Source organism: Heterorhizobium halophytocola (assembly GCF_017873095.1).
In the GTDB taxonomy this organism is placed as follows: domain Bacteria; phylum Pseudomonadota; class Alphaproteobacteria; order Rhizobiales; family Rhizobiaceae; genus Allorhizobium; species Allorhizobium halophytocola.
Genome location: NZ_JAGGJU010000008.1, coordinates 57,672 through 170,523, shown reverse-complemented (window position 1 = coordinate 170,523; position 112,852 = coordinate 57,672). Strand labels below are relative to the sequence as shown.

General features: G+C 63.3%; 105 protein-coding genes, 1 tRNA gene and 1 other RNA gene (1 of these 107 running past the window's edge). 51 read left to right on the top strand and 56 right to left on the bottom strand.

Features of this window, described 5'->3' with window-relative positions:
• The first annotated feature begins 168 nt into the window (after window positions 1-168).
• The 4 genes from J2Z17_RS15465 to dnaJ all read left to right on the top strand — a co-directional run bounded on the left by J2Z17_RS15465 (window position 169) and on the right by dnaJ (window position 6,361).
• Complete coding sequence (locus J2Z17_RS15465) at window positions 169-2,547, top strand: transglycosylase domain-containing protein (protein ID WP_209946526.1); 2,379 nt, start codon at window positions 169-171, stop codon at window positions 2,545-2,547.
• Between the two features lie 274 nt (window positions 2,548-2,821).
• Complete coding sequence (dnaK, locus tag J2Z17_RS15460; protein WP_209946525.1) at window positions 2,822-4,738, top strand: molecular chaperone DnaK; 1,917 nt, start codon at window positions 2,822-2,824, stop codon at window positions 4,736-4,738.
• Window positions 4,738-5,202 carry a hypothetical protein gene (locus J2Z17_RS15455; RefSeq protein WP_209946524.1) on the top strand — a complete coding sequence of 155 codons (465 nt, stop codon included), beginning with the start codon at window positions 4,738-4,740 and terminating at the stop codon, window positions 5,200-5,202. Before dnaK ends, J2Z17_RS15455 begins: the two co-directional genes overlap by 1 nt.
• 4 nt (window positions 5,203-5,206) lie before the next feature.
• Window positions 5,207-6,361, top strand: a complete 1,155-nt coding sequence (gene dnaJ / locus J2Z17_RS15450) for a molecular chaperone DnaJ (RefSeq protein WP_209946523.1) — start codon at window positions 5,207-5,209, stop codon at window positions 6,359-6,361.
• A gap of 87 nt (window positions 6,362-6,448) precedes the next feature.
• Here dnaJ and J2Z17_RS15445 read toward each other — a convergent pair whose 3' ends face one another.
• Window positions 6,449-6,658: a SlyX family protein gene (locus tag J2Z17_RS15445; protein WP_245224136.1), complete on the bottom strand. Its 210-nt coding sequence runs from the start codon at window positions 6,656-6,658 to the stop codon at window positions 6,449-6,451.
• Window positions 6,642-6,995 (bottom strand): hypothetical protein, encoded by a 354-nt coding sequence (locus J2Z17_RS15440; protein WP_209946522.1) that lies wholly within the window; start codon window positions 6,993-6,995, stop codon window positions 6,642-6,644. Before J2Z17_RS15440 ends, J2Z17_RS15445 begins: the two co-directional genes overlap by 17 nt.
• 193 nt (window positions 6,996-7,188) lie before the next feature.
• Here J2Z17_RS15440 and recF point away from each other — a divergent pair, with 193 nt between their 5' ends.
• Genes recF through J2Z17_RS15425 form a run of 3 tightly spaced genes read left to right on the top strand, consistent with a single transcriptional unit; the run spans window position 7,189 to window position 9,601 of the window.
• Window positions 7,189-8,316 carry a DNA replication/repair protein RecF gene (gene recF / locus J2Z17_RS15435; RefSeq protein ID WP_209946521.1) on the top strand — a complete coding sequence of 376 codons (1,128 nt, stop codon included), beginning with the start codon at window positions 7,189-7,191 and terminating at the stop codon, window positions 8,314-8,316.
• 41 nt (window positions 8,317-8,357) lie between these two features.
• On the top strand, window positions 8,358-9,119 hold the full coding sequence (gene moeB / locus J2Z17_RS15430) for a molybdopterin-synthase adenylyltransferase MoeB (RefSeq protein WP_209946643.1): 762 nt from the start codon (window positions 8,358-8,360) through the stop codon (window positions 9,117-9,119).
• A complete protein-coding gene (locus J2Z17_RS15425) occupies window positions 9,116-9,601 on the top strand; it encodes a GNAT family N-acetyltransferase (protein WP_342454414.1) in 486 nt (161 codons plus the stop codon). Before moeB ends, J2Z17_RS15425 begins: the two co-directional genes overlap by 4 nt.
• A 40-nt stretch (window positions 9,602-9,641) precedes the next feature.
• On the opposite strand, the gene J2Z17_RS15420 is transcribed toward J2Z17_RS15425, so the two are convergent.
• Complete coding sequence (locus J2Z17_RS15420; protein ID WP_209946520.1) at window positions 9,642-10,646, bottom strand: 2-hydroxyacid dehydrogenase; 1,005 nt, start codon at window positions 10,644-10,646, stop codon at window positions 9,642-9,644.
• Window positions 10,647-10,828: 182 nt separating this feature from the next.
• On the opposite strand from J2Z17_RS15420, the gene J2Z17_RS15415 reads away from it, so the two are divergent.
• Window positions 10,829-11,371, top strand: a complete 543-nt coding sequence (locus J2Z17_RS15415; RefSeq protein ID WP_209946519.1) for an SH3 domain-containing protein — start codon at window positions 10,829-10,831, stop codon at window positions 11,369-11,371.
• Here J2Z17_RS15415 and J2Z17_RS15410 read toward each other — a convergent pair.
• A complete protein-coding gene (locus J2Z17_RS15410; protein WP_209946518.1) occupies window positions 11,364-12,356 on the bottom strand; it encodes an adenosine kinase in 993 nt (330 codons plus the stop codon). The two genes, J2Z17_RS15415 and J2Z17_RS15410, sit on opposite strands and share 8 nt — an antisense overlap.
• A 387-nt stretch (window positions 12,357-12,743) precedes the next feature.
• Here J2Z17_RS15410 and J2Z17_RS15405 point away from each other — a divergent pair, with 387 nt between their 5' ends.
• The gene (locus tag J2Z17_RS15405) at window positions 12,744-13,688 is read left to right on the top strand and encodes an AEC family transporter (RefSeq protein ID WP_209946517.1); all 945 of its coding nucleotides are present in this window, start codon (window positions 12,744-12,746) and stop codon (window positions 13,686-13,688) included.
• Between the two features lie 66 nt (window positions 13,689-13,754).
• Here J2Z17_RS15405 and J2Z17_RS15400 read toward each other — a convergent pair whose 3' ends face one another.
• The gene (locus J2Z17_RS15400; RefSeq protein WP_209946516.1) at window positions 13,755-14,345 is read right to left on the bottom strand and encodes a c-type cytochrome; all 591 of its coding nucleotides are present in this window, start codon (window positions 14,343-14,345) and stop codon (window positions 13,755-13,757) included.
• Between the two features lie 160 nt (window positions 14,346-14,505).
• On the opposite strand from J2Z17_RS15400, the gene J2Z17_RS15395 reads away from it, so the two are divergent.
• Window positions 14,506-15,255 (top strand): 3-deoxy-manno-octulosonate cytidylyltransferase, encoded by a 750-nt coding sequence (locus J2Z17_RS15395; RefSeq protein ID WP_209946515.1) that lies wholly within the window; start codon window positions 14,506-14,508, stop codon window positions 15,253-15,255.
• Between the two features lie 13 nt (window positions 15,256-15,268).
• Window positions 15,269-16,132: a prephenate dehydratase gene (locus tag J2Z17_RS15390; RefSeq protein ID WP_209946514.1), complete on the top strand. Its 864-nt coding sequence runs from the start codon at window positions 15,269-15,271 to the stop codon at window positions 16,130-16,132.
• 90 nt (window positions 16,133-16,222) lie between these two features.
• On the opposite strand, the gene nudC is transcribed toward J2Z17_RS15390, so the two are convergent.
• Both nudC and J2Z17_RS15380 read right to left on the bottom strand, forming a co-directional pair.
• On the bottom strand, window positions 16,223-17,179 hold the full coding sequence (gene nudC / locus J2Z17_RS15385; RefSeq protein WP_209946513.1) for an NAD(+) diphosphatase: 957 nt from the start codon (window positions 17,177-17,179) through the stop codon (window positions 16,223-16,225).
• Window positions 17,176-17,616, bottom strand: a complete 441-nt coding sequence (locus J2Z17_RS15380) for an HIT domain-containing protein (protein WP_209946512.1) — start codon at window positions 17,614-17,616, stop codon at window positions 17,176-17,178. Before J2Z17_RS15380 ends, nudC begins: the two co-directional genes overlap by 4 nt.
• Window positions 17,617-17,675: 59 nt before the next feature.
• On the opposite strand from J2Z17_RS15380, the gene ffs reads away from it, so the two are divergent.
• The 4 genes from ffs (at window position 17,676) to J2Z17_RS15360 (ending at window position 20,780) form a co-directional block, all read left to right on the top strand.
• Window positions 17,676-17,772, top strand: an RNA gene (ffs, locus tag J2Z17_RS15375) — signal recognition particle sRNA small type.
• Window positions 17,773-17,847: 75 nt separating this feature from the next.
• Window positions 17,848-19,728 (top strand): DNA polymerase III subunit gamma/tau, encoded by a 1,881-nt coding sequence (locus tag J2Z17_RS15370; RefSeq protein WP_209946511.1) that lies wholly within the window; start codon window positions 17,848-17,850, stop codon window positions 19,726-19,728.
• Window positions 19,729-19,764: 36 nt separating this feature from the next.
• A complete protein-coding gene (locus J2Z17_RS15365; protein ID WP_209946510.1) occupies window positions 19,765-20,088 on the top strand; it encodes a YbaB/EbfC family nucleoid-associated protein in 324 nt (107 codons plus the stop codon).
• Between the two features lie 77 nt (window positions 20,089-20,165).
• A complete protein-coding gene (locus J2Z17_RS15360; RefSeq protein WP_209946509.1) occupies window positions 20,166-20,780 on the top strand; it encodes a LysE family translocator in 615 nt (204 codons plus the stop codon).
• 23 nt (window positions 20,781-20,803) lie between these two features.
• Here the strand turns inward: J2Z17_RS15360 and J2Z17_RS15355 are convergent, their stop codons facing one another.
• Window positions 20,804-22,231, bottom strand: coding sequence for a phosphomannomutase (locus J2Z17_RS15355; RefSeq protein WP_209946508.1), 1,428 nt, complete (start codon window positions 22,229-22,231; stop codon window positions 20,804-20,806).
• Between the two features lie 710 nt (window positions 22,232-22,941).
• Between J2Z17_RS15355 and J2Z17_RS15350 the strand changes: the two genes are divergently transcribed.
• The gene (locus J2Z17_RS15350; RefSeq protein WP_209946507.1) at window positions 22,942-23,568 is read left to right on the top strand and encodes a ribonuclease D; all 627 of its coding nucleotides are present in this window, start codon (window positions 22,942-22,944) and stop codon (window positions 23,566-23,568) included.
• Window positions 23,569-23,684: 116 nt separating this feature from the next.
• Window positions 23,685-23,990, top strand: a complete 306-nt coding sequence (locus J2Z17_RS15345; RefSeq protein WP_209946506.1) for a hypothetical protein — start codon at window positions 23,685-23,687, stop codon at window positions 23,988-23,990.
• A gap of 15 nt (window positions 23,991-24,005) precedes the next feature.
• Here J2Z17_RS15345 and J2Z17_RS15340 read toward each other — a convergent pair whose 3' ends face one another.
• Entirely contained in the window at window positions 24,006-25,397 is a 1,392-nt protein-coding gene (locus J2Z17_RS15340; protein WP_209946505.1) for a nicotinate phosphoribosyltransferase, read from the bottom strand.
• Between the two features lie 251 nt (window positions 25,398-25,648).
• Here J2Z17_RS15340 and J2Z17_RS15335 point away from each other — a divergent pair, with 251 nt between their 5' ends.
• Window positions 25,649-27,562: a hypothetical protein gene (locus tag J2Z17_RS15335; RefSeq protein ID WP_209946504.1), complete on the top strand. Its 1,914-nt coding sequence runs from the start codon at window positions 25,649-25,651 to the stop codon at window positions 27,560-27,562.
• 114 nt (window positions 27,563-27,676) lie between these two features.
• On the opposite strand, the gene rpsA is transcribed toward J2Z17_RS15335, so the two are convergent.
• Together rpsA and cmk are read right to left on the bottom strand one after the other, a co-directional pair.
• Window positions 27,677-29,377 carry a 30S ribosomal protein S1 gene (rpsA, locus tag J2Z17_RS15330; protein WP_209946503.1) on the bottom strand — a complete coding sequence of 567 codons (1,701 nt, stop codon included), beginning with the start codon at window positions 29,375-29,377 and terminating at the stop codon, window positions 27,677-27,679.
• 157 nt (window positions 29,378-29,534) lie between these two features.
• Window positions 29,535-30,176 carry a (d)CMP kinase gene (gene cmk, locus J2Z17_RS15325; RefSeq protein ID WP_209946502.1) on the bottom strand — a complete coding sequence of 214 codons (642 nt, stop codon included), beginning with the start codon at window positions 30,174-30,176 and terminating at the stop codon, window positions 29,535-29,537.
• Between the two features lie 223 nt (window positions 30,177-30,399).
• Between cmk and J2Z17_RS15320 the strand changes: the two genes are divergently transcribed.
• From J2Z17_RS15320 to J2Z17_RS15300, 5 genes are all read left to right on the top strand, one after another.
• Window positions 30,400-30,795, top strand: coding sequence for a TIGR02300 family protein (locus J2Z17_RS15320; protein WP_209946501.1), 396 nt, complete (start codon window positions 30,400-30,402; stop codon window positions 30,793-30,795).
• Window positions 30,796-30,949: 154 nt separating this feature from the next.
• Window positions 30,950-31,025, top strand: a tRNA-Ala gene (locus J2Z17_RS15315).
• A 210-nt stretch (window positions 31,026-31,235) separates the two neighbouring features.
• Window positions 31,236-32,162: a metal-dependent hydrolase gene (locus J2Z17_RS15310; RefSeq protein WP_209946500.1), complete on the top strand. Its 927-nt coding sequence runs from the start codon at window positions 31,236-31,238 to the stop codon at window positions 32,160-32,162.
• Window positions 32,159-32,977 (top strand): class I SAM-dependent methyltransferase, encoded by an 819-nt coding sequence (locus tag J2Z17_RS15305; RefSeq protein WP_209946499.1) that lies wholly within the window; start codon window positions 32,159-32,161, stop codon window positions 32,975-32,977. Before J2Z17_RS15310 ends, J2Z17_RS15305 begins: the two co-directional genes overlap by 4 nt.
• Window positions 32,978-33,008: 31 nt before the next feature.
• A complete protein-coding gene (locus J2Z17_RS15300) occupies window positions 33,009-33,800 on the top strand; it encodes a YdcF family protein (RefSeq protein WP_209946498.1) in 792 nt (263 codons plus the stop codon).
• A gap of 3 nt (window positions 33,801-33,803) precedes the next feature.
• Here J2Z17_RS15300 and J2Z17_RS15295 read toward each other — a convergent pair whose 3' ends face one another.
• Window positions 33,804-34,256 carry a hypothetical protein gene (locus J2Z17_RS15295; RefSeq protein ID WP_209946497.1) on the bottom strand — a complete coding sequence of 151 codons (453 nt, stop codon included), beginning with the start codon at window positions 34,254-34,256 and terminating at the stop codon, window positions 33,804-33,806.
• Between the two features lie 233 nt (window positions 34,257-34,489).
• On the bottom strand, window positions 34,490-34,897 hold the full coding sequence (gene irrA, locus J2Z17_RS15290; protein WP_377300160.1) for an iron response transcriptional regulator IrrA: 408 nt from the start codon (window positions 34,895-34,897) through the stop codon (window positions 34,490-34,492).
• A 318-nt stretch (window positions 34,898-35,215) separates the two neighbouring features.
• On the opposite strand from irrA, the gene fabA reads away from it, so the two are divergent.
• Genes fabA through fabI form a run of 3 tightly spaced genes read left to right on the top strand, consistent with a single transcriptional unit; the run spans window position 35,216 to window position 37,817 of the window.
• Entirely contained in the window at window positions 35,216-35,731 is a 516-nt protein-coding gene (fabA, locus tag J2Z17_RS15285) for a 3-hydroxyacyl-[acyl-carrier-protein] dehydratase FabA (protein ID WP_209946495.1), read from the top strand.
• A gap of 52 nt (window positions 35,732-35,783) precedes the next feature.
• Complete coding sequence (fabB, locus tag J2Z17_RS15280) at window positions 35,784-37,007, top strand: beta-ketoacyl-ACP synthase I (RefSeq protein ID WP_209946494.1); 1,224 nt, start codon at window positions 35,784-35,786, stop codon at window positions 37,005-37,007.
• Between the two features lie 3 nt (window positions 37,008-37,010).
• Window positions 37,011-37,817, top strand: a complete 807-nt coding sequence (gene fabI / locus J2Z17_RS15275; protein ID WP_209946493.1) for an enoyl-ACP reductase FabI — start codon at window positions 37,011-37,013, stop codon at window positions 37,815-37,817.
• An 89-nt stretch (window positions 37,818-37,906) separates the two neighbouring features.
• On the opposite strand, the gene J2Z17_RS15270 is transcribed toward fabI, so the two are convergent.
• The 12 genes from J2Z17_RS15270 to rimP all read right to left on the bottom strand — a co-directional run bounded on the left by J2Z17_RS15270 (window position 37,907) and on the right by rimP (window position 51,486).
• The gene (locus tag J2Z17_RS15270; RefSeq protein WP_209946492.1) at window positions 37,907-38,158 is read right to left on the bottom strand and encodes a helix-turn-helix transcriptional regulator; all 252 of its coding nucleotides are present in this window, start codon (window positions 38,156-38,158) and stop codon (window positions 37,907-37,909) included.
• Window positions 38,159-38,358: 200 nt separating this feature from the next.
• Complete coding sequence (locus tag J2Z17_RS15265) at window positions 38,359-39,393, bottom strand: AraC family transcriptional regulator (RefSeq protein ID WP_209946491.1); 1,035 nt, start codon at window positions 39,391-39,393, stop codon at window positions 38,359-38,361.
• Window positions 39,394-39,486: 93 nt separating this feature from the next.
• Window positions 39,487-40,503, bottom strand: coding sequence for a class I SAM-dependent methyltransferase (locus tag J2Z17_RS15260; RefSeq protein ID WP_209946490.1), 1,017 nt, complete (start codon window positions 40,501-40,503; stop codon window positions 39,487-39,489).
• A gap of 124 nt (window positions 40,504-40,627) precedes the next feature.
• Window positions 40,628-42,778, bottom strand: a complete 2,151-nt coding sequence (gene pnp / locus J2Z17_RS15255) for a polyribonucleotide nucleotidyltransferase (RefSeq protein WP_209946489.1) — start codon at window positions 42,776-42,778, stop codon at window positions 40,628-40,630.
• A gap of 307 nt (window positions 42,779-43,085) precedes the next feature.
• Window positions 43,086-43,355 carry a 30S ribosomal protein S15 gene (rpsO, locus tag J2Z17_RS15250; RefSeq protein ID WP_209946488.1) on the bottom strand — a complete coding sequence of 90 codons (270 nt, stop codon included), beginning with the start codon at window positions 43,353-43,355 and terminating at the stop codon, window positions 43,086-43,088.
• Window positions 43,356-43,528: 173 nt separating this feature from the next.
• A complete protein-coding gene (locus J2Z17_RS15245; RefSeq protein WP_209946487.1) occupies window positions 43,529-44,188 on the bottom strand; it encodes a DUF6891 domain-containing protein in 660 nt (219 codons plus the stop codon).
• 41 nt (window positions 44,189-44,229) lie between these two features.
• A complete protein-coding gene (truB, locus tag J2Z17_RS15240; protein WP_209946486.1) occupies window positions 44,230-45,159 on the bottom strand; it encodes a tRNA pseudouridine(55) synthase TruB in 930 nt (309 codons plus the stop codon).
• A gap of 6 nt (window positions 45,160-45,165) precedes the next feature.
• Window positions 45,166-45,576 (bottom strand): 30S ribosome-binding factor RbfA, encoded by a 411-nt coding sequence (gene rbfA / locus J2Z17_RS15235; protein ID WP_209946485.1) that lies wholly within the window; start codon window positions 45,574-45,576, stop codon window positions 45,166-45,168.
• A gap of 76 nt (window positions 45,577-45,652) precedes the next feature.
• On the bottom strand, window positions 45,653-48,391 hold the full coding sequence (infB, locus tag J2Z17_RS15230; RefSeq protein ID WP_209946484.1) for a translation initiation factor IF-2: 2,739 nt from the start codon (window positions 48,389-48,391) through the stop codon (window positions 45,653-45,655).
• 99 nt (window positions 48,392-48,490) lie between these two features.
• Window positions 48,491-49,177, bottom strand: a complete 687-nt coding sequence (locus tag J2Z17_RS15225; RefSeq protein WP_209946483.1) for an RNA-binding protein — start codon at window positions 49,175-49,177, stop codon at window positions 48,491-48,493.
• Between the two features lie 4 nt (window positions 49,178-49,181).
• Entirely contained in the window at window positions 49,182-50,813 is a 1,632-nt protein-coding gene (gene nusA, locus J2Z17_RS15220; RefSeq protein ID WP_209946482.1) for a transcription termination factor NusA, read from the bottom strand.
• A gap of 61 nt (window positions 50,814-50,874) precedes the next feature.
• Window positions 50,875-51,486, bottom strand: a complete 612-nt coding sequence (gene rimP / locus J2Z17_RS15215; protein WP_209946481.1) for a ribosome maturation factor RimP — start codon at window positions 51,484-51,486, stop codon at window positions 50,875-50,877.
• A 286-nt stretch (window positions 51,487-51,772) separates the two neighbouring features.
• Here rimP and J2Z17_RS15210 point away from each other — a divergent pair, with 286 nt between their 5' ends.
• Window positions 51,773-53,404, top strand: a complete 1,632-nt coding sequence (locus tag J2Z17_RS15210) for an MFS transporter (protein WP_209946480.1) — start codon at window positions 51,773-51,775, stop codon at window positions 53,402-53,404.
• Window positions 53,405-53,426: 22 nt separating this feature from the next.
• On the opposite strand, the gene J2Z17_RS15205 is transcribed toward J2Z17_RS15210, so the two are convergent.
• Window positions 53,427-54,623, bottom strand: a complete 1,197-nt coding sequence (locus tag J2Z17_RS15205) for a lytic murein transglycosylase (RefSeq protein ID WP_245224153.1) — start codon at window positions 54,621-54,623, stop codon at window positions 53,427-53,429.
• Between the two features lie 97 nt (window positions 54,624-54,720).
• Window positions 54,721-55,326, bottom strand: coding sequence for a recombination mediator RecR (gene recR, locus J2Z17_RS15200; RefSeq protein ID WP_209946478.1), 606 nt, complete (start codon window positions 55,324-55,326; stop codon window positions 54,721-54,723).
• A gap of 73 nt (window positions 55,327-55,399) precedes the next feature.
• On the opposite strand from recR, the gene J2Z17_RS15195 reads away from it, so the two are divergent.
• Window positions 55,400-56,020 (top strand): MOSC domain-containing protein, encoded by a 621-nt coding sequence (locus J2Z17_RS15195; RefSeq protein WP_209946477.1) that lies wholly within the window; start codon window positions 55,400-55,402, stop codon window positions 56,018-56,020.
• A 99-nt stretch (window positions 56,021-56,119) separates the two neighbouring features.
• On the opposite strand, the gene J2Z17_RS15190 is transcribed toward J2Z17_RS15195, so the two are convergent.
• From J2Z17_RS15190 to J2Z17_RS15160, 7 genes are all read right to left on the bottom strand, one after another.
• Window positions 56,120-57,520, bottom strand: coding sequence for an amidase (locus tag J2Z17_RS15190; protein WP_209946476.1), 1,401 nt, complete (start codon window positions 57,518-57,520; stop codon window positions 56,120-56,122).
• A 42-nt stretch (window positions 57,521-57,562) separates the two neighbouring features.
• On the bottom strand, window positions 57,563-58,555 hold the full coding sequence (locus tag J2Z17_RS15185) for an ABC transporter ATP-binding protein (protein WP_209946475.1): 993 nt from the start codon (window positions 58,553-58,555) through the stop codon (window positions 57,563-57,565).
• Window positions 58,552-59,541: an ABC transporter ATP-binding protein gene (locus J2Z17_RS15180; protein WP_209946474.1), complete on the bottom strand. Its 990-nt coding sequence runs from the start codon at window positions 59,539-59,541 to the stop codon at window positions 58,552-58,554. Before J2Z17_RS15180 ends, J2Z17_RS15185 begins: the two co-directional genes overlap by 4 nt.
• The gene (locus J2Z17_RS15175; protein WP_209946473.1) at window positions 59,541-60,386 is read right to left on the bottom strand and encodes an ABC transporter permease; all 846 of its coding nucleotides are present in this window, start codon (window positions 60,384-60,386) and stop codon (window positions 59,541-59,543) included. The genes J2Z17_RS15180 and J2Z17_RS15175 overlap by 1 nt, the downstream gene beginning before the upstream one ends.
• Window positions 60,383-61,333 (bottom strand): ABC transporter permease, encoded by a 951-nt coding sequence (locus tag J2Z17_RS15170; RefSeq protein ID WP_209946472.1) that lies wholly within the window; start codon window positions 61,331-61,333, stop codon window positions 60,383-60,385. The genes J2Z17_RS15175 and J2Z17_RS15170 overlap by 4 nt, the downstream gene beginning before the upstream one ends.
• Before the next feature lie 88 nt (window positions 61,334-61,421).
• A complete protein-coding gene (locus tag J2Z17_RS15165) occupies window positions 61,422-62,945 on the bottom strand; it encodes an ABC transporter substrate-binding protein (RefSeq protein ID WP_209946471.1) in 1,524 nt (507 codons plus the stop codon).
• A gap of 197 nt (window positions 62,946-63,142) precedes the next feature.
• Window positions 63,143-63,301: a YqaE/Pmp3 family membrane protein gene (locus J2Z17_RS15160; protein ID WP_209946470.1), complete on the bottom strand. Its 159-nt coding sequence runs from the start codon at window positions 63,299-63,301 to the stop codon at window positions 63,143-63,145.
• 160 nt (window positions 63,302-63,461) lie between these two features.
• Here J2Z17_RS15160 and J2Z17_RS15155 point away from each other — a divergent pair, with 160 nt between their 5' ends.
• Window positions 63,462-64,151, top strand: coding sequence for a phosphoribosyltransferase (locus J2Z17_RS15155; RefSeq protein WP_209946469.1), 690 nt, complete (start codon window positions 63,462-63,464; stop codon window positions 64,149-64,151).
• A gap of 6 nt (window positions 64,152-64,157) precedes the next feature.
• On the opposite strand, the gene J2Z17_RS15150 is transcribed toward J2Z17_RS15155, so the two are convergent.
• The 9 genes from J2Z17_RS15150 to J2Z17_RS15110 all read right to left on the bottom strand — a co-directional run bounded on the left by J2Z17_RS15150 (window position 64,158) and on the right by J2Z17_RS15110 (window position 74,651).
• On the bottom strand, window positions 64,158-64,406 hold the full coding sequence (locus J2Z17_RS15150) for a hypothetical protein (RefSeq protein WP_209946468.1): 249 nt from the start codon (window positions 64,404-64,406) through the stop codon (window positions 64,158-64,160).
• Between the two features lie 55 nt (window positions 64,407-64,461).
• A complete protein-coding gene (locus J2Z17_RS15145; RefSeq protein WP_209946467.1) occupies window positions 64,462-65,667 on the bottom strand; it encodes a CynX/NimT family MFS transporter in 1,206 nt (401 codons plus the stop codon).
• Window positions 65,668-65,838: 171 nt separating this feature from the next.
• Window positions 65,839-66,924, bottom strand: a complete 1,086-nt coding sequence (locus tag J2Z17_RS15140; RefSeq protein ID WP_209946466.1) for an ABC transporter ATP-binding protein — start codon at window positions 66,922-66,924, stop codon at window positions 65,839-65,841.
• 10 nt (window positions 66,925-66,934) lie between these two features.
• Window positions 66,935-69,181: a glycoside hydrolase family 2 protein gene (locus tag J2Z17_RS15135; RefSeq protein WP_209946465.1), complete on the bottom strand. Its 2,247-nt coding sequence runs from the start codon at window positions 69,179-69,181 to the stop codon at window positions 66,935-66,937.
• Between the two features lie 8 nt (window positions 69,182-69,189).
• On the bottom strand, window positions 69,190-70,014 hold the full coding sequence (locus J2Z17_RS15130) for a carbohydrate ABC transporter permease (RefSeq protein ID WP_209946464.1): 825 nt from the start codon (window positions 70,012-70,014) through the stop codon (window positions 69,190-69,192).
• A complete protein-coding gene (locus J2Z17_RS15125; RefSeq protein WP_209946463.1) occupies window positions 70,011-70,907 on the bottom strand; it encodes a carbohydrate ABC transporter permease in 897 nt (298 codons plus the stop codon). The genes J2Z17_RS15130 and J2Z17_RS15125 overlap by 4 nt, the downstream gene beginning before the upstream one ends.
• 139 nt (window positions 70,908-71,046) lie before the next feature.
• Window positions 71,047-72,315, bottom strand: a complete 1,269-nt coding sequence (locus J2Z17_RS15120) for an ABC transporter substrate-binding protein (RefSeq protein WP_209946462.1) — start codon at window positions 72,313-72,315, stop codon at window positions 71,047-71,049.
• Window positions 72,316-72,468: 153 nt separating this feature from the next.
• Window positions 72,469-73,524 carry a LacI family DNA-binding transcriptional regulator gene (locus J2Z17_RS15115; RefSeq protein WP_209946461.1) on the bottom strand — a complete coding sequence of 352 codons (1,056 nt, stop codon included), beginning with the start codon at window positions 73,522-73,524 and terminating at the stop codon, window positions 72,469-72,471.
• A 122-nt stretch (window positions 73,525-73,646) separates the two neighbouring features.
• Window positions 73,647-74,651 carry a bile acid:sodium symporter family protein gene (locus tag J2Z17_RS15110; protein ID WP_209946460.1) on the bottom strand — a complete coding sequence of 335 codons (1,005 nt, stop codon included), beginning with the start codon at window positions 74,649-74,651 and terminating at the stop codon, window positions 73,647-73,649.
• Between the two features lie 87 nt (window positions 74,652-74,738).
• On the opposite strand from J2Z17_RS15110, the gene J2Z17_RS15105 reads away from it, so the two are divergent.
• The 8 genes from J2Z17_RS15105 to J2Z17_RS15070 all read left to right on the top strand — a co-directional run bounded on the left by J2Z17_RS15105 (window position 74,739) and on the right by J2Z17_RS15070 (window position 84,416).
• A complete protein-coding gene (locus tag J2Z17_RS15105) occupies window positions 74,739-75,605 on the top strand; it encodes a LysR family transcriptional regulator (protein WP_209946459.1) in 867 nt (288 codons plus the stop codon).
• 130 nt (window positions 75,606-75,735) lie between these two features.
• On the top strand, window positions 75,736-76,464 hold the full coding sequence (locus tag J2Z17_RS15100) for a FadR/GntR family transcriptional regulator (RefSeq protein ID WP_209946458.1): 729 nt from the start codon (window positions 75,736-75,738) through the stop codon (window positions 76,462-76,464).
• Window positions 76,465-76,553: 89 nt separating this feature from the next.
• Window positions 76,554-78,065 (top strand): ABC transporter substrate-binding protein, encoded by a 1,512-nt coding sequence (locus tag J2Z17_RS15095; protein WP_209946457.1) that lies wholly within the window; start codon window positions 76,554-76,556, stop codon window positions 78,063-78,065.
• Between the two features lie 71 nt (window positions 78,066-78,136).
• Window positions 78,137-79,084 (top strand): ABC transporter permease, encoded by a 948-nt coding sequence (locus J2Z17_RS15090; protein WP_209946456.1) that lies wholly within the window; start codon window positions 78,137-78,139, stop codon window positions 79,082-79,084.
• A complete protein-coding gene (locus J2Z17_RS15085) occupies window positions 79,081-79,956 on the top strand; it encodes an ABC transporter permease (RefSeq protein ID WP_209946455.1) in 876 nt (291 codons plus the stop codon). Before J2Z17_RS15090 ends, J2Z17_RS15085 begins: the two co-directional genes overlap by 4 nt.
• A gap of 27 nt (window positions 79,957-79,983) precedes the next feature.
• Complete coding sequence (locus J2Z17_RS15080) at window positions 79,984-81,765, top strand: gamma-glutamyltransferase family protein (protein WP_209946454.1); 1,782 nt, start codon at window positions 79,984-79,986, stop codon at window positions 81,763-81,765.
• 3 nt (window positions 81,766-81,768) lie between these two features.
• Window positions 81,769-82,527, top strand: coding sequence for a DUF1028 domain-containing protein (locus tag J2Z17_RS15075; protein ID WP_209946453.1), 759 nt, complete (start codon window positions 81,769-81,771; stop codon window positions 82,525-82,527).
• Window positions 82,528-82,574: 47 nt separating this feature from the next.
• A complete protein-coding gene (locus J2Z17_RS15070) occupies window positions 82,575-84,416 on the top strand; it encodes an ABC transporter ATP-binding protein (protein WP_209946452.1) in 1,842 nt (613 codons plus the stop codon).
• A gap of 59 nt (window positions 84,417-84,475) precedes the next feature.
• Here J2Z17_RS15070 and J2Z17_RS15065 read toward each other — a convergent pair whose 3' ends face one another.
• The 5 genes from J2Z17_RS15065 to J2Z17_RS15045 form a co-directional block, all read right to left on the bottom strand.
• Complete coding sequence (locus J2Z17_RS15065) at window positions 84,476-86,005, bottom strand: malonate--CoA ligase (protein ID WP_209946451.1); 1,530 nt, start codon at window positions 86,003-86,005, stop codon at window positions 84,476-84,478.
• Window positions 86,002-87,423, bottom strand: coding sequence for a malonyl-CoA decarboxylase (locus J2Z17_RS15060; protein WP_209946450.1), 1,422 nt, complete (start codon window positions 87,421-87,423; stop codon window positions 86,002-86,004). The genes J2Z17_RS15065 and J2Z17_RS15060 overlap by 4 nt, the downstream gene beginning before the upstream one ends.
• Window positions 87,420-88,736, bottom strand: coding sequence for a TRAP transporter large permease (locus J2Z17_RS15055; protein ID WP_209946449.1), 1,317 nt, complete (start codon window positions 88,734-88,736; stop codon window positions 87,420-87,422). Before J2Z17_RS15055 ends, J2Z17_RS15060 begins: the two co-directional genes overlap by 4 nt.
• The gene (locus tag J2Z17_RS15050; protein ID WP_209946448.1) at window positions 88,733-89,302 is read right to left on the bottom strand and encodes a TRAP transporter small permease subunit; all 570 of its coding nucleotides are present in this window, start codon (window positions 89,300-89,302) and stop codon (window positions 88,733-88,735) included. Before J2Z17_RS15050 ends, J2Z17_RS15055 begins: the two co-directional genes overlap by 4 nt.
• 79 nt (window positions 89,303-89,381) lie before the next feature.
• A complete protein-coding gene (locus tag J2Z17_RS15045) occupies window positions 89,382-90,386 on the bottom strand; it encodes a TRAP transporter substrate-binding protein (protein WP_209946447.1) in 1,005 nt (334 codons plus the stop codon).
• Between the two features lie 116 nt (window positions 90,387-90,502).
• Between J2Z17_RS15045 and J2Z17_RS15040 the strand changes: the two genes are divergently transcribed.
• Together J2Z17_RS15040 and J2Z17_RS15035 are read left to right on the top strand one after the other, a co-directional pair.
• The gene (locus J2Z17_RS15040) at window positions 90,503-91,180 is read left to right on the top strand and encodes a GntR family transcriptional regulator (protein ID WP_209946446.1); all 678 of its coding nucleotides are present in this window, start codon (window positions 90,503-90,505) and stop codon (window positions 91,178-91,180) included.
• Window positions 91,181-91,284: 104 nt separating this feature from the next.
• Complete coding sequence (locus J2Z17_RS15035; RefSeq protein ID WP_245224132.1) at window positions 91,285-92,211, top strand: DMT family transporter; 927 nt, start codon at window positions 91,285-91,287, stop codon at window positions 92,209-92,211.
• Between the two features lie 3 nt (window positions 92,212-92,214).
• Here the strand turns inward: J2Z17_RS15035 and J2Z17_RS15030 are convergent, their stop codons facing one another.
• The 7 genes from J2Z17_RS15030 to J2Z17_RS15000 all read right to left on the bottom strand — a co-directional run bounded on the left by J2Z17_RS15030 (window position 92,215) and on the right by J2Z17_RS15000 (window position 99,787).
• Window positions 92,215-93,177, bottom strand: coding sequence for a threonine ammonia-lyase (locus tag J2Z17_RS15030; protein WP_209946445.1), 963 nt, complete (start codon window positions 93,175-93,177; stop codon window positions 92,215-92,217).
• A 174-nt stretch (window positions 93,178-93,351) separates the two neighbouring features.
• Entirely contained in the window at window positions 93,352-94,356 is a 1,005-nt protein-coding gene (locus J2Z17_RS15025) for a TRAP transporter substrate-binding protein (RefSeq protein ID WP_209946444.1), read from the bottom strand.
• A 49-nt stretch (window positions 94,357-94,405) separates the two neighbouring features.
• Window positions 94,406-95,683, bottom strand: a complete 1,278-nt coding sequence (locus J2Z17_RS15020) for a TRAP transporter large permease (RefSeq protein ID WP_209946443.1) — start codon at window positions 95,681-95,683, stop codon at window positions 94,406-94,408.
• 1 nt (window position 95,684) lies between these two features.
• Window positions 95,685-96,218, bottom strand: coding sequence for a TRAP transporter small permease (locus J2Z17_RS15015; RefSeq protein WP_209946442.1), 534 nt, complete (start codon window positions 96,216-96,218; stop codon window positions 95,685-95,687).
• A gap of 12 nt (window positions 96,219-96,230) precedes the next feature.
• Window positions 96,231-97,361: a fumarylacetoacetate hydrolase family protein gene (locus J2Z17_RS15010; protein ID WP_209946640.1), complete on the bottom strand. Its 1,131-nt coding sequence runs from the start codon at window positions 97,359-97,361 to the stop codon at window positions 96,231-96,233.
• Between the two features lie 237 nt (window positions 97,362-97,598).
• On the bottom strand, window positions 97,599-98,306 hold the full coding sequence (locus J2Z17_RS15005; protein ID WP_209946441.1) for a FadR/GntR family transcriptional regulator: 708 nt from the start codon (window positions 98,304-98,306) through the stop codon (window positions 97,599-97,601).
• Between the two features lie 41 nt (window positions 98,307-98,347).
• Window positions 98,348-99,787 carry an FAD-binding oxidoreductase gene (locus J2Z17_RS15000; RefSeq protein ID WP_209946440.1) on the bottom strand — a complete coding sequence of 480 codons (1,440 nt, stop codon included), beginning with the start codon at window positions 99,785-99,787 and terminating at the stop codon, window positions 98,348-98,350.
• Between the two features lie 150 nt (window positions 99,788-99,937).
• Here J2Z17_RS15000 and denD point away from each other — a divergent pair, with 150 nt between their 5' ends.
• The 12 genes from denD (at window position 99,938) to J2Z17_RS14940 (ending at window position 112,587) form a co-directional block, all read left to right on the top strand.
• Window positions 99,938-100,921, top strand: a complete 984-nt coding sequence (gene denD / locus J2Z17_RS14995; RefSeq protein ID WP_209946439.1) for a D-erythronate dehydrogenase — start codon at window positions 99,938-99,940, stop codon at window positions 100,919-100,921.
• Entirely contained in the window at window positions 100,918-101,841 is a 924-nt protein-coding gene (locus tag J2Z17_RS14990) for an NAD(P)-dependent oxidoreductase (protein ID WP_245224131.1), read from the top strand. The genes denD and J2Z17_RS14990 overlap by 4 nt, the downstream gene beginning before the upstream one ends.
• Window positions 101,838-103,622: an IlvD/Edd family dehydratase gene (locus J2Z17_RS14985; RefSeq protein WP_209946438.1), complete on the top strand. Its 1,785-nt coding sequence runs from the start codon at window positions 101,838-101,840 to the stop codon at window positions 103,620-103,622. The genes J2Z17_RS14990 and J2Z17_RS14985 overlap by 4 nt, the downstream gene beginning before the upstream one ends.
• Before the next feature lie 159 nt (window positions 103,623-103,781).
• On the top strand, window positions 103,782-104,588 hold the full coding sequence (locus J2Z17_RS14980) for an inositol monophosphatase family protein (protein WP_209946437.1): 807 nt from the start codon (window positions 103,782-103,784) through the stop codon (window positions 104,586-104,588).
• Between the two features lie 150 nt (window positions 104,589-104,738).
• Window positions 104,739-106,043, top strand: coding sequence for a sn-glycerol-3-phosphate ABC transporter substrate-binding protein UgpB (gene ugpB, locus J2Z17_RS14975; RefSeq protein ID WP_209946436.1), 1,305 nt, complete (start codon window positions 104,739-104,741; stop codon window positions 106,041-106,043).
• 87 nt (window positions 106,044-106,130) lie between these two features.
• Window positions 106,131-107,012: a sn-glycerol-3-phosphate ABC transporter permease UgpA gene (ugpA, locus tag J2Z17_RS14970; protein ID WP_209946435.1), complete on the top strand. Its 882-nt coding sequence runs from the start codon at window positions 106,131-106,133 to the stop codon at window positions 107,010-107,012.
• Window positions 107,013-107,021: 9 nt separating this feature from the next.
• Window positions 107,022-107,870 carry a sn-glycerol-3-phosphate ABC transporter permease UgpE gene (gene ugpE / locus J2Z17_RS14965; protein ID WP_209946434.1) on the top strand — a complete coding sequence of 283 codons (849 nt, stop codon included), beginning with the start codon at window positions 107,022-107,024 and terminating at the stop codon, window positions 107,868-107,870.
• Window positions 107,870-108,925, top strand: a complete 1,056-nt coding sequence (locus J2Z17_RS14960; protein WP_209946433.1) for a sn-glycerol-3-phosphate import ATP-binding protein UgpC — start codon at window positions 107,870-107,872, stop codon at window positions 108,923-108,925. The genes ugpE and J2Z17_RS14960 overlap by 1 nt, the downstream gene beginning before the upstream one ends.
• A 134-nt stretch (window positions 108,926-109,059) precedes the next feature.
• A complete protein-coding gene (msrA, locus tag J2Z17_RS14955; RefSeq protein WP_209946432.1) occupies window positions 109,060-109,566 on the top strand; it encodes a peptide-methionine (S)-S-oxide reductase MsrA in 507 nt (168 codons plus the stop codon).
• Between the two features lie 239 nt (window positions 109,567-109,805).
• Window positions 109,806-110,921, top strand: a complete 1,116-nt coding sequence (locus J2Z17_RS14950) for an anhydro-N-acetylmuramic acid kinase (protein ID WP_209946431.1) — start codon at window positions 109,806-109,808, stop codon at window positions 110,919-110,921.
• A gap of 147 nt (window positions 110,922-111,068) precedes the next feature.
• On the top strand, window positions 111,069-111,812 hold the full coding sequence (locus J2Z17_RS14945) for a sulfite exporter TauE/SafE family protein (protein ID WP_209946430.1): 744 nt from the start codon (window positions 111,069-111,071) through the stop codon (window positions 111,810-111,812).
• A gap of 16 nt (window positions 111,813-111,828) precedes the next feature.
• Window positions 111,829-112,587 (top strand): SDR family NAD(P)-dependent oxidoreductase, encoded by a 759-nt coding sequence (locus J2Z17_RS14940; protein ID WP_209946429.1) that lies wholly within the window; start codon window positions 111,829-111,831, stop codon window positions 112,585-112,587.
• A gap of 86 nt (window positions 112,588-112,673) precedes the next feature.
• Here J2Z17_RS14940 and J2Z17_RS14935 read toward each other — a convergent pair whose 3' ends face one another.
• Window positions 112,674-112,852, bottom strand: partial view of an aminotransferase family protein gene (locus tag J2Z17_RS14935; RefSeq protein WP_209946428.1) — the end only. 1,204 nt of this gene lie beyond the right edge of the window; only the last 179 of its 1,383 coding nucleotides appear in the window; the start codon falls outside the window, past its right edge; it ends in the stop codon at window positions 112,674-112,676.

The following is a 112,852-nucleotide window of genomic DNA, read 5'->3' as shown; positions in this document are numbered from 1 at the left end:
ATCGGTTAACCACCCCTTAAATCGCCGTAATTACAGTTCAGCTAGATTTCAGTTCCATGCCCTCCCGGCGGACCGCCAAAGGTCCATCCAGACAGCCGGGACGGCCGCACCAGACAAGAGCAAGCCGGGCGGGCGAGCTTATTCATCCAAGGAGCGCCACCAGCACGCATGGCCGGCAGACATAAATCCAGACAGCGCATCGAGCCGACGCTCGGTGGCCGCTCGGACAATTCCCGCGATGACGACGACCTGAGGCTCGATTCACGCGATCGGGTCCGCGGGCAGGACACGGGAGAGGGCCGCAAGCCCAGACGTTCGGGCAAGACGTCCGGCAAGTCCAAGCGGTCGAAGAAGGACCGGGGCGGTTCGCGTGGCGGTTTGTTCGGGCTCGTCCGCCGGCTGTTCTACTGGGGTATCGTCCTGGGCATCTGGGGCGGCATCGCGGTTGCCTGCCTGATCGGCTACTACGCGGCCCAGATGCCGAGTGCCAGCAGCTGGACCATTCCGGCACGCCCGCCGAACCTGAAGATCGTCGCATCGGACGGAACGGTGCTGGCCAATCGCGGACTGACCGGCGGCGAGGCTGTCGGCCTGGACGAGATGTCCCCCTATATTCCGGAGGCCGTGATCGCGATCGAGGACCGGCGGTTCTATTCGCATTTCGGCGTCGATCCGCTCGGCCTCGCCCGCGCCGTGGTCAACAACCTGACCGGACGCAGCATCCAGGGCGGTTCGACCCTTACCCAGCAGCTTGCCAAGAACCTGTTCCTCTCGCCCGACCGGACGCTGGAGCGCAAGATTCAGGAAGTCATGCTGGCTTTCTGGCTGGAGCACAAGTTCTCCAAGGACCAGATCCTGGCGATGTATCTCAACCGGGTCTATTTCGGCGCCAATTCCTATGGGGTGGAAGCCGCATCGCACCGGTATTTCAACAAATCCGCGCGTGATGTGACGCTGGGCGAGGCCGCCATTCTGGCAGGCCTTCTGAAAGCTCCTTCCCGATTGTCGCCGGCCCATGACCCGGATGCCGCAAAGGCGCGCGCCCAGGTGGTACTCGGCGCGATGAAGGAGACGGGCTTCATCACCGAGGACCAGGTCAAGACAGCCATGTCGCAGCCGGCCTCCAAGTCGAAGAGCTATTTCAGCGGCGCCGGCCAATATGTCGCCGACATGGTGACGGCCGAGGCCAAGTCGATCCTCGGGCCACTGAAGCAGGACGTGGTGGTCGAGACGACGATCGACCCGGCCTGGGAGAAAGAGGCCGAGCAGGCGATCCAGCACGTGCTCGACAAGAACGGCGCCAAATACAATGCCTCGCAGGGCGCCCTCGTCTCGGTGGATGGCACCGGCGCGATCCGGGCGCTGGTCGGCGGCCGCGATTATGCAACCAGCCAGTTCAACCGCGCGATCAAGGCCAAGCGCCAGCCGGGCTCCGCCTTCAAGCCCTTCGTCTATACCGCGGCGATGGAGATCGGCGACACGCCCGATTCGATCCGCAATGACGCGCCGGTCAAGATCGGCAACTGGACGCCGGAGAACTACGAGAAGACCTATAGCGGGCCGGTGACGCTTGCCCATGCGCTGGCGGAATCGCTGAACACGGTCGCCGCCCAACTGGTCCAGGAGGTCGGACCGCCGCAGGTGATCAAGATCGCCCACCGGCTCGGCATCGAATCCGACCTGCAGCCGAATGCCTCGATTGCGCTCGGCACCTCGGAAGTCTCGCTGCTGGAGCTGACATCGGCCTATGCCCCGTTCATGAATGGCGGCTTCAAGGCGACGCCCCATATCATTTCGCGGATCACCTCGGTGTCCGGCGATGTTCTCTATCAGTCCGACTACGGCAACCCGCCGCGGGTGCTGAGCGACCAGGTCGTCAGCGAGATGAATTCCATGCTGATGGGCGTCGTGCGCGACGGCACCGGCAAGAAGGCGGCGGTCAAGGGCTGGCAGACAGCCGGCAAGACCGGCACGACGCAGAATTCCCGCGATGCGCTGTTTGTCGGCTATACCTCGCAGCTGACCACCGGCGTATGGCTCGGCAATGACGACGGCAAGCCGATGAAGCATGTGACCGGCGGCACGCTGCCGGCGACCGCCTGGCACGACTTCATGACTGCCGCCCACAAGGGCCTGACGCCCTCGCCGCTCGGCGAGGATTACAGCCAGCCCGCCCAGGCGCCGGACGATACGATCTCGGTCAGCAAGGTGTTGAAGGAAATCTTCGGCAGTTCCGACCCGAGCACGGCCTATCCGCCCGCCCCCACATCGCAGGCCCCGCCGGCGCTGACACCGCAGCAGCAAGAGCAGCAGCAGATGCAGCAGACCCAGCCGCAGCCGGCACAGGACGGATCGGATCCCTTCGCCCAGCCGTCCAATGGCCAGGCCTATCCGAACGACCCCTATCAGCAGGCGCCGGCAGATCCGCTTCCGCCCGGCTCGATCGGTGGCGGTCCGGTTCCTCCGGGAAGCGTCGGCGCTGACGGCCAGCCGCAGAAACCGCAGCCGCACCGCTCCACACTGCTGGATGTCCTGATGGGACAATGATACTGGCTTGAGGCAGGCAAAGGATTACGGCCGAGGCAGAGCAGCAGACTTCGGCGACCGCCAATCGGCAGGGCGTCCTCACGCATTCGTGGTAACCGCGTGATTTTGCGTGAAAGCGTTCGCAGACAAGCCTTGCAGTCCGAAAAACTGGTTCTTATATACGCCGCATACACGCAGTGCACACTGCGCTAACGAGAAGACAAATCCACCGCAAGGGGCCGTCAGTGGAATGCCGAAAGAGGGTTCCGACGGCCTGCTTCAAGGAGAGAATGACATGGCAAAAGTTATTGGTATTGACCTTGGAACCACCAATTCCTGCGTCTCCGTAATGGACGGCAAGGACGCAAAGGTCATCGAGAATTCCGAAGGCGCACGCACCACCCCGTCGATGGTCGCCTTCACCGATGATGGCGAACGCCTCGTCGGCCAGCCGGCCAAGCGCCAGGCGGTGACCAACCCGACCAACACCCTTTTCGCAGTCAAGCGCCTGATCGGCCGCCGCTACGAAGATCCGACCGTCGAGAAGGACAAGGGCCTGGTTCCCTTCGACATCGTGCGCGGCGACAATGGCGATGCCTGGGTCGAAGCCCAGGGCAAGGGCTATTCTCCGGCCCAGATCTCCGCCATGATCCTGCAGAAGATGAAGGAAACGGCCGAAGCCTATCTTGGCGAGAAGGTCGAAAAGGCCGTCATCACCGTTCCCGCATACTTCAACGACGCCCAGCGCCAGGCAACCAAGGATGCCGGTCGGATCGCGGGCCTTGAAGTTCTGCGCATCATCAACGAGCCGACGGCTGCGGCCCTGGCCTACGGTCTCGACAAGAAGGACGGCAAGACGATCGCCGTCTACGACCTTGGCGGCGGTACCTTCGATATCTCGGTTCTGGAAATCGGCGACGGCGTCTTCGAAGTGAAGTCGACCAACGGCGACACCTTCCTCGGCGGTGAAGACTTCGACATGCGTCTCGTCGAATATCTCGCAGCCGAGTTCAAGAAGGACCAGGGCATCGACCTGAAGGGCGACAAGCTCGCTCTGCAGCGCCTCAAGGAAGCTGCCGAGAAGGCCAAGATCGAACTGTCCTCGGCACAGCAGACCGAAATCAACCTGCCGTTCATCACGGCTGACGCGTCCGGTCCGAAGCACCTGACGATGAAGCTGACCCGTTCGAAGTTCGAGACCCTCGTCGACGATCTGGTCCAGCGCACCGTCGCCCCGTGCAAGGCAGCACTGAAGGATGCCGGCGTATCGGCTTCTGAGATCGACGAAGTGGTTCTGGTCGGCGGCATGAGCCGCATGCCCAAGGTCCAGGAAGTCGTCAAGCAGCTGTTCGGCAAGGACCCGCACAAGGGCGTGAACCCGGATGAAGTGGTTGCCATGGGCGCTGCGATCCAGGGCGGCGTTCTGCAGGGTGACGTCAAGGATGTCCTGCTGCTCGACGTGACCCCGCTGTCGCTCGGCATCGAAACGCTGGGTGGCGTGTTCACCCGCCTGATCGATCGCAACACGACGATCCCGACCAAGAAGAGCCAGGTGTTCTCGACGGCCGAAGACAGCCAGCAGGCCGTGACCATCCGCGTCTCGCAGGGCGAGCGTGAAATGGCGGCAGACAACAAGCTGCTTGGCCAGTTCGACCTCGTCGGCCTGCCGCCGTCGCCGCGGGGTGTTCCGCAGATCGAAGTTACCTTCGATATCGACGCCAACGGCATCGTCAACGTGTCGGCCAAGGACAAGGGCACCGGCAAGGAACAGCAGATCCGCATCCAGGCATCTGGTGGTCTGTCCGACGCCGACATCGAAAAGATGGTCAAGGACGCCGAGGCCAATGCCGAGGCCGACAAGAAGCGTCGCGCCGGCGTCGAAGCCCGCAACCACGCCGAAAGCCTCGTGCACTCGACCGAGAAGTCGCTTGCCGATTACGGCGACAAGGTTTCGGAAGCCGAGCGCAAGTCGATCGAGGACGCCATTGCCGCTCTGAAGTCGGCCGTGGAAGCCGAAGAGCCGGATGCAGACGACATCCAGGCAAAGACCCAGACGCTCATGGAAGTGTCCATGAAGCTGGGCCAGGCCATCTACGAAGCACAGCAGGCCGACGGCGAAGACGCTGCGGAAGCATCGTCCGGCGAAGGCGACGACGTCGTCGATGCCGACTATGAAGAAGTCAAGGACGAAGACACGAAGAAGTCCGCTTGATGGCGGTACTTCCGAGGCTTCGGAAGCTTGGATGGCTGGCCCTCGGGCCAGCCCTCTTCATGAGTGCCGGGGCCTTTCCGGCCCATGCGGCTGGCAAGGATGCCGCCACGCAGCAGACCGTCTCCCGCGAGGAACAGCGTATCGTCAAGGCACTTGCGGCAAAAGACAGCAAGAGCCTGCAGCGATCGGTTTCGACGCTCGGTGCCGTCATCGGGGCCGCGATGAAACGCAAGCAGGCGGGCGGCGAGGTCACTCCCTGTGAGATGGCTGCGCATTCGCTGGGCTTTGCCGCGCTTTCTGCCTCCGAGGCCCTTGCGCAAAAAGGCGATGCACGCCAAGTCTTGAAAGACGATGCGACGGCCGCGGCAGGGGACTTCCAGACCGACATGCAGGCATGTGACAAGAACAATAGCCGTAAGACTGGCAACCACGCAGGCGTGGTGAAAGCTTTGAGAGCTTTGTAAGACCATGGCAAAAGCAGATTTCTACGAGACTCTCGGGGTCGGCAAGACCGCTGACGAGAAAGAATTGAAGAGCGCCTTCCGCAAGCTGGCGATGAAGTATCATCCGGACAAGAATCCGGGCGACGCCGAGGCGGAAAAGAAATTCAAGGAGATCAACGAGGCTTACGAAACCCTCAAGGATCCCCAGAAGCGCGCAGCCTATGATCGCTTCGGCCACGCAGCCTTCGAACAGGGCGGCATGGGGGCCGGCGGCTTCCAGTCCGGCGGCATGGGCGGCGGTGGCGGCTTCTCCGACATCTTCGAGGACATCTTCGGCGAGATGATGGGCGGCGGACGTGGTGGTGCGCGCCAGCGTGCCAGCGGCGGGCGCGAACGCGGCGCCGACCTGCGCTACAACATGGAAATTTCGCTCGAAGAGGCCTATGGCGGCAAGACGGCGCAGATCCGCGTCCCGACGTCCGTAACCTGCGACGTGTGCACCGGGTCCGGCGCCAAGCCTGGCACCAAGCCGACGACCTGCGCCACCTGCCAGGGGTCGGGCCGCATCCGCGCCGCCCAGGGCTTCTTCTCGATCGAGCGGACCTGTCCGACCTGTCACGGTCGCGGCCAGACGATCACCGATCCCTGCACCAAGTGCCACGGACAGGGCCGTGTGGTCGAGGAGCGCTCGCTGTCGGTCAACATTCCGGCCGGCATCGACGACGGGACCCGTATTCGCCTGCAGGGCGAGGGTGAGGCCGGTCTTCGCGGCGGTCCCTCGGGCGACCTCTACATCTTCCTGTCGGTCAAGCCGCACGAGTTCTTCCAGCGCGACGGCGCGGATCTTTATTGCTCCGTGCCGATCTCGATGACGACGGCTGCCCTCGGCGGCACGTTCGACGTGGTGACGCTCGACGGCACCAAGTCGCGGGTGACGGTACCGGAAGGCACGCAGTCCGGTCGGCAGTTCCGCCTGAAGAGCAAGGGCATGCCGATCCTGCGTTCGGCCCAGACCGGCGATCTCTACGTGCAGATTCGCATCGAGACGCCGCAGAAGCTGACCAAGCGCCAGCGCGAACTGCTGCAGGAGTTCGAACAGCTGTCATCCAAGGAGAACAATCCGGAATCGACCGGCTTCTTCTCCCGGATGAAGGACTTCTTCGACACGCTGAGCGACTGATCGAAACCGGATTGCTCCATTAAAAAAACGCCCTTCGCGGGGCGTTTTTCTTTGCGCGGTATCGCGTCGGCCGGATTTGGCAACCGTTCAATAATGGGGTGGGCGGGTATTGGCGGGGGCTTCCAGCGACTGTTCTTCCAGCGACAGGAAGCGCTCGGTCAGGCGGTCGAGTTTCGCCCGGGTCTGCTCGGTCACCTTCCACTGCTCGGTCAGCTGGTCCGACAATTCCTCGACCACGCGTGTCAGGTGGGCGACGGTTTCCTCCAGATGGGTGATCCGCTCACTTTGGTCCGCCATGATCCCTGTCCTCGTCGTGCCGATTTTGAATGTCCCGCGTCAATGCCTCGAATGAGGAGGGACGGTCAAGTGCGCGGCGGCGTCTCGCCCGGTATGGCATCAGCATCAGCGCCGAGCCGGCAACCGCACCGGCAAAGGTCAGGGCCATGGGGGCGGCGATCATGATCGCCGGCAGGATGGGTTCGCGGGCCCGCCCCAGATAACCGCCAAGGCCACCGATATCGAAGAGGATCAGCGTCAGGGTGAAGAGGACCCCGAGGCCGGCGCCGAAGGCGGCATTGATGCCCAGAAAGCGCAGCATCTCGATGTGGTCGCGTCGCGCCTCCTGCGGTGACATCTGGTCATCCCGTCGTTTCTGCATGGCGACACCCGGGCCCGGTTGAGATCTGTTCGCCCCATCCTCTCAGGATTTGCGCGCGCGGTCCACAATTGCGCATTCGCCACCGTCAAAGCGGCGCAAAAACCGCGGGCGAACCTTGCCATGACAGGTGTTTCTTCCTAGGTCCAGACGGCAAGACCAATGGCGGATCATGACACACACGGTTTCCCTTTCGCGGCTGATGCTGACCGATTTTCGCAATTATGCGCAGATGTCGCTGACGCTCGACGCCCGGCATGTCGTGCTGACCGGCGAGAACGGTGCGGGCAAGACCAATCTGATGGAGGCCGTGTCGTTCCTGTCGCCCGGGCGGGGGCTGCGACGCGCCGTGCTGGCCGATGTCGCCCGCGCCGATGGCGCCGGGGGCTTCAGCGTCTTTGCCGAGGTCGAGGGCATGGAAGATACGGTCGGGATCGGCACCGGCATCGATGCCAGCGAAGAAAGCACGGCGCGGCGCCTCGTCCTCAACGGCACACAGGCGCGTACCGTCGACGAGCTGACCGACCACCTGCGTGTGCTCTGGCTGACGCCTGCCATGGACGGGCTGTTTACCGGGCCCTCCTCCGACCGGCGCCGCTTTCTCGATCGGCTGGTGCTGTCGCTCGATCCGGCGCATGGCCGCCGGGCCAGCGATTTCGAGCGCGCCATGCGCGGCCGCAACAAGCTGTTGTCCGAGGGGCGATTCGACCGCACCTGGGTCGACGGTATCGAGCGGCAGATGGCGGCGCTCGGCATTGCCATGGCGCTGGCACGGCAGGAAATGCTGGGGCTGCTGTCGCGGCTGATCGGCGAGCAGATCACCGATGACGGCTTTCCTTCGGCCCAACTGACGCTCAGCGGTTTTCTCGACGGCGAACTGGAAGGTCCGGCCATCGATCTCGAGGACCGCTATGCCGGACTGCTCGCCGAGGGACGCAACCGGGATGCCGCCGCGGGACGGACGCTCGAGGGGCCGCATCGAAGTGACCTGCTGATCCGTCATATCGAGAAGGACATGGAGGCCGAGCGCTGCTCGACCGGCGAGCAGAAGGCGTTGCTGGTCGGCCTCATTCTCGCCCATGCCAAGCTGGTCGCCAACCTGACGGGGCACGCCCCGGTGCTGCTTTTGGACGAGATCGCGGCGCATCTCGACAGTGGCCGCAGAGCGCTGCTGTTCGACCGGATCGACGCGATCGGCGGCCAGTCCTTCATGACCGGCACGGACCGGTCGATGTTCGATGCGCTGGGCAGTCGCGCCCAGTTCCTCACCGTCAGTCACGGCGCGATCACCATGGGCTGATCGCTTTACCTACAACCGCAGGGCATGCCATCATCATGACCATGGATCCGCTTTCCCCCGACGAAATCGAGCGCTATCAGCGCCACATCCTGCTGCCGGAAATCGGCGGCAGCGGTCAGCAGAAGCTGAAAGCCGCCCGCGTGCTGGTGATCGGCGCCGGAGGCCTCGGCGCGCCCGCCCTGCTCTATCTGGCGGCCGCCGGTGTCGGCACGATCGGCATCGTCGACGACGACCGCGTCTCGCTCTCCAACCTGCAGCGGCAGGTGATCCACGATTCGGGCACGATCGGCGAAGAGAAGACGAAAAGCGCGCGCGAGGCGATCGCAAGGCTCAATCCACATGTGCGGGTCGAGACCTTCACCGAGCGCTTCCTGCCCGAATGGATCGGCGAGCATATCCATCGCTTCCATCTGGTGATCGACGGCTCCGACAATTTCGACACCCGCTATCTGGCAGCCGACGTCGCCGAGGCCTCGGCCATTCCGCTGGTCAGCGGCGCCGTCGGCCGCTTCGACGGCTCGCTTACCGTGCTGAAGCCCTATGAGAACGATGCCGAAGGCCATCCCAATCCGCGCTACCGCGATCTCTTCCCCGAGCCGCCGCCGGAGGGCATGGTGCCGGTCTGCGCCGAGACAGGCGTGATGGGCGCCCTGACCGGCGTCGTGGGCACGCTGATGGCCATGGAAGCCTTGAAGGTGATCACCGGTGCCGGCGAGCCCCTGGTCGGACGCCTGCTGATGTATGATGCGCTGACGGCCCGCTTCGACACGATCCGCTACAGGCGACGGAGCAGACGCGGGTGAGGCCGGCGATCACCCGTCTCGACGCGCGGTTCGACGACTGGCCGGGTCTTCTGGATCTGATCCTCTCGTCGTTTGCCTATATGAACGGCGTCATCGATCCGCCGTCCTCCGCCCTTGCCCTCACCCCGGACAGCCTGGCCGCGAAGGCCCGCGCCGAGATCGTGTTTCTTGCATCGGGAGCGGATGGCGAACTGCTCGGCTGCATCTTCTGCAGGCCGGAACCGCCCACATGCCTCTATATCGGCAAGCTGGCTGTACTGCCGCAGGCGCAGGGACAGGGGCTGGGCCGCGATCTGATGCAAAGGGCGGAAGGCGTTGCGCGGGGCATGGGCCTGCCGGCGCTGCGGCTGGAGACCCGCATCGAGCTTACCGGCAATCATCTCCGTTTCGGGCGGATGGGTTTCCAGGTTACGGCCGAGGGACGGCACAAGGGCTTCGACCGCACGACATTCATCGAGATGCACAAGGCGATTGCCGGCTAGGCGCGGTGCCGCGGTCCGGCCGTGGCTGGAAGACGAAGGCTCAGCTGCGGCCGGGCAACACCCGGTTCGGCGGGCGATGGTCGTCGAAAAAGGTGCGGATATTGATGATCACCTTGTCGCCCATGTCGATCCGACCCTCGATGGTGGCAGACCCCATATGCGGCAGCAGGACGACGCGTCCCTCGCGGGCGAGCTTGACCAGCTTGGGATTGACCTTCGGTTCGTTTTCGAACACGTCGAGCCCGGCCCCGGCGATCCTGTCCTCGCGAAGACACTGGATCAGGGCGGCCTCGTCGATGACATCCCCGCGCGAGGTGTTGACGATGTAGCTCGTCGGCTGCAGCAGCGCCAGCCGTCTCGCAGACAGGAGATGATAGGTCGCCGGCGTGGATGGACAGTTCACCGAGACGATGTCGACCCGTGCCAGCATCTGGTCGAGGCTGTCCCAATAGGTCGCCTCGAGCTCTTCCTCGGTCTGCGGGCTGACGCGGTGGCGATTGTGGTAATGGATCGAAAGGCCAAAGGCCTTGGCGCGCCTGGCGACGGCCGTGCCGATGCGGCCCATGCCGAGAATGCCGATGCGCTTGCCCCAGATCCGGCGGCCGAGCATCCAGGTCGGCGACCAGCCGCTCCAGGCTTCCGGATCGTCGATCAGGATGCTGGCACCCTCCGCCAGGCGACGCGGCACGGCCATGATCAGCGCCATGGTCATGTCGGCCGTGTCTTCGGTCAGCACATTGGGCGTGTTGGTAACGGTGATCCCCTTGCGGGCAGCGGCATCGACGTCGATGTGGTCATAGCCGTTGGAGAAACTGGCGATCATCTTCAGCTGCGGCCCGGCCTGTTCGATCAGGGCAGCGTCGATCCGGTCCGTCACCGTCGGCACGATCACATCGGCAGACTTCATCGCGGCCACGAGTTCGGGCTGGGTGCGCGGGGTATCGTCGATATTGAGCTCTGCGTCGAACAGTTCGCGCATTCGGGTTTCCACCGCATCCGGCAACTTACGGGTGATGTAGACCTTCGGCCTTTTCCTGTTCGTCATGCCGTGCGCCGATGCCTTGTTCAGAGCTCATTAACCCAGAGGGCTCTATATTTGGTTTCCGCGACAATTTCTATCAAACCCGTCAGCGAAGACAAACAAAACTCGCAAAGACGGGGCTTTCCGTTCGGCGGCGTTGCGTCGGACCCGAACTGACCGATTGTCAGAAGATCTGCGAAACTGCGATGACCCACGCGAAACATTCGACCCGCATCCTGCTCTCCACCCTTGCCGCCGGCCTGGTCGTGGCGTGCACGCCACCGGCGATGGCGCAAAGCACCAAGGGTGCCAGCGGCCTGCCCCTGCCGCGCTATGTCAGCCTGAAGGCACGCAGCGTCAATCTGCGCGTCGGGCCCGGCACCGACTATGCGGTCTCCTGGCGCTTCCAGAAGGACGGCCTGCCGGTCGAGATCATCCAGGAATACGACAACTGGCGCCGTGTGCGCGATGCCGACGGCACGGAGGGCTGGATCAACCAGTCGCTGCTGTCCGGCGAGCGCACCGCCATGGCGGCGCCCTGGATGAAATCGAACGGCAAGGATGTCTATGTCAACATGCGCCGTGATTCGCTCGACAGTTCGAGCATCGTGGCCAAGCTGCAGCCCGGCGTGGTCATGCGCCTCGACGAATGCACCGGCAACTGGTGCAAGGCCGAGGCGGGTGGCGTCGAGGGCTGGGTCGTCCAGGCCGAGATCTGGGGCGCCTATCCAGGCGAGGCCTTCAAATAAGATTGGCGGCTCTTGCCGCTTCGGCCAGAGACTGCGACGGGCGCGGCCCGAGCTGCTGGATCACCATGCCGGCGGCAAAGCAACCGAATCGACCGCAATCTTCGAGCGACCGCCCCTGCGTATAGGCATGCAGGAAGCCGGCGGCGAAGAGGTCGCCGGCGCCGGTGGTATCGACCAATTGCTTGAGCGCGATGGCGTCGACATAAACCCGTTCTTCCCCCTTGAGGATGACGGCCCCCTTCTCGCTCATCGTCACGGCCGCGATCTTGCAGTCCTTCGCGATGCGCGAGAGCGCCAGTTCGAAATCGTCGGTCTCGTAGAGCGCCAGGGCTTCCTGGGTATTGGCAAAGACGATGTCGACCGTGCCCGAGCGCATCAGCTCGAGAAACTCCTCGCGGTAGCGCCCGACGCAGAAACTGTCGGACAGCGTCATCGACGTCTCGCGGCCGTTTTCGTGGGCAATCCGGCAGCACTCGACGATCGCTTCCTTGGCCTTCGGCGGATCCCAGAGATAACCTTCGAAATAGGTCATCTTCGATTCGGCGACGACGTCGGCCTCAACATCGAGCGGACCGAACTCGACGCAGGCGCCGAGAAAGGTGTTCATCGAGCGCTCGCTGTCGGGCGTGACGAAGATCATGCTGCGGGCCGTCGGCGGAAAGGTGCCCTTCGGCTTCGTCTGGTAATAGACGCCCTGGGCGCGGATGTCATGGGCGAAGATCTCGCCGAGCTGGTCTTCCGCGACGCGGCCGAAATAGGCGGCCCGGCCGCCATAGGACGCGACGCCGGCTGCCGTGTTGCCCGCACTGCCACCGGAGGTCTCGACGGCCGGTCCCATCTTCGCATAGAGGCTTTCGGCACGCTCGGCGTCGATCAGGTTCATTGCGCCCTTGACGATGGCGTTGTCGGCAAGGAACTCCTCTTCGCAACGGGAAATGATGTCGACAATGGCATTGCCGATCGTCAGCACGTCGAATCGTGTCATGAAATGTCTGTCTCCGATGATCGCGCCCCGATCTTCGGCAGGGCGCGTTGGCAAGTTTTGGAACCGGCAAGACCAATACAGACAAAATGCTATTCAGTCATCCCGCTGTTATGATCCGACGCTAAAGCTTCCCCTCGAAGGTGCCGCATGGCCGGCGCCGGCCAGGACGACGCCATGCGCGTCCGTCATCTTGCCGTCGACCACGGATGTACTGGCGACGACATTGGCTCCGGTCGCGAACCGGTGAAGGGAAGCGGGGCATTGCCCCGCTTTTTTCGTAGCGGTCTGGCCTCCGTCACTCGATGCAATGCCGGAGACCGGGCGGATTGCCATGCGCGGGCGGCGGCTGGTAAAGCAGGGACGCAGATCCTCCCCGAAAGTCCCCCCATGTCCTCGATCATCATCAATGTCGCGCCGATCTTCATCCTCATCCTGCTTGGCTGGCTGCTGGTCCGGTTCGGCGTCCTGCAGGCCGAGATCGGGGACGGGCTGGGCGAGTTCGTCTTCAAGGTCGCGGTGCCGGTGCTGATGTTCCAGACGATCTCCGAGGCGGATTTTCACGGCGCCTCGCCGTTTCGGCTCTGGGCTGCCTATTTCAGTGCGGTCATCGTCGCCTGGACGCTTGGACATCTGATTGCGACGCGGATCTTCGGTCGCGACGAAAGACTGGGGGTGCTGGCCGGCGTTTCCGCCGCCTTCGCCAACAACGTCTTCATCGGCCTGCCGCTGGTCGGCCACATCGTCGGTCCTGCCGGCATCGTGCCGCTCTCCATCCTGCTCGCCGTCCATCTGCCGCTGATGATGGTGGTCGGAACGGTGATGATGGAGAATGCCGACCGCAAGGTCGGCGGCGGCAGCGGACGCGGCCTCGTCCAGATTCTCGGCCAGGTCGGCATGAACCTGCTGCGCAATCCGCTGGTGATCGGTCTCGCGGTCGGCCTTCTGGTTCACCTCGTGAGCCTGCCGATCCCGGTGCTGGTGCATGACATCACCCATCAGATCGCCGGCATGGCGGCGCCGGCGGCGCTGATATCCCTCGGCATGGCGCTCAACAAATACGGGGTGTCGGGCAATCTGGGCCTGGCCTCGCTGATCAGCGTGCTGAAACTGGTCGTCATGCCGGCGGTCGTCTGGTGCGCCTGCCATATCGTCGGCCTCAGCCCGACCTGGACCAGCGCGCTCGTCCTGACATCCTCGGTTCCGACCGGCATCAACGCCTATCTGATCGCCAACCGATTCGGTGTCGGGCACGGCCTGACCGCATCGACGATCACGCTGACGACCGCAGTCGGCATCCTCAGCGTATCGTTCTGGGCCTGGCTCGTGCTCTAGCGGAAGGCGTGAACGAAAAAACCCGGCCTTGGCCGGGTTTGATCAGATGTCTGCAAGAAGAGGCGCTCAGTTCGACGGCGCGGGCTCTGCGGGCGCGGCAGCGGCCTCATCCGGCTTTGGCAGTTCCACCGGCGTATCGGCCATGGTGTGCAGATAAAGCAGCAGATTGGCGCGATCCGTGTCCTTTTTCAGGCCGGCAAAGCCCATGGCGGTCCCCGGCACGAATTTCTTCGGCGCCGTGATGAAATGATTGAGGTTCTCGAAGCTCCAGTGCTTGGAGCCGCCCTCGGAGAAATCCTTCATTGCCGCCGAATAGCTGAAGCCTTCATGCGAGGCGATCGGGCGCTCGACGACACCGTAGAGATTCGGACCGACCTTGTTCGGCCCACCCTTGGTGTCGTCATGACAGGCCTGACACTTCTTGAAAACCGCTTCGCCGGCCTTGGCATCGGCGCTCGCCAGCAGCACGGCGATCGGCGTCTCGGCCACAGCCTCGCCACCACCCTCGGCGTCCGCCGGCGCTTCGGCAACGATGGCATAGCCTTCCTTTTCGGGCGCGGCGCCATGGAAGATCCCTTCCGAAGCGATAGACACCGTCATCAGGACGAAGACCGTCCCCAACAACGCACCGACACCCATGTTCACGTATGAACTCATCTGCAAACGCTCCCCCTCGCTTCCAGCGGATCATGACCCGCACGACCTTGAAATTGCACGAAACCTATGTCTTTTGACTGATCCTTGCAACACGATTTCAGACTTGCAACCTTGACTGAGACTTTTTGCCACTCTTTCCGATGCCATAGAAGGCCAGGCGATGCCCCAAACTGAACTTGCCGATACTCTCGTGCTGATCCCCGCCCGCATGGCCTCGACCCGCCTGCCGGGCAAGCCTCTGGCCGATATCTGCGGCCTCCCGATGATCCTTCAGGTTGCAAAACGGGCGCAGGAAGCCGAAGTCGGGCGCATCATCGTGGCCGTCGACGACCAGCAGGTCTTTGACGTCGTCCAGAATGCGGGCTTCGAGGTCGTCATGACGCGCGTCGACCACCAGTCCGGCTCGGACCGGATCTACGAGGCGATGATGAAGGCGGATCCGGACGGCAAGGCGCGCGTGATCATCAATGTGCAGGGCGACCTGCCGACGATCGATCCCGACAGCATTCGTGCAGCACTTCGCCCGCTCGAAGATCCGGCCGTCGATATCGCGACGCTGGCAGCCGAGATCACCCACGACGACGAGAAGACGAGCCCCAATGTGGTCAAGGCCGTCGGCTCGCCGCTGAGCGACAGCCGGCTGCGCGCGCTCTATTTCACCCGCGCGACGGCACCCTATGGCGCAGGCCCGCTCTACCACCATATCGGTCTCTATGCCTATCGCCGCTCCGCCCTCGAGCAGTTCGTCAAGCTGGCGCCGTCGACGCTGGAAAAGCGCGAATCACTCGAGCAGCTGCGGGCGCTGGAAGCCGGCATGCGCATCGATGTGGAGATCGTCCGCACCGTGCCGCTGGGCGTCGACACCGCAGCCGACCTCGACAAGGCGCGTGCCATCCTGTCCGGCCAATAGAAGGAGCCTTCCCTTGCCTGCAAAGACCAACAGGATCTCGTTTCAGGGCGAGTTCGGCGCCAATTCCGACATGGCTTGCCGCGACGCCTATCCCGACATGGAGCCCCTGCCCTGCCCGACCTTCGAGGATGCCTTCGTGGCGCTCGAAGGCGGCGATGCCGACCTGGCGATGATCCCGATCGAAAACACGCTTGCCGGCCGGGTTGCCGATATCCACTACCTGCTGCCGCTCTCGCGGCTGCATATCATCGGCGAATATTTCATGCCGATCCGCTTCCAGCTGATGGCGATGCCGGGCGTGTGGTTCGACGAGATCCAGACGGTGCACAGCCATATCCATGCGCTCGGGCAGTGCCGCAACATCATCCGCAGCCACGGCTGGAAGGCTGTGGTGGCCGGCGACACCGCCGGGGCTGCCAAACAGGTGGCCGAACGCGGCGACCGCAGCATGGCGGCGCTGGCGCCGAAGCTCGCAGCCTCACTCTACGGTCTCGATATCCTGGCGGAAAACGTCGAGGATTCGGAAAACAACGTCACCCGTTTCGTCGTCCTCTCGCGCGACGCGCCGGAGCCCAAGCGCACCGATGCCGGCGACCACTATGTCACGACCTTCGTCTTCAATGTGCGCAATATCCCGGCCGCGCTCTACAAGGCCATGGGCGGCTTTGCCACCAATGGCGTCAACATGACCAAGCTCGAAAGCTACCAGATCGGGGGCAAGTTCATCGCCACCCAGTTCTATGCCGATATCGAGGGCCATCCCGACGATGCGCCGGTCAAGCGGGCGCTCGAGGAACTGCGCTTCTTCTCGGAAAAGGTCCGCATTCTCGGTGTCTACAAGGCTCATCCGATGCGCGGTCACATCGCGAGCCTCTGAGGCGTAAAGCCGGCCGCTGCCAAGACGCGCCTGGATCTTCCAGCTCAGCGTCCACGCTTCAGCAGCCGGTTTCCGAGCCGGCCGGCACCATCAGTCCCATTCCAGCCAGTCGCGCATCAGCCGGTGCGCGATGGCGCCGCGCGGCGGGGCGGCCTGCCCTTCGCCAATCGCGCGGTCCAGCATTTCAGCTGTTTCGGTGCGCGAGAACCAGCGGCAGTCTTCGAGTTCGTCCGTATCGAAATCGATCTCGACGCTTTCCGCCCGGCCATAGCAGCCGATCATCAGGGAATGCGGCATCGGCCAGGGTTGCGAGGCATGATAGCGCACCGTGCCGACCTTGACCCCCGACTCCTCCAGCGTTTCGCGGCGCACCGCGTTTTCGATCGTTTCCCCCGGCTCGATAAAGCCTGCAAGGCAGGAATACATGCCGGCCGCGAAATGCGGTCCGCGACCCAGCAGACAGCGGTCACTGGCCTCGTCGATGACCAGCATGATCGCCACCGGATCTGTGCGCGGGAAGATCACATTGTCGCAGGCGGTGCAGGCCCGGCGATAGCCGCCGATCTGCGGCTCCGTCGGCTGGCCGCACCGACCGCAGAAGCGGTTGCGCGACATCCAGTGCATGAAGGAGAAACCCTGGCCGATCTCGCCGACCACGTCCTCGTGCATCAACCCGTCGCGGTAGATCGAGCGGGCGCCGGCAGCCTTGTAGAGTTCGGGCAGATTGTCCGGATCGATGCCGACCGGCACGGCGATGCGCGGCTCGCCATTGGCCTTGTAGCCGAGCACCACCGCATTGTCGGGGTCCGGGTCGAGCGCCTTCAGTTCGTAAGGGGCAAACAGCGGGTCCAGCACCTGGCGATCATGCTTGAGGATGATCTTGTCGCCGGCAAAGGCAAAGGCATGGCTGCCCTCGGCCTTGAAAGCGTCGGCGAGACAGGTCTCGCCTCGATGCTCCGCCCGGCGGTCGAGGTCGTTCTGCGCGAATGCGGTGAGGTCGCTCGGCTCCGGGTGGGGCCCGTTCTGGTCAAAAATCGATGTTGTCATGGGTACAATGCTTGAAGAAACCGTTGCTTGAAGTCCTGTTCGGCGCCGTCGGCATAGGGCACCGCCTGGCCGAAGCCCCAGACGGGACCCGGCCAGTTGGCATCCCCCTCGTTGCGGGCGATGACATGAACGTGGAGTTGGCGAACGATGTTTCCAAGGGCACCGACATTGATCTTCAAGGCCCCGGTGGCCCGCCTGAGGGCAGCCGACACGGTCATCTGTTCGAAAGTCAGCATGGTCTGGTCGAGCGGCGTCAGCTCGAACAGCTCGGTCACCGCATCCCGCTGCGGCACCAGGAGCAGCCAGGGCCAGCGGCTGTCATTGATCAGGCGAACCTCGCAGAGATCCAACGTCAATAGCGGCTTGCTGTCGCGAGCAAGTCGATCATCGAGAGCAAAGGGCATTGAGGATGTCTTCTCCGCGTTTTTGTTTTCCATACCAGTTTTTTGACGGCTTGGCTTGCATTTGGTTTCGTTATTGCCGATATGTGGCCTCGGGAGGTTGGTGGTGGACGAGCCACTCGCCAACCGGGTCAGGTCCGGAAGGAAGCAGCCCTAACGAGCCCGGCACGGGTCATCGTGCCAGCCTCCCACCCTCTCGACAACCCGGCGTTTCAAAGGCGTCGGTCGGAGACGCCCGAACGGGCCGAAAGGATGCCGGCAGGGGCTATGAGCGATATAGAGCCTAAAGCACCGATTGCCACCAGCGAGCCAAACGGCTACCGCGTCCTTGCCCGCAAATACCGTCCCAAGGATTTCACCGACCTGATGGTCGGTCAGGAGCCGATGGTCCGCACGCTGACCAATGCGTTCGAGACCGGGCGCATCGCGCAGGCCTATATGCTGACCGGCGTGCGCGGCGTCGGAAAGACGACGACCGCCCGCATTCTGGCCCGTGCGCTGAACTACAAGACCGCCGAGATCGACAAGCCCACGATCGACCTGCGCGTGCCCGGCGAGCATTGCCAGGCCATCATGGAAGGCCGCCATGTCGACGTGATCGAGATGGATGCGGCCTCGCATACCGGCATCGACGACATCCGCGAGATCATCGAGCAGGTGCGCTACCGGCCGGTATCGGCGCGCTACAAGGTCTACATCATCGACGAAGTCCACATGCTCTCGACGCAGGCCTTCAACGGCTTGCTGAAGACGCTTGAGGAGCCGCCGGAGCATGTGAAGTTCATCTTCGCCACGACGGAAATCCGCAAGGTGCCGATCACCGTGCTGTCGCGCTGCCAGCGCTTCGACCTGCGCCGCATCAGTGCCGCCGATCTGGTCGGGCTGTTCTCGACCATCGCGGCCAAGGAAGGCGTCGAGGCCGAGGACGAGGCGCTTGCCATGGTTGCCCGCGCCGCCGAAGGCTCTGCGCGCGACGGGCTGTCGCTGCTCGACCAGGCGATCGCGCATGGCAGCGGCATCGTGCGGGCCGACGCGGTGCGCAGCATGCTCGGCCTTGCCGACCGCGCCCGGATCGTCGATCTCTTTGCCCATGTGATCACCGGCAATGCCGCCGGCGCGCTGGAAGAGTTTCAGGGCCAGTACGAGGCGGGTGCCAACCCGACCGTGGTGCTGACCGATCTTGCCGATTTCACCCATCTGGTCACGCGGTTGAAATATATTCCCTCGGCGGCGCAGGATCCCTCGCTGAGCGAGATCGAGCGTGTGCGTGGCGCCGAATACGCGAGCGCCATTGCGGTGACGACCCTTTCGCGCATCTGGCAGATGCTGCTGAAGGGCATTCCCGAGGCCGAGAATGCCGTGCGTCCCGCAGGAGCCGCCGAAATGGTGCTGATCCGGCTCGCCCATGCCGCCAACCTTCCCTCGCCCGAAGACGCCGCACGGCGAATGCTTGAGCTTTCCGACAGTGACGGCGGCGCCGCTTCCGGCCGGCCGAACGGCGGGGGCGGCAATGGTGGCGGTGGAGCGCAGGCCATGCTGCGCACCAATGCCGTCGGCCAGTCATCGGCTGCAAGCTATGCCGCGCCATCGAGCGCCCCCGTCGCGCATCTGAAGGCGGTCCCCTCCAGCGCACCGCCCGAGGCAAGCCCGCAGATCCGCGGCGAGACGCGGACCGTCGAAGAGCCGGTCGAAAAGGTTCCGGTGCGTTCGCTTGACGACATCAGCGAACTCTGCACGAAGAACCGCGACCCGAAGCTGAAGGCGCTGCTGCGCAATTATGCGCGCCTCGTGCGCCTGGAGCCGGGCCGGCTGGAGATCAATCTTCCGGAAGACGCGCCGAAATCCCTGACGGGCGATCTGCAGCGGCGGCTGGAGGAATGGACCGGCATCCGCTGGATGGTCATCCTGTCCCGCGAACAGGGCGAGCAGACGCTTGTCGAGAGCGAACGCTCGCAGCGGGAAGCGCATTTCAAGGACGCCCGGCAAGACCCTGACGTCGTGGCGATCATCGCGCGTTTTCCCGGCGCCAAGGTGACCGATGTGCGCATCCTCAATGCCGAAAAGGAAGAGGACGAGCAGGCCCCGCCGCCGGCCGTCGCCGAATCGGAAGAGGGCGACATCCTTCCGGGCGACGACATCGATTTTTGATGGATTACCAATCATTCTGACCAAGGAGACAAAACCATGCGCGACCTGATGGGCATGATGGGCAAGGTCAAGGAAATGCAGGCCAAGATGGAGCAGATGCAGACGGAGATCGCTGCACTCGAAGTCCAGGGCCAGTCCGGCGGCGGGCTCGTCGTCGTGACCATGACCGGCAAGGGCGACCTGCGCGGCGTCAAGATCGATCCGTCGCTGATCAAGGAAGACGAGGCCGAAATCCTCGAGGACCTGATCGTGGCGGCGCACAAGGACGCCAAGGACAAGGCCGAGGCCGTGATGGCCGAAAAGACCAAGGAAATGACCGCCGGCCTGCCGATCCCGCCCGGCATGAAGCTTCCCTTCTAAAGCGGCTTCGCTACCAAACGGCTTTTGACCGCCTGACTTTATCCGGGCACGATCGCCGTTATGTGAAGGGGGATAGCATGAGCCTTTCCGGGCTTTTGATATTTGCCGGGGCGCTGTTTGTCGCCGCCGGCTCGCCGGGACCGAATATCGCGGCGCTCGTCGCGCGGGTCCTCGCCAAGGGCATCCGCGACGTGCTGCCCTTTCTCGTTGCGATGTGGATCGGCGAAGCGATCTGGCTGACCTTTGCCGTGGTCGGGCTGACCGCGATCGCCGCCACGCTGCAACCGCTCTTCCTGACGGTCAAATGGGCCGGCATCGTCTATCTGCTCTATCTCGCCTGGAAGATGTGGACCTCAAGACCGGAGCCGGAAACGGACACCATGCCGCAGCGGTCATCCCCCTGGCGCATGTTTGCCGCCGGCATGGCGGTCGCGCTCGGCAATCCGAAGATCATGATCTTCTACATCGCCTTGCTGCCGGCGATCATCGATCTGTCGCATGTCGATTTCATCGGATGGGCAGAGCTCACCGCGACGATGCTGGTCGTCCTTGTCACCGTCGATGCCTTCTGGGCGCTGCTTGCGGGGCATGGCCGACGCTATATCCGCAATGCCCGGACGGTAAGACTGGTCAACCGCGCCAGCGCCGGACTGATGGCGACAGCCGCGGCGGCAATTGCCGTCCGCGGCTGACAAAATCGCGAAGGTCGGGAGGGTCAGGCCGGCTCCCAGGCCGACAGCAGCGACAGGCCCTGGGCAAGCAGGGCTTCGGCCGCGTCTTCGGTCTTGGCTTCGACATAGCAGCGCAGTTCGGGCGCATTGCCAGACGGGCGGACATGAATGATCCGGCCGTCTTCGAGAGTAACTCTCAGGCCATCGATATCGGAGGTCTGCGCCACCCGACCGATCGGCGCCAGAAACGCTTCCATATTGTCCGGCGAGGCCCGCAGATACTGCATCAGCGCCTGGCTTTTCTCCGTCGGATAGTTTTCCAGGCGATCGGCAGCCGCGACCGGCAGACTGAAATCGGCTGCGATCTGCGACACAGGAACCTTTCGCTGGGCCGCCAGATAGAGGACCGACAGCACCGGCACGAAACTGTCGCGCGTCGGCAGCGCCGCAATGCGGCGGCCATCGACCTCGAAATCGGTACCGAGCATCAGGCCGCCATTGGCTTCGAAGCCCATCACCTCGGTCTTGCCTTCGGCCATGGCGTCATCCATCGCCGCAATCACATAGGGCGAGCCGACCCGCGTGCGCTCCACGGTAAAGTCGCCGGCGCTCTCGATGCCGGAATTGGACGTCACCGGTGTCGCCACGCATTTTGCCTTGAGAAATCGCGCCGTGATCAGCCCCAGCAGGTCGCCCCGCAGCGGCACGCCGTTTTCGTCGGCCACCAGCGGCCGGTCGCCGTCCCCATCGGCGGAGATGATCGCGTCCAGTTTCTCGTCGGCCGACCATCTGGCGATCTTTTCCAGCGTGTCGATCGACACCGCTTCGGTGTCGACCGGAATGAAGGTGTCGGAGCGACCGAGCGGCACGGCATCCGCATAATAGGTCTTCAGCACCTCGATCATCATGTCTCTGGCGACCGTGCTGTGCTGATAGACACCGATCCGCAGGCCGCTTAGCGCGCCGGCCGGCAGCACCGCACGGTTTCGCTTGAGGAAGAGGGCAACGGCTTCGGTTTCGTGGTTGTCGCCCTTTACCTGCTCGACACGGTTGGCGGTCTCGTCCTTGGCAAGCGTCTCGGCAAATCCGGTGATCGCCGCCTCGTCCGTCTTGCCGATCTCGCCATCCGGCCGGTAGAACTTGATGCCGTTGCGATCGGCGGGGATATGCGATCCGGTAATCATGATCGACGCCCAGCCATGGCCCATTGCATAGAAGGCGAGTGCCGGCGTCGGGATGGCCCCGCAATCGACAGGTTCGAGACCCGCCCGCTTCAGGGCCGCCATGACGGTCGCGGCGATCTCCGGACTCGACTCGCGAAAATCCTGCGCGACGGCAATGCGCGAACCGGGTTCTGCCAGCTTCGCATCCTTCAGGAATTCGGCGAAGGCGGTGGCATAAAGTGCAGAAACCGCACCCTTCAGTTCGCTCGAAAGGCCTCTCAAGCCACTGGTTCCAAATTTCGCAGCCACGCACTCAACCTTTCGTTGGAATTGATACTACTGACCGAAGCTCCGGCGGGCGGAAATGTTCCAAAGTGGGAGGCGGAAGTAAAGCCCTCGGCGCAGGACGGGAAGCACGCTTGCAGCGGCGGCAGAAATCCGGCGCGTAACGCAAACAGATCCGCTTAGACGATGGCGTTGGGAAAGTCCGCGCAGCAGGCGCCAAAACGAAAAGAGCCTGGCGCGGGAGGAGGTGCGCCAGGCTCTTAAACTCGATCGGCAATTGGGAGGAGGAGGAGTATTGCCGATCCTATCTCGCGGCACTGGGAGGAGGAGTGCGCCGCTTCGATGATTTGAATATAGTATGATTCTTCAGAAATGGCAGCCTAAATTTTGCATCGCAGCAATGCATCCTGCGCATAACACTCATCATATTGCTTCGAGATATGCACGATATGGGGCAGAGACTGCCTAAATCCACAGCAAAATGTGGGGTTTTTATGCCAAACGCGCGCAAGCCCTGCGAAACACCCTCAAGCCGCCGGCAACGGACCCGGGCGCCCGCCCAGACACCGAAATGCCAAATGACGGTGGAGCAGCCCCGGGCTTTGCGCTATAGCCCGCCATCGGCGCATAATCCTGTCCGTACCCGGCAAGGGCCAAGGCTGAAGCCGCAAGCATGCCCTTGCCGGAGGGCTCAGCGACATCGCAGACGACACAGAATTGACGGAGTATGACGAATGGCTGCCACGATCCGCTACCACGAGGGTGACATTTCCGCCGAGGATGCGGCGCGCTACGCGGACGCGGTGGCCGTCGACACGGAAACACTGGGCCTGGTGCCGCGCCGCGACCGCCTCTGCGTCGTACAGCTGTCGCCCGGCGACGGCAGTGCGGATGTCATCCGGATCGCCGCCGGCCAGACCAAAGCGCCGAACCTGACCGCTTTGCTGGCCGATCCCACCCGCCAGAAGATCTTTCACTATGGCCGGTTCGACATCGCCGTGCTGTTCCACACCTTCGGCGTCACCACCACGCCGGTCTTCTGCACGAAGATTGCCTCAAGGCTCTGCCGCACCTACACGGATCGCCATGGACTGAAGGACAATCTGAAGGAAATGGTCGAGGTCGACATCTCCAAGGCCCAGCAATCGTCCGACTGGGGTGCGGCCAAGCTCTCCCAGGCACAGCTGGAATATGCAGCCTCCGACGTGCTCTACCTGCATGCGCTTCGCGATCGCCTGAGCGAACGCCTCGTCCGCGACGGCCGCATGGAGCACGCCCAGGCCTGCTTCACCTTCCTGGCGACGCGCGCCAAGCTGGACCTGCTCGGGTGGGAGGAAACCGACATTTTCGCGCACAGCTGACCCCGCGCGCCCCAACGACAGCAGAATGTTAAGGTCCAGGGTCTAGGATCGCCCCAGTCAGAGTTCGCGGGGGTCGCACTTTGCGTCCCCTGCTGTGTATGGGGTTCCATCAGTTCATGTTGAATGCGTCTGCCGGTCGCGTCGATCAATCGGACAATCGCGACAGCCAGTGGGGCGTGAGACCGCGCCTTCCCGACATCCTGGAGACCGCAAAGGCGCATCTGGCCGCGGTCATGGCCGAGATGGAGCCCGGGGTCGCCCCGGCTACCGAGACGGCCGAGCCGGCGGATGCCGCCATCCCCGCCAATTTTCTCGATGCCCTGCCGCAAGGCGACGAAGCGCCTGGAAGCGACGATTATATCAGCGCCGTCAATTCCGACGACGCCGGCATCTACCGGATGTTCATCAACCTGTCGCCCTGAGCCAACCTGCCAGGATCAGACTTCGCGTCTTGCCCTTTGCCGCACTTCGTCGAACGTCCAGTCGCGCAGCAGCCGGCCCTCTTCCCAGACGGGGCGCAGCAGGTTTTCGCGCGAACCGAGCTCGGACAAGGGGATGTCGTAGACATCGCCGGCATCGTTGATCACCGCGCGCCTGCCACTTTTCGGATTGCCGGCGCGCATCGGCGGCTGGCGCCTTGCCATGTCGTGCCAGCGACCATTGCCGTCCTGCCAGGCGGTCGACTTCATGGTGAAGGAAAAGGTGTCGCGGCTGACCCGCTGCAGCAGCGACGAGCCCATGCCGAAAGTGATGTTTTCGGCGGAGAAGCCCATGCCTTCCAGCCGGCCAAGCACCATGGTGATATCCTGGATCGACACCGCGTCGGCCTGCAGGACACGCACCCCGTGCTCGATCACCTTATAGCCCTTGGCGTTCTGGCGGGTGCCGAAAGCGTAAGCGAGCTGGGACACGACCTGGACCGGCGTGTCGATCGGATCGCCGCTGTCGGGCCGCACGATCAGACGTGGCTGTTCGGCAATCACCTTGCTCTTCAACGCCTTGCCCCAGACGTCGGAGACGGCGTTGGCGATATCATAGCTGTCGGAAACCACCGACACGGACGGAAACGCCTGGAAGCGTTCCAGCATGTTGGCGAAGGCCTCTTCTTCCCGGTCCTGCCCCCAGACGATCATGGTGGTGTGTTCGGAGGCCGGAAGGGTGGTCCCCTTGAGGGCCGCGGCATAGAAGCGCCGGCCGTATTCGATCGCCGCCAGCGTGTCGCTGCGCCCGAACGAGAGCAGATGCGCAAGACCGCCAAGACCGGCCTGCTCTTCCGAGCTCGCCGCCCGCGCGCCGTAATCGGCAAGGGCGATTTCCAAGATGGCCTCGGCATCGTCGCAGCTCTGCTCGTAGAGCGGGCGCAGCGTGTCCTTCAGGCGGCGCGCTCGCGTGGCGACCGTCGAGGGATACCAGATTGCACGCAGCAGGGCGGTCTCGACGAAGCCGGTCAGCCAGGGCAGTTCCGGATCGGTGGAAATCACCTGCACCATGGGCAGGTCGCGGCGCAGAAGCATGCCTTCCGGCAACGCCTCGATGCGCAGCGGCAGATAACCGTCATGGCTGTCGACCACCCGCTCCCAGCCGGCGCGATTGAAGGGCTGCCCCTGCAGGCCGGCGATCTCTTCGGCCTCATCGACATGGTCCTCGGTAATCTGGCGCGACAGATGGCTCTTCAGGAATGCCTGCAGACCGAAGAACACGATCTCCGGTCGGGTGGAGGCACCGCGCGTTGTCACATAGCCCGAGATGGCCCGCGTTTCCTCGGGATATTGCAGGAAATGGCCGAGCTTGTAGCTGTCGGTGTTGAGGATCGGGTTTTGCAGACTCATATTATCACTCACACTTCGGTTCGCGGGCATTGTCCGTGTCGCGTCGGACCCGAACCTAGAAAGCCATCCTTGCGCGGAGCAAGCATGGCGGTCGGGCGCATGGTTAGCACTTTCTTAATGGCCCTCGCGTAACCTTACCCTCTTATGGGCATTTCCGCATTCGTATCCTTTTGCCGAGCCGGCATGCCCCCGCCGCATGAGCGGTGTGATTGCTCCTGTCGTCCGACCGTACTGCAAAAGGATCGCTTGAGATGTTGCAGCCGATTGCCGCCAGCCAGAACAGCGTAAGCCAGCAGGCCCCTCGCCAGAGCGATGTGCCGGACGCCGTCAAGAGAGAGTTCCGGACCGCCGACGAGGCGCCGAGCCGAAGCGTCGATCCGAAGATCGCCATCTCCGGCCGCCTCAACGACATGATGGTCACCAGCCGCTCGTCCGACGGGCTGGTGCTGCTCGCCGAAATGCTGAGCCGCGCGCTCGGCAGCGACCGCAAGGACGATGAGACGGACGCGCATTATCTGCGGCGTCTCTCCGGGCTCCTCGCAAAGCTCTCCCCGCAGATGCGCGTGCTCGTCGAGCAGTTGCTGAACCAGCGTGTCGAGGGCCTGAAGCTCGCCTTCGTCATCGCCGCCCTCTCCGACCCGTCCGGTCCGGCCGCCGCCAGGCTCGCCGCACGGCTCGAGGGCAGCGGCGCCGGCGGCCCGCAGGATCCGGCCACCCGATCGATCGTGACCCTTTACCAGCAGAACAATGGCGACGGCCGGATACCGCCAGCGCCCCCGGCGGCGCAGGTCACCACACCGGCGGCAGGACACGCCGCGCCGCAGCCGGCCGCCACGCTTTCTGCATCGCAAGCCCCTGCCCCGGCAGCCGGCCCAAGCAGTCCGCAAGCCCAAACACCGACAGCACCATCGTTGACGCAGACGGCCGCGCCTGCGGCTCAGGCGACGGCGGCCAGCCCGATGCTCGCCGCGACGACCGAAAAGGCGCTCACGCCTCTCCCGACCGGACCGGATGCTGCGCCCGATTTCGCCAGGTCGGTGCCGGCAGCAGACCCCGCCAGCGAGAGACCGGCCCTCACCCCTTCAACCCTTGCAAGACCGCAAGCCGGTCAGCCCGCGACAGCCGCAAGGCCGGTAACGGTCCTTGCCGTTCCGGGAGACGGTCGAAACGAACCCCGTCCCGCAAGCTCTCAGGCGGCCGGGCGCCTTTCGTCGGGCACTATCGCCTCGCCAATCGCGGCCGGAGGACCGCCTCCGCCCGTCGCCGCCTCCACTGCAGCCGCACCGGCAACACCGCTTGCCAAGGCCGAGACCGGCGCTGGCGAAGCACCAGGGGAGGTTTCGTCCTCACGCGCGCCTGACGCTTCGTCCGACAAGCCGGAAAAGCTCACCGTCCGCGCTGCTGCGAAGCCCGAGGAAGGTCATCCGATCCTCCAGGTGCTGAAAGGCTGGCAGGAAATCACCACCACGCCGCCGGCTTCCCTTGCCGCAAAGCCCGAAAGCGCGCTGGACCAGCTGATCCGCTCGACGCTTGGCCGGACAGGCAAGCAGGAGGCGGGATCTGAGGCCGTGGCGCTGCCCGCCGAGGCTGACAAGGAGATCGATTGTGCACGCAACCGTCTGGCCCAGCCGGCGATCCAGCCCGGCGCCGATGGCGAGGACAGCAGGGCCATGCCCGGCAAGACTGCCAGTCACCTGCTGAACCTTGCAGCAAGCCAGACCATGGCACTCGCGGAGGCGGCCGGCCAGGTCACCGAACCCGACTTGCCAACGGCCATCCCGCTGCCGGTGGTCAACTACCTATTCGCTCAGGACGAAGCCGACCGCTACGCCTTGAAGGGCGCCCACGAGGAAGACGAGGACAGCGAAGAGGGCGAAGCCGCTGCCGACGAGCAGGAGAAGGAGCCCCAGAGCAAAGACGAGGAAGATGACGGGGCGCAGGCCGAGGCGCGCGACAGCGAGGTCTCCTTCGACCACGAAGAGACGCCAATCGCGGCGGAAGCGACCCTGGTGGCCGACGACCGCGCAACCTCACCGAAAGCCCTGCCCGCTCCTTCAGGCGACGAGACCGGCAGGACCCCGACACCGATCCCGGTCCAGCTTGCTGGCGAGCCGGCGTCACAGGGGCCCGAAGGGCTTTACTGGCGCATGGCCGGCCTCAGCTGAAACCGGAAGCTGTCGCCGGACACGGCAATCCGTTGAGAACGGCAAACACGAAAGAAGCCGCCGGAGAGATCTCCGGCGGCGTCTTCTTTTCAGTCTGTCGCTGTTGAGCGCAGATTACTCGGTGCGGTTCTTCAGGGCAGCGCCCAGAATGTCGCCGAGCGAAGCGCCGGAGTCGGACGAACCGAACTGCGCGACGGCTTCCTTTTCTTCTGCGATCTCGAGAGCCTTGATCGACAGCATGACCTTGCGATCCTTCTTGGAGAAGTTCGTGACGCGGGCGTCAAAAACCTGACCAACGGAGAAACGCTCCGGACGCTGCTCGTCACGGTCCCGTGCGAGGTCGGCGCGACGGATGAACGAGGTGATGTCCTCGTGCTCGACCAGCTTCACTTCGAGGCCACCGTCGTTGACGGCCGTCACTTCGCAGGAAACGACTGCATTCTTGCGCAGTTCGCCCGAAGCGGCAGCGTCGCCGAGCGCGTCACGGCCGAGCTGCTTGATGCCCAGCGAGATGCGTTCCTTCTCGACGTCGACGTCGAGAACCACGGCCTTGACCATGTCGCCCTTGTTGAACTCCTCGATGACCTGTTCGCCCGGACGGTTCCAGTCGAGGTCGGAGAGGTGAACCATGCCGTCGACATCGCCTTCGAGGCCGATGAACAGGCCGAATTCGGTCTTGTTCTTGACTTCGCCTTCGACTTCAGCACCGGCCGGGTGGCTGAAGGCAAATGCCTGCCACGGATTTTCCAGCGTCTGCTTGAGGCCGAGCGAGATACGGCGCTTGGTCGGGTCGACTTCGAGAACGACAACGTCGACTTCCTGGCTCGTGGACAGGATCTTGCCGGGATGTACGTTCTTCTTGGTCCAGGACATTTCCGAGATGTGGATCAGGCCTTCGATGCCCGGTTCCAGCTCGACGAAGGCACCGTAGTCGGTGATGTTGGTAACCGTACCGGCAATCTTCTTGCCAACCGGGTACTTGGCAGCAATGCCATCCCACGGATCCGCTTCGAGCTGCTTCATGCCGAGCGAGATACGATGGGTTTCCTGGTTGATGCGGATGATCTGAACCTTGACCTGCTGGCCGATGGACAGGATCTCCGACGGATGGTTGACGCGACGCCATGCCATGTCGGTGACGTGCAGCAGACCGTCGATGCCGCCGAGGTCGACGAACGCACCGTAGTCGGTGATGTTCTTGACGACGCCTTCGACAACCTGGCCTTCCTCGAGGTTCTGAACGATTTCAGAACGCTGCTCGGCACGGGACTCTTCCAGAACCGTACGGCGCGATACCACGATGTTGCCGCGGCGCTTGTCCATCTTGAGGATTTCGAAGGGCTGCGGGTTGTGCATCAGCGGGGTCACGTCGCGGATCGGACGGATGTCGACCTGCGAACGCGGAAGGAAGGCGACGGCGCCATCCAGATCGACGGTGAAACCACCCTTGACCTGGTTGAAGATCACACCTTCGACGCGCTCGCCGGCTTCGAACTTGGCTTCGAGCTTGATCCAGCTTTCTTCGCGGCGAGCCTTTTCGCGCGACAGAACGGCTTCGCCCAGCGCGTTTTCGATGCGCTCGACATAGACTTCGACTTCGTCGCCGACGTTCAGCGTGCCGTCCTTGGCCTTGGCTCCGAATTCCTTCAGCGGAACGCGGCCTTCGACCTTCAGACCGACGTCGACAATCGCGACGTCCTTTTCGATGGCGGTGATGACGCCCTTTGCGACATAGCCTTCGGCAAGATCGGTCTTGGCGAAGGACTCTTCGAGCATTGCTGCGAAGTCATCGCGCGTGGGGTTAGAAACAGACATTAAAGCTCCTAGTCGCATCCTGAGCGGACGCGTATACGCACCGGTGGGTTCGTGTTTCACATGCCAAATCGGTTCGACCGCCCATTCTGATGGGCTATCCGGCGCAGGGTCGATCCATTCGGCTAATTTGCGGGCCGCTCAAAAAAGCAGGTCCGCATCATTTCATCTTCAATGCAGCGTCGATAATCTCGCGCGCGGCCTGAAACGCCGCCTCTATACTCATTTCCGACGTATCAAGCAAGTGCGCATCGGCAGCCGGCCGCAACGGACTGTCGGCGCGGCCCATGTCTCGCGCGTCGCGCCTTTGAACATCGGCGAAAATCGCGTCGAAATCCGCCTGCTCGCCGCGACTCAGGATCTCCTCCAGGCGGCGCCTGGCGCGCACGGCGGGGCTCGCCGTGACATAGAGCTTCACCGGCGCTGCGGGACAGACGACGGTGCCGATATCGCGGCCGTCGAGCACCGTACCCGGCGCACGGCGGCTGAAGGCCTGCTGCGCCTCGACAAGGGCGCGGCGCACGGCCGGCATGACCGCGATCCGGGATGCCGCCTCGCCGATCTCGTGGACGGCCAGCACATCGCGGTCCAGGCCCGACAGTTCGAGGCGATGGGCGACGTCGGCGGCCAGCGCCTCGTCGTCGAGCGGCAGGCCCTGGTCAAGCAGGGCCTTGGCCGTCGCCCGATAGGTAAGCCCGGTGTCCAGGTGATGAAACCCATAGCGATCGGCGATCAGACGGGACAGGGTTCCCTTGCCGGCAGCCGCCGGTCCGTCGATCGCGATGATGATATGTTCAGCCACGCCTGCTCCTGCACTTGCCGTCTGCAACGCCTTCAAAAGGTGGGGCTGGTTAGCACAGGCAAATCGAACGGTCACGTTATCGCAGCGAAAATCTTGGCCGGCGCAGACTTAAGCTTTGACAGACAAGCCGGCACAGACTATGGGGTCCGGCAAATTATTCGGCCGGCAGTGCCGCGCTTTGGCATGCGCCGATCTCCCTTAAGCTCAATATGAGGCTTTGACAGTGGCGAAGGCAGAACTTGGAACGAAACGCACTTGCCCGGATACCGGCAAGAAATTCTACGATCTGAACAAGAATCCGATCGTCTCTCCCTATTCCGGCAATTCATGGCCGCTCTCCTTCTTCGAGGAGACGTCCGTTGCCAAGATCATGGAGAAGGCTGAGGAAGAAGAGGTTGCGGAAGTCGACGCCGAGAACACGGATGTCGAGATCGTCTCGCTTGAGGAAGCGGACGATGACAGCAAGAACAGCGACGACATTCCCGACATGGGCGATGACGACGACGTTGAAATCGACGACGACGACGAGGACGACACCTTCCTCCAGACCGACGACGATGAAGACGATGACGACATGACCGGTATCATCGGCGTCAGCAACGAAGACGAGGAAGGCTGAACCGCCTGACTTTCAAAGCCCGGACGATAAAAGTTGACCGGGCTTTCACTTTTCGGCTTGCACTCTCCGGAAACCGGAAGTAATAAGCCGCCACCTGCCCGGAAGCGATGCTTCCTTCAGGTTCCCGGACCGGCCTTGCCGGACCCTTTTGGAAGGGGCTATAGCTCAGCTGGGAGAGCGCTTGCATGGCATGCAAGAGGTCAGCGGTTCGATCCCGCTTAGCTCCACCAAAACCTTCCCCCTCGACAGATACGAACAGCACCGGACTACGGTCCCTTCGTGGTGAACGCCGTACCGCGTTCGGTGATGCGGCGGTCGGCGAAATCGGGCGTTGCCCCGTTGGCATGCATTCAATATGATTTGCCGCATCTCCACGACAGTGGATGCGGCCCCGGGGGTAGCGGCCCTTCAAACACTCAGCAGAATGACGGAGCGGCGAGATGGCACAGGCGGGCAATCAGCAGGCGAGATGGAACGGGGCGGCACCCGCCTCGGACGACGAGGACATCATTCCGCGCGACATCCGCTTCGGCATCCTGGAAAATCCGGTGCGCCACTGGCTCGGCGGCGACTTCCACAGGACGGTGCTCGCAGACGGGCTTTCGATCTTCCTGCCGGAGGGTGAGCGCTATTTCATCCGATCCCTGAAATTCTACGCGGGCAAGCTGAAGGACAAACAGCTGGCAAGCGAGATCAACGGCTATTCGGTGCAGGAAGCCTTCCACACCCGCGAACACGAAGCCTACAACAAGGCGCTGGAGAAGCTCGGCTACGATGTCGAGGCGATGGAAGCGCCGGTGCGGGCAACGCTCGGCAGCGACAAGAAGCCGATCTTTCGCCTGGCCGTCACCTGCGCCATCGAACACCTGACCGCGACACTTTCGACCGTCACCTTGCGCCACCCGGAATTCCTGGAGGACGCCGCGCCGGCCTATAGACGCTTGTGGACCTGGCACGCTCTCGAGGAACTGGAGCACAAGGCCGTCGCCCTCGACGTGCTGAAGGCGGCAACCCCGAAGACGCCGGGCTGGCAACGCTATCTGCTGCGGACCATGGCCTTCAATGCCGTTGCGGCCCAGTTCCTGATGATCACTTTGCGCAATATGCGAATCTTCGCCCAAGCCGACGGCATCAAGACCGGCGTGCGCTTCTGGTCGCGGATGGTCTGGGTGCTGTTCTTTTCCCCCGGCTACTGGCGCAAATGCGCACCGCTGGTGCTGAAATATTATCTCCCGGGCTTCAATCCGCTCAACAAGGACGACGACGAACTGATCCATCGGGGTCGTGACTGGCTCTACAAGGAATTCATGTCGCTGGAAGCTCAAGCCGGCCCTTCGCCGGCCGGCCCGGACGTGAAGCCGGCATGAGCAGTCGCCTGTTTTCCAGCGTTCTCGACGTCACCACCCCCGGCCGCTATCCGCGGGCGCAGAAATGGGTGTGGCGGCGCGTCTACAACATGCTGTCGCGGTTCTGGAGCGATGGCGACTGGCGGTTCATGAATTACGGCTATCTGCCGTCGGACGCGCCCTTTTCGCTGCAGGCGGAAGACGAGCCCGAGCGCACCTTTATCGGGCTCTACCACCAGGCCCTGGACGGGCTGCCGGTCGAAGGCGCCCGGGTGCTGGAGGTCGGCTCCGGCCGCGGCGGCGGCTGCCGCTATATCGCACGCTATTACGCACCGGCTTCGGTGACCGGCCTCGATTATTCCCCGGAAACGGTCAGGCGAGCGGAGCGGCTGAACAGCGATACGCCGCTGCTGACATTCGAGACCGGCGACGCCGAGGCCATGCCGTTCGCCGATGGCACATTCGATATCGTCATCAATATCGAATCCTCGCATTGCTACGGCGATGTGCCGGCCTTCGCCCGCGAGGTCTCCCGCGTGCTAAAGCCCGGCGGCTGGTTCACCTTCGCCGACATGCGGCCGAAAAGCCAGGTAAAGGTGCTCGACGAGCAGCTGGCGGCGCCGGGCCTCGAGCCATCGGCCAGACGCAATATCTCGCCAAACGTGGTGGCCGCGCTCGACGCTGCCGAATCGCGCAAGCAACAGCGGATCCGGCGCGCGTTTCTGCTGAAGCGCTTCATGTCGGAATTTTCCGGTTCGAAAGGCTCGGTGCTCTACAAGGGCCTGTCCAGCGGCCAGATCGTCTACGTGGCACGGCGCTATCGCAAGACAGGCTGACCTACACCGCTCCCACCCGAGATCCTCCCCCATGTTCCTGCTATCGAAGATATTCTGGCTGGCCGCCCAGCCCCTGTCGCTGACCTTCCTCATGATGATCCTCGGCCTGTTCCTGCTGCTGGCAGCCCGCGTCCGGCTGGCAGTTGCAAGCTTCGGCCTTGCGTCGGTCGTGCTGTTCGTCACCCTCTTCACCACCAGCGGCGCCTTCGCCCTGCAGGCGCTGGAAGCCCGCTTCCCCAGGCCCGATGGCGATCCGGCAGATCTGCGATGCATGACGGTGCTTGGCGGGTCGTTCGAAACGGAAGTTACCACGGCGCGGGGCGGCGTGGAGTTCAACCAGTCGGGCGACCGCTTCGTCGAAGCGTTGCGGCTGGCGCTCAACTATCCGCAATCCGTCATTCTGGTCTCCGGCGGCGACGGCTCGCTCAGCGGCGACTACGAGGGCGACGCGACGGTTTCCCGCCGCTTTCTCACAGGCTTCGGGGTCGATCCGAAGCGGCTGATCGAGGAAGACGATTCGCGCACGACCTTCGAGAACGTGCGCAACGCCAAGGCGCTTGTCGGGACGTCCGGCCTGGATGGCTGCTTGCTGATCACGTCGGCCTATCACATGCCCCGCGCAGTCGGGCTGTTCAGCAAGGCCGGCATCGCGGTCCGGCCCTGGCCCGTCGATTACAGGACCAGCGGCAAGGTGGCGCTGGGCATCGACCTGACGCAGCCGACATCCAACAGCCAGCTGACATCGACGGCGCTGCGGGAATGGATAGGCCTTGCCGCCTATTACCTCACCGGCCGCACGGCGACATTCCTGCCGGGGCCGTGAAGGTCATTTCTTGGAAATGGTGAGGAATGTCGTGCCGCGCACCCGCACGGTCATCAGACACGGCGCCGCGTCGGTGCGGTCGCAGTAACGGGCGTGCATCTTCAGCTCGAACACCATATTGCCGAAGCGCTTGACGAAGTCGTAGCCGTACATCTGCGCGGTGGCGATCATGAAATAACCACCCTCGGCGACCTGGAGGTAGAAGTTGTAGGGGCATCCCTCCTCCGTGCAGCCCGGCCCGCGGTCGCCGTCGCAGACGATGGCGCCCTCATTGACCACGGCATCCACCAGACCATCATTGTTGATGTCGATGCGGTTGACGAAATCCTGCTCGAACGTGGCGGTGGAGCATTCCTTGCGGAAATGCGTCTGCTCGTAGATCACCGGATCGTCGAGCAGCTTCTGCTGGGCCATAGCCGGCATCGCCGCAAAACAGCCGAACGCTGCCACCAGCATCAGTAAGGCACCCCATCGGCCTCTTATCCGGTTCGGCATCCGTTGCAGATCTAGCATGGCGTATCCTCAAGCGTCCCTTCGGTCATGATTCGCAAACCGGAGACTAGGCCAAAAAGCCTGAAGAAACCCTTCAACGGCAGGATCACATTCCGCGATTTTGAAGGGGACGCAACAAGCCCACGCGCCTAGGGACGGCAGAGATGGAGCCTATGGAGCCAAAGGCGACCTGGGCGTCAGACGGGTTTCCTGCGCAGGCGCACGATCACGTCGACATGGGCGATCTCCATGCCCTCGGGCGGTTCCGGCAGGTTGTCGATCGCGATGTTGTTGACCGGGATGTCCAGCACCTGATTGTCCTCCTCCACGAAAAAGTGGTGGTGGTCGGACACGTTGGTATCGAAATAGGTGCGATTGCTTTCCACCGCCAGCACCCGGATCAGGCCGGCCTCGGTGAACTGGTGCAACGTGTTGTAGACAGTCGCCAGCGACACCGGCACCTTGGCCGCGATCGCTTCCTCGTGCAGTTCCTCGACCGTCAGATGGCGATCACCCTTGGCAAAAAGCAGGGATGCCAGCGCAACGCGCTGCCGCGTCGGGCGCAGTCCGGAATGCCTCAGTTTTGCTTCGGTTTCGATTTTCACCACTGCGACCATTCAGACAAGCTTGGCTCGTCTGTCTTATGTATTGGAATATCCCGATGCCCGATATAACTTTTCAGGCCTTTCCTTTCAATAGGATTCCACCGCGCCAGACCCGCAAACCTTACGGATTTCTTTGATTTTGTTGCATTTGGCACTGGCCGTCCCTAGCTTGATCCTGTATGCGAACGGCCGTTCGAGTGGATACTCGACCGGGCAGTCCCGTGGATGGCGACGGCGTGGGTCGGGCTTCATTTTGTCCTGCTCTTGCTCTAAACCTCCGGGAAGCAATCGACCGACCGGGAGGAGAAAAGAAACAGAATGACTCAAAGGCAATCCAGCTTCACTTACGAAGAGATTCTCTCCTGCGGACGCGGTGAACTGTTCGGGCCGGGCAATGCGCAGCTGCCTTTGCCGCCCATGCTGATGGTTCACCGGATCACCGACATATCGGAAACCGGCGGCGCCTTCGACAAGGGCTATATCCGTGCCGAATACGACGTGCGGCCCGATGACTGGTATTTCCCCTGCCATTTCCAGGGCAATCCGATCATGCCCGGCTGCCTCGGCCTCGACGGCATGTGGCAGTTGACCGGCTTCTTCCTCGGATGGCTTGGCGAACCAGGTCGCGGCATGGCGCTGTCGACCGGCGAGGTCAAGTTCAAGGGGATGATCCGGCCGGAGACAAAGCTGCTCGAATACGGTATCGACTTCAAGCGCGTGATGCGCGGTCGCCTGGTGCTCGGCACGGCTGACGGCTGGCTGAAGGCTGATGGCGAGACGATCTACCAGGCAAGCGATCTGCGTGTCGGTCTATCGAAGGACAAGGTGGCTTGAGGGATCGCTCCCTCGTCGCTGAAACAGACATAATATAGAAAAGGTCTTCATCATGAGACGGGTAGTTGTGACGGGTCTCGGCGTCGTATCCTCCATCGGGAACGATGCAGCCGAAGTGACGCAATCGCTGCGGGATGCGAAATCCGGGATCACGCGCTCGGAATCCTTTGCCGAGCACGGCTTTAGGTGCCAGGTATGGGGCCGACCGACCCTTGATCCGACGGATCAGGTGGATCGCCGTGCCATGCGCTTCCTGTCTCAGGGCGGCGCGTGGAACCATGTCGCGATGAAGCAGGCGATCGCCGACTCCGGACTGGAAGAGGCCGATTACAGCCAGAACGAGCGCACCGGCATCATCATGGGTTCCGGTGGCCCATCGACCCGTACCATCGTCGAGGCTGCCGACATCGTGCGCAACAACAACAGCCCGAAGCGGATCGGCCCGTTTGCCGTACCGAAGGCGATGTCCTCGACGGCCTCTGCGACGCTTGCCACCTGGTTCAAGATCCACGGCGTCAACTATTCGATCTCGTCTGCCTGCTCGACCTCCGCCCATTGCATCGGCAATGCGGCCGAGATGATCCAGTGGGGCAAGCAGGACATCATGTTCGCCGGTGGCCACGAGGATCTCGACTGGTCGATGTCCGACCTGTTCGACGCGATGGGCGCGATGACCACCAAGTTCAACGAGACGCCGGCCACCGCATCCCGCGCCTATGACGCCAACCGCGACGGCTTCGTGATTGCCGGCGGCGCCGGCGTCCTGGTGCTGGAAGAACTCGAGCATGCCAAGGCCCGCGGCGCGAAGATCTATGCCGAAATCGCCGGCTATGGCGCGACTTCCGACGGCTACGACATGGTCGCACCATCAGGCGAAGGCGCCATCCGCTGCATGCGCCAGGCCATGGCGACCGTCAACGGCGAGATCGACTACATCAACACCCACGGAACCTCGACGCCGGTCGGCGATTCCAAGGAGATGGGTGCGATCCGCGAAGTCTTCGGCGACAAGATGCCGGCAATACAGTCGACCAAGTCCCTGACCGGCCATTCGCTGGGTGCTGCCGGCGTCCAGGAATCGATCTATGGCCTGTTGATGATGCAGGAGCGGTTCATCGGCGAAAGCGCCCATATCGAGACGCTGGATCCCGAGTTCGAGGGCATGCCGATCGTGCGCAAGCGCATCGACGACGCCAAGATCGATACCGTCCTGTCGAACTCCTTCGGCTTTGGCGGCACCAATGCAACCCTCGTCTTCCAGCGTTACAACGGATAAGCCATGACCGGATTCATGAAGGGTAAGCGCGGCCTGATCATGGGCGTCGCCAACAATCACTCCATTGCCTGGGGCATTGCGAAATCGCTGGCGGATCAAGGTGCGGAGCTTGCTTTCACCTATCAGGGCGAGGCGCTCGGACGGCGCGTCAAGCCGCTTGCCGAAAGCGTCGGATCGGACTTCGTCATCCCCTGCGACGTCGAGGACATCGCCTCGGTCGATGCGACCTTCGAGGCGATCGCCGAGCGCTGGGGCAGCATGGACTCCATCGTCCACGCCATCGGCTTTTCCGACAAGAGCGAACTGAAGGGCCTTTACGCCGACACCAGCCGTGACAATTTCAGCCGGACCATGGTGATCTCCTGCTTCTCGTTCACCGAGATCGCCAAGCGCGCGGCCGCCCTGATGAATGACGGTGGCGCGATGCTGACGCTGACCTATGGCGGCTCCGTCCGGGTGATCCCCAACTACAACGTCATGGGCATCGCCAAGGCCGCTCTGGAGGCCTCCGTGCGCTACCTGGCGGCGGATTACGGCCCGCGCGATATCCGGGTCAATGCCATCTCGGCAGGTCCTGTGCGCACGCTTGCCGGCGCCGGCATTTCGGACGCCCGGGCGATCTATTCCTGGAACAGCGACAACGCGCCCCTGCGCCGCACCGCGACGATCGAGGATATCGGCGGCTCGGCACTCTACCTGCTGTCGGATCTGTCGCGGGGCGTGACCGGCGAGATCCACTATGTGGATGCCGGATACAACATCACCTCGCTGCCGACGCTGGAGCGTCTGCGCAAGGCCGATACGGAATAGGACTGGAAGATTACGACTGCCGGATGCCGCCTCCGGCAGTCGACCCGGCGACTGACCTCTTCCATCCATGAAATGCCGGACAGTCCGCGTCAGGTCTTGTCGGTCAATCCACGTACGATCCCACGTCGCAGTGCAATCGACACCGCATGCAGGCGGTTGCGCGCGCCCAATTTATTTTGGGCGCTCTCCAACAGGCCGTCGACATCACGGCTATCGGCACTGCCGTTTCGCGCTTGACCCGGCGCTGCCGAGCCCTCCGCCAGATCCTGAAGACAGTCGACCTCTTCCTGCGTCAGGTCGCGGAACGCGTTCTCATCATTGCCAGTGTCATATGCTTGCATACGTGTGATAACCGGGTGCCTTGACGACACCGCTCTCCTTGCCTTTGGAGGCCTCGCCATAGAGTCGGCGAAGTAGCCCGAGGCGTAGCGTATAGTCGAATGCTAATGTGATGAAATTAACCTTGCGCGCCAAAAACTTACCGCAAATCAACCGCACGTCACGGCATGACAGCGCTTGCATTCATGGGCTGTAGAAAAACTCAGTCGGCAGGTTGGGCACCGCGCAACTGTCGCGGCGTTGCGCCGAACCACCGACTGACCGAGCGCGTAAAGGCGCTTGGCGCCGAGTAGCCCAGTCGATAGCCGATTTCCGATATCCGCAGATCACTCTCGGTCAACAGCTGGAAACTGACCCGCCGGCGCACGTCGTCGCGCAGGGCCTGCAGCGTCGTCTCATGCTCCGCCAGCCGTCTCTGCAGGGTGCGTTCCGAAATGCGGAAATAATTGGCGATCGCCGTCAGCGAGATATCGGGATCGGCGACCCTCAGCATCAGGTAATGCTTGACCTGCTCGAACAGTTCTCCGCCCTCGACCGTAAGATCCGGCTGCAGCGCCTGGCACTGCATGTCCATCATCTGGAACATGCGGACATCGCCGTTCGGATTTACCTGCGCCAGCAACGCATTCGGGATCCGCAACTCGTTGATCGCGCACTCGAAAGACAGCCTGCGGGTGAGGAACTCGCGAAACACCGCCGGATCGCGGGGCCGCGGCCGCTCCAGATCGAGCTCGATCTGCCCCGTCGGTATGCCGATATCGGCAAGCCTGAGAAGGACGAGGCTGACGGACATGTCGACATATTGATCCCGCCGAACGATCAGCGGCGCGAAGGTCCAGCTCAGCCGGGCGAACTTTTCCTCGAATGTCAGCCGGAAATAGCTGGTATGCGTGGCATAGCGGATGTTGGCGGCCAGGAAGGCGATGAAGTCCCGGCCGGTCGGTGCCGCCATCAAGCCGTAGCCGAAAGGCCCGGTCGCGCCCGGAACGAAGCGCGCCGCACATCCCAGCCCGAAAGCTTCGTTGTGGGACAGGACCGCACAGGCTTCCAGAAGACGGCAGAGGCGGTCGAGGCTGATCCGGGCGGTAATGTCATCAAAGGTCTCGGGATTGATGCCCAGCGCCTTGCAGATCGGATTGATCTCTATGCCGTAGGTCGCAGCTTCTTCGGCAACCGTCGAGCCGAGACTTGCGACCGCTGTCAGTTCATCCGTCAGACTTTGCGTAAAAGTCCCCACGATGGCGCCTAATGATAACCGGTTGGCGTGTGATGTTAAGTCTCACTCCGCCAAATGTCGAGCCCCGTCCGTTCTGCGGCCTTGGCTCGTCGGCTATTTCTTTGCCCAGAGAACCTTGAAGCGGGCATTCCGGCACGTCTCGCCGTATTCGCGGAAGCTTTCCGCCAGCACCGGCTCATAAGGCAGACCGCGATTGGCAACCAGCATCAGCCGTCCGCCGGATCGCAGGGCCGCCGAAGCGGCACGGATCATCGCCTGGCCGAGCGACGCCTCGGTTGCGTGCCCCTGATGGAAAGGCGGGTTCATGATCACCAGATCGTATTTTTCCTTGGCCGGCTCGGACACCAGATCCTGCCAGAAGAAGCGTGCCGACAGGTCGGGCAAGATTTCCGACAGATTGCGTCTGGCGCATTCCAGTGCCTGATGATCAACTTCGAACAGATCGATACGCGCAGTCCGCGGAGACCGTTCCGCGAGCGCCACCGAAAGATAGCCCCAGCCTGCCCCGAAATCGGCGGCATTGCCGTCGAAATCCTGCGGCAGTCGGCCTGCCAGCAGCTCCGAGCCGTCGTCCACCTGTTCATGGGAAAACATGCCGGCCATGGTATGGAAGCGATCCTCGACACGCCCGGGCTTGGCGGCAAAGTCCGCGACCAGCGCACCCGCCTCTTCCGGCACCTCGAACCAGAACACCACGCCGTGATATTTCGGCAGATGCTCGACCTCCAGACCCCGGCCCGCGAGACGCTTGCGCAAAGGCTGCACGCCATCGTCCTTGCCGCCGGCCACGACAACCAGACCGCCGGCCCTCACCCGCGACAAGGCTTCAGCCAGATTGGCCTCGTTGGCGCCCTTGTGCTTGCCGAGCAGGATCAGTGCACCATCATAATCCTGGCCGTCGACGGCCGGGCGCGGTGCGCGTCCGCTCTTTTCCAGACGCAGGAATTCGGCGCGGTTGCCCTGCACGGTATCGATCGTCGCTGCAAACCCGTCCGGCGGCACGAAGCCCGCCTCTGCTGCCAGGAACAGATAGCGCTCGCCTTCGGACGGCATCGACAGCGTACCGATGGCAAAGGGATGGAAAAGGGTCTTCAGCGTCTCGCGGGCCATCTTGGCGTCTTTCACGGATAGGATAAAGCCGGTTCAACAGCAGAGCCGACGGGGACATGCACAGTCTAGCTGCAATAAAAAAGGCGCGGAACAGTCCGCGCCTTTTTCGGTGAAGCGGCGCCGATTACTCGGCGGCGGCGTCACCTTCATCTTTTTTCTTCTCGCCGGCACCGATTTCCTGGCCGGTTTCCTGGTCGACGACCTTCATCGACAGGCGAACCTTGCCGCGCTCGTCGAAGCCCATCAGCTTGACCCAGACCTTATCGCCTTCCTTGACGACGTCCTGGGTCTTGGCAACGCGCTCGGAGGCCAGCTGCGAGATGTGCACGAGGCCGTCACGCGAACCGAAGAAGTTGACGAAGGCGCCGAAATCGGCGGTCTTCACAACGGTGCCTTCATAGATCACGCCGACTTCCGGCTCGGCAACGATCGAGTGGATCCACTTGCGGGCCGCTTCGATTTCCTTGCCGGACGAGGAGGCGATCTTGACGGTGCCGTCGTCCTCGATGTTGATCTTGGCGCCGGTCTTCTCAACGATTTCGCGGATGACCTTGCCGCCCGAACCGATGACTTCACGGATCTTGTCGACCGGGATGTTCATCACTTCGATGCGCGGGGCGAATTCGCCGAGCTGGCTGCGGCCTTCGGTGATGGCATTGGCCATTTCGCCGAGGATGTGCTTGCGACCGCCCTGAGCCTGGCCGAGTGCGACCTTCATGATCTCTTCGGTGATACCGGCGATCTTGATGTCCATCTGCAGCGAGGTGATGCCGTCAGCGGTACCCGCGACCTTGAAGTCCATGTCGCCGAGGTGATCTTCGTCGCCGAGGATGTCGGAGAGAACCGCAAAGCGCTCACCTTCGAGGATCAGGCCCATGGCGATACCGGCAACCGGCTTTGCCAGCGGAACGCCGGCATCCATCAGGGCAAGCGAGGTGCCGCAAACGGTCGCCATCGAGGACGAGCCGTTGGACTCGGTGATCTCGGAGACGATGCGCAGCGTGTAAGGGAACTGGTCCGCGCTCGGCAGCATCGGACGGATGGCGCGCCATGCAAGCTTGCCGTGACCGATTTCGCGGCGGCCCGGGGAGCCCATGCGACCGGTTTCACCGACCGAATAGGGCGGGAAGTTGTAATGCAGAAGGAAGCGTTCCTTGTACATGCCGGTCAGACTGTCGACATACTGCTCGTCTTCGCCGGTGCCGAGCGTGGCAACGACAATCGCCTGGGTTTCACCGCGGGTGAACAGGGCCGAACCATGAGTGCGCGGCAGGATACCGACTTCCGAGACGATCGGACGAACGGTTTCGAGATCGCGGCCGTCGATGCGGCTCTTGGTGTCGAGGATGTTCCAGCGAACGATCTTAGCCTGCAGGTGCTTGAAGATCGCACCGATGACTTCAGGCGTATACTTGGCTTCGCCCTCTTCCGGTAGGAAATGCGCCTTGACCTTCGCCTTGACGGCGTCGACGGCGTTGTAGCGGTCAGCCTTCTGGGTGATCTTGTAGGCATCGCGAAGCTCGGTTTCGGCAAGCTTCAGCATCTCGGCTTCGAGTTCCGAATAGTCGGCCGGCTCGAATTCGCGCGGCTCCTTGGCGGCAACTTCGGCGAGCTTGATGATCGCATCGATGACCGGCTGGAAGCCCTTGTGGCCGAACATGACGGCGCCGAGCATGACGTCTTCGTTCAGTTCCTTGGCTTCGGACTCGACCATCAGGACGGCGTCCTGGGTACCGGCAACGACCAGGTCGAGGGCGCTTTCGTCCATCTCGTCGAGGTGCGGGTTCAGGACGTATTCGCCGTTGATGTAGCCGACGCGTGCGCCGCCAACCGGGCCCATGAACGGAACACCCGACAGCGTCAGGGCTGCGGAGGCCGCGACCATGGCCAGGACGTCCGGGTCGTTTTCGAGGTCATGCTGGACGACCGTGACGACGACCTGGGTCTCGTTCTTGTAGCCTTCCGGAAAGAGCGGGCGGATCGGACGGTCGATCAGGCGGGAAACCAGGGTTTCCTTTTCCGAAGGGCGACCTTCGCGCTTGAAATAGCCGCCCGGGATCTTGCCGGCAGCATAGGTCTTTTCCTGGTAGTTGACGGTAAGCGGGAAGAAATCCTGGCCCGGCTTTGCCGCCTTGGCGGAGACGATGGTGGCGAGAACCACGGTTTCGCCGTAGGTGGCGAGAACGGCGCCGTCAGCCTGGCGGGCGATCTTGCCCGTTTCCAGCTTCAGCGGGCGGCCGGCCCATTCGATCTCAACGCTGTGCGTATCAAACATGATATTGTCCTTTTGTATGCGACGTCGCAGGCAAGGATTTGCATCCGCCGGAGACGATCCGCATTTTGGTGACACATCATGGGCAAGACAGCTGGGAACTTCGAAACCGATCGGGCCCTGGAAAGGCCGTCGAAGTCTCCAACAATCCTGCCCCATGACAGGTCATCGGTTATGTCCGGCGATACCGGCCCATCCGGACCGCCGTAGAGCCCCACGGCTTAAAGCCTTCATCGGGACACCTGGAACTGGAGCGATCGCTCCGAATAGAAAACCGGCGGACCGAAGTTCGGATCCGCCGGGAACTGTTTTAGCGACGAATGCCCAGACGGGTAATCACAGCCGTGTAACGGGCTTCGTCCTTCTTCTTCAGATAGTCCAGAAGCGAACGACGGGTCGACACGAGCGTCAGGAGGCCACGACGGGAGTGGTTGTCCTTCTTGTGGCCCTTGAAGTGCTCGGTCAGGTTGGTGATCCGCTCGGTCAGGATCGCAACCTGGACTTCCGGCGAACCGGTGTCGCCTTCGGTGGTGGCAAATTCCTTGATCAGCGCGGTCTTGCGCTCTGCAGTGATCGACATCGGATGTTCCTTTCGAAAAAGAAGAGATAAAGACGCCATATGCCGGGATGTCGTCCAGCATCGGCCGTGAAAGCAAACGGACACTGCCGTTTTGCTGGCGTGCCTATAGCTTATCCGAAATCAAATGGAAAGCTTTGTTTGTTCTGCCGCCCGGGGCCGGGACGACAGGGATGTCAGTCGCGCGGACTGCGTTTTCTCCAGTCCATCGGGCGGATCACGATGCGGGTCCGGGGATCCCCACTCCAGGTCGCGTGCAGGCCGTGCTTGCCAAGCGCGGCGATGATCCGGCTCGCAATCGCCGGCGCATCGGACTGCGCCTCGGCGAAAGTCCCGAATGCGATGAAGAGTTCGTGGGTTTCAATCGCCGTGTCGACATCCTGCGCATGATAGAATGCGAAGCCGGAGGGATCGAGGCCCTGCGCTTTCAGATCATCGTAAATTTCCGCAGCATCGGACAATCCATCCGACTGTGTCGTGCCCGCATAATGAAGCGCGACAATCCCGGATGCATTCAAGTCCGAGAAAGCGGCCTCCAGCAGGTCCCAGTCCGTCGACCGGGGCCAACCCGCCTCCTCGGCCCGTTTCGCCTTGAACTGTCTTTCGATCTCGCCTGAAAGCCAGTCGCGGCCACCGGGCGTCAGGTCGTCCGGATCGAGATACTCGTCCTCGATCGTCTCTGCCACGCTGTTCGGGGTTTCAAAGCCGCTCCACACGAGCATGCGGATCTCGACGATGGTCTGCCCGCGATCGAAAGAGGGGGCGACGTCCTGCGCTTCAGCACCACCGAGGAACGGCAGCCAGACCGAAAGCAGGGTTGCCAGTCTCTTCATCATCGCACCTGTCCCGTCGGTCCACGAGCGCAGCATCGGCGCTGTCAGCCGAAGACCCGCCGCGGCTTGAATTCGCCGGCACCGATTTCCCCGATTGCGACAAGCTTGCCACCGGCGAAGGCGACGGCGTCGGGCTCGGCGACGGGAGCATCGCGGCCGCGCAGGATGATCGGATTGCCCATGCGCAGACGATGCGCCTGGTCGTCGGAAATGCGGATCGACGGCAGGGCTGCAAGCGCCTCCCCGGTATCGACCAGGAAAGCATCGAGCTTTTCCAGCCGCTCATCGCGATCCTCGATCTCTTCCAATGCGACCAGATCTGCCAGCGGCACCATCATCTCCTCGGCGAAGGGGGCAACGAAAGTGCGGCGCAGATCGGAGATATGGCCGTAGCAGCCGAGATCCCGGCCCATGTCGCGCGCGAGCGAACGGACATAGGTGCCCTTGCCGCACTCGACCTCGAAGAATGCGCTGTTGTCCTCGACCTTCAGCAGATTGAGGCGATGCACCTCGACCTCGCGCGACGGGATCTCGACGGTCTCGCCGTCGCGCGCCAGGTCATAGGCACGCTCGCCGGCGATCTTGATTGCGGAAAACTGCGGCGGAACCTGGCTGATGACGCCGGTATAATTCGGCAGCAAAGCCCGGATATCGTCCTCGCTCGGGCGGATATCGCTACTCTGCGTCACCTCGCCCTCGAGGTCATCGGTCGAGCGTTCCTCACCCCAGGTGACCGCGAATTCGTAGATCTTGCGACCGTCCATGACGTAAGGCACGGTCTTGGTCGCATCGCCGAGGGCGATCGGCAGCATGCCGGAGGCCAGGGGGTCGAGCGTGCCGGCATGGCCCGCCTTCTGGGCATTGAACAGCCATTTGATCTTGCCGACGGCTTCGGTCGAGCCGAAATCCACCGGCTTGTCGAGAATCAGCCAGCCCGAAATCGGGCGGCCCTTGGGCTTGCGTGGTTTGGACATCGGCCCTCAGTTGTCGTCTTGGTCATCATTGTCGTCGAGGTCGCGGGCGACTTCGGGCGAACGCAAAAGCGCATCGATCTTCTGGTAGTTGTCGAAGCTCGTGTCGTCGCGGAAGCGCACGTCCGGCATGTACTTCATCTGCCGGAGTTGCGAGCCCATGCGGCCGCGGATGAATTTGGCATTCCGGTTCAGAGCGTCAATGACCGACTTGTGATCATCCATGCCGAGCGGCGTCACATAGGCGGTCGCGATCTTCAGGTCGGGCGACATGCGCACTTCCGATATCGAAATGACGGCATTCTCGATCTCCGGATCGCGCACCTCGCCACGCTGGAGAACCTGGGTGACGGCGGCACGTACCTGTTCACCCACGCGCAGCATGCGCTGGGACGGTGCGGAAGATGTCGGTCTGGCCATTGTAATCCTGCCTTAAAAGAAGCGAGCGCCGGTCTCCCCGGCGCCCGCCACATTTTCCTTGGAAAGGTCGGCGCCCTTAGAGGGTACGCGTGATGTGCTCTACACGGAAGCACTCGATCACGTCGCCGGCGCGGATGTCTTCGTAGTTTTCGAAGGCCATGCCACATTCCTGGCCGACATTGACTTCCGAAACCTCGTCCTTGAAGCGCTTGAGCGTCTTGAGCTTGCCTTCGTGGATGACAACGTTTTCGCGCAGCAGGCGGACACCGACGCCACGCTCGACCTTGCCTTCGGTAACGCGGCAACCCGCGACCTTGCCGACCTTGGTAATGTTGAACACTTCCAGGATCTCGGCATAGCCGAGGAAGGTTTCGCGGCGCTCCGGCGACAGAAGCCCCGACATCGCCGCCTTAACGTCCTCTACCAGGTCGTAGATGATGTTGTAGTAGCGGATCTCGATGCCGGAACGGGCGGCAGCCTGACGGGCCTGCACGTTGGCACGGACATTGAAGCCGATGATGGCGGCGTCGGATGCCTCGGCCAGCGAGATATCGGATTCGGTGATGGCGCCGACACCTGCATGCACGATGCGGGCGCGAACTTCGTCCGTACCGAGCTTGTCGAGTGCACCCTGGATCGCTTCGATCGAGCCATGCACGTCGCCCTTGATCAGGAGCGGGAACTCCTTGAGGCCGGTCGCCTGCAACTGGCTCATCATCTGCTCGAGCGAACCGCGCGAACCCGACTGACGGGCAGCAGCCTTGTCGCGGGCCAGACGCTGGCGATACTCGGAGATTTCACGGGCCCGGGCTTCGTTCTCGACGACGGCGAACTTGTCGCCGGCATGCGGCGCACCCGACAGGCCGAGGATTTCGACCGGCATGGAGGGCAAGGCTTCCTTGACGTGATCGCCCTGGTCGTTGACCAGTGCGCGAACGCGGCCCCACTGGTCGCCGGCAACGACGATCTGGCCTGGCCGCAGCGTACCGTTCTGAACCAGAACGGTGGCAACGGAGCCGCGACCGCGGTCGAGCTGGGCTTCGATGACCGTGCCTTCCGCCGTGCGGTCGACATTGGCCTTGAGGTCGAGGACTTCGGCCTGCAGCAGGATCGCTTCCAGCAGCTTGTCGAGATTGGTGCCGTTCTTGGCCGACACTTCGACTTCCAGAACGTCACCGCCCATGGTTTCGACGAAGACCTCATGCTGCAGCAGCTGGGTGCGGACCTTCTGCACATCGGCCGAAGGCTTGTCGATCTTGTTGATCGCCACGATGATCGGAACACCCGCTGCCTTGGCATGGTTGATCGATTCGATCGTCTGCGGCATCACGCTGTCATCGGCCGCCACGACCAGAATGGCAATGTCGGTCGCCTGCGCACCGCGGGCACGCATGGCGGTGAACGCGGCGTGACCGGGGGTATCGATGAAGGTGATCTTCTGGCCGTTCTGTTCGACCTGATAGGCACCGATATGCTGGGTGATGCCACCGGCTTCACCGGAGACCACATTGGCATGACGGATGGCGTCGAGCAGCGAGGTCTTGCCATGGTCGACGTGACCCATGATGGTCACCACCGGCGCACGCGACGTCAGAGCGCTGTCGTCATCGACGACGTTGAAGATACCTTCCTCGACATCGGATTCGGAAACGCGCTTGACGGTGTGGCCGAATTCGGTGGCAATCAGTTCGGCGAGGTCGGCGTCGATGACGTCGCCCGGCTTCATCATCTGACCTTCCTTCATCAGGTACTTGATGACGTCAACGGCCCGTTCGGACATACGCTGCGACAGTTCCTGAATGGTGATGGTCTCGGGCAGGATGACTTCGCGAATGATCTTTTCGCGTGGCTCCTGCGCCTGGCTGCGGCGGAACTTCTCCTGACGGCGGCGCATGGCGGCCATGGAGCGACCGCGCGACGCGCCATCGTCATCGACACCGGCCGTGCTGATGGTCAGCTTGCCGCGCCGACGCTCTTCCTCGCCCTTCGGACGTGCCGGCGGCTTGGCCGGCGGCGGTGTTGCCACGCGGCCGCGACCCGGGATCGTGCGAACCGACTTGCGGTCGTCGTCCTCTTCGGCGCCAGCCTTGCGGCCACGCAGGACCGGCGGCTCGCCGGGAACGCGCTGCTGGTCAGCCGGACGCCGCACGGCTCCGGCGGCCGGTGCTTCAGCGGCGGCGGCAACTGATGCTGCCGGCTGCGCAGCCTCTTCGGCCGCACGCTGCTTGGCTTCTTCGGCGGCGCGCTTTTCTTCTTCGATCCGGGCCAGACGGGCCTGTTCTTCCTCGACCTGACGGCGAGCCTCGTCTTCCGCACGACGCTTGGCGTCGACAACTTCACGGGCCTGCGCCTCAACCAGGGCGCGGCGACGCGCTTCCATCTCGTTGGAGGACAGGTCGTGCAGAACCGCACCGCGCGGACGCTGCGGCTGAACGGGGCGCGACGAGCGGTTTTGCGACGGCTGCGACGGGCGCTGGGGCTGCTGAGTCGGGCGGGCCTGCTGCGTCACCGGACGCGGAGCCGCCGGCGCTGCAGGTTCTGCGGCGCGGGGCGCTGCCGGTGCGGCAGGTGTCGCCGCCGGCGTTGCTGCCGGGGCAGCCTCGGCGACAGGGGCCGGCGTCTGCGGCGGCGTCTGTGTGGGCTTCTCATCTTCCGGCCGGGTCACCCGGCGCTTGCGGGTCTCGACGACCACCGCCTTGGTTCGACCACGACCCATATCCTGGCGCACGGTGCCCTGGCTCACGCCCGATGGCTTGAGTGAAAGGGTTTTCTTGCCCGCTACGCTGATTGTCTTGTCGTCTTTACTGTCGGTCATACCGTTCCCGTTCCTTCAGACCGGGACGATGACACCATCAGTCCTGGTCGTACAATTCCTGTCGTCTGCGGCAGGGTCCGGCCAGCGCCGGTCGCCACATCATCGTTCGGTCGCGCCGGCGGCGTCCTTTTGCTCAGGACGGCCAGTCCGATAGCGCTCCAGCAGGTTTGCGCGTCTCACTACACCCTCACCTGCCTGCCCTGCAAGCGTTGCGCCATGGATAAACGCATTCTCGCCTAACAGAGCGTCCATTTCTTCTCCCGAGAGGAGCTTGAACGCCGGAATCTCCGCCGCCGTCTCCATTCCCAGATGCCGGGCCTTGCGGGCCTGGTCGATTTTTCTGACCCCGTCGGCGGCGGCGGCCTTGGAGTGAAAGACGGCGATCGCCTCACCACTCCTGACGGCCAGTTCCACCTTGGCGGCGCCGGTCACGAACTGCCCGGCCTTGCGCGCCATATGGATCATCCCGGCGAACTGGCTTGCCAGAAGCCGGTCCACCAGTTCCCCGAGGTCGGGGGATGCCTTCACATCGGCCTTCAGGCCGCGGGCAAAGGCTTTCTTCGCGACGGCCTTGTCGACCGTCTCGCGGCTCGCCGTCACCCAGCAGCCGCGCCCGGGAAGCTCGCGCTTCAGGTCTGGCACGACCTGACCATCCGGCCCTGCCACAAAACGGATCAGGGTCTCCGGCGTTCCGGACGTGCGGGTAACGATGCAGGTTCGACCATTCACGGCCTCCTCCCTCGCCTCGTCACGTTCCGCGACCAGATGATCCGTCCTGCGGGTCATACCTTCAACGGTCCTGCGGGGCCTCGGCCTCTACGGCCTCAGCTTCGGCTTCTTCGTCGACTTCCGGTTCCGCATCGGCCGTCAGATCGTCTTCAGTGATCCAGCCGACAGCCAGACGCGCCTGAACGACCATGTTTTCCGCTTCGGCACGCGAAACGTCGAACTTGGAGAACAGCCCGTCGAATTTCTTCGTCTCGCCGTTCTTGCGCTCGGTCCAGCCGACCAGATCGTCCGCGGCGCAGCCGGCGAAATCCTCGACCGTCTTGATGCCGTCTTCGCCGAGCGCGACCATCATCTGCGAGGTCATGCCGTCGATCTGGCGCAATTCGTCGGAGACGCCGAGCTCCTGACGCTTGGCGTCGAATTCGGCTTCGATCTTCTCCAGATATTCGCGGGCACGGGCCTGGATCTCGTTCGCTGTATCGTCGTCGAAACCGTCGATCGAGGCGATTTCGTCGAGTTCGACGTAAGCCAGTTCCTCGACCTGGGCAAAGCCCTCGGAGGCCAGAACCTGACCGACCATCTCATCGACGTCGAGTGCATCCATGAAGAGATTGGTGCGCTCGTTGAATTCCTTCTGACGACGCTCGGACTCTTCGGCTTCCGTCATGATGTCGATGTCCCAGCCGGTCAGCTGCGACGCAAGACGAACGTTCTGGCCGCGACGACCGATGGCGAGCGAAAGCTGCTCGTCCGGCACCACGACTTCGATACGCTCGGCATCCTCGTCGAGCACCACCTTGGCAACTTCGGCCGGCTGCAGTGCGTTGACGATGAACGAGGCCGGGTCCTGGCTCCACGGAATGATATCGATCTTCTCGCCCTGCAGCTCGCCGACGACCGCCTGGACTCGGCTACCGCGCATACCGACGCAGGCGCCGACCGGATCGATCGACGAGTCGTTCGATATCACCGCGATCTTGGCGCGCGAACCCGGGTCACGGGCAACCGACTTGATCTGGATGATGCCGTCGTAGATTTCGGGCACTTCCATGGTGAACAGCTTCACCATGAACTGCGGATGGGTCCGCGACAGGAAGATCTGCGGGCCGCGCTGCTCGCGACGCACGTCATATACGTATGCGCGGACGCGATCGCCATAGCGGAAGGCTTCGCGCGGGATCATTTCGTCGCGGCGGATAATGCCTTCGCCACGGCCGAGATCGACGATCACATTGCCGTATTCGACGCGCTTGACGCTGCCGTTGACGATTTCGCCGACGCGGTCCTTGTATTCGTCGAACTGACGGTCACGCTCGGCTTCGCGCACCTTCTGCACGATGACCTGCTTGGCCGACTGGGCGGCGATGCGGCCGAAATCCATCGGCGGCAGCGGATCGGCGATGAAATCACCGAGCTTGGCGTCCGGGTTGCGGTCACGGGCAAGCTCGATCGCGATCTGCGTCGCATAGTCTTCGACCTGCTCGACAACCTCGAGGAGGCGCTGCAGACGGATCTCGCCGGTCTTGGAATTGATGTCGGCGCGAATATTGGTTTCGCTGCCGTAGCGAGAACGCGCGGCCTTCTGGATCGCGTCGGCCATGGCCGCGAGCACGATCTCGCGGTCGATTACCTTTTCACGGGCAACCGCGTCCGCGATCTGCAAAAGTTCGAGCCGGTTTGCACTGACTGCCATTGTCTTTCGTCTCCGTCTGCGTGCCGGGCCCTTGTGGTTAAGCGGCCCTTGCTCAATCGGTTTAGTCTTCGTCGCTGTCTTCGTCGTCTTCGCCGTTCTGATTGGCGGCAGCGGCACGGGCCAGCTTGTCCGCCTTCAGGGCGTCGCGAATGAGGTCGTCGGTCAGGATCAGCTTGGCTTCGGCCAGCGTGTTGAACGGGATGGTGACCGTCGGCTCTTCGCCATAGGCCACCTGATCACGCTCGAGACTGAAGCCTTCGGCATCAACACTGACGATCTTGCCGCGAAAACGCTTGCGGTTGTCGACCAGGATGGACGTCTCGCATTTGAGAATATGTCCCTGCCAGCGTTCGAAATCGGACTTGCGAACCATGGGCCTGTCGATACCGGGGGAGGATACTTCCAGATGATAGGCCTTGTCGACCGGATCCTCGACATCGAGCACCGGCGAGATCGCCATGGACAGCTGTTCGCAGTCCTCGACCGCCATCGTCCCGTCGAAACGCTCGGCCATGATCTGCAGGGTGAAGCCGTTCTGGTTCATCAAGCGCACGCGCACAAGGCGATAGCCCAGATCAAGCGCTACCGGCTCGATGATTTCGGCAACGCGCCGGTCCGTTCCGGTCTCGACGATCAGCCTGGGTTCGTTATCGTTTGGCGTGGCGTTCGACAATCATGTCCTCCTCGGCCCGCATGGCCGCCTGGATCTGTTGCCAACAAAAAAGAGCGGGTCCGGGAGGGCCCACTCTTCATCTGGCGATCAAGAATTTAACGGGCTTATACGCCAGACTTTCAGCAATTGCAAGTTTGCGAAATCCGATCGGCTCGACAGGGAACGCGACCCTTTGCTGCATAAAAAATAAGCGCAATCTGAAGAAATGCAAGAGAACAGATAGGCAGGTTTCCGCTTTCTGCCCTATATCTCTAACCCTCACCGATTCTTTTTCCCGGATCCGACTGTGCCCGACAGACGTTCGCCATTGGCGCCATTACAGAACACCGTTTTCAGAACCATCTGGATGGCGAGTATCGCGTCGAATTTCGGGGCCCTGATCCAGGATGTCGGCGCTGCCTGGATGATGACGTCGATCTCGACCTCGGCCGGAATGGTGGCGCTCGTGCAGGCGTCCAACACCGCGCCGATCATGCTGCTGTCGCTGGTGGCGGGGGCGCTTGCCGACGGTTACAATCGCCGGCGCGTGCTGGTCACCGTTCAGCTCTTCCTGCTCACCGTCTCCGCCCTCTTGGCCGTCATCACCTATCTCGGGCTGATCACCCCCTGGTTGCTGCTGGCCTTCACCTTCCTGATCGGCTGCGGCACGGCGATGAACAACCCGTCATGGCAGGCCTCCGTCGGCGACATCGTCGGTCGCGAAGACCTGCCGGCCGCCGTCTCGCTGAACAGCATCGGCTTCAACATCACCCGCAGCGTCGGGCCTGCCATCGGCGGCATCATCGTCGCGGTGGCCGGCGCGGCCATGGCCTTTGCGATCAATGCCGTCAGCTATCTGGCGATGATCTATGCGCTGTTTCGCTGGAAGCCGGTCTATCCGAATGCGACCCTGCCGCGCGAAAACCTGGTGCGGGCGATCGGCGCCGGCCTGCGCTATGTCTCGATGTCGCCAAACCTGATGAAGGTGATGTTTCGCGGCTTCTTCTTCGGCTTTGCCGCCATGTCGATCCTGTCGCTGCTGCCGATCGTGGCGCGCGAGACGCTGGCGGGCGGCCCGCTTGTCTATGGCGGGCTGCTCGGTGCCTATGGTCTGGGGGCTGTCGCCGGTGCGCTCGCCAATGGCCGCATCCGCGAATTGCTGTCCAGCGAGGATATCGTGCGCTGTTCGTTCGCCGGCTTTGCCATTGCGGCGGCCGTATCGGGCGCCAGCGGCTATTTCTGGATCACGGCGCCGGCGTTGTTCCTGGCCGGGGGCTGCTGGGTGCTTTCGCTATCGCTGTTCAACACCCTCGTCCAGCTCTCGACCCCGCGCTGGGTCGTTGGCCGGGCATTGTCGCTCTATCAGACCGCGACCTTCGGCGGCATGGCGCTCGGCAGCTGGAACTGGGGCGTCCTGGCGGAAAACTACGGCGTCGACATCGCGCTGTTTGCCTCGGCGGCCATGCTGCTCGTCGGCATCGGCGTCGGCTTCCTGCTCGCCATGCCGAGCTTCGGCGCGCTCGACCTCGACCCGCTCAACCGGTTCAACGAGCCGCCGCTCGAACTCGATATCAAGCCCAGAAGCGGCCCGATCGTCATCCAGATCGACTACGAGATCCACGATCCGGATCTGGAGGAATTCCTGCTGCTGATGACCGAACGCCGACGCATCCGCATCCGCGACGGCGCGCGCAACTGGACGCTGATGCGCGATCTGGAAAACCCCGACATCTGGACCGAGACCTATCACACGCCGACCTGGGTCGAATATGTCCGGCACAATCATCGCCGCACCAAGGCCGACGCCGAGACCTTCGACCGCCTGATCGCGCTTCACCGCGGCAAGGAACGCCCGCGGGTGCACCGGATGATCGAGCGCCAGGCCATCCGCCACACCGACGACGTGTTCCACCAGGTGCATTTCCCGCCCGACCACTGACGGGGGGGCGGAGAATGGCCCGTCAGCGCAGCTTCGACTTCAGCGAGGCATCGGGAAAACAGGTCGGCTTGAGACCGGCCTTGGCCTGCCATTCGCCGAGCGAGCGGCGGGTCTTGTAACCGGCCAGCCCATCGACCGTTCCGACATCATAGCCCTCGGCGACCAGCGCCTTCTGCATGGCAAGCACGTCCGAGCGCAGCATCTTGCCGACTTCGCCCCACGGCGCGTCGAAGGCGCCGCTGCCGTAGGCGATGCGATCCGCCAGATTACCGATGAAGAGCGCGTAGAGATCGGAGTTATTGTACTCCTTCAGCACGTAGAAATTCGGCGTGACGACGAATTCCGGCCCGTCGGTGCCGGCCGGCACGAGCATCATGCCCTGGGCCTTCAGCTCGCTCGAAGGGAAGGCCTTGCCGGAAATGCGGGTGATCCCCTGCTTCGTCCAGCCGGAAATCGGCCTGGCTCTGTCAGGCCCTTCCTGGGCGCAGGTCACGCCTTTCGGGATCGTCACCTCATAGCCCCAGTCGCGGCCGCGCTGCCAGCCTTTTTGCGATAGATAGTTGGCGATGGACGCGAGCGCGTCGGGCGTCGAATCCCAGATGTCGCGATGACCGTCGCCATCGAAATCCACGGCATATTGCAGGAAGCTGGACGGCATGAATTGCGGCTGACCGAGCGCGCCGGCCCAGGACCCGCGCATTTCGGCGGCCGTGACATCCCGGCTGTCGACGATGTGAAGGGCGGCGATCAGTTCGCCGAAAAACAGGTCCTTGCGGGTCGACATGAAGGCCTTGGTCGCCAGCACCTCGATGGCCGGATAGGGCAGCTTCGCCCGGCCATAGCCCGTCTCGCGGCCCCAGATGGCGATCACGATCCGTCCGGGCACTCCGTATTTCGCCTCGATCTTCTTCAGCACGCCGCCGTATTGGCCATAGAGCGCGCGCCCGCTGGCGGCCAGACCGCGAAGCCGGTTCTCGGAGAAATAGGCGCCCGGCGCGGAAAACTCGGCCTGGCTTTGCGGCCTTTCCTTCGGTGGCGTCGTGCCGGGCGGCACCAGATCCGGCAGCGACCAGTTGAGATGCAGATCGGCCGTGGCACTGTCGAAACCCTTGCGGGTGACGCCCGCCTTTTGCGCGGCCGGCCACAGATCGCTGGCAAGCCAGCTCTGAAACTGGCGCTCGACGGACGATTTGTCGACCGCCCCGGCAAGAGACGGCATCAGGATCAAGGTGAGCGCGACAAGCAGGCTTCGAAATGTCATCGGATTTCTGTCTCCCGGCGAACCTCTGGCAGGTCCGCCTCCTCAAATGCGAATGTCAGATCGCCGTGCGGGACCGCAAGGCGGCGGAAAGCGTGCCCTCGTCCAGATAGTCGAGTTCGCCACCGACCGGGACGCCATGGGCCAGCCGGGTGATCTTCACCTCCATGCCGGCGAGATGGTCGATGATGTAATGCGCGGTCGTCTGCCCCTCGATCGTGGCATTGACGGCGATGATCACCTCGCGAATGCCGCCTTCTGCGACACGGTCGATCAGCCCCTTGATATTCAGGTCGTCGGGGCCGACGCCTTCGAGCGGCGACAGCGTGCCGCCGAGCACGTGATAGGCGGCATTCATTGCGCCGGCCCGCTCCAGCGCCCAGAGATCGGAGACATCCTCGACGACGATGATCATGGTCTGGTCGCGCCGGTCGTCATTGCACACCGTGCAGGGATCGGAGGTATCGACATTGCCGCAGCGCGAGCAGATGATGACCTTGTCGTGGGCCTCGCCGATCGCCCGGGCGAGAGGACCCATCAACTGGTCCTTCTTCTTGATCATGTGCAGCGCCGCGCGGCGGGCCGAGCGGGGGCCGAGCCCCGGCACCTTTGCCAGCAACTGAATAAGTTTTTCGATTTCGGGACCGGTGACTCGCTTTGCCATTGGCCGCTTGTAGACCATATCTTTGGCAAACGGAATCTCTTTGCCAAACGGAATAGCCTCGGGAGTTGCTGCCATGAAGATCCTCGCCATCTGTCTCGGCACGCCGAAAGCGGTGCCCGGCAAACGCTTCAAGAGCGGCATCTGGAAGAGCCCGCGGAATGCGGCCGTGATGGTCGACGCGGAGGGCCTCGTCGGCGACGCCATCTGCAACCGCGACCATCACGGCGGGCCGGACCAGGCGGTCTATGTCGAGGGTGGCGAAACGCTGAAATGGTGGGAGAGCGAACTGGGATACCCGCTGGAGCCCGGCGCATTCGGCGAAAACCTGGTGATCGAGGGGCTCGACAATCGCGATCTGGGCGCCGGCGACCGCCTCGTCATCGGCGATGTCGTGCTGGAGGCGACGGCACCGCGCACCCCCTGTGCGACCTTTGCCGCCAAGATGGACGACCCGATGTTCGTCAAGCGCTATACCCGGGCCGGCCGGGCCGGGGCCTATTTCCGGGTGATCACGCCGGGACTTCTCGAAGCCGGGCAGACGGTGGACTACCGCCCTTATGGCGGAGATCGCGTGACCATCCCGCAGATGATGGAGGCAATTGCCAGTCGACCGGACACGGCCCAGCGCACCCGCCTCCTCGATGCACCCATCAGCATCCGGCTGAGAAGCTTCTTCGAAAAGCAGGTTCCGTAGATTATTACCGGCAAGGCGCAATCGTCTGCGCCTTGCCATATGATTGTTTTTATTGGCACTTTGTGAAAGACGTCGGGTCCCGCTTTTGCCGGAACCGTTTCAGGATGCCAGGCGTGCCGGTTCCGGCCAGGCCTTCACCCCACCCGTCCAGGTCTCGAAGGCCTTGGAGAGTTTCAGCACCCGCATGTCGTCGAAGCGCGGACCGACGATCTGCAGGCCGATCGGCATGCCGGATTTCGAAAAGCCGCAATTGATCGAGGCTGCCGGCTGTTCCGACATGTTCCATGGCACGGTGAAGCAGATGTGCTCGAAGGGGCGCTCCGGGTCGTTGGTAGGTGAGGCCCAGTCGGCGGCATAGGAGACCACCGGATTGGTCGGCGACAGGACCGCATCGACCGTGGTGAACAGCAGACCACAGGCCTTGCGCATCTCGATCGTCTGGTTGAAGCCCTTGACGGCATCGACCCCGGAGATGTCGGCGCCCTTTTCTGCCCAGGAATAGATGTAGGGCAGGATCTTCTCGCGGCGCTCGGCAGGCAAGGTCGCGATATCGCCCCAGAACCGCGCGCGCCAGAACTTGTCGAGACCGTCGAGCATCGCGCGTGTCAGCACCGGTTCGACCGGAAGGATCACGGCGCCTGCCTCCTCGAAGCGCCGGGCGGCAGCCAGCACCGCGTCGCGGATCTCCGGCTCGGCCGCGATCCCGCAGCCGGCGTCGAGCATCACCCCGATCTTCATCCCGCGCAGGTCGATCTCGAGGTCCATCCAGTCGAAGTCGTTCGGCGGCAGGCTCGTGCCGTCGCGCCAGTCCGGCCGCGACAGGGTGGCCATGGCGATGGCGGCATCGTCGACATAGCGGGTCATCGGTCCGGCGCAGCGCCCGACATAATAGGGATCGACCGGAATGCGGCCCTGGCTCGGCTTGAATCCGAACAGACCGGTCCAGCCGGCCGGCAGCCGTACCGAGCCGCCGATATCCGTGCCGATATGCAAGGGTCCGTATTTGGCAGCGCCCGCGGCGGCGGCACCGGCGCTGGAGCCGCCCGGGTTCTGGGTGAGGTCCCAGGGATTGCGGCTGAGTGGATGGAAGCTCGACAGGCCGGACGACAGCATGCCGTAATCGGGACAGGTGGTCTTGGCGAAGATCACCGCGCCATCTTCCTTCATCCGGGCAGCGATCGGGGCATCCGTCGCTGCCGGCGTGAGTTCGACGGCCGCTGTGCCGAGCGGTACCGGCACGCCTTTCGTGGCGATCAACTCCTTCAGCGTCGCCGGAATACCATCGAGCACACCCCTCGGATCATCCCGCAGCCAGCGCTCCGTCGAGGCACGCGCCTGTTCGCGCGCGCTTTTCGGATCATAGGCATAGAGCGCCTTGATCGCCGGTTCGAACGCCTCGATCCTCTTTTCGACCACCTGCCAGTAATCCAGCGGCGACAGCGTCTTGGCACGATACAGGCCCAATAATTCCTTGATGCTCAGATCCAGTAAGTCCGTCATGCAAATGCCTCGTGGGGGGATGAAAAGGGGAGGATCGGGTATTCAGGTGGTTGCGGTCATCTCCTCGGCGCGGTGGCAGGCGACACGGCGTCCGGGCGCCAGCATGCGCAGGTCGGGCCGTTCGCGCGCGCAGCGCTCGATTGCAAGCGGGCAGCGATCGCGAAACAGGCAGCCGCCTTCCACCGGAGCGGCGGAGGGCGGGGTGCTTACCGCCGTCGGACTTACGCTCGTCGGCTGGCGCCCGAAGCGGTGGATGCTCGGCTCGGCTTTAGCAAGCACGCGGGTATAGGGGTGACCGGGCGTTTCGAAGACCGCATGGGCCGGCCCCTCCTCGACCAGCCGGCCGCGATACATCACCCCGACGCGATCGGCGATACAGTCGACGACCGCCAGATTGTGGGTGATGAACAGAAAGGTGACGCCGCGCTTCTCCTTCAGATCCATCAGAAGGTTCAGCACCTGCGCCTGCACCGAAAGATCGAGCGCCGAAACGGCCTCGTCGGCGACCACCAGCTTCGGCTCGGTGATCAGCGCCCGGGCGATGGCGATCCTCTGGCGCTGGCCGCCGGAAAACGCATGCGGGTGGCGTTGCATCTGATCGGCACTGAGGCCGACGCTGTCCAGCATGGCGGCAACGCGCTCGCGGATCTCGCCCCGCGTCGGCCTTGGCGCCAGCACATGCAGCGGTTCTGCGACGATGCGCTCGACGGTCATGCGCGGGTCCAGCGAGCCGAAGGGGTCCTGAAACACCATCTGGAAATCGCGGCGCCTGCGCTTCAACGCGCCCTCCGACAAAGAAAACAGGTCCTCGCCTTCGAACAGCACCTGGCCGGAGGTCGGGCGGTCGAGCGCCATGACGAGGCGGGCAAGCGTGGACTTGCCGCAGCCGCTCTCGCCGACCACGCCGTAGATCTCGCCGGGGCTGACCGAAAGGCTGACCTCATCCAGGCCCCGATTGACCCGAGGCTTGCCGAACAGCTGGTGGCTGAGATAATCGCGCGTCAACAGCCGCACATCGAGAAGCGGTGCCGTCATCGCTCTGCCCCCATGCCCTCGGCCTTCAGACAGCGCTGGCCGCGTCCATCCCGCACCATCCAGGCCGGCTCATGCTTGGAACAGGCTTCGAAGCGCTCCGGACAGCGATCGCAAAAAACGCAACCCTGCGGCAGATCGCCGAAGCCCGGGACATTGCCGGGAATGGTCGCCAGCCGATCGGCATCGGTGACGCGGCGCGGCATCGCCGACAGCAGCGCACGGGTATAGGGATTGGCCGGCGCCGTCAGAACATCGCGCGTCGGTCCTTCCTCCATCCGCCGTCCGGCATACATGACGACGGTTCTCTCGCACATCCGCGCGATGACGCCGAGGTCATGGCTGACGAGGATCAGCGCCATTTCGTATTCGCGCGTCAGGTCGTCGAGTATGTCGAGCACCTCTGCCTGGACGGTGACGTCCAACGCCGTCGTCGGTTCGTCGGCGATCATCAGGGCCGGCTTCTGGGCAAGCGCTATCGCGATCCCCACCCGCTGACGCTGGCCGCCCGACATTTCATGCGGATAGGTTTTCGCTCTCGCCCTGGCGTCTGGAATGCGGACCTGGTCGAGCAGTCGGACCGCCTGCCCGCGGGCCTGCGTCCAGCTGAGCCCGCCATGCCAGACAAGGCCCTCGGCAATCTGGTCACCGACCGTCATTGCCGGGTTGAGCGCCGTCAGCGGCTCCTGGAAAATCATGCCGATACGGCGTCCACGGATCTGGCAAAGCCGATCCTCTCCGGCGCGCAGCAGGTTTTCCCCCTCCAGCGCGATCTCGCCCGCGGGCACCGCCACGGCCGGCAGGAGCCCCATGATGGCGAGCGACAGCAGCGACTTTCCGGAGCCGGACTCACCGACAATGCCCAGCGTCTCGCCGGCTGCCAGGTCGAAGGCCATGTCGCTGACCACAGGTACCGAATGGCCCGCCCCCGTGCGGATGGCGATCTGCAGGTCGCGGATGCGCAGCAGCGGTGTTCCGGTTTCCGACATCAGGCGCGCCCCCCTTCCCGCGGATCGAGGAGATCGCGCAATCCGTCTCCCAGCATGTTGAAGCCAAGCACGGTCACGGCGATCGCCAGGCCCGGCACCAGTGCCAGCCAGGGGGCGGCCGACATATAGGTCTGCGCATCCGCCAGCATCCGGCCCCAGGTCGGGGCCGGCGGGGCGAGGCCGAGGCCGAGGAAACTTAAGCCCGCCTCGGTGAGGATCGCCAGCCCGAGCTGGATGGTCACCTGGACGATGATCTGGTTGGCGATATTGGGCAGAACATGGTCGAGCGTGATCCGCGCCTTGCCCTTGCCGGCGGCGCGGGCCGCCAGCACATAGTCCCGCGACCAGACCTGCAGGGCAGCGCCGGCGGTGATGCGGGCAAAGACCGGCACCATGAACACCGCAATGGCAATGATCGCCGTCCAGCGTCCGGTTCCGAGCAGGGCACCCAGCATCATCGCCGAGAGGATCGGCGGAATGGCAAACACCACGTCGTTGACCCGCATCAGCAGGGCTTCGGCAACACCGCGGCGCGCCGCAGCGGTGACGCCGAGCAGCGTGCCGAAGCTGGCGCCAAGGGTGACGGCGGTGACGGCAATCGAAAGGGAATTCCAAGCGCCGGCCATCAGCATCGAGGCAATGTCCCGGCCGAACTGGTCGGTGCCGAGCAGGCCGAAGGCGAGCGGCGGCTGCAGCTTGTGGATGATCTGCATCTTGGCCGGCGGCAGCGGTGTCCAGACAAGCGAGAGCAGGGCGAGCGCGACGAGCGCGATCGTTACCACCGCGCCGATCGTCAGCGCGGGTCGGCGTATCGCCAGTCTGACCATGCCGCCTTGTCCGCTCATCGGCTGCCGCTCCGCAGTCTGGGGTCGAGCAGCAGATAGGAGAGGTCGACCAGGAAATTGACGATGATCACCAGCCCGGCGAAGAACAGCACGACGTCCTGCATGACGATGATGTCGCGCTGGGTGAGCGCCTTGTAGGCAAGCTGTCCGAGGCCCGGCAGGCTGAAGACGTTTTCGATCAGCACGGCGCCGGCGACGAGAAAGGTGAATTGCAGCCCCAGGATGGTCGCCACGGGGACCAGCGCATTGCGCACCGCATGACGCCAGAGAGCAGCACTGCGGGTCAGACCCTTGGCGCGGGCCGTGCGCACGAAATCTTCGTTCAGGACTTCCAGCACGGAAGAGCGTGCCACCCGCGTCAGCACGCCGGCCTGCGGCAGGCCAAGCGCAATGGCCGGCAGCAGAAGCGCACCGAGCCCTTTGAAGAAGCCCGCACTCCAGCCGGAAAACCCGCCGGAGGGAAACCAGCCAAGGGATATGGAAAAGACGAGGATCAGGATCAGCGCCACCCAGAAGGCCGGGACCGCGATGAACAGTTGCGAGAAGAAGCCGGCCACATGATCGAAGAGGCTGTTGCGCCGGGCCGCGGAGAGCACCCCGAGCGGAATGGCGATGGCGATCGAGATGACGATCGCCATCAGCGCCAGCGGGATCGTCACCATCAGCCGGTCGGCCATCAGCCCGGCAACGGGCACGCCATAGGTATAGGAATTGCCGAGATCGCCGGTCAGCACGCCGCCGAGCCAGGAAAAATAGCGCAGGATCATCGGCTGATCGAGGCCGAGTTCGCGCCGCAGCGCCTCCAGCGTATCGGCGCTGGCAGATGTGCCGAGCATGATTGCCGCCGGATCGCCCGGCAGTACAGACATGACGGCAAAGATCACGGCCGACACCGCAAGCAGTGTCAGAACAAGACTGCCGAACCGTTTGAGGAGGAGTGCCAGCATAGACCGAACCCTTCAGCCGCCCCGGACCTCGGCTGCGTCCCCTCCCCCTCGGAACGCAGGCGATCTATGTCCGCTGGGCATTGAACGCTTACTCTTCCCAATGCACCTCGGTCAGCACATTGGAAGGAATCGGCTCGTTCTCCCAAAGGCCCTTCAGCTTGGCGTTCCAGACACCGAGTTTCGGCATGACGAAGAGGTAGAGCGCCGGCACGTCGTCCGCCAGGATCTTCTGGGCCTCGCCATAGAGCGTGTCCTGCTCTGCCGGATCGGCGGTCGCCTGGATCTTGTCCATCACGGCGTTGAAGTCGGGGTTCTTGTAGTTGAAGTAATAGGGATCGCGGGCGTAGATATCGATGTCCATCGGCTCGGCATGGGCGACGATGGTCATGTCGTAGTCGGTGCCCTTGAACACGTCCTGGACCCACTTGGCCGGGAATTCGGTGGGCTCGATATTCATCGTCACACCGATTTCGGCGAACATGGCCTGCATGACCTGCGCCGAGCGCGGCGCATAGGCCATTTGCGGGGTCTTGATGGTGAAGGTAAAGCCGTTCGGGTAGCCGGCTTCCGCCAGCAAAGCCTTGGCCTTTTCAGGGTCATAGGCATAAGTGCCGGTCAGATCGACATAACCGCGATCGTTCGGCGTATAATGGCTCCCGATCGGCGTGCCGAGGCTGTTCCAGGCACCATCGACGACGGTCTGGCGATCGATGGCCATCATCAGGGCCTGGCGCACACGCTTGTCGTCGAAGGGCTTGCGGGCATTGTTCATGCCGGCGACGACCTTGAGTTCCGTATTGCCGATAACGGTCGTCAGCGTGTCGTCGCCCTTGAAACTGTCCATCAGCTCCGGCGCGCCGAATTCCGGGAAGGCATCGACATCGCCGGACTTCAGCGCCGCGGCCTGGGCCTGCGGATCTGCTATGAAGCGGAAGGTCACGTGGTCAAGACCGAGCTTGACGTCCTTGTTCCAATAGTCGGCATTGGCTTCCAGCTCGACCTTGTCGCCCTTGGCCCAGCTCACGAACTTGAACGGACCGGTGCCGATCGGGGTCACCTTGTCATCCGCGGCGCTCTTGGTCCCGACGATGACCGAAGACGGCCAGCCCAGCCAGTAGAGAAGACTGCCGGTCGGTTGGGTCAGCTTGAGGACGAGCGTGTTGGCGTCCGGCGTCTCGATAGTGTCGATGGAGGCAAAATAGCGCTTCTGCGGGTTGACGCTGTCGGCACCGCGCGCGCGGTCGAGGGACGCCTTGGCGACAGAACTGTCAAACGCCTCGCCGTCATGAAACGTGACGCCCTGCTGCAGATGGAATGTGTAGGTCTTGCCGTCTTCGGAAATATCCCAGCTCTTGGCGAGCTGCGGCTCGACCTTGCCGTCGCGGTCGATCGTCGTCAGGCCTTCGAAGACATTCTGCCAGGTGACCTGACCGATGGCGACCGGTGCTGCAATCGTCGGGTCGAGCCCGGCCGGCTCGATCGCCATGCCGAGGGTCAGGTCGCGTCCCGCAGCCAGCGCAGCCGTGGTTGCGGGAAGAATGGTGGACGCGGTGCAGGCGAGCCCCAAAAGCAGCTTGCGAACCGGCGACCTTGAAAACAGCACTGGCATCATCGGCGAAATGTTCCCTCTTTGGTGGCGCGGGCCAGGGGCCATGGCGCAGCGCAAAAAGATTGGCATTTCGGAAGGCCGGAGACAATGTCGAATTTGCCGGAGACATGCATTCACGCCTGCGGAAGCGCGGGCCAGGCCACAGGTTGACGGCAACCGACCCGGCTTTCAGCCGCCGGTTTCGGCGTCGAACCGGGGGGTTATTTCCGCATGATCACCCAGACAGCATGGATGATGCCGGGAAGGTAGCCGCACAGGGTCAGCAGGATGTTCAGCCAGAATTGCAGGCCCAGACCGACCTGCAGGAAGACGCCGACAGGCGGAAGGATGATGGCGATAAGAATGCGGATAACGTCCATGAAAGGCTCCTGAATCACTGTTTCGGATAGCAAACGCTTCGACAGGGCAATTCGTTCGATCCGGCGTTCCGGTCAGATATTGCCTTGAAACGGGATTGCATTGACCGATCGGGAATGAAATCTCTGCAGAACCTCAACAAACAGCGACAGCAGGACCAGCATGCAGCCCCACACCTTCTGGCAGGAGATCGATCCCGCGGAAAGCCACGCGACGGCGGGACCGTTTCACGATTTCTATCCGGCAACCCTGAGCGACGGCCGCCACCTGAAACTGCCGATCCGCGCGCTTTCGGACGGCGTCCACGGACTTGCATCGCTGATCATCAACCAGGCAAGCTTTACGGTACAGGATGTCCTGGCCGCGCAGGTGGCAGAGAAGATCGAGCCCCATGCGCCGGATGTGATCGTCGGCCTTCCGACGCTTGGCCTGACGCTTGCGCCGGCCATCGCCCGATGCCTTGGCCACCAACGTTACGTGCCCTTCGGCACGTCACGAAAATTCTGGTACGACGAAGCGCTTTCGACCGCCATGTCGTCGATCACCACGCCGGATCAGGTCAAGCGCCTGTATGTCGATCCGCGCATGCTGCCGCTGCTCCAGGGCAAGCGCGTGGCGCTGGTCGACGACGTCGCCTCCAGCGGCAAATCGCTGCTCGCCGCGCTCAAGCTGCTCGAGGTCTGCGGAATCGAACCAGTGGTGATAGGGGTCGCCATGGCCCAGACGGACGCCTGGAAGCGAACGCTCGACACAGAATGGACCGGGCACGCGCAAAAGGTCGTGCATGCCTTCCGGACGCCAAGGCTCAAGCGCTTCGAGAATGGCTGGATCGCCGAGACCGCGATTGGCTGAGGTTCATCAGGTCTCGTCCGGCTCGCGGTCCGGCTGCTGGACGGACGTGTCCGGCGCCTTGTGCTGGCTCGGATCATAGCGGATCAGCAGTTCCCAGGCCGCATAGGCGGCGATAGCCAGAAAGGCGATCGCCCAGCCGGTCTGGCCGTTGGATATCTCGACCAGCGCCCACAGCGCCGGAAACAGCGCGGTCAGGATCCGCCGCCACAAGGGCTTGAAGAAGGGATGGGCCGGATCGAGTATCTGCAGTTTCATCTGTGTCTCCGTCTGTCGCCGACACGATAGCCGAGCGGATCGTCGTTAGCCAGTGTCAGACGCCCGCGGGCACGCGACGGACCTCGACATGGGCCGCCCGGCCGGCCCCCCAGCCATTCAGCGCGACACCGAAACCGAGCGCCAAGAACAGAACGGCCGTGCCGTTGAAGGATCCGGTCCAGCTGCGGATGAAGCCGACGAGCAACGGGCCGACAGCGGCCAGCAGATAGCCGACGAACTGCGCCATGCCGGAGAGATAGGAAGCGGTATCGGAATCCGGCGAGCGCAGCACGATCGCGGTCATCGCAAGCGAGATCAGGCTGCCCTGACCGATCCCCTGCAGGACGGCAAAGCCCCAGGCCGTCCAGAGCGGGGCGAAAAGCAGACCGATCAGGGCAATGGCAGCCGCCGCCGCCATCAACACGTTGATCAACCGCTGATCGCGCATGCGCACGGCGATCTGCGGTGCGAAGATGCAGGAGATCCCCTGCACCATGACCGACATGGACACCAGAGCACCGGCATGGACGCCGTCCATGCCGCGCTCCCTGAGGATCGGCACCAGCCAGCCGAACACGCAATAGGCGAGCGCCGATTGCAGTCCCATGAACAGCGTGACCTGCCAGGCCAGACGGTCGCGCCAGAGGCCGACGATCCTGACGCGACGGCTGCGGCCATGGGACCCTTCGCCGAAGACCTGCGGCAGCCAGATCAGCGCGACCAGCACCGCCGGCAGCGCCCAGAGGCCGAGTGCCCAGCCGAGCGAGCCGCCGACGAGATCACGCAGCGGCAGGGTAAGCCCTGCCGCGGCTGCCGCACCGCCACACAGCGCCATGGTATAGAGCCCGGTCATCAGCGCCGTTCTGTCGGGGAAATCCCGCTTGACCAGCGCCGGCAGCAGCACATTGCCAACCGCGATACAGGCTCCGGCGAGCATGGTGCCAAGGAAGAGCAGCGGCAGCGAAAGGGCACCACGAAGGGCCGTTCCCAGCGCCAGCAACAGGAGCACGGCCAGAAGGGTGCGCTCCTGCCCGAACCGCTGGCCAAGCCGGGGTGCGAGCGGCGAAAAGGCACCAAGGCAGACCACCGGCAGGGTGGTCAGCAGCCCGGCCGTTGCAGCCGAAAGGCCGAGTTCCGAGCGCAATTCGGGCAGCAGGCTGGAGAAGCTCGAAAAGATCGGCCGCAGATTGAAGGCAATCAGCACCAGGCCTGCGCCGAGCACGATGCGGGATAGGCCGCGCCCTGCGTCCACTGTTGTCATGTCTGGCCTCGATCACTGTCTGCAAGGGGACGACTGTCTGCGACCTATGGTTCGCACGGGCAAACGCCCGGTGCGCGAAGCCCGATCTGTCGCATGAACGCCCCGATCGACGCCGTCATACCCAGAAACAGGCGGGAGGCCAAGCCACCGGGGGCCTGCGGCGGTACGGTGTCAGGGACCGATCCTGCGCTCGTCCTTGCCAAACACGTGCAGCGCCGCGCTGTCGAATGTCAGGCGAACGGCGGCCCCGACCCGCAACGCCTGCTGGCCGGGCAGCACCGCCAGTACGGCGTCGCCGCCCGAGAGCCGCAGATGCAGGACGGTTTCGGCACCGAGCGATTCGACCAGCTCCACGGTCGCACGGACACCCGGTTCGCCGTCGGCTGCCAGCCGCACGTTTTGCGGCCGAACACCGGTGGTCACCCGGACGTTTTCAACGGGCAACTCGCCGGCCCAGTCGATGACCACCGCATCACCGCCCGCGATCGCGATCTCGACCTTGCCGTCTCCGGCAGCGCCCAGCATCGCCGGCAGGAAATTCATCCGCGGCGAACCGATAAAGCCGGCAACGAACAGATTAGCAGGCCTGTTATAGACGTCGAGCGGCGAGCCCACCTGCTCGACCTCGCCCTTTTTCAGCACCACGATGCGGTCGGCCAGGGTCATCGCCTCGACCTGGTCATGGGTCACGTAGATCATCGTCGACTTCAGGCGGTTGTGCAGGTCGGCGATCTCGGCGCGCATGTGAACGCGCAGCTCGGCATCGAGATTGGACAGCGGCTCGTCGAACAGGAAGACATCCGGATGGCGCACGATGGCGCGGCCGATCGCGACGCGCTGTCGCTGGCCACCCGACAGGGCACCCGGCTTGCGCTCCATCAGGGCATCGAGCTCGAGGATCTTTGCCGCGGAGGCAACGCGCTCGGCGATTTCGGCTTTCGGCATGCCGGCAAAGCGCAGGGCAAAGCCCATGTTTTCGCGCACCGTCATATGCGGGTAAAGCGCATAGCTCTGAAACACCATGGCAATCCCGCGCTTGGCCGGATCGACATCGGTCATGTCGGCGCCGCCGATCATCAGTTTTCCCTGCGAGATCGGCTCCAGGCCGGCGATCATCCGCAACAGCGTGGATTTGCCGCAGCCCGATGGACCGACGAAGACCACCAGTTCACCCGAAGCGATCTCCAGATCGACGTTGCGAACGACGGTGAGCGCCCCGAAACTCTTGGCGATGGACGAAAGCCGGACGTCTGCCATGCCGCCGCCCTCACCCGACCCTGAAGGTGATCGACTGCGCGCCGAATGGCCGGCATTTGGCCGTCAACGTCAAGGGACCCGCAACGTCGCCGGCCTCGACATAGACCCCCGCCGCACCGCCTTTCAGCATCACCAGCTCAGGCCCGACGATCCGGCCCGGCCCCTGGAGGCTGAGCTCCACCGGGTCGTCGAAAAATGGCAGAAGATTGCCGTGCTGATCGAGAGCCCGCAGGATGACCCGCACACAGTCCTTCTCGCCGGCCAACAGATCGACGGCATCGGGCACCACCTCCAGCGTCGTCGGCAGCGGATTGCCGGGCATGCGGACCTCGGCGACCTTCTCGCCCCCCAGATAGCCGGTGATGAGGCCATCCCGCCAGATGCGGCCCCACGTACCAAACTCCTCGCGGGTGACGGAGCGCAGGTCGACGATCACGGGCGGATGCGGCAGATGCGGGTAGGTCTCGCGATCGGGCGCGATCCGCTTCGGTGAAAAGTCGCCGAAGGTGATCTCGACATAGTCGCAGTTGGTCAGGATGATCAGCGGCAGCACACCACCGATATTGCGCTCGCCGCGGGCCCAGAACGTCACCGGCTGAAGCACGACGCCGCCGGCCAGATCGCCCTGCGAAGCATAGGCATAGGCTGCGAATTTCGGTTCGCGGTACATGTCGGTGACGCCGTGGTAGCAGATCCGGTCGCCCGAGCCGAAATCCTTGTGGGTGTTGTAATCGAACATGCACCAGCCGGTCGAACCGGAAATCGACGGGTCGCCCGCCGCCGCGTCCAGTATGGCCAGATGGCGGGTCACATGCTCGGCCTGGCGCTGCTCCTGGTCGAAGCGCTTGGTCGGATACATGTGGCCGTTATATTCGGTGATCATGTAGGGCACCTTGTGCGCAAGACCCGTCGTCTCCGACTGCGGTCGCAACACGGTGCGTTCGCGGTTGCTGCCCGGCAGTTCCTCCTGCCCGAGAATGAAGTCGTTCATCGTATAGACGTCTTCCAGCATCTCGCTCTCGGTGATGAAGCGCACGCCGCCGGTCTGGCGCGTGGCATCGAGTTCGCGGGCGAGCCGGTTGGTCTCGGCATAGAAGTCGTGGTTGTCCTGGCTCTCGTTGATCCGCACGCCCCAGATGATGATCGAGGGATGGTTCCAGTCGCGCTCGACCATGCGGCGCACGTTCTCGATCGATTCGGCCTGCCAGGCCTTACCGCCGATATGCTGCCAGCCCGGAATTTCCTCGAAGACCAGCAGCCCGATCTCGTCGCAGCGATCGAGGAAATAGGGCGACTGGGGGTAATGCGAGGTCCGGGCAATGTTGCAGCGCAGGTCGTATTTCAGGATGTCGGCATCCTTTTCCTGACCGCGCTTGCCCATGGCATAGCCGAGATGCGGCCAGCACTGATGCCGGTTGAGACCGCGCAGCTTCAACAGCTTGCCGTTCAGGAAGAAGCCTTCGGTGGTAAACTGCGCCGTGCGAAAGCCGAAGCGGCACGAAAGACTGTCCATACCGGCGGCGGTCTCGATGGTCGCTGTCAGCGTGTAGAGAACCGGATTGTCGATGTCCCAGAGGTCTGCTCCGGCTATATCGGAAAGCGCCACGGTGACCTCCGTGCCGGAGACATCGGCCTCGGCCGATGCGATGGCCTGCCCATTCACACCGGAGATCGTTACTTGGACCTTGCCCGACACGTCCTGCGCGTGCGGATTGGCGAGAAAGATCCGCGCCGTCACCGTCTTGCTGGCGGCCAGCGCCTCCGGGGTCTCGATCTTGACGTTGGCGATCGACACGGGGGCCGTCACCTTCAACCAGACATCGCGGTAGATGCCGGCATAGGTCAGATAGTCGATCTGGCCGCCGAACGGCGGGATCTCGGGGTTTTCCGAACCGTCGATCTTCACCGTCAGCAGATTGTCGCCCGGTTTCAGATGTGGCGTCAGCCGCGCCTCGAAGGGCGTGTAGCCGTCCTTGTGGGCGACGATCTCCGCCCCGTTCAGCCAGACCACGGCGTCGGCCATGGCCCCGTCGAAGACCAGGCACACCTCGCGGCCATCGAAGGAAGGATCGTAGGCGATGATCTTCTGATAGGTGAAGGCGCGTTGATAGGTGGTCTCGTCGAAATAATTGTAGGGCAGCTCGACGGCCGTGTGCGGCAGCATCACCGTCTCGCCCGCCTGCAGGGCGCTAGTCCAGCCCGGTTCGAAGCCCGCCCTGAAGACCCAGCCGGCATTGCATTTTTGAAATACGCGCATGACCAATCCTATTTGACCGAGCCAAGCATGCCCTGGACGAACTGGCGCTGCATGGCGAAGAAGACGATGAGGGTGGGGAGAATGGCGAGGATCGTGCCGACCATGACGGTCCCGTAATCCGGAAAATAGGCCGAGGCGAGCGAGGAGATGACCAGCGTGATCGTCTTGGTGTCGTTCGACTGCAGCACGATCAGCGGCCAGAGATAGTTGTTCCAGTTCGTCATGAAGATGATGACGAAGGCGGCGGCGTAGGTCGAGCGCATCACCGGCACGTAGATATAGAGGAAGATCTGCCATTCCTTCAGGCCGTCGACCTTGGCGGCATCGCGCAGTTCCCGCGGGAAGGATTTCGTCGCCTGGCGGAAGTAGAAGATCATGAAGGCCCAGGCGATGGTCGGCAGGATGATCGCGATATGGGTGTCGATCAGATGCGCCTTGGCCATCAGCATGAAGAGCGGGATCATCAGGGCGGCGAACGGCACCATCAGCGTCAGCAGCACGACGACATAGAGCCGGTCGCGCAGCTTCGAGCGGAACATCTCGAAACCATAGCCGGCCATGGACGACACGAGGATGGTGAGCGCCGTGCCGAGCAGCGTCACCTTCAGCGAATTCCACATCACCAGGGGCACATCGACCTGGGAGACGAAGCTCTCGATATTGCGCACAAGCGCGTTGCCGAAGCTCACCTTGCCGACGATGATGTCGGCGGTGGTGTTTGTGGCGCCGATCAGCATCCAGACGAAGGGGAAGATCGACACAAAGGCTGCAAGGCTCAACAGCCCGTAGCGCAGGGCAGATCCGGCAAGGCGAGCGGCGCGGGTACGGGTCATTTGCGCTCCCTCGCCAGGTAGAACTGGATCAGCGACAGCAGGGCCACCATGACGACGATCACGTAGGAGACGGTCGCGGCATAGCCGAAGCTCGGCATGAAGCGGAAGGTGAGATTATAGATGTAAAGCGACAGCGTCAGCGTCGCATTGGCCGGGCCGCCCTTGCCTTCGGTCAGATTGTAGACCTCGTCGAACAGCTGCAGCGTGCCGATCGTCGAGGTGATGGTGGTAAACAGGATCACCGGCTTCAGCATCGGGATCGTCAGGTGCAGGAAACGGCGCCAGGCGGGCACGCCATCCATTCGAGCGGCCTCGTCGATCGACGGATCGATGTTCTGCAATGCGGCGAGATAGAAGATCATGTTGTAGCCGGTCCAGCGCCAGGTGATTGCGGTGATCACCAGCACCTTGGCCCAGAACGGATCGGTCAGCCAGTTGATCGGCGCGTCGATGAAGCCCAGGCTGGAAAGCGCGCCATTGACCACGCCGTCGACGGCAAACATGCTCTTGAACAGGATGGAGTAGGCCACCAGCGAGGAGACGCAGGGCAGAAAGATCGCCGTGCGAAAGAAGCCGCGAAACTTCAGCCGCGGATTGTTCAGCGCATAGGCAAGCACCAGCGCCAGAACGATCATGATCGGCACCTGGATGACGAAATAGGTGATCGTGTTGGCCAGCGCCTTCAGGAACACCGCGTCGTTGAACAGCCGCTCGATATTGGCGGTACCGGCAAATTTCAGCAGCATGCCGCGCCCGCTATAGAGCGACAGGATGAGGGAGCGGATGATCGGATAGACCATGAACAGGCAGATCAGCGCCAGGGCCGGGCCGACGAACAGCCAGCCATTGGCGTCGTAATAGCGGCTTCTATTGCGGGCGCGATTGGCGGGCATGGTCAGGCTTCACCTCAACTGGTGGAATTCATCTGGTGGAATGATCGTTTGGCCGGTCATCCTCCAGGACCGCGACACCCTCAAGGGATGCCGCAGTCCCGGGGAGGTGCGGGCAGAACGGGCTGCCCGCAGGCTGGTCTCACTGGATCTGCTGCTCGGCCTGATCGTTGATCGCCTGCAGCGTCTGGTCGATCGGCGCTCCGCCGGCAAGCGCCGACAGGTTGGCGGTCACGGCGCTGTCCATCTCGTTGGTGAAGATGCCGTAATTGACCGGCGGCACCTGGCCGAGCCAGTCGGAGAAGCTCTGCCAGACCTGATCGCCGCCGAAGAAATCGTCGGCCTTCTGATAGGCCTCACCCTCGCGCGCGGCGAGCAGCGATCCGACGGCGCCCCGTTCGGTCAGGATCTTCTGGTAGAAGTCCATGTCCTTGGCATAGATCTCGTTGAGGAAGTCGATCGCCTGGTCCTTTTCCGGCGAACCCGCCAGCACATACCAGCTGGAACCGCCGAGATTGGAGGCGTTGACCGCACCGTCGAGGTCGAGACGCGGCGTCGGGGCGATACCCCATTTGCCGGACTGTTCGGCCTGCGCCTTGATCGAGCCGGTGATCCAGACACCGGTGACGACCGTTGCCACGTCACCGCCGGTAAAGGCCTGGACATAATCGGCCCAGCCGGTTGCCGGCTTGACGATTTTTGCCTGGACCTCCTTTGCCTGGGCTTCGAGCGCCGCCTTCAGGGCGTCATTGTCCTGGATCGCCAGATTGCCGTCCCCGTCGAAATACCATTTGCCGTCGGTCTGCATCATGATGCGCGTCATGCCGCCGTCATTCAGGTCGAGCGTCGTCCACTGGTGACCGGTCTTTTCGGTGACGTCCTTGCCGATCTCGATATAGCGATCCCAGGTGAGGTTCTGCAGGTCGTCCGGCTTGTAGCCGGCCTGCTCCAGATAGTCGCGACGGTAAAAGAGCCCGGTGACGCCGGAATCGAACGGCATGCCGTAGACCTCGCCGTCCACCGTCATCACCTCGACCTTGTAGGGGGCGAATTTCGAGTAATCGACCTTGTCGGTCATCGGCGCAAAGGCGCCGGGAAAGGATTGCAGGTATTTCTGCGCGCCGTAATCCTCGATCAGGACGATATCCGGCAGGGCGCTGGTGGTGCCCGAGGCGAGCGCCGTCTGCAGCTTCTGCTCGACATCGGCCTTGGCGAAATCGACGACGTTGAACGTGGTGTCGGGATGCTTGGCGGTGTAGCGCTCGCCGGCTTCCTTCATGATCGCGACGTTGAAATTCGGATCCCAGCACCAGACGGTGATCTCGCCGGCGAGCACCGGCCCGGCAAACCATGCGCCGGCGCAGGCCAGCAACGTCAGTTTCGTGCATTTCAAAACGGCTGTGTGTTCCATGCTTCCCTCCCAAGAAACAGAAATCCGGGCCTCTCTCCCAGCCCACAACCCTAAGTAAGACCTCAAATCCAGGCAAAGGCAAGAAAATTTTTAGTAAATATTTTACTTGCTTTTGGCGATGCGCCTCGCCTCAGACTGCGCTTGCGCTTGGCATCACATCGGTGGCTTGCGGCAACTGTCACGCCAGATCATTTCGGTCGGAATACTGACCCGTTTGGCATAGGTGCGCCCGTTGATGCGCTCGCCCAGAAGATCGACCGCCGTTTCGCCGATCGGTTCGCCGAGGATCTTCATCGTCGACAGCGGCGGGCTGAGAAATTGGGCGACGGGAATGTCGTTGTAGGAGACGACGGCAATATCGCGGGGGACGGACAGCCCGGCCTCCTGGATCGCCCTGTAGGCACCGATCGCCATATTGTCGTTGGCAGCGATGATGGCATCCGGCCGCTCGGCCAGCGCCAGAATGCGGCGCGCCTGCTCGTATCCGACTTCGAGCCTGAGATTCTGGCCGTGGGTATTGTGGTCTCCAAGCGACACAAGGCTTTCATCGAAGCTGCCATGCTCGCGCTGCCAGTCGACATAGGCCCGGCAGCGTCGCTCGCCGAAGAGCTTGCCGTCGCCATTGATCGGATCATGGGCACCGATAAAGGCAATCCGCCGGTAACCGGCGGCGTGCAGGCCGTCCAGGAGGGTGCGGGTTGCCTGCGCCAGGTCGCTGGAAACGCAATCGACCTGCGGCGCCTTCGGCACGAAGTCGGCAAACACCAGATGCCGGCTGCACTGCTGCAGCCATTCGACCTCTTCGACCGAATGCTTGCCGATCGCGATCACCCCGGACATGGCCTGCAGCAGGCCGGCCCCGGCCGTGGCCTCGGAGTGAAAGACCTTCACCACCTCTGCCTTCAGTTCGCGGCAGCGGTTCTCGATGCCGAGGCGCACGCCGATATAATAGGGATCGATCAGCTCTTCCGAGGGCTCGAGAAAATGGACGATCGCCAGACGCGGAATGGAGAGCGGGCGCGGATGGAGATGGGCAGCGGTCTCCAGCCGGCGATTGCGCGGGGTCTCGTAATTCAGGGCTTCGGCCGTCTCGATGATAGCCTGGCGCTTTTGCGCGGAGACCGACAGGGTCGGATCGTAGTTCAGCACCCGCGACACCGTTCCCGACGAAACGCCGACCGCCTTTGCTATCTCTCTGATGGTTACCACAGGCACGCCCTCTTCCCGGGCAGCTTGCAAGATGCATCCGCACACAGGAAGTAAATATTTACCTGAATTGCCGCGTGCGGCAAGCCATAGCCGCGCCGGTCGGGCTCAAGGCCGGATCGGCATCACGCGGAGAGGGTTGCAGCCTGCGCCTCGGCGGCCTCGGCGGCGCGCGCCTTGGCTGCATAGCGCTGGGCGATGACCGCGCAGGCCATCAGCTGCATCTGATGAAACAGCATCAGCGGCAGCACGATGGCGCCGACGCCCTGGCCGGCAAAGATGGCGCCCGCAATCGGCACGCCGCTTGCAAGGCTCTTCTTCGAGCCGCAGAAGGTGATGGTGATCTCATCCGCCTTGTTAAAGCCCAGGAGCCGGCTGCCGAACATGGTGAGCGCAAGCACGATGCCGAGAATGACGGCGTTGACGACCAGGAGCACGACAAGATCGCTGATCGCCAATTGACGCCAAAGCCCTTCGACCACCGCTTCGGAAAAGGCAAGGTAGACGACCATCAGGATCGATCCCCGGTCGATCGGGTTCAGCAGCTTCTTGTGCGAGCGCACCCATTTACCAACCACGGGCTCCAGCAACTGGCCGAGAATGAAGGGCGCCAGCAATTGCAGCAGGATCTGCTCCAGCGCATCGAGCGAGAAACCGCCACCGCCGGTGCCGGTCGCCAGCAGCAGCCCGACGAGCAGCGGCGTCAGGAACATGCCGAGAATATTGGACGCCGAGGCGGCACAGATCGCCGCCGGGACATTTCCGCCGGCCATCGAGGTAAAGGCGATCGAGGACTGGACCGTCGAGGGGAGCACGCAGACGAACAGAATGCCGGCCAGCAATCCCTGCGGCAGGTCGAAGGGCAGAAGGTGGACAACCGCAAGGCCCAGCAGCGGAAAAACACCGAAGCTGACGGCGAGGATGGTCAGATGCAGCTTCCAGTGCAGCATGCCGGCGATCACCACGTCGCGCGACAGGCGCGCGCCATGCAGGAAGAACAGCACCGCAATCGCGATCTTGGTCGCGATGCCGAACCAGTAGGCCGGCACGCCGGTGATCGGCAGCAACGACGCCAGAAGCACCGCGCTCAGCAGCATGAGAATGAAACGGTCGGGAAGCAGGCGGGCCATGACGATCCTTCGAGACAGGGTATGTCCGATATGCCATTATCGCGTTTCATGATGCAATGAATAACAGTTATTCAAAACCGCGATAACATGCTGGATCTTGTTCACCTCCGCAGCTTCCTGACCATTGCCGAGCACGGCAGTTTTACCCGCGCGGCCGAAGCGCTGGGCCTCGGCCAGTCGACGGTGAGCCAGCATGTGCAGCGGCTGGAAGCCTCGCTCGAGCGCAGCCTTCTGGCGCGCGACACCCACCGCGTTGGATTGACGCCCGATGGCGAGGCACTGCTCGGCCATGCCCGTGCCATGCTGGCAATCGAAGCGCAGGTGAGCAGCCTGTTTTCGGAACTCCCGCTGCGCGGCCGTCTGAGGCTTGGCGTATCCGAGGATTTTGCCACCAATCGGCTGACTGCCGTGCTCGAAAGCTTCACGCTGCGCCATCCCGAGATCGACCTGCAGCTGACCGTGGCGCTGAGCGGCGTGCTCTACGACATGCAGTCGAACGGCGAGATCGACCTGGTCTTCGCCAAGCGGCTGATCGGCGACATCCGGGGCAAGCTTGTCTACCGCGAGCCGCTGGTCTGGCTTGCCCGCGATCCGGAGATCGTCCATCGCGGCGGCGCCTTCCTGCCGCTGATCGCCTTTCCGCCGCCGAGCGTCACCCGGCGGATTGCCATCGATGCGCTGACGGCAGCGTCGATCAACTGGCGGATCGCCTGCACCTGCAGCAGCCTCAGCGGGCTGACGGCCGCGGCCCGCGCCGGCATGGGAGTGCTCGTCCAGCCCCGCAGCATGGCACCCTCGGGCCTGCGTGAAATACCCCCCGGCATCCTGCCGCCGCTCGAGGATGTCGAATTCGTCCTGGTGCCGCGCCCCGGCGCCGATGAGCGCGTGATCCGGGCGATCTCCGACGAGATCTTCTCCAAGGTCGGCGCAACCGCCCCGGCCCTGCACGACTGAGGGTACCGCGGCCTGAACATCGTCACGCTGCCCAAAAAATCCGCAAAATACATCATGCTCAAAAAACCGGCTTGACGGGTTGGAATTTTGCGGCTTTGCTTGAACCAATCAAAAATTGGTCCGAACCTTTATGACGACACCTCTGCCCTCTGCCAGCGATAACGCCAATTACGCTCTTGAGCGTCTGCGCGAACTGCTGTCCCACGGCGAAGTTGACGAAGACGGCAAGCTGCCGACCGAACGGGCGCTTTGCGAGACGCTCGGCCTTGGTCGCCGGGCCATCCGTCAGGCGCTGGAAGTGCTTGAAGCGGAAGGACTAATCTGGCGCCGGCAGGGATCCGGAACCTATCTCGGTCCGAAACCCAGCGACTGGCATGATCATCTCGGCGAGATCGTCGCCGGAACCAATTTCATGGAGATCATGGAAGTGCGCCTGCGGATCGAGCCGCAGCTGGCACAGCTGGCCGCCCTTCGCGCCAAGCCCGCCGATGTCGAGCGGATGCGCGAGCTTGCGGCCAAGATCACCCAGAGCGGAGACCCCGATTCCAAGGAGCTCTGGGACGGGGCATTGCACCGGCAGATCGCGCTTTCGGCCGGCAACCAGCTTTTCCTGTCGCTGTTCGACGTGGTCAACCGGGTGCGCCAGGACGAGGCATGGCAGGCGATCCGCGAACGCGCCCGCTCCGTCGCCGGCACCATGTCCCTTTCCAATTCTCAACACGACATGATCATCGAGGCGATTGCCGCCCGCGATCCCGGCCGTGCCGGCGAAGCCATGCGCCAGCATCTGCTGATGCTGCAGGAGCGCCTGGTGCGCCAGACTTCGATGGACCACCAGCTGGAGGCCTCGACACCCTAAGGAACTCCCGGCCCAAGGGTCGCCCATCCCAACCCGGAGCCATAACCGGGATCGCATGAAGCCAGAACTCTCAGAGGAAGAACAACACGATGAAACCCTATTCCCGCATAGCCGCCGCGCTGCTCGCCAGCGCATTCTTCGCCCTTCCGGCCGCAGCCACCGAACTGAAGATCGGCCTGCAGGACGATGCCGACGTGCTGGATCCCGCCCAGTCGCGCACCTTCGTCGGCCGCATCGTCTACACCGCGATGTGCGACAAGCTGGTCGATGTGACCCCGGAACTGAAGATCGTTCCGCAGCTCGCCACCGAATGGAAATGGTCCGACGACGGCAAGACGCTGACCATGAAGCTGCGCGAAGGCGTCAAGTTCCAGGACGAGACCGACTTCAATGCCGATGCCGTGGTCTACACCATCAACCGCAACAAGACGCTGGAAGAATCGCGTCGCAAGAGCGAGCTGTCCTCGATCGACACCGTCGAGGCGACCGGTCCCTATGAGGTCACCTTCCACCTGAAGCAGCCGGATGCCACGCTGATCGCGCAGCTTTCCGACCGTGCCGGCATGATGGTCTCCCCCAAGGCCGCCGAGGAACTCGGCGCCAAGTTCGGCGACCATCCGGTCTGCGCTGGTCCGTTCAAGTTCGTGGAGCGCGTCCAGCAGGACCGCATCGTGCTTGAGAAGTTCAAGGACTACTGGAACGCCGACAACATCTTCATCGACAAGGTCACCTATCTGCCGATCCCCGACACGACCGTTCGGCTTGCCAACCTGCGCTCCGGCGACCTCGACATGATCGAGCGGCTGGCCGCCACCGACGCCAAGTCGGTGAAGGAAGACGCCAACCTCGACTACCAGGCCGTCGTCAATATCGGCTACATGGCACTCTATGCCAACGTCGCCAACGGCCCCAAGGCCGACAATCCGTTCGGCAAGGACAAGCGCCTGCGTCAGGCCTTCTCGCTGGCGATCGACCGCGACGCGCTGATGAACATCGTCTATGAAGGCACCGCCGTTGCCGGCAACCAGCCCTTCCCGCCGAACAGCCCCTGGTACGACAAGGACATTCCGGTGCCGGCCCGCGACCTCGACAAGGCCAAGGCGCTGATCAAGGAAGCCGGCTATGACCGCGTTCCCGTCGAACTGCAGATCCCCAACAACCCGATCGCCCAGCAGATGATGCAGATCGTCCAGTCGATGGTGGCCGAAGCCGGCTTCGACGTGACGCTGAAGTCGACCGAGTTCGCCACGCTGCTGTCGGAACAGACCGCAGGCAACTATCAGCTGAGCCGCTCCGACTGGTCGGGCCGCGTCGACCCTGACGGCAATATCCACCAGTTCGTCACCTGCAAGGGCGGCATCAACGATACGCATTACTGCAATGCCGACGTGGATGCAGCGCTGAACGGCGCGCGCGCTTCGACCGACGATACGGTGCGCAAGGAAAAATACGACGCCGCGCAGAAGATCCTCGAGGACGACCTGCCGATCATCTATCTCGGCCACCAGTCCTGGATCTGGGCGCTGAACAAGAAGGTCACCGGCTTCGTGCCGTCGCCCGATGGCATGATCCGTCTGGTCGGCATGAAGAAGGAAGGCTGAGGCCTCCCACGCTTTCGCGTGCCGCACGGGAGACCGTGCGGCACTCTCAAGGCCCATGGAAGAACGCTGATATGTTCGTTTACATCGGAAAGCGGCTGCTGGTTGCGATCCCGACCCTGCTGATCATCTCGATCTTCGTCTTTTCCCTGCAGAAGCTTTTGCCCGGCGATCCGGTGCTGGCGCTCGCAGGCGAAGACCGCACCCCCGAATTGCTGGCGACATTGCGCGCCAAGTACCATCTGAACGATCCGATCATCCTTCAATACTGGCACTGGATGCTGTCTGCGCTGAAGGGCGATCTCGGCATATCGCTGCGCACCAACCAGCCGGTGCTGGTCCTGATCGGCCAGAAACTGCCCGTCACCATCCAGCTTGCCATCATGTCGATGATCTTCGCCTTCGTGATCGGCGTTCCGACCGGCATTCTGGCCGCGGTGAAGAAGAACTCCATTCTCGATTATGTCGCCAACATCGTCGCGCTCTCGGGCCTGTCCATTCCCAATTTCTGGCTTGGCATCATGCTGATCCTCCTGGTCTCGGTGAATCTCGGCTGGCTGCCGGCCTCCGGCTACGAACCCTTCTTCAGCGACCCCGTCCGCTCGATCGAGACCATGCTGATGCCGTCCTTCGTGCTCGGCTCGGCGCTTGCCGCGACCCTGATGCGCCACACGCGGTCGGCGATGCTGAGCGTGCTCAGCACCGACTATATCCGCACCGCCCGCGCCAAGGGGTTGTCGTGGCGCGAGGTGATCCTGAGCCATGCCTTCCGCAACGCGCTTCTGCCGATCGTCACCTTGAGCGCCCTGCTCTTCGGCGAGCTTCTGGCAGGCGCGGTGCTGACCGAGCAGATCTTCACCATTCCCGGCTTCGGCAAGCTGATCGTCGATGCCGTGTTCAACCGCGACTACGCCGTCGTCCAGGGCATCGTGCTCTGCACCGCCGTCGGCTTCATCTTCATGAACCTCGTCGCAGACGTGCTGTTCGTCCTGCTCAACCCGCGTCTGAGGGCCAGCCTATGAGTGCCGTCGATACCGCCCTTGTGGCCGAGACCGAAACGCGCAGCCAAAGCCGCATCTGGAAGAAGCTGAAACGCAATCCGAGCGCCATTGCCGGTTTCGCCATCGTGCTGTTCTTTGCGTTGATCGCGATTGCCGCGCCGATCCTGCCGATCGACGATCCGATCGCCTCCAGCTGGAGCGCGATCCGCAAGGCGCCGACGGCCGCCCACCTGATGGGCACCGACGAACTCGGGCGCGACATCCTCTCGCGGATGATCTGGGGCGCCCAGGCCTCGCTGATGGCCGGGACCATCTCGGTCGCGATCGCCATCATCACCGGTGTCCCTTTTGGTCTGCTCGCCGGCTATTTCGGCGGCTGGGTCGACATGGTCATTTCGCGTATCACCGAAGCCTTTCTCGCCCTGCCCTTCCTCGTCATGGCGATTGCGCTCGCCGCCTTTCTCGGGCCGAGCCTGATGAACGCGATGATCGCCATCGGCCTTTCGGCAATGCCGGTCTTCATCCGGCTGACGCGCGGCCAGGTGATCGCGGTCAGGACCGAGGATTACATCGAGGGGGCCCGCTCGATCGGCCTCAACCATTTCGAGATCATGGGCCGCTACATCCTGCCGAACATCGTGGCGCCGATCATCGTCCAGGCGACGCTGACGGTGGCAACCGCGATCATCGCCGAAGCGAGCCTCTCCTTCCTCGGGCTTGGCCAGCAACCGCCGTCGCCTTCCTGGGGCTCGATGCTGAACGTGGCCAAGAACTTCCTCAGCCAGGCACCGTGGATGGCGATGTTCCCCGGTGCCGCGATCTTCCTCGTGGTGATCGGCTTCAACCTGCTTGGCGACGGCCTGCGCGATGCGCTCGACCCGCGCGAAACCTGATTTGACTTTCTGAAAGGTATTTCTTCGATGTCGGACTTTACCACACGCCCCGAAATTCTCGGCACTTTCGGCGTCGTCACCTCCACCCACTGGATGGCGTCTGCCGTCGGCATGAGCATTCTGGAAAAGGGCGGCAACGCCTTCGACGCGGCAGTTGCCACCGGCTTTGCCCTGCAGATCTTCGAACCGCATCTGAACGGTCCGGGCGGCGACATGCCGGCGATCATCTACTCGGCCAGGAACAAGAAGGTCGAGGTGATCTGTGCCCAGGCGCCCGCACCGGCGGGTGCGACGATCGAGCATTACACGGCCGAAGGACTGAAGATCATTCCCGGCGATGGCCTGCTGGCCACCGTCATCCCCGGTGCCTTCGACGGCTGGATGCTGATGCTGCGCGACTATGGTCGCCTGACGGTGCGCGACGTGCTGGAGCCGGCGATCCACTATGCGGAAAAAGGTCACCCGATGCTGCCGCGCGTGGCCGCCACCATCAAGGGCCTCGGTGATTTCTTCGAAAAGGAATGGCCGACCTCGCACGAGACCTGGCTGCCCGGCGGCAAGGCGCCCGAGGCGAGCGAACTGTTCTGCAATCCGGTTCTGGCCGAAACCTGGAAGCGCGTCGTTGCCGAATCCGAAAGCGTGTCGGGCCGGGAGAACCAGATCGACAAGGCGCGCGATGCCTTCTATCGCGGCTTCGTCGCCGAGGCGATCGACACCTATCTGAAGACCGCCGAGGTCATGGATGCCAGCGGCACGAAGCACAAGGGCGTGCTGACCGCTGACGACATGGCCAACTGGAAGGCGACGATCGAGGCGCCGACCACCTACGACTATCACGGCTGGACGGTCGCCAAGCAGGGCCCCTGGGGCCAGGGGCCGGTGCTGCTGCAGTCGCTGGCACTGCTGAAGGGCTTCGACCTTGCCGCCATGGATCCCTGCGGCGCCGACTTCGTCCACCATGTCGTCGAGGCGATGAAACTCGCCTTTGCCGACCGCGAAGTCTATTACGGCGATCCGGCCTTTGCCGAGATCCCGATGGAAACCCTGCTGTCGGCCCCCTACAACGACGCGCGGCGCAAGCTGATCGGCAAGACGGCGGCCTTGGACCTGATGCCCGGCAAGCTTCCCGGTTTCGAAGCGCAATACGATGCCACCATGGCCATGTTGTCCGGCATGGAGACCGGTGCGGTCTACGAGCCGACGATGTCGCATCTGACCGAAAAGCGCGGCGACACCGTGCATATCGACGTCATCGATGCCGAGGGCAACATGGTGTCCGTCACCCCGTCGGGTGGCTGGCTGCAGTCTTCGCCGATCGTGCCGGGTCTCGGTTTCTGCCTGAATTCCCGCGCCCAGATGTTCTGGCTGAAGGAAGGCCTGCCGACCTCGCTGGCACCGGGCAAGCGTCCGCGCACGACGCTGACCCCGTCGCTGGCCCTGTTCGAGGGCCGACCGACGCTTGCCTTCGGCACGCCGGGCGGCGACCAGCAGGACCAGTGGCAGCTCTCCTTCTTCCTGCGCTATGTGCACCACAGGCAGAACCTGCAGGCGGCCATCGACATGCCGCTGTTCCACACGACGCATTTCCCCGGCTCGTTCTATCCACGCACCCGCGCGCCGGGTGGCGTGATGATCGAGAAGAATATCGGTGCCGACGTGCTGGCGGACCTCACCGCCCGCGGCCACCGGCTGTCGCCGGCGGACGAATGGACCGTCGGCCGCCTGACAGCCGCACGGCGGGACGAAAACGGCCTGATGCGTGCTGCCGCAACCCCGCGGCTGATGCAGGCCTATGCGATCGGGAGATAAAAGATGACCTGGTCGATCGTCGCACGGGATCCCGAAACCGGCTATCTCGGCATCGCCGTCGCCTCGCGGTTCTTTGCCGCCGGCGCCGTCGTGCCGCATATCTGCGGCGGTCTCGGCGCGATCGCCACGCAGGCCTTCGTCAACCCGACCTATGGCACCGACGGCCTGGTGCTGCTGGCGGAGGGCGTGGCGCCTGCCGAGATCATTAGCCGGCTCAGAATGCGGGACGATGGCGCCGAACAGCGCCAGTTGCACCTGATCGACGCCGAGGGTCGCAATGCGGCGTTCACCGGGCAAAACTGCATCGACTGGGCCGGGCATCTGGTCGACGACCATGTGTCGGTGGCCGGCAATATGCTTGCCGGCCCGCAGGTGATCCAGCAGACGCTTCTCGTCTACAAGGATCGCACGGACCTCTCCTTTGCCGAACGCCTGCTGGCCGCCATGGAGGCCGGTGAGCGTGCCGGCGGCGACAAGCGCGGCCGGCAGGCGGCGGCCCTGAAGATCTATCGCGATCAGGACTATCCCTGGCTCGACCTGCGCGTCGACGACCATGCCGAGCCGCTTGTCGAACTCCGGCGGCTCTATGCAGTGGCGCAGGAGCGCTTCATCCATGTGGCCGAGACCATGCCGACCAGGGCCAATCCGCACGGCATGATCGACCGCCGGGTGATCGACGAGAAGATCGCCGCCCTCGAAGCGGCACGGATTGCCGAGGGCCGCTCGTCCGCATCCCATGCAACGCCGCTGATCCTAGTCTGAGAAACCCTCATTCCGGCCCCGGCCGGCTGACAAGAAACGAGACCGCCATGCAGGAAAATCCCTCTTTTGAACCCGTCCTGTCCGTCGAGGGCCTGTCTACCGCCTTCAAGGTCGACGGCGAATGGCGTCAGGTGGTGCGCGACGTCTCGTTTACCGTCCTGCCGGGCGAGACGGTGGCGATCGTCGGCGAGAGCGGCTCCGGCAAGAGCGTCACATCGCTTTCCATCCTGCGGCTGCTGGCAGCGGAATCGAGCCGCATCGAAGGCCGCGTGCTGCTGAACGGCCGGGATCTGACCGCGCTGTCGGAAAAGGAGATGCAGGGGGTGCGCGGCAACGATATCGCGATGATCTTCCAGGAGCCGATGACCTCGCTCAATCCGATCTTCACCATCGGCCGGCAGATCTCCGAAGTGCTGACGCGCCACAAGGGTTTTTCGAAAGCCGAAGCGCGGGCCGAAACCGTGCGGCTGCTGGAAAAGGTGCGTATTCCCAATGCCGCGACCCGTTTCGACGAATATCCGCACCAGTTTTCCGGCGGCATGCGCCAGCGGGTGATGATCGCCATGGCGCTCGCCTCGCGACCGAAGCTGCTGATCGCCGACGAGCCAACAACGGCGCTCGACGTGACGATCCAGGGCCAGATCCTCGACCTGATCAAGGAATTGCAGGCGGAAGAAGGCATGGCGGTTCTCTTCATCACCCATGACATGGGCGTGGTCGCCGAGATCGCCGACCGCACCGTCGTCATGTTGCGCGGCGACCTGGTGGAACAGGGGCCGACGGCGGAGATCTTTGCCAATGGCCGCCATGCCTATACACGCGCATTGTTGGCCTCTGTGCCGAAACTCGGATCGATGGAAGGGGAGGCCCTACCTTTGCGCTTCCCGGTGGTCGACATGGAGAGCGGCGTTGTGGCGCCGGGTCAGGCCCTCAGCGATACCGTCGACAAGAGCATGACGCCGATCCTGACCGTGAAGAACCTGGTCACCCGGTTCAGTATCCGCGGCGGGCTTTTTGGTTCGAAGACCGGTGCCGTGCACGCGGTCGAGGGTGTTTCCTTCGACCTCTACAAGGGCGAGACGCTGTCCCTCGTCGGCGAGAGCGGATGCGGCAAGTCGACCACCGGCCGCTCGATCGCGCGGCTGGTCGAACCGGATGGCGGCGAGATCGAACTCGACGGCTATAATGTGCGCCAGTTGACGGGGCCCGATATCCGGGCGATGCGCAAGAGCGTCCAGATGGTGTTCCAGGACCCCTATTCGAGCCTCAATCCGCGGATGACGGTGGGCCAGGCGATTGCCGAGCCTTATCTCAAGCATAAGCTGGGCAGCAAGGCGGATGCCCGCGAGATGACGGCCAATCTTCTCGCCCGCGTCGGTCTGTCGCCGACGATGATGAACCGCTATCCGCACGAATTTTCCGGTGGTCAGCGCCAGCGCATCGCGATTGCACGCGCCCTGTCGCTCGATCCGAAAGTGATCATCGCCGATGAAAGCGTGTCGGCGCTCGACGTCTCGATCAAGGCTCAGGTCTGCAATCTGCTGATGGACCTGCAGGAGGAGTTCAAGATTGCCTTCCTGTTCATCTCCCATGACATGGCGGTGGTCGAGCGCGTCAGCCACCGGGTCGCGGTGATGTATCTGGGGGAGATCGTCGAGATCGGGCCGCGGGCGGCGATCTTCGGCAATCCGCAGCATGACTATACGAAAAAGCTGATCGCCGCCGTGCCGGTGCCGGATCCGGCCCGCCGCCTGATCAAGCGCAACACGCCGATCGACGAGTTGAAGAGCCCCGTCCGCCCGCTCGGGTATGAGCCGGCAAAGGCGGAATACCGTGAAGTCACGGCCGGCCATTTCGTCAAACTCGACCGCCAGGTCCGAGCCGCCTGAGTGCTTGGGAGGCGGGAGCGCCAGCCCCCACCTCCCGGTCCGCCAGGGTCAACTCTCACTCACTGTGCCGTGGCCTTGTCTGGCTGGTAGAGCCCGGCATAGGCGTCGCGCAGCACGTTTTTCTGCACCTTGCCCATGGTATTGCGCGGCAATTCGTCGACGAACAGCACCTTTTTCGGCTGCTTGTATTTTGCCAGCCGGTCGTTGAGATGGTCCAGAATGCTCCGCTCGGTGAGGCTAGCCCCCGTGTTGGGCACCACGACCGCCGTTACGCCTTCGCCGAAATCGGGATGGGCGACACCGATCACGGCGCTTTCCATGACGCCGTCGATCTGGTCGATCTCGCTCTCGACCTCCTTCGGATAGATGTTGTAGCCGCCCGAGATCACCAGGTCCTTGCCGCGGCCGACGATGTGGACATAGCCGCGTTCATCGATCTTGCCGAGGTCGCCGGTGATGAAGAAGCCGTCGGAGCGGAATTCCGAGGCGGTCTTTTCCGGCATCCGCCAATAGCCCTTGAACACGTTCGGACCCTTGACCTCGATCATGCCGGTCTCGCCGTCCTCGACCGGCTTGCCGGTCTCGGGATCGGTCACCCGCAGCGACACGCCCGGGAGCGGAAAGCCCACGGTGCCGGCGATGCGGTCGCCGTCATAGGGGTTGGAGGTGTTCATGTTGGTTTCGGTCATGCCGTAACGCTCGAGAATCGGGTGCCCGGTCATCGTCTCGAACTGGCGGTGCGTCTCGGCCAGCAGCGGCGCCGAGCCGGAGATGAACAGCCGCATGTTGCGGGCCGCCTCACGGGTCAGGCCCGGATGCTGCACGAGCCGTGTGTAGAAGGTTGGAACCCCCATCATCGCGGTCGACGCCGGCATCTGCCTGAGCGCCTCGTCGGCATCGAATTTCGGCATGAAATACATCGAGGCGCCCGACAGCATGATGACGTTCGAGGCGACGAACAGGCCGTGCGTGTGGAAGATCGGCAGGGCGTGGATCAGCCGGTCCTTCGGCGTGAAGCGCCAGTGATCGCGCAGCGTCGCGGCATTGGAGAGCAGGTTGTCATGGGTCAGCATCGCGCCCTTCGAGCGGCCGGTCGTGCCGGAGGTATAGAGGATTGCCGCCAGATCGTCCGGCCCGCGCGCGACGTCGGAAAACTCCGCGGGCTTTGCCCGCGCCAGATCCATCAGGCTGCCGCCGCCCTTGTCGTCCAGCGTCTCGACCCGGGCGCCCCTGGCCTTGGCCACCGGGGTCAGTCCGTCCATCGCCCTCGGCGTGCAGACCACGAGGCGCGGTTCGGCATCGCCGATGAAATAGTCGAGTTCGGTGAGCGTATAGCCGGTGTTGAGCGGCAGATAGATCGCACCGGCCCGCACGCAGGCCAGATAGAGCATCAGGGCTTCGGCGCTCTTTTCCACCTGCACCGCGACGCGATCGCCCGGCTCGACCCCGAGATCGACAAGCGCATTGGCGATCTTTGCCGATACGGCCAGCATGTCGCCATAGGTCCAGCGCTCGCCGGACGTCGTCTCGATGAAGGTCGCATCGGGCTTCAGGGTCTGCCGTATGGCGTCGAAAAGATGGTTGCTCATGCTGAAAACTCCTTGCTGCCCTTGGATGACGGTGCCGATGGCCCGCTGATCTCGGCGATCATGGGTACGGCTTTCGCGCCTCGATCGGCCGGCACCAGCCGCCGGATCGGCTGGGCCGCCACGACTTCGTTGCGTCCGATGAAGGCCTCGTGATTGGCTTCGATGTCATCCAGTTTGTAGAGATAATTGACCATCAGTCCGTGCGACTGGCGCAGCGCGCGCTGCGAGGTGTCGCCGAGGACATTGATCCGTTCGAGCCGCGCGCCATTGCCCAGATGGAAACGTGCGACGGGATCGATGACCCGTCCCCGCGCATCCCGCCCCTTCAGGAAATACCAGGCCGCTGCCTCCGTCAGGACGGGCCGCAGCTGGGCAACCGCCTCCGGATCGCTTGCCCAGTCCGGCTGATCGAGGGCTGCCAGACGCGTCTTGTCGAAGGCCGTCAGGGCACCGGGCGCCTCCTGTTCGCGCTCGGTCTTCAGCCAGGCGGCGAAGCCCGGTACCGGCGACAGGGTGACGAAGGTGGAGAGGCGCGGCAGTTCTCGGCGCAGATCCTCGACCACCTGCTTGATCAGGAAATTGCCGAAGGAAATGCCGCGCAGGCCCTCCTGGCAGTTGGAGATCGAATAGAAGACCGCCGTGGTCGCCTCGGCAGCGTCGAGTTGGGTACGGTCGTCGCGCAACACGTCGGAGATGGCGCCCGGGATGTCCCTGGTAAGCGCCACCTCGACGAAGATCAGCGGGTCGTCGGCCAGTTGCGGATGGAAGAAGGCAAAGCAGCGGCGGTCCGCCGGGGCAAGCCGCAGCCGCAACTCCTCCCAGCTGCCGATATGGTGGACGGCCTCGTAGCGGATGATCTTTTCCAGGATATCGGCCGGCGTCGACCAGTTGATCTGGCGCAGCATCAGGAAGCCGCGGTTGAACCAGGAGGCGAAGAGATGGGCGAAATCGGCGTCCAGGATCTCCAGTTCCGGCGCATCCCTCTTCATCGTCAACAAGGCTTCGCGCATGCGCACCAGCGTTTCGGTGCCGTGCGGCGCCAGGTTGAACCGCCGCAGAAGTTCCTGCCGCCGCGGCTCGGCTGCCAGATGCAGTTCCATCTGCGCCTTCGGGCCGGGATCGACCCCATAGGCCTCGATCGCCTTTTCCAATCTCGCATGATCGGCATCGAACGCGGTCACAAGCCGCTTCAGGAAGGCCTGCTGGCGATCGCGGTCGAGCCGCATCCACCGGTCGAGGATGGTCGTCGACAGCGCCATGCCCGAGGCCTCGCCCCGGCTCGACAACAGCGTCTCGCAAAGCTGTTCGAGCGCGCGCAGCGGGTCGGCATCATCGTCGCGCTGGCCGGAGAACAACAGCTTGCGGCCGCGATCGGTAATCGCCTGCAGCATGTCACCGAACAGAGAGGTCGAATTCATGTCACAACTCCCAGCATGTGATTGGGCAGCCATGTGGCGATGCCGGGAAACAGGCAGAGGATCAGGATCGCCAGGAACATGACCAGCACATAGGGCAGCGCGCCCCAGAGAACATCACGGGTCGGCACGGTCGGGGCTATCGCGTTGATGACGAAGAGGTTGAGCCCGATCGGCGGGGTGATCAGGCCGACCTCCATGTTGATCGTCAGGATGATCGCGAACCAGTAGGGGTCGAATCCGGCCTGGGTGACGATCGGAAACAGCATGGGCGCGGTCATCACGATAACGGCGATCGGCGGCAGGAACATGCCGCAGACCAGCAGGAAGACGTTGATGATCAGCATCAGCACCCAGCGGTTGACCTCGAGATCGGCGATGAAGCCGGCCACGCTCTGGGTGATGAAGAGGGACGAAAGCGCGAAGGCGAACAGTTCGGCGGCCGCCATGATCATCATGATCATCACGCTTTCGCGCATGGCCGACGAGAAGATGTGGGCCACGGGTTTGAAACGGAACAAGCGGTAGGCGATGATCACCACGGCAAGCGTCAGGAAGGCGCCTGCCCCGGCTGCCTCGGATGGCGTCGCGACGCCGCCGTAGAGGACATAGAGCGTGCCTGCAATGATCAGCAGGAAGGGCAGGATGCGCGGCAGGCCGACCATCTTTTCCTTCAGTGTATAGCGGATCGCCCGCGCTTCGAAGCTGTAGCCCTTGCGCTTGCAGTCGATCACCGCCCAGATCATGAACAGGGCGGTCAGCATGAGACCCGGAAACACGCCGGCCATGAACAGCCGGCCGATCGAGGTCTCGGTGGAGATGCCGTAGACGATCAGGGTGACGGAAGGCGGGATCAGGATGCCGAGCGTGCCCCCGGCGGCAATCGAGCCTGTTGCCACCGAATTCGGGTAGCCGCGGCTCTGCATTTCCGGAATGCCCATCTTGCCGATCGCCGCGCAGGTCGCGGGCGACGAGCCGGTCATGCCGGAAAAGATCGCGCATGCCCCGATATTGGAGAGCACCAGGCCGCCCGGAATGCGGTTCAGCCAGCGATCGAGCGCCGTATAGAGATCCGATCCCGCTGGCGAGGAGGCAACGGCCGAGCCCATCAGCACGAACATCGGAATGGACACATAGGCAAGGTTGGCGATGCCGGAAAACATCGTGTCGCCGAGCACGTAGAAGATGTCGAGGCCGTTCTGCAGATAGAGCGCGGCCACCGCTGCCAGACCGAGCGCAAAGGCGATCGGCATGCCGGTGCCGAGCAGGGCGAACAGCGAAAGGATCATGATCACGCCGGCAGTGGTCGGGCTCATGGGCGTGGCTCCTTCATCGGCAGGGCACTCGTGGCGAGCGGCGAGGGATGATCCGAAGCATCATTCGGCCGATGCAGCGCCGTCCGCGCCGTCCGGATCGCCAGGATCTCGGCGACATATTGCAGGCTGAGCAAGGCAAAGCTGATCGGCATAGCGGACAGCGGCACCCAGAGCGGTGGCGCCCAGACGCTCGAATGCTTCCAGTTGCCGATCCATGCATCATGAAACTGGATCCAGCCGGCCACCGTCATGATCAGGCAGAATGCCAGGCCGAGGATGCAGCCGATCAACCGCAGAACCGAACGGGAGCGCTCGCCGACCATCATCTCGACGACGTCGACACCCACATGCCCGCCCTTCAGCAGCACGTAGGGCGCGCCGAGAAACATTGCCGCCGTCGCGGCAAAGACGACGAAATCCGTTTGCCAGATCGTCGGCATGGCGAAGACATAGCGCATCAGGATCATCTGGCAGACCACCAGCATGGCGGAAATCAGCATCAGCGTGGCGATCAGGGCAAAGGCTCGCGAGATATGGCCGATGCCGAGAATATAGGCCTTCACCATGGTGAGGCATCCTCAAGAAAACTGCAGTTCGACGGATGGCGAAACGGGCGTAGCCGCCCGTTTCGCCGGGAGCATGGCGCTACTTGACCGCCAGGGCCTTCTCGATCAGCTTGTCGCCGCCTTCAACCTTTTCGGCGAAGTTCTTGTAGGCGGACTCCTTGGCGACCGCGAGCCAGGCGTCGTAGTCGGCCTTCGACATCTCGACCACCTCGACACCGGCCTTCTTGAAGGTATCGGCCATCAGCTGGTCGCCCTTGCGGACCTCTTCATTGAAGAAGGCCTCGGCCTTTTCACCGGCAGCCAGAACCGCCTTCTGCTGTTCGGGCGTCAGGGCATCGAAAGACTTCTTCGACACCAGAACCGGCTCATACATGAACCAGAGCGCGTTTTCGCCCGGCGCCGTCAGGCACTTGACCTGCTCGAACAGCCGGTAGGACACGAAGCTTGCCGACGAGGTATTGGCGGCGTCGAGCACGCCGGTCTGCATGCCGGAATAGATTTCCGAAGACGGCATGGAGGCGATCGAGGCACCGGCCGCGGCCAGCATTTCCTCGAAGGCCGGGCCGGCGGCACGGATCACCTGGCCCTTCATCGTATCGGGCGAGGTGATGCAGGTCTTTTTCGACGCGAAGGCGCCGGAAAGCCAGGCATCCGAGATCACCATGGCATTGTCGTCTTCGATGACCTTCTTGATGTCCTTCATGAAGTCGGAATCGTTGAGCCGCATGGCACGGTCGAAGCTGCCGACCAGACCCGGCATCAGGGTTGCAGAGAATTCCGGATGGCGACCCGAGGCATAATCGAGCGGGAACGAGGTCATGTCGAGAAGACCCCGCGTCATCGCATTCCACTGGTCGTTCGGCTTGTAGAGCGAGGCGCCGGGATAGACCTGGATGGTGAGCCCCACATTGGCGGCGGCCACTTCCTTGGCGATCAGCTGGACCATCTCGTCGCGGATGTCCCCCTTGCCACCGGGGAACTGGTGCGATGCCTTCCAGACCGTGTCCGCACTTGCAGTGCCGGCGCAGGCGGCAAACATTGCGACCGCGGCAGCGAGCGCTGCCTTGCGTTTAAAAAATGTCATGATTTTCCTCCCAAAAATCCGGCCTCCCAACCGGCTATGGACGATGATGCGTACAACTTGCGCATGATGTCAATAATCTTGTATACAAGAATTTACATTTTGTACGCGAGACCGCCATGACGTCGAATACCTTTCACAAGCTGCGGGATGAGATCGAGAACGGCATCATCACCGGCGGCTTCGAGCCCGGCGAACGGCTGGACGAAACCCAGCTCGCAACGCGCTTCGGGGTCTCGCGCACACCGATCCGCGAGGCACTGATGCAGCTGAGCGCCATCGGGCTCGTCGAGATCCGCCCGCGGCGGGGTGCCGTGGTCGTCGATCCCGGTCCGCAATATGTTTTCGAGATGTTCGAGGTGATGGCAGAGCTGGAGGGGATGGCGGGTGCCTCGGCCGCACGCCGCCACACACCGGAGGACCGCGAGGCCCTGATCCAGGCGCATGAGCGCTGCAAGGCAGCGGCCATCAGCCGCGATTCGGACGCCTATTACTACGAGAACGAGACGTTTCATCACGCCATCTACACGGCGAGCCACAACCGGTTTCTGGGCGAGCAATGCGTCACCCTGCATCGCCGGCTGCGGCCCTATCGTCGGCTGCAATTGCGCGTCGGCAACCGGATGAACACCTCGTTCGACGAGCACGGCGCCATTGTCGATTCGATTCTGGCGGGCGAAAGCGAGACGGCGCGTCAACGGCTGCGGGCCCACATCGTGGTACAGGGCGATCGCTTCGGCGACCTCGTGGCCCATATCCAGACGATGAAGGCGAAGCCCTCGACCTCGGCCGGCTGATGCGGCAACGCCTCAGGCACGAAGATTCCGGTTTTCCAACCTCCATCCCCCTTGCCTGAAGGCGGGCCTGGCCTCTAAATCGGCGCCGGATCGAGGGGACACCGATGACAACGACAACTGGCGCGCTGAAGACCGGCGCTCTCGGGCTTGGCCTTGCCGCCGGCCCCGCCCTGATGCTCATGGGCATGTTGATGTTCAGCCTGAACGACGCCTTGGCGAAATGGCTGATTTCCAGCCATGGGCTTGGCCAAATCGTCCTGTTGCGCGGTCTGGCGGCCCTCGTCATTCTCCTGCCCTTCCTGATCCGCGACGGCACAGCTCCGCTGCTACGGCCGGAAAAGCCGGGCATTCAGCTGATGCGCGTGATCTTCTCGACGGTGGAGATCTTCGCCTTCTACTTCGCGGTCTTCTACCTGCCGCTCGCCGACGTGATGACCTACTGGCTGGCCGCGCCGATCTATGTGGCCGTCGCCTCGCCGCTGTTTCTCGGCGAGAAGGTCGGCTGGCGGCGCTGGAGCGCGATCATGATCGGCTTTGTCGGGGTCATCATCACGCTCAATCCGTCGACAGCCATGTTCACCCTGCCGGCGCTGATCTCCGTCGTCGGCAGCATCGCCTTTGCCATCATGCTGGTCACCGGCCGCCACCTGCGCGGCACGCCGGACAAGACGCTGGTGTTTTTCCAGATCGCCGCGGCCACCGTGGTCGGTCTCGTCATGGCGCCGTTCGACTGGCAGCCGGTCACCTCGCTTCGGGAAGGCCTGCTGCTCGGTCTGCTCGGCATCGTTGCCATGGCGGCGCATATCCTGGTCAATCGGGCGCTGAAGATTTCGGATGTCGCAACGGTGGCGCCGCTGCAGTACAGCCTGCTGCTGTGGGCGATCCTGTTCGGCTGGCTGTTCTTCGGCGACACGCCGCGACCGTCCATGCTGGTCGGTGCGGCGCTGATCGTCGGATCGGGGCTGTTCATCTTCTTTCGGGAACGGCAGCTGAAACGCAAGGAACTCGTCCTGCCCGCCGTGCCCGAATGAGGCTCAAAGCGCGCGGCTGAACATGTCCTCATCGACATTGCCGCCCGAGGCAACCGCGATCACGGCAGGCGTATCCAGCTCTTCGCCGTGAAACAGCGCGGCGGCCAATCCGACCGCGCCGCCCGGCTCGATGGCAATCTTCAGCCGCTGGAAGGCAAGCCCCATCGCCCGAAGCACCTCGTCCTCGGTGACCACGATGCCAGGCCCACACAGCCGCGACAGATGCGGGAAGGTCAGATTGCCCGGCTGCGGCGTCATGATCGCATCGCAGATGGTCTTGCCGCCGCTGGCGTTCGCCAGGATCTCCCGGGCGAGAAGCGAGCGGCTGGTATCGTCAAAATCTTCCGGCTCGCAGGGACGAACGACAAGGCCGGGGGCTATCCGTTCCAGCGCGATCGCAATCCCCGATGTGAGGCCGCCGCCGCCGCACGGCACCAGAACGGAGGCAGAGTCCAGCCCGAGCTCATCGGCCTGTTCGGCGATTTCGAGACCGACGGTCCCCTGGCCCGCAATGACGCGCTCGTCGTCGAACGGCTTGACCAGGCTGAGATTGCGCTCTTCGGCGAGCCGGTCGCCGATGGCGTCCCGGTCCTCGGTATAGCGGTCGTACAGCACCACCTCGGCGCCATAGGCCCGTGTGTTGTCGATCTTCAGCTTCGGCGCGTCGGCCGGCATGATGATCACGGCGGGAACGCCATGGGCCTTGGCCGCATAGGCGACACCCTGCGCATGATTGCCGGAGGAATAGGCGATGACGCCGGATGCGCGAACGGCATCCGGTATCGCCGAAATCGCCGACCAGGCGCCGCGCAGCTTGAAGGAACCGGTGCGCTGCAGGCATTCGGGTTTCACGTAGAGCGGCCGGCCCGCAATCTCGTCCAGAAAGGGCGAATGGAGGAGCGGCGTGCGCAGAGCCTCAGCTCCTATGCGCGTCTTGGCGGCGATGATGTCTTCATAGGCGATCATGGAGCTATCCCGGACACAGAAGGAAGAATGTCGACAAGCAGACAGGCTTGCGCTCGCCTTCAGGGATAGCGGATCCGACCCCATGCTTGAAGTTTCGATGATGTCATGGAGACAAAAAACCCGCGGCACAGGGTGCCGCGGGCTTCATATCGGGGACAGCCGGCGAGCCGCTGCTTACTTGCGGATGTCAGCCAGGATCGACTGGACCTTGTCGACGACGTCGGCGCCGATCTCGTCCTTGTGCTTTTCGTAGACGACCTGCGACTTCTCGAGCATGCGCTTGTGCTCTTCCGGCGACAGGGTGTTGAACTTGATGCCCTCGTCTTCGATCTTCTTCAGCGATTCCTTGTTGAGTTCGCCGATGACCTTGCGCTCGACGTCACGGCCAACCACGGCGCAATCACGCAGGGCCGACTGCTCTTCCGGCGAATAGGTGTTGAAGATAGCCTTGGAGAACAGGAAGAGGAACGGCGTGTAGGCGTGGTTCGTCTCCGTCACATATTTCTGCACTTCGAAGAACTTCGAGGTGTCGATGGTGACGTAGGGGTTTTCCTGCGCATCGATCGTCTTGGTTTCGAGCGCCGAGAACACTTCGCCGAAGGCCATCGGCGTGGCGTTCGCGCCGAGGTTCTGGAAGGTGTCGAGGAAGATGTTGTTCTGCATCACGCGAACCTTCATGCCTTCCATGTCTTCCCACTTGGTGACGGGACGAACGGAGTTGGACAGGTTGCGGAAGCCATTTTCCCAGTAGGCGAGATTGACGAGGCCGACGGCATCGAGCTTCTCGTTGATCATGTCGCCGAATTCACCGTCGAGAACGGTATAGGCTTCCTGGGCATTGGCAAACAGGAACGGCAGGTCGAAGACGCCGAGTGCCGGCACGATGCCGACCAGCGGAGACGACGAGGTGACGACGGCTTCCTGAACGCCCGAACGCAGGGCCTGGGTTGCCTGAAGGTCGCCACCCAGTGCGCCGCCCCAGAAGGCCTGCAGCTTGAGCTTGCCGCCGGACTTCTCATCCAGGCATTTCTGCATGGCCTCAATGCCGTTGCCGACCGGGTGGTCCTGGTTGATGCCGTTGGAGACGCGGATCGTGCGGTCCTGGAAGTCCGCAAAGGCCGGTGCCGACATGGCGATGGTGGAGATTGCGGCCGTCGTGGCCAGAAGCAGTTTTCTCATAGTATCCTCCCATGGATGGTTGAGACGTTGATGTTTGGAGTTTCAATCCTCAGTGCAGCCAGCGGGCCGGCACGAGGATGATTTCTGGAAACAGGACGAACAGCATGAGCACGCAGACTTCGGCGACGAGGAACGGCAGAATGCCGGTCACCACCTTGCCGAGGGGAATGCGTCCCACGCCGCTGACGACGTTCAGCACCACGCCAACCGGCGGCGTGATGAGGCCGATGCAGCAGTTCATGATGAACATCACACCGAAATAGACGGGGTCGATGCCGGCCTTCTGGACGATCGGCATCAGCACCGGCGTCAGGATCAGGATGGTCGGCGTCAGGTCGAGTGCCGTACCGACCACCAGGATCAGCAGCATGATGACGAACATCAGCAGTTTCGGCCGGTCGATCAGCGGCGCGATATAGCCGGCGATCTCGGCCGGGATATTGGCCGCGGTGATCAACCAGGCAGAGACCAGCGCCGCGCAGACCAGGAACATGACGATCGAGGTGGTCTTGGCTGCCTGCAGGATGACGCGTGGCAGGTCCCTCGGCTTCAATTCGCGGTAGATCACCATGCCGACGAACAGGGCGTAGGCTGCGGCAATGACGGCGGCCTCCGTCGGCGTCACGACGCCGGCCTTGATGCCGCCGAGAATGATGACCGGCATGCCGAGCGCCCAGAGTGCCCGACCGGTTGCCGTCAACCGCTCCTTGGACGACGCCTTTGGCAGCGGCTGGATATTGTCCTTGCGCACCACCAGCATCCAGGTGGCAATGAGGCAGAGCCCCATGGTGACGCCCGGCACGATGCCGGCCATGAACAGCTTGGTGATCGACACATTGGCCGAGACGCCGAAGACGATGAAGGCCATGGACGGCGGAATGACCGGGGCGATGATGCCGCCGGCGGCAATCAGACCGCCGGAGCGCGGCACGTTGTAGCCGGCCTTCGCCATCATCGGGATCAGGATGGCGGCGAGTGCCGCGGTGTCGGCTGCGGCCGAGCCGGAAATGCTGGCCATGATGATCGCCGCCATAATGGCGACGATGCCGAGACCGCCGCGGATATGGCCGACGCAGGCAATGGCGAATTCGATGATGCGCTTCGACAGACCACCCGAATTCATCAGCTCGCCGGCGAGAATGAAGAAGGGAATGGCGAGCAAGGTGAAGGTGTCGGCGCCGATGATCATGTTCTGGGCGATGATCTGGCTGTTGAACATGCCCATGTACCACATGAGCGTGACGCCGCAGAACATCAGCGCGAAGGCAACCGGCACCCCGATCGCCATGGCACTGAGGAGAGAGACGATAAAGACGATAAGGGTCATGTCAGCCGCGCTCCGACAGATGCTCGATGGACATGTCCTCGCCGGCAAACGCCGCGAGTTCCTTTTCGGTCACGCGACCGGTCAGGAGACGGAACAGACGTTCGAGTGCGATGAGCACGCAGGCGGCCCCCGTGAAGAAACCGATGCCGTAGACCCAGCCCATGGAAAGCCCGGTAACCGGCGCCGCCATGCTCATATTGATCGGCAGCTGCTTCCAGGTGCCCCAGAAGAAGATGCCGGAAACGCCGATGATGACCAGATTGCTGATGATCATGCAGATGATCCGGCCGCGCCGGCCGAACATCGCCACCAGCGTCTCGACGCCCATATGGCCGTATTCGCGAAACCCGACGACCGCGCCGATGAAAGTCAGCCAGACGAAGAAGTAGCGGGACATTTCGTCCGAGACGGTCAGGCCCGAATTGAAGCCGTAACGCAGCACGACATTGCCGAAGACCATGATCGCCATGCCCGCCAGGAGCAGAATCATCAGGAATTCGAGAAACCGGTAAAAGAGGTCGACGACTCTTTGCATTCCTCTTTCCTCCTAAAGCAGGCCGCGTTGGGTGAGATTGCGGATCAGGGCGGTGATGCCGAAGGTCCATTCGGGACAGGCATCCGATCGATCGACCCAGTTGACCAGACGGCCAAGGCTTGGCGTGGAAATCTCGACGCGATCGCCGATCTCGTGGGTGAAGCCCTGCCCTGCGCCGCGCCTGTCCTTGACCGGCGCGAACATGGTGCCGAGAAACAGCACGGCGCCATCGGGATATTGATGGTTGCGATTGCGCATCTGACCGACGAGGTTTTCCGGCGAGCGGCTGATCGCCTGCATCGGGCTTTCGCCCGCCATGTCGAAATCGTCTTCGCCCTCGACATGGAGCGAGACCGTCAGCCGGCCGACATCGGACAGCGTGAAAGTGTCGTCCAGCAGGCGGATGAACGGGCCGATGGCGCAGGAGGCATTGTTGTCCTTCGCCTTGCCCAGCAGCAGGGCCGAGCGTCCCTCGACATCGCGCAGATTGACGTCGTTGCCGAGCGTGGCACCGACGATCACGCCATCCGAGCGCACCGCAAGCACCACTTCCGGCTCCGGATTGTTCCATTCCGACATCGGGTGAATGCCGACCCTGGCACCGCAGCCGACCGCCGACATCGGCTGCGACTTGGTGAAGATCTCCGCATCCGGGCCGATGCCGACCTCGAGATATTGCGACCAGAGGCCCATTTCCTGGAGGACGATCTTCAGTTCGGCGGCCTGGTCCGAGCCGGCGACGACGCCCTTCAGGCTGTCGCCAAGCACCGGCGCAAGCTTTTCGCGCACCGCACTTGCCCGCGAGCTGTCGCCCTTGGCCTGCTCCTCGATGACGCGTTCCAGCATGCTGCCGGCAAAGGTGACGCCGGCGGCCTTGATCGCCTGCAGGTCGATCGGCGCCAGCAGGTTGCCGGCATCGCCCGAGAGAAAATCGTCGAGCGGACCAAGGTCGACGCTCTGTTCGAGAGATTTCAGGCGGTCCGCGAGATTGTCGAGTTCCAGCAGCGAGGAGGTGGTCGGTGCCAGATGCGACAGGTCGAAGACGTGACCGTCCCGGATCAGCACAGGACATGGGCCAGCCGCGGCCTTCGACCAGACACGGCCGACAAGCAAGGCACGGGCGGCGTCCTGCGGCAAAATCATCGCGGCATTGAGCGCATTTCTGGCCTGCAAAAGGTACTCCTCCCTTGTATTTCCAGGATAGACGCTCCTACGCCTACCCCTCTTGTCAGGATGTCTGACAACCTCCGGACCGTGTTGTAGTCCGAGTTCCGCTCCAATGTCCATACGCGAATTCCCGCGTAACTCTTCTCCCGACGACATCCGCAGACGCAGCAGCCACCGATCGGGTCCGGCGCCGCCGCACAGCCGCCGTCGAATTCACGGCAGCTCCAGGTTCAGGCGCGATGTTGCGCCCTCCAGGTGACGCCGCATCGCCTCGCGGGCCTTAGCCATGTCGCCGCCGGCGATCGCATCGCGCACGGCCAGATGCTCGGCAATGGTGATCTCGACGATCTCCTCCAGAACGGCGGTCGCCCGCGCCGCGTTGATCGCCAGGCTGATCCGCTCCGCGACAAAGCCGATGAAGAGCGTGAAATAGCTGTTGCCCGTGGCGGCCGCAACCGCGCGGTGGAAAGCCAGATCGGCAATGATGCCTTCCTCCGTCCATTTCGCGGCGCCGGTCATGTGGGCCAGCGCCGTGTCCAGCTGCTGAATATCCTCCGCCGTGTGATTGAGAGCGGCAAGCCCCGCCGCCTCGACTTCCAGCGGCACGCGCAACTGGAAGAGATCGCGAAAGCTCTCGCGGTCGTAAAGGTCGGTCTGCTCGATGCGGATCGGCCGCGCCATCGGCTCGGTGACAAAGGCGCCGACACCCTGGCGGGTCTCGACCAAGCCTTCATTGCGCAATTGCGCTATGGCCTCGCGCACGACGGAGCGGCTGACGCCCAGCGCCTTGGAGAGGAAGTGCTCGGTCGGCAAACGATCGCCCGGCTTCAGCTTTCCCTCGGCAATGTCGCGGGCGATCTGCGCGGCGATACGGGCCGGCAGATGTTCGCTTCGACGAATCTGGCCAAAATCGATTGCCATTTTTGCGTCTGACTTCCCCCTCGTGACCGACCGGTTTTGTCCTACTCCGTGTCGAAGTTCAATTGGCAACCCGGATTCATCATGTGCCTGGGGTCGATCGCCTGCTTGATCGCCTTCAGCATCTGGTGACGCACCGGCGAGAGCCGCGTGGTGAAATCACCACGCTTCAACCGGCCGATGCCGTGCTCGGCACTGATCGAGCCGTGATAGCGGTCCAGCACGGCATTGACGACCTGCTTGGCCTCATAGATTTTCCGATCGATCACCGCACGGTCCGCGCCGGCGGGCGGCAACACGTTCAGATGCACATTGCCGTCGCCGACATGGCCGTAGGAAACGCTGATGCAGTCGGGCAGTTCGGCCTTCACCGCCGCTTCCGCATCGGCCACGAAGTCCGCAAGCCTGGAGAGCGGCACCGAGACATCGGTGCGCAGATGCGGGCCGCGTTTCGCCTGCCCCTCGTTCATGCCCTCGCGCACGAGCCAGAGATTTCGCGCCTGGGCGGTGGAGGTGGCGACCGCGCCATCGACCACAAGCCCGTCGCCGAGCACGCCTTCGAGGAAAGCCTCCATCAGCGCGTCGATGTCGACGAGGCCGGAGCCGGAAATCTCCATCAGCACATAGGCCGGGTAGTCGGTCGCGATCGGCTCGGGAAGATCGGGCATGGCTTCCTTGGCCAGGGTGAAGGCGATCGGCGGCATGAATTCGAAGGCCGAGAGAAGATCGCAGCACTCCCGCCGGGCGCGGCGGTATAGCGTGATCGCATCCTCGAGGCTGTTCAGCCCGAGAAGTGCGGTCGAGACCTTTTCCGGCAGCGGCACCAGCTTGACCGCAACGGCCGTGACGATGCCGAGCGTGCCTTCCGCGCCGATGAAGAGCTGCTTCAGATCCAGCCCGCGGTTGTCCTTGCGCAAGGTCGAAATGCCGTCGAAGATGCTGCCGTCGGGCAGGACCACCTCCAGGCCAAGCACCAGCTCGCGGGTCATGCCATAGCGCAGAACATTGATCCCGCCGGCATTGGTCGAGACGTTGCCGCCGATGCGGCAGGAGCCCTGTGCGCCGAGCGCCAGCGGAAAGAACATCCCCTGCTCTTCGACCTTGTCCTTGAACTCCGAGAGGATGGCGCCGGCTTCGACGACGGCGGAAAAATCGTCCGCGTCGATATTGCGCACAGTTTTCATCCGTTCGAGGCTGAGCACGACCTGACGCTCCGGCGCATCCGGCACGGCGCCGAGCACCAGCCCGGTATTGCCGCCCTGGGGCACGATCTGAAGGTCGAGTTCGGCGCAGGCTCTGACGGCATCGGCGACACCTTGCGTGTCGCGCGGCCGCAGGACCGCCACCGCACCGCTTGTCACATCGCCGTGCCAGTCGCGGCAATAGGTCGACATTTCGTCGCCGGTCAGGACGCAGTCTACGCCAAGCCGCGCCGCAAGAGCCTCTGCGAGCCCGGCGACAGCGGCGCCATTTTTCGCCTGCATGCGATCCTCCCCAGATCATTCATTCGCCCTGAAGGACGTTTCGGCATTCATACTATGCTTTTCAAATCGAACATATAAGGTTATCAGACAACCCTACAAATGTTTTTTCGGTCATGCATTCGAGAAGACAGGGAAATGGGAGGAGACCTTATGCATATCCTGATCATCGGCGGCGCCGGCATGGTCGGTCGTCGGCTGGCCGAGCGTCTTGCAAGCGAAACACGGCTGGACGGAAAGCCCGTCGAGACAATGACCCTGGTCGATGTCGTTCCGCCGGAAGCCCCGGCAAACTTTACCGGCAAGGCCCTGCTGGAAACGGCGGACCTTTCGGCGCCCGGCGAAGCGGAAGCGCTTGTCGCCACGCGTCCCGACATCATTTTCCACCTGGCGGCGATCGTGTCGGGTGAAGCCGAACTCGATTTCGAAAAGGGCTACCGGATCAATCTCGACGGGACGCGCTATCTGTTCGAGGCGATCCGCAAGGCCCATGAAGAGGACGGCTATACGCCGCGCGTCGTGTTCGCCTCCTCGATCGCCGTATTCGGGGCGCCCCTGCCCTATCCGATACCGGACGAATTCCACACGACACCGCTGACCAGCTACGGCACGCAGAAGGCGATCTCCGAACTGCTGCTGTCGGACTATTCGCGCAAGGGCTATTTCGACGGCATCGGCATTCGCCTGCCGACCATCTGCATTCGCCCCGGCAAGCCGAACAAGGCTGCGTCCGGGTTCTTTTCCAACATCCTGCGCGAGCCGCTGAAGGGCGAGGAAGCCGTGTTGCCGGTCGGTGACGACGTACGCCACTGGCACACCTCGCCGCGCTCGGCCGTCGGCTTTCTGCTGCATGCCGCGACAATCGACCTCGACACGGTCGGCCCGCGGCGTAATCTGTCGATGCCGGGTGTGAGTGCAACCGTCGGTGAGCAGATCGAGGCGCTGCGGCGTGTAGCCGGCGACAAGGCTGTCGCCCTGATCCGCCGCGAGCCCGATCCGATGATCATGAAGATGGTCGCCGGCTGGGCACCGGGTTTCGAGGCCAAACGGTCGCGCGACCTCGGCTTCACCTCCGAGAGCTCGTTCGACGAGATCATCAAGGCGCATATCGAGGACGAGATGGGAGGCACGCTTTGACCGAGACCGCTTCGACCGAGCCCCCCAGGACACGCCGGATCGCCTTTCTCGGCACCGGCCTGATGGGCGCCCCCATGGCACGGCGCCTGCTGGAAGCGGGTTTCGACGTCACCGTCTGGAACCGCGACCCGGCAAAGGCCGAGCCATTGCGGGCAAGCGGCGGCAAACCCGCAGCCCGTGCCGCCGAGGCCGTCAAGGAGGCCGACATCGTCTTCACCATGCTGTCCGACGGCAAGGCGGTGAGTGCCGTGCTGTTTGAAGGCGGCGTGGCGGAGGCCCTGAAGCCCGGATGCATCGTCATCGATACATCCTCGATTGCCCCGCCGATCGCCAAGGATCATTCCGGCAAGCTTGCGAAGATCCAGGTCGAGCATCTCGATGCCCCGGTATCGGGCGGCGTGGTCGGGGCCGAGGCCGGCACGCTGGCGATCATGGCGGGCGGCAAGGCGGAGATCGTCGACAGCCTTGCGGATGTCTTCGCGGCACTTGGTCGCGTCACCCATGTCGGGCCATCCGGCGCGGGCCAGATCTGCAAGCTTGCCAACCAGCAGATCGTCGCTGTCACCATCGGGGCCGTTGCCGAAGCCATGATGCTGGTGCAGGCAGGGGGTGCCAGCCGGGCGAAATTCCGCGACGCCATTCGCGGCGGCTTTGCCGAAAGCCGGATCCTGGAACTGCACGGCAAGCGCATGGTCGACCGCGCCTTTGCGCCGGGCGGCCTCTCGCGCCTGCAACTGAAGGATCTCGATGCCGTCAAGGACATGGCCGATGCCTTCGGCCTGTCGCTTCCGTTGACCGAAGAGGTCCGCAGCGCATTCGAGCAATTCGTGGCCGACGGCCATGGCGAGGTGGATCACAGCGGCCTGCTGCTGCATCTCGAAAAGATCAATGGACGCGCCAAACCGGAGACACAGCCATGACCGAGGCCGGCAAAATCCCGCGCCGCTTGCGCTCGCAGGACTGGTTCGACAATCCGGATCATCTGGACCTGACGGCGCTCTATCTCGAGCGCTTCATGAATTCCGGCGTCACGCCGGAGGAGCTGCGCGGCGGCAAGCCGATCATCGGCATCGCCCAGTCGGGCAGCGACATCAATCCCTGCAACCGCCACCATCTGGAACTCGCCAAGCGGCTTCGCGACGGCATTCGCGATGCCGGCGGCATTCCGATCGAATTTCCCACCCATCCACTCTTCGAAAACTGCAAGCGCCCGACGGCGGCGCTCGACCGCAACCTTGCCTATCTCGGCCTTGTCGAGATCCTCTACGGCTATCCGCTCGACGGCGTCGTGCTGACCACCGGCTGCGACAAGACTACGCCTTCGGCGCTGATGGCTGCCTCGACGGTCGATATTCCGGCGATCGTCTTTTCCGGCGGCCCGATGCTGGACGGCTGGCATGACGGCGATCTCGTCGGCTCCGGCACGGTGATCTGGCGTTCGCGGCGCAAGTTTGCCGCCGGCGAAATCAGCCGCGAGGAATTTCTCGAAGCCGCGCTCGATTCCGCCCCCTCGATCGGTCATTGCAACACCATGGGCACGGCCTCGACGATGAATGCCATGGCCGAGGCGCTCGGCATGTCGCTCACCGGCTGCGCCGCCATTCCCGCCGCCTATCGCGAACGCGGGCAGATGGCCTATCGCACCGGGCTGCGGGCGGTCGAACTCGTGATCGACGACATCAAGCCGTCCGACATCCTGACGCGGGCCGCCTTCCTCAATGCCATCCGGGTCAATTCCGCGATCGGCGGGTCCACCAATGCGCAGCCGCATCTGATGGCCATGGCCAAACATGCAGGCGTCGAACTGTTTCCCGACGACTGGCAGACGGAGGGCTACGACATTCCGCTTTTGGCCAATGTCCAGCCGGCTGGCGCCTATCTCGGCGAACGCTTCCACCGCGCCGGCGGTGTGCCGGCCATCATGTGGGAGCTGCTGCAAGCCAACAAGCTGGACGGCAGCGTGCCAACCGTCACGGGCCAGACCATGGCGGACAATCTGAAGGACCGCGAATCGACCGACCGCGAGGTGATCAAGCCGTTTGCCGAACCACTGAAGGAACGGGCAGGATTCCTCGTACTGAAGGGCAATCTCTTCGATTTCGCCATCATGAAGATGAGCGTGGTCTCCGAAGACTTTCGCCGCCGCTATCTCTCCGAACAAGGCCGGGAAGGCATTTTCGAGGGCAAGGCGGTCGTCTTCGACGGTTCGGAAGACTATCACGCGCGGATCAACGATCCCGCGCTCGGGATCGACGAGCGCACCATTCTGGTGATCCGCGGCGCCGGTCCGCTCGGCTGGCCGGGCTCTGCCGAAGTCGTCAACATGCAGCCGCCGGATCACCTGCTGAAACGCGGCATCGTCAGCCTGCCGACGATCGGCGACGGCCGGCAATCGGGAACGGCCGACAGCCCGTCGATCCTGAACGCCGCGCCGGAAAGTGCAGCCGGCGGCGGCCTTGCCTATGTCAGGACCGGTGACACCATCCGCATCGACTTCAACCAAGGGCGTTGCGACATGCTGGTGGACGACGGCGAAATCGAGCGCCGCCGGGCAGACGGTCTGCCGCCGATGCGCCCGAGCGCCACGCCCTGGCAGAAGCTCTATCGCCAGACGGTCACCCAGCTGGCCGATGGTGCGACGATCCGCGATGCCGAGCAATTCCGGCAGATCGCAAAGACGCCGCCTCGGCACAATCACTGACACGCATGCCCGACACCGTTGCCGGCAGGGATGGCAGATCCCGGCCGGCATCGGTGTGCGGGCAAAAAGCTGGCCGGCCACAGACCGCCATCTCGATTTCGCCTGCGGATCACGCTATTGCGCTCACCATTGCTGCCAGATCCAACGGGGAACGCCTTCATGCCACACACCGCCGCACCAGCGATCCGCGAACGTTTTGCCGCAGCTACGAGCCTCGGGCCCAAGGCCGGCGCCCTGGCGCTCGGCTATTTCAACCGGCGCGACGACCTTGCCGTCGAGACCAAGCGCGATCTACATGACGTGGTGTCGATCGCCGACCGCGAGGTCGAGCAACTGATTCGCACGGAAATTGGCAGGCTGTTTCCTGAGGATGGCATCCTCGGCGAGGAATACGGCCTGGAAGGCGGCAGTTCCGGTTTCACTTGGGTGATCGATCCTATCGACGGCACCAGCCCCTTCGTCAACGGCATGCCGAGCTGGTGCGTCTCGATCGCCGTGCTGCAGGACGGCAATCCGGTCATCGGCGTCATTTTCGCGCCCTGCTTCGATGAGCTCTACACGGCGATGAAGGGCGACGGCGCAAGGCTCAACGGCAAGCCGCTGGTGCTCGACGCGTCGCGCAGCGTGCGCAATGCCGTGACCGGGCTCGGCGCCAACAACCATGTGACACCGCAGGTCGTTGCCGGCATCGTCGAGCGTTTGCTGGAAGGTGGCGGCAATTTCATCCGCAATGGTTCGGGTGCACTGATGCTCGCCTATGTCGCGGCAGGTCGGCTGGTCGGTTACTACGAGCCCTATATGCATGCCTGGGACTGCATGGCGGGCTTCTGCCTCGTCGCAGAGGCCGGCGGGCTTTGCCATCCGTTTCCCACGCAGGGCGATCGCCTGACAAAGGGCGCGCCGGTGCTGGCTGCCGGTCCCGGAGCCTTCGAAGACCTGCGCAAGATCGCGGCGTTCGAGGCTTAACCCGTGAAATAAGTTGCATGCAACGTCGTAACCCCGTCGCCAGACCGGGTGCGGATCTGATAGCGTGATCATTCCACCGTTCGGTCGAGGAGGGCTTGGGCGGTGGATTCCGGGGCGCATCAATGCGCTTCGCAATCTGTGGGAGGAACCATGTCCATACGTCTCTTGGCCGCGTCGACGGCCGCAATTGCGCTTTCCGTGACCTTTGCCGGCAACGCCCTTGCCGCGACCGAACTGCAGTGGTGGCACGCCATGACCGGCGCCAACAACGAGGTGGTCGATCAGCTCGCCAAGGAATTCAACGACAGCCAGAGCGACTACAAAATCATGCCCGTGTTCAAGGGCAGCTATCCCGAAACGCTGAATGCCGGCATCGCCGCCTTCCGCTCCAAGCAGCCGCCGGCGATCATCCAAGTCTTCGATGCCGGCAGCGGCGTGATGATGGCAGCCGAAGGCGCCGTCGTTCCAGTCGCCGAAGTGCTGGAAAAGGGCGGATACAAGTTCGACAAGTCGGAATATCTGCCCGGCATCGTATCCTATTATTCCAAGCCCGACGGCACGATGCTGTCGTTTCCGTACAACTCGTCCTCGCCGATCCTCTATTACAACAAGGACATCTTCCAGAAGGCGGGCCTCGATGTCGACACACCGCCGAAGACCTGGCCCGAAGTCTTTGACGCGGCCGAGAAAATCAAGACGAGCGGAGCGGCCAATTGCGGCCTGACATCGACCTGGCTCACCTGGATCCAGACGGAGAATTTCGCTGCCTGGAACAATGTGCCCTATGCCACCAAGGAGAACGGCCTCGGCGGTACCGATGTCGAGCTCGAGATCAATTCGCCGCTCTATGTCGAGCACTTCCAGCATATCGCCGATCTCGCCAAGGATGGCGCTTTCCGCTATGGCGGGCGAACCTCCGAGGCCAAGCAGCTCTTTTTGTCGGGAGAATGCGGGATCCTCACCGAATCCTCCGGCGGTCTCGGCGACATTGCCAAGAGCGGCATGAATTACGGCATCGGCCAGTTGCCCTATTATGAGGGTCACGGCCCGCAGAACACCATTCCGGGCGGCGCCAGCCTCTGGGTGTTCGGCGGCAAGTCGGACGCCGAGTACAAGGGGATTGCGGAATTCTTCCATTTCCTCTCGCAGACCGACATCCAGGCCCGCCTGCACCAGGTTTCCGGCTATCTGCCGGTGACGATGGCAGCCTATGAGGAAACCAAGAAGTCCGGCTTCTACGACAAGAATCCCGGCCGTGAGACCCCGATCCAGCAGATGCTCGGCAAGGCGCCGACGGAAAACTCCAAGGGCGTCCGGCTCGTCAACCTGCCGCAGGTGCGGGACATCCTGAACGAGGAGTTCGAAAAGATGCTGGCCGGCGACCAGGATGCCAAGACGACGCTCGACGCGGCTGTCAGCCGTGCCAATGAAGCGATCGCGGCCGCCAACAACTGATCCTCTGACGTTCCAAGCTCAACCGTCCGCACCTGCTCTGCTGCAGGTTGCGGACGGCATCCCTTCGCAAGAGGAGCCTGATCATCCATGCAACGCGTGGTGTTTCCCAACAAGCTGCTGCCCTATCTGCTGGTCGCCCCGCAGATCATCCTGACGATCGTTTTCTTCTTCTGGCCGGCAAGCCAGGCGCTGTACCAGTCGACCATGCGCGAGGACGCCTTCGGCCTGAAGACCAAGTTCGTGGCGCTTGCCAATTTCAAGGCGATCTTCAACGATCCGACCTATCTGCATTCGCTGCAGGTGACGGTCGTCTTCAGCCTGGCGACCGCGCTTTTGTCGATGTGCGTGGCACTTCTGCTCGCAACCGCCGCCGACAAGGTGGTGCGTGGCCAGACTTTCTATCGCACCCTGCTGATCTGGCCCTATGCCGTGGCGCCGGCCGTGGCCGGCATGCTCTGGCTCTTCATGTTCAATCCGGCGATGGGCACGCTTGCCTATCTGCTGCGCCGCAACGGTGTCCACTGGGATCCGGTGCTCGATGGCAACCAGGCCATGCTGCTGGTCGTCGTCGCTGCCGCCTGGAAACAGGTGAGCTATAATTTCCTGTTCTTTGTCGCCGGCCTGCAGGCGATCCCGAAATCGCTGATCGAGGCTGCCGCCATCGACGGGGCACGCGGCAGTCGGCGTTTCTGGACGATCGTCTTTCCGCTGCTGGCGCCCACCACATTCTTCCTGCTGGTGGTCAACACCGTCTATGCCTTCTTCGACACCTTCGGCATCATCCATGCCGTCACCGGCGGGGGACCGGCCAAGGCCACGGAAACGCTGGTCTACAAGGTCTACAATGACGGCTTCGTCAACCTGAACCTCGGTTCGTCCGCCGCCCAGTCCGTCGTGCTGATGGTCATCGTCATCGCGCTGACCGCCTTCCAGTTCCGCTTCGTCGAGAAGCGCGTGCATTATTCCTGAGGTGTCCGGATGATCGAAAAACGACCCATAGCGGCACCCCTTGGCCACCTGCTTCTGGCGATCGGCATCATCATTGTCGCCTTCCCGATCTACTACACCTTCGTCGCCTCGACGATGACATCAAGCGAGATCCTGCGTCCGCCGATCTCGCTGCTTCCGGGCAGCCAATTTCTGGAAAATTACGGCAGTGCGCTGTCGGGCGGCGTCGAGCGCGTCGTGGGCGTAAGCCTGGAACGCATGCTGTTCAACACCTTCGTCGTGGCCGTGCTGATCGCGGTCGGCAAGATCGCGATTTCCTTCCTCTCGGCCTTTGCCATCGTGTTCTTCCGTTTCCCCTTCCGGATGGGCTTCTTCTGGATGATCTTCATCACCCTGATGCTGCCGGTCGAGGTGCGGATCCTGCCGACCTACCGGGTGATCGTGAATCTCGGCATGATCGACACCTATGCAGGTCTCACCCTGCCGCTGATGGCCTCGGCAACGGCAACCTTCCTGTTTCGCCAGTTTTTCCTGACCATTCCCGGCGAACTGGTCGAGGCCGCGCGTATCGACAATGCCGGACCGCTGCGGTTCATGCGCGACATCCTGTTTCCGCTGTCGCGCACCAATATCGCGGCGCTCTTCGTCATCCTCTTCATTTACGGCTGGACGCAGTATCTCTGGCCGCTTCTCATCACCAACAATGCACAGATGACGACGATCATCATCGGGCTGCGAAAGATGGTCGATTTCGCCGATGCATCGACCCCGTGGAACTATGTGATGGTCACCGCGATCCTGGCGATCATCCCGCCCATCCTCGTCGTCGTGCTGATGCAGCGCTGGTTCGTCAAAGGTCTTGTGGAGACAGAAAAGTAATGGCTGGAATTCGACTGAACGCGGTTCGCAAGGTCTATGCGGGCAATGTCGAGGCGATCAAGGGCGTATCGCTCGACATTGCCGATGGCGAACTGGTGGTGCTCGTCGGTCCGTCCGGCTGCGGCAAGTCCACCCTGCTGCGGATGATCGCCGGGCTGGAGAGCATTACCTCCGGCGAGATCTCCATCGGCGACCGCGTGGTCAACGACCTCGAACCGGCAGGGCGCGATATCGCCATGGTGTTCCAGAACTATGCGCTCTATCCGCATATGACGGTGCGCCAGAATCTCGCCTACGGTCTGAAGAACCGCAACACGCCGAAGGACGAGATCGAACGCCGCATCGGCGAGGCGGCCGCCGCGCTGGAGATCACGCCCTATCTCGACCGCAAGCCGCGTCAGCTGTCCGGCGGTCAGCGCCAGCGCGTGGCGATGGGTCGGGCAATCGTGCGGGAACCCTCGGCCTTTCTCTTCGACGAACCGCTCTCCAATCTCGATGCCAAGCTGCGCACCCAGATGCGGGTGGAGATCAAGCGGCTGCAGCGTTCGCTTGCGACCACCAGCGTATACGTCACCCACGACCAGATGGAGGCGATGACGCTCGCCGACCGGCTGGTGGTGCTGAACGGCGGCCGGATCGAGCAGGTGGGAACCCCGATCGAACTCTACGAACGTCCCGCGAGCACCTTCGTCGCGACCTTTATCGGCTCGCCCTCGATGAACCTGCTTACGGTGCAGGCCGGGCAGGCAGCCATGCAATTGTCCGACGCCGCCTTCGGCCAGGCCGGTCTCGCAACGGTCGGCGTTCGTCCGGAAGACCTTCACCTGATCGACGAGGCGCCTGCCGATCAGGCGCTCAGGATCGACGCAACGGTGGAGGCAATCGAACTGGTCGGTGCCGAAAGCTACGTTCACGCCAGGACGGCCAGCCAGCTTCCCATCCTGTTTCGGGTTTCCGGACGAAGCCAGATCCCGATCGGCACGTCGGTGGCGCTCGGGGCGAGCGCGGCCTCGCTTCATCCTTTCGACGCGGCCGGCCGCAGCCTACGGAGCTGATAGCAGGGCCGGTTGCGGTTCCAGGCCTGGCGTCGTCGATCACATCTGTGTTTCTTCTGCACGGGACGTTTGGATCCCGCGGGCAGACGTCCTATCTATGCAGGGAACGAAAACTTTTCCCAAAGGAGGATGGCATGACGACGACTGAACGCGCAGTCCTGGCGGGCGGATGCTTCTGGGGCATGCAGCAATTGATCCGCCGGATGCCCGGCGTGGTCTCCACCCGGGTCGGTTATACCGGCGGCGATGTGGAACATGCGACCTATCGCAATCACGGCACCCATGCCGAAGGCATCGAGATTATCTTCGACCCGGCAAAGACCAGCTACCGCGACATCCTGGAATTCTTCTTTCAGATCCACGATCCGAGCACGCTGAACCGTCAGGGCAATGACCGGGGCATGAGCTATCGCTCGGCGATCTACTACACCAGCGACGAGCAGAAGAAGGTGGCGGAAGACACGATCGCGGATGTCGATGCGTCGAACCTCTGGCCCGGCAAGGTGGTGACCGAGGTCGAGCCCGTCGGCGATTTCTGGGAAGCCGAGCCGGAGCACCAGGATTATCTGGAACGCTATCCGAGCGGCTACACCTGCCATTTCCCCCGACCGAACTGGAAGCTGCCGCGCCGCGCCGCCTGATCCATCAGGCAGGCGTGCAGTATAGGCCACCGATCCTTCGAGGTCGGTGGCCTTTTTCGTATCGCGCCAACCTGTGTCCACGCCCGGCTGCACCGTTCTTCGCCTTTTGCAGGACACAATGCTGCGGCCTCTAGTGCTCTTTCACGGGCCGGCCTTTTACCGGCCACGGCTTGACGTTACCCCGAGGACGCGCGAAGCCGAAGAGACCGAATGCGTGTCGGCAAGTGAGGAGACGTGACATGGAGCCGATCTGGGCAGTTGGACTGATGACCGGTACCGTCCTCGACGGCAATATCGATGTGGCACTGCTGAAGACCGATGGAGAACGGATCCAGACCTTCGGAACCTATGCCCTCATGCCCTATGCCGATGACGTGCGACGGCTGCTGGAGGAGACGCTGCAGGCCGCGCGCGCATGGAACTTCAGCGGGCCGGAGCCCGCGATCTTCCGCGAGGCCGAGGGACGGATCACCCGCGCCCAAGCCATGGCGGTCGCCGACCTGATCCAGCAGGCTGGGCTCACCAATTGCGATATCGGCGCGGTCGGATTTCACGGCCAGACGGTGCTGCACCGGGCACCGACCGCCGGGCGGATCGGCGCGACCCGACAGCTCGGCGATGGTCGGCTGATGCAATCCATCCTCGGCATCCCGGTCGTCTATGACTTCCGGAGTGCCGATGTCGCGGCCGGCGGCCAGGGCGCACCGCTTGCAGCCAGCTATCATGCGGCGCTCTTGAAGAGCGTCGGCAATGTCGGTGATGCCGCCATCCTCAATCTCGGCGGCGTCGGCAACATTACCTGGACCGACGGCAAGCATCAGGTGATCGCCTTCGACACAGGGCCAGCCAATGCGCCGATCAACGACTGGATGAAGCAGCACGGGCTGGGCGAGATGGACCGCGACGGCGCGCTCGCCAGGCAAGGCGCGGTGGATGAGGCACGGCTGGCCGCCTTGCTGGAGCATGCCTACATGACGACGCCCTATCCGAAATCGCTCGATCGCTTCAGTTTCACCGCGTCCATGGCCGACGGTCTTTCGCCCGAGGATGGTGCTGCGACCCTGACGGCCTTTACCGCCTCGGCCGTCGGCAAGGCGCTGGACCTGTTGCCCGCGCGCCCGTCACGGCTTGCCGTCAGCGGTGGCGGGCGACACAATCCCGTGCTGATGGAGATGATCCGGCAACGGGCAGGCGTCGAAGCCGTCAACGCTGACGATCTCGGCTGGCGCGGCGATGCTGTCGAAGCCGAACTCTTCGCCTTTCTCGCGGTTCGCCGGCTGCGCGGTCTGCCGATCAGCTTTCCGACGACGACGGGTGTCGCCGAACCGATGACCGGCGGCCGCATCGTCCGGTAGGGCAAGCGGGCGCCGGTCCGCCTCGGCATCGCCTCTCGACCGTGCCTGGCCCAGCGGTCGACTGTCTCTGGCTCTGTCCGCGGCTTGTACCTGCCCGATAGAATAGGGCTGGCGAAACCGTTCGGGTTCCAACGCCCGGGCAGAGAGATGGATCAGCTTGCAATCGGAGTTCTGACGGCGGTCGCCGGCGCCTTTCGCGGCGTCACCGGTTTCGGCTATGCGCTGGCGGCAGCCCTTGGCCTTGCCGCCCTGGGCTTTGCCCCATCCGCCAGTGTCCCGTTCATCCTGGTCAACGATCTGATGCTGACCGCCTTCATCCTGATGGATCGAAAGCACGGGTCGGTGGACTGGAACGCGGCCAGACTGCTGCTTGCAGCCGGTATCGCCGGAGCCCTTTGCGGTAACCTGATCGCCCATCGCCTTGATCCCGACATCGGGCGGCTGATGGTGGCGCTGATCGTCATGCTGGCGGCCGGCATCGCCATGATCCGCCAGCCACCTGCCTGGCTGGCGCGCCCTTCGCTCGGACTGGTGATCGGCTTCGTCGTCGGCGTCTTTCTTTCGGCTTTTGCGGTCGGCGGTCCGCTGGTGGCCGCCTGGCTTCTGGCCGGCGGCACGCAGCGGCCCCATATCCGTGGCACCCTGGCGGTATTTTTCGGCGTCGTAGATCTCTTTGCCCTTGCAAGCCGTCTGCTGACCGGCCATTCAGATCCGAACCTCATGTCCCTGCTGGCGGTCTACTGCCCGCTCACCCTGCTCGGCTTTGCCGCAGGTCACCTCCTGTCCCGCCGGTTGCCGGCCTCAGTCTGGCAGCGCGTCTGCGTCGGCGGCCTGGTGCTTGTCGCCGCAGTCGGCCTCATCGAAGCCGTTCACGCATTTACCGTCATCTGATCAGAAAGGCCCCCTCATGTCCAAGGTCGCACTCATTACCGGCGCCACTGCAGGCTTCGGCAAAGCCATCGCAAAACGCTTCGTCAAGGAGGGCTGGAATGTCGTCCTGACCGGGCGCCGGCAGGCGCGGCTGGATGCGCTGGTCGAAGAACTCGGCGGTCCCGTCCGCGCCCATGCGCTCTGCTTCGACATTCGCGACGAAGCCGCCACCAGGGCCGCCCTCGCCTCGCTGCCGGAAGACTTCAAGAGCTTCGACGCACTGATCAACAATGCCGGGCTGGCCCTCGGCACCGGTCCGGCCGACACTGCGCAGCTTGCAGACTGGAAGACGATGATCGACACCAATGTCACCGGTCTCGTGACGATGACGCGTCTGGCGCTCGACACCCTGATCGCCCGCCGTGGGCTGGTGGTCAATCTCGCGTCGATCGCGTCGAACTGGCCCTATCCGGGCGGCAATGTCTATGGCGCCACCAAGGCCTTCGTCCAGCAGTTCTCCTTCGGCCTGCGATCGGATCTGTCGAAGCACGGCGTGCGCGTCACTTCGATCGAGCCCGGCCTGTCGGAAAGCGAATTCACCCTGGTGCGCACCGGCGGCGACCAGGCGGCCTATGACAAGCTCTACAAGGGCGCCAATCCGCTGCAGCCGGAAGACATCGCCGAAACCATCTATTGGGTCGCCTCGCTGCCCGCCCATGTCAATATCAACAGCGTCGAGATCATGCCGGTCAGCCAGTCCTGGGCGCCGCTGCAGGTGCATCGCGAAGACGCATGATGCATTAAAGGACGCATGCACGGAAAAGCCCGGACGCTTGGCCGCGTCCGGGCTTTTTGCATTCTGAAGCTGTGGCTCGACGCTGCCTATCCGAAAACCTTGGCGAGCGCGATGTCGATCGCCGCGGTAATGGCGTCGATGTCCGTGGGCGTGGCGATCAGCGCCGGGCTGAGGCACAGCGTGTTGTTCAGGCCCGGCAGCGAGCGGTTGGTGGCGCCGATGATCACGCCTTCCGCCAGGCAGCCGGCAATCACGGCCTGCACCT

Excerpts from the sequence above, each read along its gene's own strand:
- J2Z17_RS15465 (WP_209946526.1), top strand. The coding sequence starts at position 169 with ATGGCCGGCAGACATAAATCCAGACAGCGCATCGAGCCGACGCTCGGT.
- dnaK (WP_209946525.1), top strand. The coding sequence starts at position 2,822 with ATGGCAAAAGTTATTGGTATTGACCTTGGAACCACCAATTCCTGCGTC.
- J2Z17_RS15455 (WP_209946524.1), top strand. The coding sequence starts at position 4,738 with ATGGCGGTACTTCCGAGGCTTCGGAAGCTTGGATGGCTGGCCCTCGGG.
- dnaJ (WP_209946523.1), top strand. The coding sequence starts at position 5,207 with ATGGCAAAAGCAGATTTCTACGAGACTCTCGGGGTCGGCAAGACCGCT.
- J2Z17_RS15445 (WP_245224136.1), bottom strand. The coding sequence starts at position 6,658 with ATGGCGGACCAAAGTGAGCGGATCACCCATCTGGAGGAAACCGTCGCC.
- J2Z17_RS15440 (WP_209946522.1), bottom strand. The coding sequence starts at position 6,995 with ATGTCACCGCAGGAGGCGCGACGCGACCACATCGAGATGCTGCGCTTT.
- recF (WP_209946521.1), top strand. The coding sequence starts at position 7,189 with ATGACACACACGGTTTCCCTTTCGCGGCTGATGCTGACCGATTTTCGC.
- moeB (WP_209946643.1), top strand. The coding sequence starts at position 8,358 with ATGGATCCGCTTTCCCCCGACGAAATCGAGCGCTATCAGCGCCACATC.
- J2Z17_RS15420 (WP_209946520.1), bottom strand. The coding sequence starts at position 10,646 with ATGACGAACAGGAAAAGGCCGAAGGTCTACATCACCCGTAAGTTGCCG.
- J2Z17_RS15415 (WP_209946519.1), top strand. The coding sequence starts at position 10,829 with ATGACCCACGCGAAACATTCGACCCGCATCCTGCTCTCCACCCTTGCC.
- J2Z17_RS15410 (WP_209946518.1), bottom strand. The coding sequence starts at position 12,356 with ATGACACGATTCGACGTGCTGACGATCGGCAATGCCATTGTCGACATC.
- J2Z17_RS15405 (WP_209946517.1), top strand. The coding sequence starts at position 12,744 with ATGTCCTCGATCATCATCAATGTCGCGCCGATCTTCATCCTCATCCTG.
- J2Z17_RS15400 (WP_209946516.1), bottom strand. The coding sequence starts at position 14,345 with ATGAGTTCATACGTGAACATGGGTGTCGGTGCGTTGTTGGGGACGGTC.
- J2Z17_RS15395 (WP_209946515.1), top strand. The coding sequence starts at position 14,506 with ATGCCCCAAACTGAACTTGCCGATACTCTCGTGCTGATCCCCGCCCGC.
- nudC (WP_209946513.1), bottom strand. The coding sequence starts at position 17,179 with ATGACAACATCGATTTTTGACCAGAACGGGCCCCACCCGGAGCCGAGC.
- J2Z17_RS15380 (WP_209946512.1), bottom strand. The coding sequence starts at position 17,616 with ATGGAAAACAAAAACGCGGAGAAGACATCCTCAATGCCCTTTGCTCTC.
- J2Z17_RS15370 (WP_209946511.1), top strand. The coding sequence starts at position 17,848 with ATGAGCGATATAGAGCCTAAAGCACCGATTGCCACCAGCGAGCCAAAC.
- J2Z17_RS15365 (WP_209946510.1), top strand. The coding sequence starts at position 19,765 with ATGCGCGACCTGATGGGCATGATGGGCAAGGTCAAGGAAATGCAGGCC.
- J2Z17_RS15360 (WP_209946509.1), top strand. The coding sequence starts at position 20,166 with ATGAGCCTTTCCGGGCTTTTGATATTTGCCGGGGCGCTGTTTGTCGCC.
- J2Z17_RS15350 (WP_209946507.1), top strand. The coding sequence starts at position 22,942 with ATGGCTGCCACGATCCGCTACCACGAGGGTGACATTTCCGCCGAGGAT.
- J2Z17_RS15345 (WP_209946506.1), top strand. The coding sequence starts at position 23,685 with ATGTTGAATGCGTCTGCCGGTCGCGTCGATCAATCGGACAATCGCGAC.
- J2Z17_RS15340 (WP_209946505.1), bottom strand. The coding sequence starts at position 25,397 with ATGAGTCTGCAAAACCCGATCCTCAACACCGACAGCTACAAGCTCGGC.
- J2Z17_RS15335 (WP_209946504.1), top strand. The coding sequence starts at position 25,649 with ATGTTGCAGCCGATTGCCGCCAGCCAGAACAGCGTAAGCCAGCAGGCC.
- rpsA (WP_209946503.1), bottom strand. The coding sequence starts at position 29,377 with ATGTCTGTTTCTAACCCCACGCGCGATGACTTCGCAGCAATGCTCGAA.
- J2Z17_RS15310 (WP_209946500.1), top strand. The coding sequence starts at position 31,236 with ATGGCACAGGCGGGCAATCAGCAGGCGAGATGGAACGGGGCGGCACCC.
- J2Z17_RS15305 (WP_209946499.1), top strand. The coding sequence starts at position 32,159 with ATGAGCAGTCGCCTGTTTTCCAGCGTTCTCGACGTCACCACCCCCGGC.
- J2Z17_RS15300 (WP_209946498.1), top strand. The coding sequence starts at position 33,009 with ATGTTCCTGCTATCGAAGATATTCTGGCTGGCCGCCCAGCCCCTGTCG.
- J2Z17_RS15295 (WP_209946497.1), bottom strand. The coding sequence starts at position 34,256 with ATGCTGGTGGCAGCGTTCGGCTGTTTTGCGGCGATGCCGGCTATGGCC.
- fabA (WP_209946495.1), top strand. The coding sequence starts at position 35,216 with ATGACTCAAAGGCAATCCAGCTTCACTTACGAAGAGATTCTCTCCTGC.
- fabB (WP_209946494.1), top strand. The coding sequence starts at position 35,784 with ATGAGACGGGTAGTTGTGACGGGTCTCGGCGTCGTATCCTCCATCGGG.
- fabI (WP_209946493.1), top strand. The coding sequence starts at position 37,011 with ATGACCGGATTCATGAAGGGTAAGCGCGGCCTGATCATGGGCGTCGCC.
- J2Z17_RS15270 (WP_209946492.1), bottom strand. The coding sequence starts at position 38,158 with ATGCAAGCATATGACACTGGCAATGATGAGAACGCGTTCCGCGACCTG.
- J2Z17_RS15260 (WP_209946490.1), bottom strand. The coding sequence starts at position 40,503 with ATGGCCCGCGAGACGCTGAAGACCCTTTTCCATCCCTTTGCCATCGGT.
- pnp (WP_209946489.1), bottom strand. The coding sequence starts at position 42,778 with ATGTTTGATACGCACAGCGTTGAGATCGAATGGGCCGGCCGCCCGCTG.
- rpsO (WP_209946488.1), bottom strand. The coding sequence starts at position 43,355 with ATGTCGATCACTGCAGAGCGCAAGACCGCGCTGATCAAGGAATTTGCC.
- J2Z17_RS15245 (WP_209946487.1), bottom strand. The coding sequence starts at position 44,188 with ATGATGAAGAGACTGGCAACCCTGCTTTCGGTCTGGCTGCCGTTCCTC.
- truB (WP_209946486.1), bottom strand. The coding sequence starts at position 45,159 with ATGTCCAAACCACGCAAGCCCAAGGGCCGCCCGATTTCGGGCTGGCTG.
- rbfA (WP_209946485.1), bottom strand. The coding sequence starts at position 45,576 with ATGGCCAGACCGACATCTTCCGCACCGTCCCAGCGCATGCTGCGCGTG.
- infB (WP_209946484.1), bottom strand. The coding sequence starts at position 48,391 with ATGACCGACAGTAAAGACGACAAGACAATCAGCGTAGCGGGCAAGAAA.
- J2Z17_RS15225 (WP_209946483.1), bottom strand. The coding sequence starts at position 49,177 with ATGACCCGCAGGACGGATCATCTGGTCGCGGAACGTGACGAGGCGAGG.
- nusA (WP_209946482.1), bottom strand. The coding sequence starts at position 50,813 with ATGGCAGTCAGTGCAAACCGGCTCGAACTTTTGCAGATCGCGGACGCG.
- J2Z17_RS15205 (WP_245224153.1), bottom strand. The coding sequence starts at position 54,623 with ATGCCGTCTCTTGCCGGGGCGGTCGACAAATCGTCCGTCGAGCGCCAG.
- recR (WP_209946478.1), bottom strand. The coding sequence starts at position 55,326 with ATGGCAAAGCGAGTCACCGGTCCCGAAATCGAAAAACTTATTCAGTTG.
- J2Z17_RS15195 (WP_209946477.1), top strand. The coding sequence starts at position 55,400 with ATGAAGATCCTCGCCATCTGTCTCGGCACGCCGAAAGCGGTGCCCGGC.
- J2Z17_RS15190 (WP_209946476.1), bottom strand. The coding sequence starts at position 57,520 with ATGACGGACTTACTGGATCTGAGCATCAAGGAATTATTGGGCCTGTAT.
- J2Z17_RS15185 (WP_209946475.1), bottom strand. The coding sequence starts at position 58,555 with ATGACGGCACCGCTTCTCGATGTGCGGCTGTTGACGCGCGATTATCTC.
- J2Z17_RS15180 (WP_209946474.1), bottom strand. The coding sequence starts at position 59,541 with ATGTCGGAAACCGGAACACCGCTGCTGCGCATCCGCGACCTGCAGATC.
- J2Z17_RS15175 (WP_209946473.1), bottom strand. The coding sequence starts at position 60,386 with ATGAGCGGACAAGGCGGCATGGTCAGACTGGCGATACGCCGACCCGCG.
- J2Z17_RS15170 (WP_209946472.1), bottom strand. The coding sequence starts at position 61,333 with ATGCTGGCACTCCTCCTCAAACGGTTCGGCAGTCTTGTTCTGACACTG.
- J2Z17_RS15165 (WP_209946471.1), bottom strand. The coding sequence starts at position 62,945 with ATGATGCCAGTGCTGTTTTCAAGGTCGCCGGTTCGCAAGCTGCTTTTG.
- J2Z17_RS15160 (WP_209946470.1), bottom strand. The coding sequence starts at position 63,301 with ATGGACGTTATCCGCATTCTTATCGCCATCATCCTTCCGCCTGTCGGC.
- J2Z17_RS15155 (WP_209946469.1), top strand. The coding sequence starts at position 63,462 with ATGCAGCCCCACACCTTCTGGCAGGAGATCGATCCCGCGGAAAGCCAC.
- J2Z17_RS15150 (WP_209946468.1), bottom strand. The coding sequence starts at position 64,406 with ATGAAACTGCAGATACTCGATCCGGCCCATCCCTTCTTCAAGCCCTTG.
- J2Z17_RS15145 (WP_209946467.1), bottom strand. The coding sequence starts at position 65,667 with ATGACAACAGTGGACGCAGGGCGCGGCCTATCCCGCATCGTGCTCGGC.
- J2Z17_RS15140 (WP_209946466.1), bottom strand. The coding sequence starts at position 66,924 with ATGGCAGACGTCCGGCTTTCGTCCATCGCCAAGAGTTTCGGGGCGCTC.
- J2Z17_RS15135 (WP_209946465.1), bottom strand. The coding sequence starts at position 69,181 with ATGCGCGTATTTCAAAAATGCAATGCCGGCTGGGTCTTCAGGGCGGGC.
- J2Z17_RS15130 (WP_209946464.1), bottom strand. The coding sequence starts at position 70,014 with ATGACCCGTACCCGCGCCGCTCGCCTTGCCGGATCTGCCCTGCGCTAC.
- J2Z17_RS15125 (WP_209946463.1), bottom strand. The coding sequence starts at position 70,907 with ATGCCCGCCAATCGCGCCCGCAATAGAAGCCGCTATTACGACGCCAAT.
- J2Z17_RS15120 (WP_209946462.1), bottom strand. The coding sequence starts at position 72,315 with ATGGAACACACAGCCGTTTTGAAATGCACGAAACTGACGTTGCTGGCC.
- J2Z17_RS15110 (WP_209946460.1), bottom strand. The coding sequence starts at position 74,651 with ATGGCCCGCCTGCTTCCCGACCGTTTCATTCTCATGCTGCTGAGCGCG.
- J2Z17_RS15105 (WP_209946459.1), top strand. The coding sequence starts at position 74,739 with ATGCTGGATCTTGTTCACCTCCGCAGCTTCCTGACCATTGCCGAGCAC.
- J2Z17_RS15100 (WP_209946458.1), top strand. The coding sequence starts at position 75,736 with ATGACGACACCTCTGCCCTCTGCCAGCGATAACGCCAATTACGCTCTT.
- J2Z17_RS15095 (WP_209946457.1), top strand. The coding sequence starts at position 76,554 with ATGAAACCCTATTCCCGCATAGCCGCCGCGCTGCTCGCCAGCGCATTC.
- J2Z17_RS15090 (WP_209946456.1), top strand. The coding sequence starts at position 78,137 with ATGTTCGTTTACATCGGAAAGCGGCTGCTGGTTGCGATCCCGACCCTG.
- J2Z17_RS15085 (WP_209946455.1), top strand. The coding sequence starts at position 79,081 with ATGAGTGCCGTCGATACCGCCCTTGTGGCCGAGACCGAAACGCGCAGC.
- J2Z17_RS15080 (WP_209946454.1), top strand. The coding sequence starts at position 79,984 with ATGTCGGACTTTACCACACGCCCCGAAATTCTCGGCACTTTCGGCGTC.
- J2Z17_RS15075 (WP_209946453.1), top strand. The coding sequence starts at position 81,769 with ATGACCTGGTCGATCGTCGCACGGGATCCCGAAACCGGCTATCTCGGC.
- J2Z17_RS15070 (WP_209946452.1), top strand. The coding sequence starts at position 82,575 with ATGCAGGAAAATCCCTCTTTTGAACCCGTCCTGTCCGTCGAGGGCCTG.
- J2Z17_RS15065 (WP_209946451.1), bottom strand. The coding sequence starts at position 86,005 with ATGAGCAACCATCTTTTCGACGCCATACGGCAGACCCTGAAGCCCGAT.
- J2Z17_RS15060 (WP_209946450.1), bottom strand. The coding sequence starts at position 87,423 with ATGAATTCGACCTCTCTGTTCGGTGACATGCTGCAGGCGATTACCGAT.
- J2Z17_RS15055 (WP_209946449.1), bottom strand. The coding sequence starts at position 88,736 with ATGAGCCCGACCACTGCCGGCGTGATCATGATCCTTTCGCTGTTCGCC.
- J2Z17_RS15050 (WP_209946448.1), bottom strand. The coding sequence starts at position 89,302 with ATGGTGAAGGCCTATATTCTCGGCATCGGCCATATCTCGCGAGCCTTT.
- J2Z17_RS15045 (WP_209946447.1), bottom strand. The coding sequence starts at position 90,386 with ATGACATTTTTTAAACGCAAGGCAGCGCTCGCTGCCGCGGTCGCAATG.
- J2Z17_RS15040 (WP_209946446.1), top strand. The coding sequence starts at position 90,503 with ATGACGTCGAATACCTTTCACAAGCTGCGGGATGAGATCGAGAACGGC.
- J2Z17_RS15035 (WP_245224132.1), top strand. The coding sequence starts at position 91,285 with ATGACAACGACAACTGGCGCGCTGAAGACCGGCGCTCTCGGGCTTGGC.
- J2Z17_RS15030 (WP_209946445.1), bottom strand. The coding sequence starts at position 93,177 with ATGATCGCCTATGAAGACATCATCGCCGCCAAGACGCGCATAGGAGCT.
- J2Z17_RS15025 (WP_209946444.1), bottom strand. The coding sequence starts at position 94,356 with ATGAGAAAACTGCTTCTGGCCACGACGGCCGCAATCTCCACCATCGCC.
- J2Z17_RS15020 (WP_209946443.1), bottom strand. The coding sequence starts at position 95,683 with ATGACCCTTATCGTCTTTATCGTCTCTCTCCTCAGTGCCATGGCGATC.
- J2Z17_RS15015 (WP_209946442.1), bottom strand. The coding sequence starts at position 96,218 with ATGCAAAGAGTCGTCGACCTCTTTTACCGGTTTCTCGAATTCCTGATG.
- J2Z17_RS15010 (WP_209946640.1), bottom strand. The coding sequence starts at position 97,361 with ATGATTTTGCCGCAGGACGCCGCCCGTGCCTTGCTTGTCGGCCGTGTC.
- J2Z17_RS15005 (WP_209946441.1), bottom strand. The coding sequence starts at position 98,306 with ATGGCAATCGATTTTGGCCAGATTCGTCGAAGCGAACATCTGCCGGCC.
- J2Z17_RS15000 (WP_209946440.1), bottom strand. The coding sequence starts at position 99,787 with ATGCAGGCGAAAAATGGCGCCGCTGTCGCCGGGCTCGCAGAGGCTCTT.
- denD (WP_209946439.1), top strand. The coding sequence starts at position 99,938 with ATGCATATCCTGATCATCGGCGGCGCCGGCATGGTCGGTCGTCGGCTG.
- J2Z17_RS14985 (WP_209946438.1), top strand. The coding sequence starts at position 101,838 with ATGACCGAGGCCGGCAAAATCCCGCGCCGCTTGCGCTCGCAGGACTGG.
- J2Z17_RS14980 (WP_209946437.1), top strand. The coding sequence starts at position 103,782 with ATGCCACACACCGCCGCACCAGCGATCCGCGAACGTTTTGCCGCAGCT.
- ugpB (WP_209946436.1), top strand. The coding sequence starts at position 104,739 with ATGTCCATACGTCTCTTGGCCGCGTCGACGGCCGCAATTGCGCTTTCC.
- ugpA (WP_209946435.1), top strand. The coding sequence starts at position 106,131 with ATGCAACGCGTGGTGTTTCCCAACAAGCTGCTGCCCTATCTGCTGGTC.
- ugpE (WP_209946434.1), top strand. The coding sequence starts at position 107,022 with ATGATCGAAAAACGACCCATAGCGGCACCCCTTGGCCACCTGCTTCTG.
- J2Z17_RS14960 (WP_209946433.1), top strand. The coding sequence starts at position 107,870 with ATGGCTGGAATTCGACTGAACGCGGTTCGCAAGGTCTATGCGGGCAAT.
- msrA (WP_209946432.1), top strand. The coding sequence starts at position 109,060 with ATGACGACGACTGAACGCGCAGTCCTGGCGGGCGGATGCTTCTGGGGC.
- J2Z17_RS14950 (WP_209946431.1), top strand. The coding sequence starts at position 109,806 with ATGGAGCCGATCTGGGCAGTTGGACTGATGACCGGTACCGTCCTCGAC.
- J2Z17_RS14945 (WP_209946430.1), top strand. The coding sequence starts at position 111,069 with ATGGATCAGCTTGCAATCGGAGTTCTGACGGCGGTCGCCGGCGCCTTT.
- J2Z17_RS14940 (WP_209946429.1), top strand. The coding sequence starts at position 111,829 with ATGTCCAAGGTCGCACTCATTACCGGCGCCACTGCAGGCTTCGGCAAA.